General features: G+C 64.9%; 101 protein-coding genes, 1 tRNA gene and 3 pseudogenes (2 of these 105 cut by a window edge). 75 read left to right on the top strand and 30 right to left on the bottom strand.

Annotation, left to right across the window (positions count from 1 at the left end; all coding sequences use genetic code 11):
* The 3 genes from BLT40_RS11445 to BLT40_RS11435 all read left to right on the top strand — a co-directional run.
* Positions 1-147: the 3' end of an alpha-2-macroglobulin family protein gene (locus BLT40_RS11445; RefSeq protein WP_090353180.1), read on the top strand. Its footprint begins 5865 nt before the window's first position; the window shows 147 of its 6012 coding nt (coding positions 5866-6012); its start codon lies beyond the left edge, outside the window; its stop codon occupies positions 145-147.
* An 85-nt stretch (positions 148-232) separates the two neighbouring features.
* Complete coding sequence (pbpC, locus tag BLT40_RS11440) at positions 233-2599, top strand: penicillin-binding protein 1C (RefSeq protein WP_090353177.1); 2367 nt, start codon at positions 233-235, stop codon at positions 2597-2599.
* A 104-nt stretch (positions 2600-2703) separates the two neighbouring features.
* Positions 2704-4029 (top strand): methyl-accepting chemotaxis protein, encoded by a 1326-nt coding sequence (locus BLT40_RS11435; protein ID WP_218124549.1) that lies wholly within the window; start codon positions 2704-2706, stop codon positions 4027-4029.
* 58 nt (positions 4030-4087) lie between these two features.
* Here the strand turns inward: BLT40_RS11435 and BLT40_RS11430 are convergent, their stop codons facing one another.
* Positions 4088-4885 (bottom strand): GAF domain-containing protein, encoded by a 798-nt coding sequence (locus BLT40_RS11430; protein WP_217699752.1) that lies wholly within the window; start codon positions 4883-4885, stop codon positions 4088-4090.
* A 166-nt stretch (positions 4886-5051) separates the two neighbouring features.
* Here BLT40_RS11430 and BLT40_RS11425 point away from each other — a divergent pair, with 166 nt between their 5' ends.
* From BLT40_RS11425 to BLT40_RS11340, 18 genes and pseudogenes are all read left to right on the top strand, one after another.
* Positions 5052-5816: an SDR family NAD(P)-dependent oxidoreductase gene (locus tag BLT40_RS11425; protein ID WP_090353174.1), complete on the top strand. Its 765-nt coding sequence runs from the start codon at positions 5052-5054 to the stop codon at positions 5814-5816.
* A gap of 101 nt (positions 5817-5917) precedes the next feature.
* Positions 5918-7312, top strand: coding sequence for a sugar porter family MFS transporter (locus tag BLT40_RS11420; RefSeq protein ID WP_090353172.1), 1395 nt, complete (start codon positions 5918-5920; stop codon positions 7310-7312).
* Between the two features lie 368 nt (positions 7313-7680).
* Positions 7681-8226: a fimbrial protein gene (locus tag BLT40_RS11415; RefSeq protein ID WP_176809152.1), complete on the top strand. Its 546-nt coding sequence runs from the start codon at positions 7681-7683 to the stop codon at positions 8224-8226.
* Between the two features lie 72 nt (positions 8227-8298).
* The gene (locus BLT40_RS11410) at positions 8299-9027 is read left to right on the top strand and encodes a fimbrial biogenesis chaperone (protein ID WP_079521254.1); all 729 of its coding nucleotides are present in this window, start codon (positions 8299-8301) and stop codon (positions 9025-9027) included.
* Positions 9024-11621 carry a fimbria/pilus outer membrane usher protein gene (locus BLT40_RS11405; RefSeq protein WP_090353164.1) on the top strand — a complete coding sequence of 866 codons (2598 nt, stop codon included), beginning with the start codon at positions 9024-9026 and terminating at the stop codon, positions 11619-11621. The genes BLT40_RS11410 and BLT40_RS11405 overlap by 4 nt, the downstream gene beginning before the upstream one ends.
* Positions 11622-11721: 100 nt before the next feature.
* The gene (gene trbB / locus BLT40_RS11400) at positions 11722-12690 is read left to right on the top strand and encodes a P-type conjugative transfer ATPase TrbB (RefSeq protein ID WP_043696558.1); all 969 of its coding nucleotides are present in this window, start codon (positions 11722-11724) and stop codon (positions 12688-12690) included.
* 19 nt (positions 12691-12709) lie between these two features.
* A complete protein-coding gene (locus BLT40_RS11395) occupies positions 12710-13129 on the top strand; it encodes a TrbC/VirB2 family type IV secretion system protein (RefSeq protein WP_176809151.1) in 420 nt (139 codons plus the stop codon).
* Positions 13129-13440 carry a conjugal transfer protein TrbD gene (locus BLT40_RS11390; RefSeq protein ID WP_043696555.1) on the top strand — a complete coding sequence of 104 codons (312 nt, stop codon included), beginning with the start codon at positions 13129-13131 and terminating at the stop codon, positions 13438-13440. The genes BLT40_RS11395 and BLT40_RS11390 overlap by 1 nt, the downstream gene beginning before the upstream one ends.
* Positions 13437-15974, top strand: a complete 2538-nt coding sequence (locus tag BLT40_RS11385) for a VirB4 family type IV secretion/conjugal transfer ATPase (protein ID WP_090353158.1) — start codon at positions 13437-13439, stop codon at positions 15972-15974. The genes BLT40_RS11390 and BLT40_RS11385 overlap by 4 nt, the downstream gene beginning before the upstream one ends.
* Positions 15971-16687 (top strand): VirB8/TrbF family protein, encoded by a 717-nt coding sequence (locus BLT40_RS11380; RefSeq protein ID WP_079521258.1) that lies wholly within the window; start codon positions 15971-15973, stop codon positions 16685-16687. The genes BLT40_RS11385 and BLT40_RS11380 overlap by 4 nt, the downstream gene beginning before the upstream one ends.
* 10 nt (positions 16688-16697) lie before the next feature.
* The gene (gene trbG, locus BLT40_RS11375; protein ID WP_090353155.1) at positions 16698-17594 is read left to right on the top strand and encodes a P-type conjugative transfer protein TrbG; all 897 of its coding nucleotides are present in this window, start codon (positions 16698-16700) and stop codon (positions 17592-17594) included.
* Positions 17595-17614: 20 nt separating this feature from the next.
* Positions 17615-18838, top strand: coding sequence for a TrbI/VirB10 family protein (locus BLT40_RS11370; RefSeq protein WP_255364001.1), 1224 nt, complete (start codon positions 17615-17617; stop codon positions 18836-18838).
* Positions 18839-18870: 32 nt separating this feature from the next.
* On the top strand, positions 18871-19707 hold the full coding sequence (locus BLT40_RS11365) for a TrbJ/VirB5 family protein (RefSeq protein WP_079521261.1): 837 nt from the start codon (positions 18871-18873) through the stop codon (positions 19705-19707).
* A 51-nt stretch (positions 19708-19758) separates the two neighbouring features.
* Complete coding sequence (gene trbL / locus BLT40_RS11360) at positions 19759-20964, top strand: P-type conjugative transfer protein TrbL (protein WP_176809150.1); 1206 nt, start codon at positions 19759-19761, stop codon at positions 20962-20964.
* A gap of 8 nt (positions 20965-20972) precedes the next feature.
* Positions 20973-21404 (top strand): annotated as a pseudogene (locus BLT40_RS11355) (hypothetical protein); the annotation flags it as partial.
* 34 nt (positions 21405-21438) lie between these two features.
* The gene (locus BLT40_RS11350) at positions 21439-22419 is read left to right on the top strand and encodes a fimbrial protein (RefSeq protein ID WP_090353147.1); all 981 of its coding nucleotides are present in this window, start codon (positions 21439-21441) and stop codon (positions 22417-22419) included.
* A gap of 77 nt (positions 22420-22496) precedes the next feature.
* On the top strand, positions 22497-23042 hold the full coding sequence (locus BLT40_RS11345; RefSeq protein WP_043696536.1) for a DUF2058 domain-containing protein: 546 nt from the start codon (positions 22497-22499) through the stop codon (positions 23040-23042).
* A 12-nt stretch (positions 23043-23054) separates the two neighbouring features.
* A complete protein-coding gene (locus BLT40_RS11340; protein ID WP_090353144.1) occupies positions 23055-24041 on the top strand; it encodes an NAD-dependent epimerase/dehydratase family protein in 987 nt (328 codons plus the stop codon).
* Positions 24042-24113: 72 nt separating this feature from the next.
* Here the strand turns inward: BLT40_RS11340 and BLT40_RS11335 are convergent, their stop codons facing one another.
* A complete protein-coding gene (locus BLT40_RS11335) occupies positions 24114-25172 on the bottom strand; it encodes a bifunctional transcriptional activator/DNA repair enzyme AdaA (protein ID WP_090353141.1) in 1059 nt (352 codons plus the stop codon).
* A gap of 120 nt (positions 25173-25292) precedes the next feature.
* Positions 25293-26636, bottom strand: coding sequence for an MFS transporter (locus tag BLT40_RS11330; protein ID WP_090353138.1), 1344 nt, complete (start codon positions 26634-26636; stop codon positions 25293-25295).
* A 139-nt stretch (positions 26637-26775) separates the two neighbouring features.
* Between BLT40_RS11330 and cyoA the strand changes: the two genes are divergently transcribed.
* The 6 genes from cyoA (at position 26776) to BLT40_RS11300 (ending at position 32670) form a co-directional block, all read left to right on the top strand.
* Positions 26776-27849: a ubiquinol oxidase subunit II gene (gene cyoA, locus BLT40_RS11325; protein ID WP_218124548.1), complete on the top strand. Its 1074-nt coding sequence runs from the start codon at positions 26776-26778 to the stop codon at positions 27847-27849.
* 70 nt (positions 27850-27919) lie between these two features.
* Positions 27920-29893 (top strand): cytochrome o ubiquinol oxidase subunit I, encoded by a 1974-nt coding sequence (cyoB, locus tag BLT40_RS11320; RefSeq protein ID WP_197056653.1) that lies wholly within the window; start codon positions 27920-27922, stop codon positions 29891-29893.
* Between the two features lie 52 nt (positions 29894-29945).
* Positions 29946-30521, top strand: a complete 576-nt coding sequence (gene cyoC / locus BLT40_RS11315; RefSeq protein WP_214442890.1) for a cytochrome o ubiquinol oxidase subunit III — start codon at positions 29946-29948, stop codon at positions 30519-30521.
* On the top strand, positions 30518-30928 hold the full coding sequence (gene cyoD / locus BLT40_RS11310; protein WP_036109351.1) for a cytochrome o ubiquinol oxidase subunit IV: 411 nt from the start codon (positions 30518-30520) through the stop codon (positions 30926-30928). The genes cyoC and cyoD overlap by 4 nt, the downstream gene beginning before the upstream one ends.
* Complete coding sequence (locus BLT40_RS11305) at positions 30925-31707, top strand: SURF1 family protein (RefSeq protein WP_090353134.1); 783 nt, start codon at positions 30925-30927, stop codon at positions 31705-31707. The genes cyoD and BLT40_RS11305 overlap by 4 nt, the downstream gene beginning before the upstream one ends.
* 39 nt (positions 31708-31746) lie before the next feature.
* Complete coding sequence (locus tag BLT40_RS11300; protein WP_090353132.1) at positions 31747-32670, top strand: DUF535 family protein; 924 nt, start codon at positions 31747-31749, stop codon at positions 32668-32670.
* On the opposite strand, the gene BLT40_RS11295 is transcribed toward BLT40_RS11300, so the two are convergent.
* The 3 genes from BLT40_RS11295 to BLT40_RS11285 are packed head-to-tail and all read right to left on the bottom strand — an operon-like array spanning position 32667 to position 36733.
* A complete protein-coding gene (locus BLT40_RS11295; protein ID WP_255364000.1) occupies positions 32667-35147 on the bottom strand; it encodes a TonB-dependent siderophore receptor in 2481 nt (826 codons plus the stop codon). The two genes, BLT40_RS11300 and BLT40_RS11295, sit on opposite strands and share 4 nt — an antisense overlap.
* A 24-nt stretch (positions 35148-35171) precedes the next feature.
* Positions 35172-36194, bottom strand: coding sequence for a FecR family protein (locus BLT40_RS11290; RefSeq protein ID WP_090353125.1), 1023 nt, complete (start codon positions 36192-36194; stop codon positions 35172-35174).
* Complete coding sequence (locus tag BLT40_RS11285; protein ID WP_090353903.1) at positions 36191-36733, bottom strand: RNA polymerase sigma factor; 543 nt, start codon at positions 36731-36733, stop codon at positions 36191-36193. The genes BLT40_RS11290 and BLT40_RS11285 overlap by 4 nt, the downstream gene beginning before the upstream one ends.
* Before the next feature lie 249 nt (positions 36734-36982).
* Here BLT40_RS11285 and BLT40_RS20450 point away from each other — a divergent pair, with 249 nt between their 5' ends.
* The 3 genes from BLT40_RS20450 (at position 36983) to BLT40_RS11275 (ending at position 40327) form a co-directional block, all read left to right on the top strand.
* Positions 36983-37405: a hypothetical protein gene (locus tag BLT40_RS20450; protein WP_218124547.1), complete on the top strand. Its 423-nt coding sequence runs from the start codon at positions 36983-36985 to the stop codon at positions 37403-37405.
* A 30-nt stretch (positions 37406-37435) separates the two neighbouring features.
* Entirely contained in the window at positions 37436-38560 is a 1125-nt protein-coding gene (locus BLT40_RS11280) for a methyl-accepting chemotaxis protein (RefSeq protein ID WP_218124546.1), read from the top strand.
* A 117-nt stretch (positions 38561-38677) separates the two neighbouring features.
* Positions 38678-40327, top strand: a complete 1650-nt coding sequence (locus tag BLT40_RS11275; protein WP_090353122.1) for an ArnT family glycosyltransferase — start codon at positions 38678-38680, stop codon at positions 40325-40327.
* 103 nt (positions 40328-40430) lie between these two features.
* On the opposite strand, the gene BLT40_RS11270 is transcribed toward BLT40_RS11275, so the two are convergent.
* Positions 40431-41051, bottom strand: a complete 621-nt coding sequence (locus BLT40_RS11270; protein WP_090353119.1) for a YrbL family protein — start codon at positions 41049-41051, stop codon at positions 40431-40433.
* A gap of 132 nt (positions 41052-41183) precedes the next feature.
* On the opposite strand from BLT40_RS11270, the gene BLT40_RS11265 reads away from it, so the two are divergent.
* From BLT40_RS11265 to BLT40_RS11245, 5 genes are all read left to right on the top strand, one after another.
* Positions 41184-43109 carry an LTA synthase family protein gene (locus BLT40_RS11265; protein WP_090353115.1) on the top strand — a complete coding sequence of 642 codons (1926 nt, stop codon included), beginning with the start codon at positions 41184-41186 and terminating at the stop codon, positions 43107-43109.
* A gap of 178 nt (positions 43110-43287) precedes the next feature.
* Positions 43288-43695 carry a GntR family transcriptional regulator gene (locus BLT40_RS11260; RefSeq protein WP_036109366.1) on the top strand — a complete coding sequence of 136 codons (408 nt, stop codon included), beginning with the start codon at positions 43288-43290 and terminating at the stop codon, positions 43693-43695.
* Complete coding sequence (locus tag BLT40_RS11255; protein ID WP_255363999.1) at positions 43695-44630, top strand: ABC transporter ATP-binding protein; 936 nt, start codon at positions 43695-43697, stop codon at positions 44628-44630. Before BLT40_RS11260 ends, BLT40_RS11255 begins: the two co-directional genes overlap by 1 nt.
* A 29-nt stretch (positions 44631-44659) precedes the next feature.
* Positions 44660-46501, top strand: coding sequence for a hypothetical protein (locus BLT40_RS11250; protein WP_090353113.1), 1842 nt, complete (start codon positions 44660-44662; stop codon positions 46499-46501).
* Between the two features lie 20 nt (positions 46502-46521).
* Complete coding sequence (locus tag BLT40_RS11245) at positions 46522-48621, top strand: S9 family peptidase (protein ID WP_090353110.1); 2100 nt, start codon at positions 46522-46524, stop codon at positions 48619-48621.
* Positions 48622-48659: 38 nt separating this feature from the next.
* Here BLT40_RS11245 and BLT40_RS11240 read toward each other — a convergent pair whose 3' ends face one another.
* The 4 genes from BLT40_RS11240 to BLT40_RS11225 form a co-directional block, all read right to left on the bottom strand.
* Positions 48660-50897 (bottom strand): GAF domain-containing hybrid sensor histidine kinase/response regulator, encoded by a 2238-nt coding sequence (locus tag BLT40_RS11240; RefSeq protein ID WP_176809149.1) that lies wholly within the window; start codon positions 50895-50897, stop codon positions 48660-48662.
* Positions 50898-50976: 79 nt separating this feature from the next.
* A complete protein-coding gene (locus BLT40_RS11235) occupies positions 50977-51846 on the bottom strand; it encodes a cobalamin-binding protein (RefSeq protein ID WP_090353105.1) in 870 nt (289 codons plus the stop codon).
* Positions 51843-52631 carry an ABC transporter ATP-binding protein gene (locus BLT40_RS11230; RefSeq protein ID WP_090353102.1) on the bottom strand — a complete coding sequence of 263 codons (789 nt, stop codon included), beginning with the start codon at positions 52629-52631 and terminating at the stop codon, positions 51843-51845. The genes BLT40_RS11235 and BLT40_RS11230 overlap by 4 nt, the downstream gene beginning before the upstream one ends.
* Positions 52628-53638 (bottom strand): FecCD family ABC transporter permease, encoded by a 1011-nt coding sequence (locus BLT40_RS11225; RefSeq protein WP_090353099.1) that lies wholly within the window; start codon positions 53636-53638, stop codon positions 52628-52630. The genes BLT40_RS11230 and BLT40_RS11225 overlap by 4 nt, the downstream gene beginning before the upstream one ends.
* Before the next feature lie 177 nt (positions 53639-53815).
* Here BLT40_RS11225 and mgrA point away from each other — a divergent pair, with 177 nt between their 5' ends.
* On the top strand, positions 53816-54847 hold the full coding sequence (gene mgrA / locus BLT40_RS11220; protein WP_090353096.1) for an L-glyceraldehyde 3-phosphate reductase: 1032 nt from the start codon (positions 53816-53818) through the stop codon (positions 54845-54847).
* Positions 54848-55023: 176 nt separating this feature from the next.
* Here mgrA and trxC read toward each other — a convergent pair whose 3' ends face one another.
* Together trxC and BLT40_RS20035 are read right to left on the bottom strand one after the other, a co-directional pair.
* The gene (trxC, locus tag BLT40_RS11215; protein WP_090353093.1) at positions 55024-55470 is read right to left on the bottom strand and encodes a thioredoxin TrxC; all 447 of its coding nucleotides are present in this window, start codon (positions 55468-55470) and stop codon (positions 55024-55026) included.
* 68 nt (positions 55471-55538) lie between these two features.
* Positions 55539-55886, bottom strand: coding sequence for a hypothetical protein (locus BLT40_RS20035; RefSeq protein WP_143025875.1), 348 nt, complete (start codon positions 55884-55886; stop codon positions 55539-55541).
* A 92-nt stretch (positions 55887-55978) separates the two neighbouring features.
* Here BLT40_RS20035 and BLT40_RS11210 point away from each other — a divergent pair, with 92 nt between their 5' ends.
* Positions 55979-56446, top strand: a complete 468-nt coding sequence (locus tag BLT40_RS11210; RefSeq protein WP_090353091.1) for a hypothetical protein — start codon at positions 55979-55981, stop codon at positions 56444-56446.
* Here the strand turns inward: BLT40_RS11210 and BLT40_RS11205 are convergent.
* Complete coding sequence (locus tag BLT40_RS11205) at positions 56433-58175, bottom strand: alpha-glucosidase (RefSeq protein WP_090353088.1); 1743 nt, start codon at positions 58173-58175, stop codon at positions 56433-56435. The genes BLT40_RS11210 and BLT40_RS11205 overlap by 14 nt on opposite strands.
* A gap of 146 nt (positions 58176-58321) precedes the next feature.
* On the opposite strand from BLT40_RS11205, the gene BLT40_RS11200 reads away from it, so the two are divergent.
* The 7 genes from BLT40_RS11200 (at position 58322) to BLT40_RS11170 (ending at position 66688) form a co-directional block, all read left to right on the top strand.
* Positions 58322-59017 carry a DUF3348 domain-containing protein gene (locus BLT40_RS11200; RefSeq protein WP_052191432.1) on the top strand — a complete coding sequence of 232 codons (696 nt, stop codon included), beginning with the start codon at positions 58322-58324 and terminating at the stop codon, positions 59015-59017.
* Between the two features lie 10 nt (positions 59018-59027).
* Complete coding sequence (locus BLT40_RS11195) at positions 59028-61124, top strand: DUF802 domain-containing protein (RefSeq protein WP_090353086.1); 2097 nt, start codon at positions 59028-59030, stop codon at positions 61122-61124.
* A complete protein-coding gene (locus BLT40_RS11190) occupies positions 61121-61765 on the top strand; it encodes an OmpA family protein (protein WP_090353084.1) in 645 nt (214 codons plus the stop codon). Before BLT40_RS11195 ends, BLT40_RS11190 begins: the two co-directional genes overlap by 4 nt.
* Complete coding sequence (locus tag BLT40_RS11185; RefSeq protein WP_255363998.1) at positions 61762-62313, top strand: DUF2894 domain-containing protein; 552 nt, start codon at positions 61762-61764, stop codon at positions 62311-62313. Before BLT40_RS11190 ends, BLT40_RS11185 begins: the two co-directional genes overlap by 4 nt.
* 48 nt (positions 62314-62361) lie before the next feature.
* Positions 62362-62856, top strand: coding sequence for a DUF2127 domain-containing protein (locus tag BLT40_RS11180; protein ID WP_090353081.1), 495 nt, complete (start codon positions 62362-62364; stop codon positions 62854-62856).
* 5 nt (positions 62857-62861) lie between these two features.
* Positions 62862-63806, top strand: a complete 945-nt coding sequence (locus tag BLT40_RS11175) for a helix-turn-helix transcriptional regulator (protein WP_036109407.1) — start codon at positions 62862-62864, stop codon at positions 63804-63806.
* 569 nt (positions 63807-64375) lie between these two features.
* Positions 64376-66688 (top strand): hypothetical protein, encoded by a 2313-nt coding sequence (locus BLT40_RS11170; protein WP_090353077.1) that lies wholly within the window; start codon positions 64376-64378, stop codon positions 66686-66688.
* Positions 66689-66882: 194 nt separating this feature from the next.
* Here the strand turns inward: BLT40_RS11170 and BLT40_RS11160 are convergent, their stop codons facing one another.
* Complete coding sequence (locus BLT40_RS11160) at positions 66883-67779, bottom strand: SDR family oxidoreductase (RefSeq protein ID WP_090353068.1); 897 nt, start codon at positions 67777-67779, stop codon at positions 66883-66885.
* 98 nt (positions 67780-67877) lie between these two features.
* Between BLT40_RS11160 and BLT40_RS11155 the strand changes: the two genes are divergently transcribed.
* From BLT40_RS11155 to BLT40_RS11115, 9 genes are all read left to right on the top strand, one after another.
* Positions 67878-68717: a helix-turn-helix transcriptional regulator gene (locus BLT40_RS11155; RefSeq protein WP_036109415.1), complete on the top strand. Its 840-nt coding sequence runs from the start codon at positions 67878-67880 to the stop codon at positions 68715-68717.
* A gap of 33 nt (positions 68718-68750) precedes the next feature.
* Positions 68751-70322, top strand: coding sequence for a glycoside hydrolase family 30 protein (locus BLT40_RS11150; RefSeq protein ID WP_090353065.1), 1572 nt, complete (start codon positions 68751-68753; stop codon positions 70320-70322).
* A 177-nt stretch (positions 70323-70499) separates the two neighbouring features.
* The gene (locus BLT40_RS11145) at positions 70500-71033 is read left to right on the top strand and encodes a hypothetical protein (protein WP_036109418.1); all 534 of its coding nucleotides are present in this window, start codon (positions 70500-70502) and stop codon (positions 71031-71033) included.
* Positions 71020-71727 carry a nucleotidyl transferase AbiEii/AbiGii toxin family protein gene (locus BLT40_RS11140; protein WP_090353063.1) on the top strand — a complete coding sequence of 236 codons (708 nt, stop codon included), beginning with the start codon at positions 71020-71022 and terminating at the stop codon, positions 71725-71727. Before BLT40_RS11145 ends, BLT40_RS11140 begins: the two co-directional genes overlap by 14 nt.
* Positions 71708-72811, top strand: a complete 1104-nt coding sequence (locus tag BLT40_RS11135) for a J domain-containing protein (RefSeq protein ID WP_090353060.1) — start codon at positions 71708-71710, stop codon at positions 72809-72811. Before BLT40_RS11140 ends, BLT40_RS11135 begins: the two co-directional genes overlap by 20 nt.
* Positions 72812-73026: 215 nt before the next feature.
* Entirely contained in the window at positions 73027-73875 is an 849-nt protein-coding gene (locus BLT40_RS11130; protein WP_090353897.1) for an alpha/beta fold hydrolase, read from the top strand.
* A gap of 67 nt (positions 73876-73942) precedes the next feature.
* A complete protein-coding gene (locus tag BLT40_RS11125; RefSeq protein WP_090353057.1) occupies positions 73943-74473 on the top strand; it encodes a VOC family protein in 531 nt (176 codons plus the stop codon).
* Positions 74474-74541: 68 nt separating this feature from the next.
* Entirely contained in the window at positions 74542-75294 is a 753-nt protein-coding gene (locus tag BLT40_RS11120; protein WP_090353055.1) for an SDR family oxidoreductase, read from the top strand.
* A gap of 45 nt (positions 75295-75339) precedes the next feature.
* Positions 75340-75642, top strand: coding sequence for an EthD family reductase (locus tag BLT40_RS11115; RefSeq protein ID WP_090353052.1), 303 nt, complete (start codon positions 75340-75342; stop codon positions 75640-75642).
* A gap of 33 nt (positions 75643-75675) precedes the next feature.
* On the opposite strand, the gene BLT40_RS11110 is transcribed toward BLT40_RS11115, so the two are convergent.
* Positions 75676-76542: a LysR family transcriptional regulator gene (locus BLT40_RS11110; RefSeq protein ID WP_090353049.1), complete on the bottom strand. Its 867-nt coding sequence runs from the start codon at positions 76540-76542 to the stop codon at positions 75676-75678.
* Between the two features lie 802 nt (positions 76543-77344).
* Here BLT40_RS11110 and BLT40_RS11105 point away from each other — a divergent pair.
* The gene (locus BLT40_RS11105; RefSeq protein WP_090353046.1) at positions 77345-77650 is read left to right on the top strand and encodes a hypothetical protein; all 306 of its coding nucleotides are present in this window, start codon (positions 77345-77347) and stop codon (positions 77648-77650) included.
* Here the strand turns inward: BLT40_RS11105 and BLT40_RS20620 are convergent.
* Entirely contained in the window at positions 77647-77781 is a 135-nt protein-coding gene (locus tag BLT40_RS20620) for a hypothetical protein (protein WP_255363997.1), read from the bottom strand. The two genes, BLT40_RS11105 and BLT40_RS20620, sit on opposite strands and share 4 nt — an antisense overlap.
* A gap of 124 nt (positions 77782-77905) precedes the next feature.
* Between BLT40_RS20620 and BLT40_RS11100 the strand changes: the two genes are divergently transcribed.
* From BLT40_RS11100 to BLT40_RS11080, 5 genes are all read left to right on the top strand, one after another.
* A complete protein-coding gene (locus tag BLT40_RS11100) occupies positions 77906-82771 on the top strand; it encodes a hypothetical protein (protein WP_090353042.1) in 4866 nt (1621 codons plus the stop codon).
* Between the two features lie 17 nt (positions 82772-82788).
* Positions 82789-83817, top strand: a complete 1029-nt coding sequence (locus BLT40_RS11095) for an RHS repeat-associated core domain-containing protein (protein ID WP_176167784.1) — start codon at positions 82789-82791, stop codon at positions 83815-83817.
* Between the two features lie 6 nt (positions 83818-83823).
* The gene (locus BLT40_RS11090) at positions 83824-84450 is read left to right on the top strand and encodes a DUF416 family protein (protein ID WP_079521305.1); all 627 of its coding nucleotides are present in this window, start codon (positions 83824-83826) and stop codon (positions 84448-84450) included.
* Positions 84451-84918: 468 nt separating this feature from the next.
* The gene (locus tag BLT40_RS11085) at positions 84919-85365 is read left to right on the top strand and encodes a hypothetical protein (protein ID WP_079521306.1); all 447 of its coding nucleotides are present in this window, start codon (positions 84919-84921) and stop codon (positions 85363-85365) included.
* Between the two features lie 251 nt (positions 85366-85616).
* The gene (locus BLT40_RS11080; protein ID WP_079521307.1) at positions 85617-86081 is read left to right on the top strand and encodes a DUF4265 domain-containing protein; all 465 of its coding nucleotides are present in this window, start codon (positions 85617-85619) and stop codon (positions 86079-86081) included.
* 154 nt (positions 86082-86235) lie between these two features.
* Here BLT40_RS11080 and BLT40_RS11075 read toward each other — a convergent pair.
* Positions 86236-87316 (bottom strand): annotated as a pseudogene (locus tag BLT40_RS11075) (IS3 family transposase).
* Positions 87317-87586: 270 nt separating this feature from the next.
* Between BLT40_RS11075 and BLT40_RS11070 the strand changes: the two are divergent.
* From BLT40_RS11070 to BLT40_RS11040, 5 genes and pseudogenes are all read left to right on the top strand, one after another.
* The gene (locus BLT40_RS11070; RefSeq protein ID WP_090353039.1) at positions 87587-88195 is read left to right on the top strand and encodes a DUF416 family protein; all 609 of its coding nucleotides are present in this window, start codon (positions 87587-87589) and stop codon (positions 88193-88195) included.
* 21 nt (positions 88196-88216) lie between these two features.
* The gene (locus BLT40_RS11065; protein WP_079521312.1) at positions 88217-88846 is read left to right on the top strand and encodes a hypothetical protein; all 630 of its coding nucleotides are present in this window, start codon (positions 88217-88219) and stop codon (positions 88844-88846) included.
* A 548-nt stretch (positions 88847-89394) separates the two neighbouring features.
* Complete coding sequence (locus tag BLT40_RS11055; protein WP_090353033.1) at positions 89395-89718, top strand: hypothetical protein; 324 nt, start codon at positions 89395-89397, stop codon at positions 89716-89718.
* Between the two features lie 429 nt (positions 89719-90147).
* Entirely contained in the window at positions 90148-90726 is a 579-nt protein-coding gene (locus BLT40_RS11045) for a hypothetical protein (RefSeq protein WP_090353029.1), read from the top strand.
* 133 nt (positions 90727-90859) lie between these two features.
* Positions 90860-91129, top strand: a pseudogene (locus tag BLT40_RS11040) (transposase); the annotation flags it as partial.
* 65 nt (positions 91130-91194) lie between these two features.
* On the opposite strand, the gene BLT40_RS11035 reads toward BLT40_RS11040, so the two are convergent.
* Positions 91195-92079: a LysR family transcriptional regulator gene (locus tag BLT40_RS11035; RefSeq protein WP_090353026.1), complete on the bottom strand. Its 885-nt coding sequence runs from the start codon at positions 92077-92079 to the stop codon at positions 91195-91197.
* 79 nt (positions 92080-92158) lie between these two features.
* Between BLT40_RS11035 and BLT40_RS11030 the strand changes: the two genes are divergently transcribed.
* Both BLT40_RS11030 and BLT40_RS11025 read left to right on the top strand, forming a co-directional pair.
* Complete coding sequence (locus BLT40_RS11030) at positions 92159-92869, top strand: SDR family NAD(P)-dependent oxidoreductase (protein ID WP_090353024.1); 711 nt, start codon at positions 92159-92161, stop codon at positions 92867-92869.
* 46 nt (positions 92870-92915) lie between these two features.
* Positions 92916-93161 (top strand): tautomerase family protein, encoded by a 246-nt coding sequence (locus BLT40_RS11025; protein ID WP_090353021.1) that lies wholly within the window; start codon positions 92916-92918, stop codon positions 93159-93161.
* Between the two features lie 263 nt (positions 93162-93424).
* Here the strand turns inward: BLT40_RS11025 and BLT40_RS11020 are convergent.
* A tRNA-Ile gene (locus tag BLT40_RS11020) sits at positions 93425-93500 on the bottom strand.
* A gap of 64 nt (positions 93501-93564) precedes the next feature.
* Positions 93565-94119, bottom strand: coding sequence for a hypothetical protein (locus BLT40_RS11015; protein ID WP_090353019.1), 555 nt, complete (start codon positions 94117-94119; stop codon positions 93565-93567).
* Positions 94120-94396: 277 nt separating this feature from the next.
* Between BLT40_RS11015 and BLT40_RS11010 the strand changes: the two genes are divergently transcribed.
* Positions 94397-95686: a type II toxin-antitoxin system HipA family toxin gene (locus BLT40_RS11010; RefSeq protein ID WP_090353016.1), complete on the top strand. Its 1290-nt coding sequence runs from the start codon at positions 94397-94399 to the stop codon at positions 95684-95686.
* A gap of 2 nt (positions 95687-95688) precedes the next feature.
* Positions 95689-95994, top strand: coding sequence for a helix-turn-helix domain-containing protein (locus BLT40_RS11005; RefSeq protein ID WP_090353013.1), 306 nt, complete (start codon positions 95689-95691; stop codon positions 95992-95994).
* Between the two features lie 108 nt (positions 95995-96102).
* On the opposite strand, the gene rpoD is transcribed toward BLT40_RS11005, so the two are convergent.
* Together rpoD and dtd are read right to left on the bottom strand one after the other, a co-directional pair.
* Positions 96103-97968, bottom strand: a complete 1866-nt coding sequence (gene rpoD, locus BLT40_RS11000) for an RNA polymerase sigma factor RpoD (protein WP_036109469.1) — start codon at positions 97966-97968, stop codon at positions 96103-96105.
* A gap of 180 nt (positions 97969-98148) precedes the next feature.
* A complete protein-coding gene (gene dtd / locus BLT40_RS10995) occupies positions 98149-98589 on the bottom strand; it encodes a D-aminoacyl-tRNA deacylase (RefSeq protein WP_036109472.1) in 441 nt (146 codons plus the stop codon).
* Positions 98590-98689: 100 nt separating this feature from the next.
* Here dtd and BLT40_RS10990 point away from each other — a divergent pair, with 100 nt between their 5' ends.
* Positions 98690-99595: an LpxL/LpxP family acyltransferase gene (locus tag BLT40_RS10990; RefSeq protein WP_090353010.1), complete on the top strand. Its 906-nt coding sequence runs from the start codon at positions 98690-98692 to the stop codon at positions 99593-99595.
* Here the strand turns inward: BLT40_RS10990 and BLT40_RS10985 are convergent.
* Genes BLT40_RS10985 through BLT40_RS20025 form a run of 4 tightly spaced genes read right to left on the bottom strand, consistent with a single transcriptional unit; the run spans position 99570 to position 104130 of the window.
* On the bottom strand, positions 99570-99893 hold the full coding sequence (locus tag BLT40_RS10985; RefSeq protein WP_090353895.1) for a tetratricopeptide repeat protein: 324 nt from the start codon (positions 99891-99893) through the stop codon (positions 99570-99572). The genes BLT40_RS10990 and BLT40_RS10985 overlap by 26 nt on opposite strands.
* Positions 99890-101833 (bottom strand): ArnT family glycosyltransferase, encoded by a 1944-nt coding sequence (locus BLT40_RS10980; protein ID WP_036109477.1) that lies wholly within the window; start codon positions 101831-101833, stop codon positions 99890-99892. Before BLT40_RS10980 ends, BLT40_RS10985 begins: the two co-directional genes overlap by 4 nt.
* 40 nt (positions 101834-101873) lie before the next feature.
* Positions 101874-102872 (bottom strand): glycosyltransferase, encoded by a 999-nt coding sequence (locus BLT40_RS10975; protein WP_079522374.1) that lies wholly within the window; start codon positions 102870-102872, stop codon positions 101874-101876.
* 1 nt (position 102873) lies between these two features.
* Positions 102874-104130, bottom strand: a complete 1257-nt coding sequence (locus tag BLT40_RS20025) for an O-antigen ligase family protein (RefSeq protein ID WP_176809148.1) — start codon at positions 104128-104130, stop codon at positions 102874-102876.
* 162 nt (positions 104131-104292) lie between these two features.
* Between BLT40_RS20025 and BLT40_RS20020 the strand changes: the two genes are divergently transcribed.
* Positions 104293-105426 carry a glycosyltransferase family 4 protein gene (locus BLT40_RS20020; protein ID WP_143025873.1) on the top strand — a complete coding sequence of 378 codons (1134 nt, stop codon included), beginning with the start codon at positions 104293-104295 and terminating at the stop codon, positions 105424-105426.
* Here the strand turns inward: BLT40_RS20020 and rsmB are convergent.
* From rsmB to def, 3 genes are read right to left on the bottom strand one after another with little or no spacing between them, the layout of a single operon-like run.
* Entirely contained in the window at positions 105423-106730 is a 1308-nt protein-coding gene (gene rsmB / locus BLT40_RS10965; RefSeq protein WP_255363996.1) for a 16S rRNA (cytosine(967)-C(5))-methyltransferase RsmB, read from the bottom strand. The genes BLT40_RS20020 and rsmB overlap by 4 nt on opposite strands.
* Complete coding sequence (fmt, locus tag BLT40_RS10960; RefSeq protein WP_176809147.1) at positions 106727-107674, bottom strand: methionyl-tRNA formyltransferase; 948 nt, start codon at positions 107672-107674, stop codon at positions 106727-106729. Before fmt ends, rsmB begins: the two co-directional genes overlap by 4 nt.
* 2 nt (positions 107675-107676) lie before the next feature.
* Positions 107677-108180, bottom strand: coding sequence for a peptide deformylase (gene def, locus BLT40_RS10955; RefSeq protein ID WP_036109486.1), 504 nt, complete (start codon positions 108178-108180; stop codon positions 107677-107679).
* A gap of 209 nt (positions 108181-108389) precedes the next feature.
* On the opposite strand from def, the gene BLT40_RS10950 reads away from it, so the two are divergent.
* From BLT40_RS10950 to BLT40_RS10930, 5 genes are all read left to right on the top strand, one after another.
* A complete protein-coding gene (locus BLT40_RS10950; RefSeq protein WP_090353005.1) occupies positions 108390-109541 on the top strand; it encodes a LysM peptidoglycan-binding domain-containing protein in 1152 nt (383 codons plus the stop codon).
* 62 nt (positions 109542-109603) lie between these two features.
* Complete coding sequence (gene dprA / locus BLT40_RS10945; protein ID WP_090353002.1) at positions 109604-110746, top strand: DNA-processing protein DprA; 1143 nt, start codon at positions 109604-109606, stop codon at positions 110744-110746.
* A gap of 100 nt (positions 110747-110846) precedes the next feature.
* Positions 110847-113399 (top strand): DNA topoisomerase I, encoded by a 2553-nt coding sequence (locus tag BLT40_RS10940; RefSeq protein ID WP_079522370.1) that lies wholly within the window; start codon positions 110847-110849, stop codon positions 113397-113399.
* A gap of 1 nt (position 113400) precedes the next feature.
* A complete protein-coding gene (locus tag BLT40_RS10935) occupies positions 113401-113970 on the top strand; it encodes an L-threonylcarbamoyladenylate synthase type 1 TsaC (RefSeq protein ID WP_079522369.1) in 570 nt (189 codons plus the stop codon).
* A 15-nt stretch (positions 113971-113985) separates the two neighbouring features.
* Positions 113986-115343, top strand: the 5' portion of a protein-coding gene (locus BLT40_RS10930) for an AMP-binding protein (RefSeq protein ID WP_079522368.1). 7 nt of this gene lie beyond the right edge of the window; the window shows 1358 of its 1365 coding nt (coding positions 1-1358); its start codon is at positions 113986-113988; its stop codon lies beyond the right edge, outside the window.

Below are 115343 nucleotides of genomic sequence, written 5' to 3'. Positions count from 1 at the left end.
GACGTGCAGGAGTTCGTCTACCGGATCAAGGCGACAAATGCGGGTAAGTTCGTCATTCCGCCCGTCTTCGCCGAGTCGCTGTATGACCGGGGTACGCAGGCGCGGGCGCCAGGTGGCGGGAGCATCACCGTGACGGCCAAGCCGTGATCTGTCGGGGGTAACGGGTAGACCGGGTCGCCAGCCCTGCTGGCGATAACGGGCCCCGTCACCCTCCCGTCGTTCCCACGTCCTGATGAACCCTCTCAAGCGCCTCGCCCGGATCCCATGGCACAACGCCCTCGTGGCGTTGCTGCTCATCGCGATCGTCCCCGTGGCGTGTCGCCTCTGGCCCCACGAGCCCCTGCGCGCCTGGCTCCCCTCGTCGACCGCCGTCTACGACGCCGACGGCCGGCTGCTCCGGCTCACCCTCGCCAGCGACGACCGTTACCGGCTCTGGGTTCCCTTGCAGGACATCTCGCCGCAACTCGTCGACGGCGTCCTGCTGCACGAAGACCGCTGGTTCCGCTGGCATCCGGGCGTCAGCGCCTGGGGCCTCGCACGCGGCGCATGGGTCACTTACGTACGTCACGGCAGCCCCCAGGGTGGTTCCACCATCACCATGCAGCTGGCGCGGCTGATCTGGCATCTGGATACGCGCAGCCCCGGCGGCAAACTGGTGCAGGCCGCGCGGGCGACGCAGCTGGAACTGCAGTACTCCAAACACGACATTCTCGAGGCATACCTCAATGCCGCGCCTTACGGCCGCAACGTAGAAGGCGTCGGCGCGGCCAGTCTCGCGTACTTCGGCAAGCCACCCGCACGACTCACCTTGCCCGAAGCGTTGACCCTCGCGGTCATTCCGCAGGAACCGTCGCGCGGTGTGCCCGGCACGGTCGGCGGGGCCACGGTGATCGACAGGGCGCTGAAGCAGTCGCGCGACCGCCTGTTCGCGCGTTGGGTGGCGAAATATCCGAAGGACGTCTCCGCGCGACCGCTCTTCGCCCTGCCGCTGAGCCTTCGCCCGCTGTCCCGGCTGCCGTTTGAAGCACCGCACTTTGTCGAGCAGGTACTCGCCGATCGCCGCCTCGATGGTGGCGACGACATGCGCGTGGTCACCACGCTGGATCTCGGCCTTCAGCACAGCCTCGAGCGTCAGGTTCGCCAGTACGTCGAGCACGGTGGCGATCGCGGTATAAAAAATGCCGCGGCGATCCTGATCGACACGCGCGACATGGGGATCAAGGCGATGGTCGGCTCCGCCGACTATTTCGATTCGTCCATCCAGGGCCAGGTCAACGGCACGCAGGCAAAACGCTCGCCCGGATCCACCCTGAAGCCTTTCATCTATGCACTGGGTTTCGATCAGGGCCTGCTGCATCCGGAAACGGTGCTACGCGACGTGCCGTCCGCGTTCGGCCCCTATACACCGGAGAACTTCGACGGTCGCTTTCTGGGCCCGGTGACCGCCACCCAGGCGCTGATCCGAAGCCGCAACATTCCCGCCGTGCAGATCGCCGCGAAGCTGGCCAGCCCCAACCTCTATCAGTTTCTGCACGATGCCGGCATCTCGCGCATGGCCAGCGAGAAACGTTACGGCCTCGCTCTGGTCCTCGGTGGCGGTGAAGTCACCATGCAGGAACTGGGCGGTCTCTACGCCATGCTGGCCAACCGCGGCGAACTGCGGCCACTGCGTACGCTCGCCACCCAGCCACGTACGCAAGGCTCACGTGTGCTGAGCGAAGAGGCCAGCTTCATGGTCATGGACATGCTGCGACAGAACCCGCGTCCTGACGACGCGGTCGCCGCGCAACCCTCGCGTCTGCCCATCTACTGGAAGACCGGTACGTCGTGGAGCTTCCGCGACGCATGGACCGCGGGCAGCTTCGGGCCCTACGTGCTGGTCGTCTGGATCGGCAATTTCGACGGGGCGGGCAATCCGGCCTTCGTCGGTGTGGACGCCGCGGCACCGCTGTTCTTCCGCATCGCCGATGCCCTGCGCGCGGAACGGCCACGCCTCGCCGAACCCGTCCGACGCAACCCGCCGAACCTGCGCCGCGTGCCGATCTGCCTGGCCAGCGGCGACCTGCCCAACGCCTGGTGCCCACAGGTGGGCAGCACCTGGTTCATTCCCGGCAAGTCGCCGATCCGCGTGAGTACCGTGCACCGTCCGGTGGTCATCGACACGGCGACGGGACAGCCGGCGTGTCCGCCGTACGACCCGCAAAGCACGCACACCGAGGTGTATGAGTACTGGCCGTCGGATCTGGCTCGCGTCTTCGCCCAGGCGGGTCTGGCGCGGCGGACACCGCCCGCGCTGCCGGACTGCCAGGGCGGCGGCCAGCTGGTTGGCGATCCGCCCAGAATCACCTCGCCCCTGAAGGGCAGCACCTACCAGATCCGGGTCTCCCGCCTGGGTACGGAGCGCGTGGCGTTCACCGCGACGGCGGACGGCGCGTCGCGCATGCTGTACTGGTTCGTCGACGACGCCTACCTGGGCAGCGTCCCGAGCGGCCAGAGTCTGATGTGGGCCCCCGATCGCACCGGGCGATTCCTTGTCCGCGTGGTCGACGACCGGGGTCGTACGGACGCCCGCGAGCTGGGCATCGGCGCCGTGGAATAGGCGGCCTCGGCGAATCGCTGCGCGTTTCCGGCAGCGGGCGTTCAGGGCACCCCCCGGATCGTCGATAACGACGGTCTGAAGCTCAACAGGGGAGAACCGTCATCATGGCCATCGGAATGTTTTCCGGCGTTCGCCGGATGTTCGTGAAAACGGATGCGTGCGCGCATGCCAAGCTGGAGGCGCTCGACCGGACTCAGGCGGTTATCGAGTTCGCCCTGGATGGCACCATTCTCAAGGCGAACCGCAACTTTCTGGACGCCATGGGGTACGCCCAGGCCACGGAGATCGTGGGTCGCCACCACCGCATCTTCGTGGACCCGGAAGACGCCGCCTCACCGGAATACGCCGCGTTCTGGAAGCGCCTCGGCGGCGGCGAGCCCGACATGGGCCTTTACCGACGTCGCGGCAAGGACGGTCGGGAGGTCTGGATCCAGGCGAGCTACAACCCGGTACTCAACGCCTTCGGCCGACCGGTAAAAGTCGTCAAGTTCGCCACCGATGTCACCGAGCAACGCCTGCGTGCCGCCGACATGGAAGGCCGGCTGGCAGCCATCGACAAGGCGCAGGCGGTGATCAGCTTCTCCCTGGACGGCATCATCCTCGAGGCGAACGATAATTTCCTCGCCACCATGGGCTACGAGCGTGCCGACGTCATCGGCAGGCACCACCGCATGTTCGTCGACGAGGCCGACCGAGAAGGTCGCGAGTACTGCGCTTTCTGGCAGAAGCTGGGGCGCGGCGAGTACGACTCGGGGTTATATCGCCGGGTCGACCGGCGCGGTCGCGAAGTGTGGATCCAGGGCAGCTACAACCCGATCTTCGACATGGCGGGCCGCCCGTTCAAGGTGGTCAAGTACGCCACCGACGTCACGGCGCAGACGCGTGCCGCGCGCACCCTGCACGCGTCGCTCTCCGAACTTGCCGACACCGTGCCGGCGATCGCGGAGCAAGCCCGGGTCACCAATACCCTGGCCAATGCGGCCAGCCGCTCGGCGCTCGACGGGGGAGCGATGGTCGACGCCGTGATCTCCACCATGTCCGCGATTCAGAGTGGCGCACGTGACATCTCCGACATCGTCGCGATGATCGATTCCATCGCCTTCCAGACCAACATTCTGGCGCTCAACGCATCCATCGAAGCGGCGCGCTCAGGGGTCCACGGCCGTGGCTTCGCGGTCGTGGCCAACGAAGTACGCATGCTTTCCCAGCAGAGCGCCGAGTCGGCCCGCGACATTCGTGCGCTCATCGACGGGACGCTCGAGCGCGTCCGCGAAGGCAGCGAGCGCAGCGGGGAGGCCGGTGCGGCGATGCGCGACATCCTCAGCAACGTCGGGACCTTGCTCGAGCGCGTCTCCGATGTGGCGGTGGCGACGACCCAGCAGGCGGGCGGTATCGACAACGTCCGTCGCGCGGTGGCCGAACTGGCGTGAACCAAGGCGCGGCCTGGTCAGCCCACGCCGCCGAAGGTCATCTCTCGTACGTCGGCGGTTACGACCCCTGGGTGTCGCCCGGGGGCTGATGCCAGCGCCTGCCGTGCTCGATCATGTGCAGGCGGATTTCATCTTCCGCGATGGCGGCCAGTGCACGAAGGCCGTTGGCTTCGAGCTCGCTGAGGCCACGGGGTACGTCGCCGAAGACACACAGGGTGCCCAGCACCTGGCCATCCGGCCCGTGCAGCGGATGACCGGCGTAAAAGCGGATATGCGGATCGCCCGTGACCAGCGGGTTGCGCTGGAAACGCTCGTCGCTACGGGCGTCCTCGATCACCAGGATGTCCTCGCCCAGGATCGCATGACTACAGATCGCCCAGCCGCGGGGCGTCTCTTCCGGGGCGAGACCCTGCCGGGACTTGAACCACTGGCGCCGCGAGGTAAGCAGGGCAATCGCGGCCGTGGGCGCACCGGTCATCTGGCAGGCCAGCCAGGTGATGCGGTCGAAGACCGGATCCTGCGCGGTGTCGAGCAACCCGCTGCGCGCGACCGAGCGCAGACGTCGTGCCTCGTCCGCGGGGACCGGATAATCGGGATGACGCGCCGGGCGGAGCTCTTCCGGCAGGGTCGACGGTGACTCTCCCGGAGGCGCCATGCGCTCTTCGAGCAGGGCCAGCACGGCGCTGCGCCGCATGCGCCGATGACCGCCGGGGGTCTTCCACGAGGTCAGTGCGCCCCCTTCGATCCACTTCTGAGCGGTGCTCACGGAAATGCCAAGCAGCTCCGCGGCGTCGCGCGTCGTGACGGTGGGATCATCGGGCGAATCGGGAGGAATGCGGTCGTTCAAGGCAGCCACGTACGTAGTTCATTCAACTGTTTGAAACTACCACAGGCGATGCCCCGACTCGCTTGGCGAAAACACCGCGTTTGAGTGGCGTTTTGTTGCGTGAGCAAAGACATACACGACATCGGCGTGAACTCTGGTATAGCGGCGGATCGATTTTCGCCCATGGAGCCAGCGCATGACCTCGTTCGCTACGTATCCCAGCCTCGTCGATCGTACCGTCGTCATTACCGGAGGTGCCAGCGGCATCGGTGCCTCGTTCGTCGAGCACTTTGCGACCCAGGGTGCGAAAACCGCCTTCCTCGACGTGGCGGCCGATGCTGGCGAAGCGCTCGCGGAGCGACTCGGCGGTGCGCGCCACCGGCCCCGTTTCCTGCGTTGCGACCTGTCGGACGTCGAGGCGCTCCGCCGAGCGATCGCCACGGTCCGCGCGGACCTCGGTCCGGTCGGCGTGCTGGTCAACAACGCGGCAAACGACGTGCGCCATGACATCGCGGACACCACACCCGAGGAATTCGACCGCAGCATGGCCACGAACCTGCGCCACCAGTACTTCGCCACGCAGGCGATCTTGCCGGATATGCGTAGTCTGGGCGGTGGCTCGGTGATCTGCCTCGGGTCGACCGGCTGGATGAAGAAGAACGCCGGCTACCCCATGTACGCGACCGCCAAGGCGGCCATCGAAGGTTTTGTCTATGGCATGGCCCGGGAACTTGGTCGCGACCGTATTCGGATCAACTGTCTGGTGCCCGGCTGGGTCATCACGGACAAGCAGCGCGAGATGTGGCTCGACGAAGAGGGGGAGGAGGAGATTCGCCGCGTGCAATGTCTGCCGGGCCACCTGATGCCCGAGGATCTAGCCCGGGCGGCCCTTTTTCTTGCGGCCGACGACAGCCGCATGTGTACCGGACAGAACTTCATCGTGGACGGCGGATGGGTCTGAAGCGCGGCATAACGTCTCACCCGGAGGCGACGCGACGCATACAGGTCGAACACATGTCGAGGCATCCAATTCAGGTTTCACATACCTGAAGGAACGACCCCATGGACGCCCCCATTCAGCAAGAGGTGGCCGCCGCGCATCCCAAGGCGGCGATCGTCACGACCTGTATCCTCGCGGCGCTCGCCGGCCTCATGTTCGGCCTCGACATCGGCGTGATCTCCGGCGCCACGCAGTTCATCCAGGCGGAGTTCAAGGTCAGCGATCACATGATCGAGTGGATCGTCAGCTCCATGATGGCTGGCGCGGCGATCGGCGCGCTGGGTGCCGGCTGGATGTCGGCATCCCTGGGGCGCAAGCGCTCGCTGATCTTCGCGGGCATCGTTTTCATCGCCGGGTCGCTCTTCTGCGCCGTCGCATGGTCGCCCGCGATCCTGATCGTGGCTCGCCTGGTCCTGGGCGTCGCGATCGGTGTCGCCACCTTCACCGCGCCGCTCTATCTCGCGGAAGTGGCGCCGGAAAAGATTCGCGGCGCGATGATCTCCACCTACCAGCTGATGATCACCACGGGCATCCTGCTGGCCTTCCTTTCCGACACGGCCTTCAGCGCCAGCGGTAACTGGCGCTGGATGCTCGGCATCATCGCCGCGCCTGGCGTGCTCTTTCTCATCGGCCTGTTCTTCCTGCCGGACAGCCCGCGCTGGTTGCTGATGCGCGGTCGCCGTGAGGACGCGCAGATCGTCCTCGCGAAACTTCGCGGCGATGAGGCGGTGGTCAAAAAGGAAATCGCGGCGATCGACGAGCAGCTCAAGACGAAGCAGCACGGCTGGAGCATGTTCAAGGAGAACGCCAATTTCCGTCGCTCCGTCGGCCTGGGCGTGCTCCTGCAGGCGGTCCAGCAGTTCACCGGTATGAACGTGGTGATGTACTACGCGCCGCGCATCTTCAAGGACATGGGTTACGACACGCACGCGCAGATGTGGTTCACCGCGGCGGTCGGTCTGACCAATGTCCTCGCTACGCTGATCGCCTTCGCCTTCGTCGACCGGCTGGGCCGCAAGCCCATCCTGTATGCCGGCTTCACCATCATGGCCGTGGGCCTGGGCGTGGTGGGAACCATGATGGGTCTGGGCATCAACTCGCGCGGCGAGCAGTTCTTCACCGTGGGCATGCTTCTGGTCTTCATCGTCGGCTTCGCGATGTCCGCCGGCCCGCTGATCTGGACGCTGTGTTCGGAAGTCCAGCCCCTGAAGGGACGTGACTTCGGTATCGCCGCGTCGACGTTCACCAACTGGGTCACCAACATGATCGTCGGTGCCACGTTCCTGAGCCTGCTCAGCGGTATCGGCAACGCCCAGACCTTCTGGCTGTACGCGGCGCTCAATGCGCTCTTCATTTTCGTCACCTTCTTCCTGGTGCCGGAGACCAAGGGCGTCACCCTCGAGGAGATCGAACGCAACCTGATGAGCGGCAAGCCGTTGCGCAAGATCGGTCAATAAACAACGTCATCCGGTAGGAGCGCGCCTTGCGTGCGAAAAGCCAACGGAGCGGTGAAGGTGTACCACGTCTGCGCTTCGTTGGCTTTTCGCGCGCAGGGCGCGCTCCTACATGGCGTCGTTCGCCTAGCACGTCGTGAGATGTCGTGTCATGAGAATCGTGCCCATTCCCGACCGCCGGCGTACGATAGATCCGAAAAAAAACGGATTTTTGAGTTTTATTCCATATGCCATGTCGGAGATATCCGACAGACTTCTCAGAGCGCTCGCGTAGTCGAGCTCGGCTGCGTGATGCGCGGGGTGACCCCGTGTCTCCCCAGGCCGGCGGTCCCGCAGGGACCGCTTCTCAAGATCTGAAAAGGGTTAATTGGATGAACCTCAAAGCAATCACTTCCGCGCTGCTCATCGCGGGTCTCGCCGCTCCGTCGGCGTTCGCCTCGACGGGCACCATCACGTTCACCGGCTCCATCACGAACGTCACCTGCACGGTCGACGGCGGTGCGCCGGGCAATGGCCCGGACTTCACCGTCAACATCGGTGCGGTCAACGCGGCCGACTTCGCCAACGTCGGCGATACCTCGGGTAACACGGGCTACCGCATCTACATCGGTAAAGCCGGCGAAACCACCTGCGCGGATGGGACGAAGGTGTGGGCAAGCTACGACACCGGCTCGACGGTGGATCCGGCCACGGGCGCGCTGAAGACCGTCGGCGCCGCCTCGGGTGTGCAGATTCGTCTGTTCGACAAGAACGGTCAGCCGATCGACATCTGGAACGACAAGCAGGATAGCGTCAAGGAAGTCGTCGTCGGCAACCAGGCCCTGCTGGCCTATTCGGCTTCGTACCAGCGCACGGGAAACATCACGGCGGGTGACGCCAACAGCTCGGTGACCTACACCGTCCGCTTCGAGAACTAAGGAAGGAAGTCGACCGCCGGCCTGGCCGGCGGTCGCACTGTTTACGTGAAGGAACGACTCCGGATGCACGCAATGAAATGGAATCCCGGCCTGCCAGCGTGTGTGCTTGCCGCGCTGCTGCTGCTTGCCCCCGCGCCTGCCGGGGCGGGCGTGGTCATGAATGCGACACGCTATGTCTATCAGGCTGGCGAGAGGGAGATCGCCGTCAAACTGACCAACAAGGGTACGCTGCCCGTGCTTGCCCAGGCATGGATCGACGATGGTGACGCGCGCTCCACGCCCGAGCATGTCGACGTTCCGTTCAACCTGACTCCGCCGATCTCGCGCGTCGAGTCGGGCAAATCGCAAACCCTCCGTATCTCGTTCACCGAAGGGACGGTGCCGGGCGATCGTGAATCGCAGTTCTGGCTCAACGTCCTCGAAGTGCCACCCAAGGCCGAGAGCGCCGGCGACGCCAATACGATCCAGCTCGCTTTCCGTTACCGCCTCAAACTGTTTTATCGACCCAAGGGCCTGAAGGGCTCGGCCGCCGCGGCCGCGGAAGACCTGTCGTGGGGCTTGTCGCGCGACGGGGTGTTGTCGGTCACCAACCACAGTGACTATCACGTCAGCCTCAACGAGCTTCGCCTCGTTTCCGAGGGCGAGACCATCGAAGCCGAGCCCTTGTCGATCGCCCCGCACGCGTCGCTTTCGCCGCCGCTGCCGAAGCCGCTGAAAGCGCCTCGTGTCGACGTGCGTTACCAGAGCATCAACGACTATGGCGGCTTCGTGCCGCACAGCACGACGATCGACGCACGATGATCACCGCTGTCCGTCGCCCACGGCTGCCCCGGCGGCCGCTTGCTGTCGCCTTCGCGCTGGCCGGTTGCGCCTCGGCGGACGCGGCCGCCCTCGATCCGGGTGCGCCGCAGGCCGCGTTCAATCCCGACTTCATCCACTCCACCGGTGGTGCGATCGACCTGTCCCGCTTCGAGCGGGGCAATGTGACGCTGCCCGGCGTCTATCAGCCTCACATCCTGCTCAACGGCGAGCCGGTGCCTGGCACCTACGACATCGTCTTCCGTGAGATCGCGGGGAGCGAGAGCGCCAGGCCGTGCTTCGACCGGCCGACGCTTCTGCGTCTCGGGCTCGATACGGAAAAACTCGAAGCGCGCCGTGTCGGCGACATACCCGCACACGATGCGACCTGCGGAACGCTGGACACGATCGTGCCGGGCGCGACGGTCGACTTCGACGAATCCGAACAGATCCTGCGCGTGACCTTGCCGCAGGCCTTTCTCGCCTCACGGCCGCGTGGCTATGTCGCGCCCGAACTCTGGGACGCCGGCGAAAACGCCGCGATGCTCAACTACAACGCCAACACCTATCGCATACGCACGCAGGGGCGCCAGTCGACGGCCAGCTACGTCGGCGTGAATGCGGGCGTCAATCTCGGTGGCTGGCGTATTCGGCACAACGGGGGCCTGGCGGTATCCGCCGGCCGACGCCAATGGCGCAACACGCTGGTGCATGCGCAACACGACCTCACCGATCTGCGCGCCCAGCTCACCGTCGGCGAGACCTATACCGCGGGTGACATTCTCGACAGCGTGCGTATCCGCGGGCTTGGCATCGCCAGCGATCAACGCATGCTGCCCGCATCGCAGCGCGGCTACGCGCCGGTCATTCGCGGCGTGGCCGAGGGCAATGCGCAGGTCACCGTCCGCCAGAACGGCTACGTCATCCACAGCAGTACGGTGGCACCCGGTCCGTTCGAGATCGACGACCTCTACCCCACGGGCTACGGCAGCGACCTCGAAGTCACCGTGACCGAAGCGGATGGCCGCACGAAGACGTCGCTGGTGCCTTATACGGCCGTACCCCAGATGCTGCGCGAGGGCACATCGCGCTTTGCCTTCTGGGCGGGGCAGGTGGACGAGGCGTCCGTCCCGGAAACACCGTTCATCGCCCAGGCGACGATGCAGTACGGCGCGACCGTCAACAGCACGCTGTACGCGGGAGGTACGTTGTCGAACAGTTACGCCGCCGGCCTGATCGGCGCGGCGATGAATCTTCCCTTCGGCGCCGTGGCGCTGGATGTGACCGGCTCTCGCGCGGCGACCCGCTCCGGCCGCGTCCATCGCGGGCTGAGCACACGGCTGCGCTACAGCCGCACGCTGGCCGCGACGGGTACGAGCTTCGGTGTCGCCGCGTATCGATTCTCCACCCGCGACTATCTGGGCGTGACGGACGCGGCCCGCCTGCGCTCGCGTCTCCGACGTGGCATCACGGGCGACCCCGTGGGCGGCGAGCGCAGCCGCTTCGACGCCAACCTCGGCCAGACCGTGGGAACGGGGCGGCTCTCCCTCACCGGCTCCGTCGTCCACTACTGGGGGAGTCGGTCTCGGGGGCTCGATTACACCCTGGGCTATGCGGGCTCACTGCGTTCGGCTTTCTACAACGTGTCATTGCAACGCTCGCGTGTCGGCAGCGCGCTTGGCGGCGTTTTCGGCGGCCGCCCGCGCGGTGGCACGGACACCATGCTCTACGTGTCGTTCAACGTGCCGCTGGGTCGTGCGGCGGCGGCACCGAACGTCGGGCTGTCGTACAACCGGAGCAACGCAGGCGATGGCGCGCTGACGGCGAACATCAACGGCAGGGTCGCCGGCGATGACGACCTGACCTATGCGCTGGCGGCGAGCCGTATCGAAACGCCCCGGCGGGCCGCGCGCAACACCGGTTCGGCCAACCTTGCCTATCGTGGCTACGCCGGTGTCTACCGCGCTGGCGTCAGTCGCTCCGGCGCTGGCTCGAGCCAGTATGCGCTGGGCGCGACGGGCGCCGTGCTGGCCCACCGCGACGGCATCACGTTCACCCAGGAACTGGGCGAAACCAATGCCATCGTTCACGCGCCGGGAGCCGTGGGCGCGCGCATCGAGAGCCACACCGGCGTGCGTCTCGATCGCCACGGCAACGCGGTGATCCGGGGGCTGCAGCCGTACCAGCTGAATCACGTCGCGATCGACCCGCGCGGGGCGTCGCACGACGTTCATCTGCGCAGCACGAGTGAGGCGGTGGCGCCACGCGCGGGAGCGATCGCGCGGCTGGACTACGAGACCGAGCAGGCGAAGGCGGTGCTCATCCACGCCACCCAACCCGGGGGCGACCCATTGCCCTTCGGTGCGTCCGTCTTCGACGAAGGCGGAAAGACGGTGGGCGTCGTGGGTCAGGGCAGCAAGATCTTCACGCGCGGTGCGCCGGCAGGAGCACGCCTGCGCGTCAGCTGGCCGGGCGGCAGCTGCCGTATCGCCTTGCCACCGTCGCTCGAAAGCCTGCCCTTGCACGGCCTGCATCGTGCGGTGAGATCGCCCTGCGAAGAGGAGGCAGAGATCGCAAGCCGCGATGACGCGTCCTGACGAAACGAACTGAGGTACGGGCAGGGAACGCGCCCGTGACAGAACCGCGTCGCGGTGCGACCACGAAGGTCGCCCCGACGCCACCAGCGACACCATCACCATGGAACAGGGACATGCCGGCGGTCACTCCGCCGTGTTGCGCGAACGGGCGCGCGAAAAACTGATGCGGGATCTCGGCGACTCCTTTCTCAGCGCGTTCGCCGACCCGAAGACCATTGAAATCATGCTCAACGCCGATCACCGCCTGTGGCAGGAGCGCCTCGGTGAGGGCATGCGTTGTATCGGCACGATGCGCCCCAGTCAGTCGGAGGCGATCATCAAGACCACGGCCGGGTATTACGGTAAGGAGATCACGCGCGCACAGCCGGTGCTGGAGTCCGAATTCCCGCTGGACGGTTCGCGCTTCGCCGCGCAATTGCCGCCCATCGTGGCGGCGCCGACCTTCGCACTGCGTAAGAAGGCGGTGTCGATCTTCAGTCTGGCGCAGTACGTTGCCGACGGCGCGATGTCAGCGGCGCACCGCGAGGTGCTGCTCGACGCCATCCGCCTGCACCGGAACATTCTCGTCATCGGCGGCACCGGTTCGGGCAAGACGACGCTGATCAACGCCATCATCCGCGAGATGGTCGAGCTCGATAAGCGCGAGCGCGTCTTCATCATCGAGGACACCGGCGAGATCCAGTGCGCCGCCGAGAACTTCGTGCAGTACCGCACCTCGTACGAAGTCGGCATGACCCAGTTGCTTCGCACCTCGTTACGCATGCGCCCGGATCGCATCCTGGTCGGCGAGGTGCGTGGGCCGGAGGCGCTCGATCTGCTGATGGCGTGGAACACCGGCCACGAAGGCGGCGCCGCCACGCTGCACGCCAACGATGCGCGAGCCGGGCTGTCGCGGCTGGCGATGCTCATCAGCATGCATCGGGATGCACCACGCCCGATCGAGCCGCTGATCGGCGAATCGGTCCATTTGCTCGTTCACATCACGCGCACCCCGAGCGGCCGTCGCGTCCAGGAAATCGTTGCCGTGGATGGCTACGAGGATGGGCGTTATGTGCTGCGTCATCTCTAACTCGAATATGGAGGAAACAATGTCGAATCAAGTCCGGTCACCTATGCGCGGCAAGTTGTACGCAATCGTCGCGATATCGCTCGCAATGTGTCTCTACGCGATACCTTGCTTTGCCGCTGGCGAAACGGATGTGCTTCCGTACGAGAAAGGTATGGAGGTCTTCTATGATTCGATGACCGGTCCGGTGCCGTTCGTGATCTCTCTGGTCGGCATCATCGGTTGCGGAGCCATGCTTATATTCGGAGGCGAGATCAGTGGCTTCCTCCGGACGATGGTTTTCATCATTCTGGTAGTGGCGGTCATCGTCCAGGCGGGGTCGGTCGTCACGATGCTGGGCGGCAAGTGGGGAACCAAAGCGCAGGGCGTAGGGCGGGTTGGTCCGTACCAAAGAGACGTCGACGTAGTCGTGGGAACTTACCTCCGCAAAACGGTGGCGTAATGGCGATCCGCACCGTCCCGATTCGTCGCGCAGGAAACCGTGACAACCTGGTGCTGGGAGGAGACCGCGAACTGGTCATGTTCAGCGGGCTTACCGCCGCTGCACTCATTTTTTCGGCGCAGGAGATGAAAGCGGGCGTCTTCGGTACGTTGTTGTGGTTCGGGGCCTTGTACGCCTTCCGCCTGATGGCCAAAGCCGACCCGAAGATGCGCAAGGTCTACCTGCGGCAACGCCGCTATCGGGAGTACTACCCCCCGCGTTCGACGCCGTTCCGTACGAACGGACCGGCCGAGGAGGCGCAGTACCGATGATGGTGTGGATCATCGCGGGGATGGCGATCGTGGTCGCCATCCTCGTCACCCTGTTGTTGCTGCGCATCCGGCGTCTGGACGCGGAGCCCCGGCTCAATCATTACCGCCCGCACGGGCAGGCCGTGTCGGACCTGCTGAACTACGCGGCCGTGGTCGACGATGGCGTCATCGTGTGCAAGAACGGTGCGCTGATGGCGGCGTGGGTCTTCACGGGCGACGACGCGGCCAGCAGCACCGACGAGCAGCGTGAAACGGTTTCCATGCGGGTCAACCAGGCACTGTCGCGTCTGGGCAACGGCTGGATGTTGCACGTGGACGCCGTCCGGCGCCCCGCGCAGGACTATGCGGACGCCGGACGTTCGGCGTTCCCGGACCCGGTATCCGCCGCCATCGACGAAGAACGGCGGCGTCTGTTCCGCAGTCTGGGAACGACGTACGAGGGCTATCTGGTGATGACCCTGACCTGGTTCCCGCCGCAGGTGGCCCAGCGGAAGTTCGTCGAGATGATGTTCGACGACGACACCGAAGTGGCGGGAAAGGCGGAGCGTACCTATAGCCTCATCGCCGATTTCCAGCGGGAGTGCCGCAGCTTCGAGAGCCGACTGTCCGGCGTCTTCCGCATGGATCGGCTCAAGGGCAACCGGCATACCACCGAGGAAGGGCGCGAGGAAGTCCATGACGACTTCCTGCGCTGGCTGCAGTACTGCGTGACGGGTCTGGATCATCCGATCGCGCTGCCGGCCAATCCGGTCTACGTGGACGCGCTGGTCGGCGGTCAGGAAATCTGGGCGGGTGTGGCGCCGCGTATCGGCCGGCGGTTCGTGCAGGTGGTGGCGATCGAGGGATTTCCGCTGGAGTCCTATCCCGGGATCCTGGCGTCGCTGGCCGAACTGCCGAGTGCCTACCGCTGGTCCAACCGCTTCATATTCATGGACCCGCACGAAGCCCTTCGCGAAATGGAGAAGTTCCGCAAGAAGTGGCGGCAGAAGGTGCGTGGCTTCTTCGACCAGATCTTTCAGACCAGCACCGGCTCCGTGAACTACGACGCGCTGTCCATGATGCACGACGCCGAGGCGGCGATCGCGGAGATCAACAGCGGGCTCGTCGCGCAGGGCTACTACACCAGCGTGGTCGTCGTGTCCGACGACGACCGGTCCAGACTGGAGCGCTCGGTGCGCCAGGTCGAGAAGGCGATCAATGCGCGCGGTTTCGCGGCGCGGGTCGAGACCGTCAACACGATGGATGCCTTGCTCGGCAGCATGCCGGGACACGGCGTGGAGAACGTACGCCGGCCGCAGATCAATACGCTGAACCTCGCCGACCTGTTGCCGTCGTCCACGATCTGGACGGGGCAGGCGGAAGCCCCGTGCCCGATGTACCCACCCTCGTCGCCACCGCTGATGCAATGCGTGACGCAGGGGGCGACGCCGTTTCGCCTCAATCTGCATGTCAACGATCTGGGCCATACGTTTCTCTTCGGTCCGACGGGTTCCGGTAAGTCGACTCACCTCGGCCTTATCGCGGCACAGCTGCGCCGTTATCGCGGCATGTCGCTCTACTGCTTCGACAAGGGCCTGTCACTGTATCCCCTGGTCAGGGCATGCCGCGGGCTGCACTTCGATGTGGGTGGTGACGACGAGACGCTGGCCTTCTGTCCGCTGCAGTTCCTGACGACCAAGTCGGACCGGGCGTGGGCCATGGAATGGATCGACAGCATGCTGGCCTTGAACGGCGTTCAGACCACGCCGGCACAGAGAAACGAGATCGGCAACGCGCTCACCGCCATGCACCGCTCGGGTGCGACCACGCTGTCGGAGTTCGTGCTGATGATTCAGGACGAAGCCATTCGTGAAGCCCTGAGGATATATACGGCGGACGGCGCCATGGGGCACCTGCTCGATGCCGCCCAGGACGGCCTCCGCCTGTCCGATTTCGCGGTGTTCGAGATCGAGGACCTGCTCAACCTCGGCGACAAGTTCGTGCTGCCGGTGCTGCTTTATCTGTTCCGGCGCATCGAGACATCGCTGACCGGGCAGCCGGCGGCGATCATTCTCGACGAGGCATGGCTGATGCTTGGGCATCCGGTATTCAGGGCCAAGATCCGCGAGTGGCTCAAGGTGCTGCGCAAGTCCAACTGCATCGTGATCATGGCGACGCAGAGCCTGTCCGACGCCGCGAACTCCGGGATCCTCGACGTCATCGTCGAATCGACGGCGACCAGAATCTTCCTGCCCAATCCCTTCGCCCGCGACGATGACGCGACGGCACTCTACCGCCGCATGGGTCTGAACACCCGGCAGATCGAGATTCTCGCGACCGCCGTACAGAAGCGGCATTACTACTACATGTCGGACAAGGGGCGTCGTCTCTACGACCTCGCGCTCGGTCCGCTCGCGCTGGCCTTCATCGGCCACACCGACCGCGAATCGATCGCGACCATCCGCACGCTGGAAAGTCGTCACGGCGATGCCTGGGTGCACCCGTGGCTGGAGCTCAAAGGTCTGCGTCTCGAGGACTACGGAGTCATCTCATGAAACAGGGAAAAAGAGCGGGCAGCCTCCGCCCCACGACGGCCACGGGGCTTGCCCATCCGTATCTCAACGCGCGCCGTACCTGGAATTCCCACGTCGGCAGCCTGATCGCGTCGCGCACGCTGTGGCAGGCGGTGGCGCTGATCAGCCTGCTGATCGTCCTCGCCGCCGTCGGCGGGGTGGTCTATATCGGCAGCCAGTCGAAGTTCGTGCCGTACGTGATCGAAGTGAACAAGCTGGGCGAAGCGATGTCCGTGGCGCCGGCCGACAAGGCCGCGAAGATCGATCAGCGCGTGATTCGCGCCTCGGTCGCCGAATTCATCGTCAACGCGCGCACGGTGACGCCGGATATCGCGATGCAGCGCCGGGCCATTTTCAAGGTGTATGCGCTGATGAATGCCGGAAGCGCGTCGACGCGGAAAATGACGGCGTGGCTCAACGGCAATCCGGAAACCAACCCGTTCAAGCGAGCGGAAAAGCAGACCGTGAACGTCGAGATCGTCTCCGCGATCCCCCAGACCGCGACGACCTGGCAGGTGGACTGGATCGAAACGCAGCGCTCACGCAGGGGCGAGGTACAGGGCAAACCGTATCGCATGCGTGCGCTGCTCAACGTCGAGACGCGGCCGATCGCAAGCGACATCAACGAGGAGCAACTGCGCCTCAATCCGCTGGGTATTTATATCTCGGACTACTCCTGGTCCAAGCAGTTCTGACGGGCACGACATGAAAACAGCAGCTACCCTCGCCGCGCTGGCGTGGCTCCTACCGAGCCTTGCCATGGCCACCACCGAGACGGATCTCGCCAACCAGTTCTTTTCCGCGGACAACCCGAAGCTGACCGCGCAGGAGAAGGCCGGGCTCGATATCTCCCGAAAGTGGATCGCGAGCACGTCCGCGTCCGTCAAGCCGGTGGCGGGACCCGACGGGAGTGTCCGCTTCCTGTTCGGCCAGTCGCAGCCGAGCATCGTCTGCGCGGTCATGCAGGTCTGCGACGTCGAACTCGAGCCGGGCGAGCAGGTGAGTTCGGTGAACCTCGGCGACGCGGTGCGCTGGCTGGTCGAACCTGCGTTGTCGGGCGCGGGCGCGACCTCCGTCCAGCACCTCGTGATCAAACCGCTGGACGTCGGGCTGGAGACATCGCTCATGGTGACGACCGACCGGCGCACGTACCACCTGCGTCTGCGCTCGCACCGCACGGAATACATGCCACGTGTGGCGTTCTCCTATCCGGCTTCGGTGGACGCCAAGTGGGCGGCGATGAAGCGTCAGGCCGCGGCCACGCAGGCCGTGAAGCCGACGGTCGTGCAAAAGAAGGAATACCTGGGCGACCTGGACTTCGGCTACCGGATCAGTGGCAATGCGCCGTTCAAGCCGGCGCGTGTGTACAACGACGGCGTGAAGACGATCATCGAGATGCCTTCGACGTTCTCGCAAGGGGAGGCGCCCACGCTCCTTGTCGTGCGCGAGAGCGGCAGCCTGTTCCGGAAGGATGAAGAGGTGATGGTCAATTACCGCCTGCAGGACGGGCGTTACATCGTCGATACGCTGTTCAAGAAGGCGGTTCTGGTGGCGGGCGTCGGCATGGCGCAACGCAAGATCGTCATCGAGCGGCGTGGGTGAGCCAGCGGATGGAGACTCCCATGCCCGAACCCGGTGATGCGGACGGCGAGGCGTCGTCACCGCCGGCCGCGTCCGGTAAGCCTGCGGGCGTCCGGCGCGTGAATAACGTACCGCTGCTGATCATTGGCGGCGTCATGGTCGTGTTCGTCATTCTCGTCACTCTGGTCGCGGCCCAGCGCGGGCAGAAGAAGGAGGAGGATCCTCCGCCCGCGGCGGGTGCGCTTCCCGAGAACAGCCAGCTTCTCGAGCAGATGCTGGCGGGTGGAGCGACGGGCGGACTGGTGCCGGGCGCCGACGAGCAAACCGTGTCGTTTCCCGTCGCGCGGGTCGCGGACCCGGATGCACCGCCGGTGCCTGACCGGAGTGCCGGCAACGGTGTGCCCGACGACACGATGGCCAAAGAGCGCATGAAACTGTTCCAGAGCGCCATGCATGCACGTACCGGCCTGACCAAGCCCGCGGCGCCCGATGTTGCGCCGGTCAAGGAAAACGAAGCCGACAAAGCGCGTGAGGCGGAAGCGCAGGAAGCCCGCGAGCGGGACACGCGCATCCCGGTGCATGCGGAGGGCGACTACAGCGCGTTTGACGGGTCGAGCGCGCGTGCGGCCGGTGCGGATCGCTGGCTGCTCGATTCGGGCATGGAAGCGCCGCGTACGGCGTTCGAACTGCGTGCCGGATCGGTCATTCCGGCGACGATGATCTCGGGCATCAACTCCGAACTTCCGGGCCAGATCATTGCCCAGGTCAGCCAGGACGTGTTCGACACGCCCACCGGCCGCCATCGTCTGGTGCCGCAGGGGTCGCGCCTGGTCGGACGCTACAACCATAAAGTCATCGAGGGTCAGTCGCGGGTGCTGGTGGCCTGGCAGCGAATCGTGTTCCCGGACGGCAAGGCGTTGGATATCGGTGCCATGGAAGGTGTCGATTCGGCGGGATACGCCGGCTTCAGCGACAAGGTGGACCGCCACTACGCACGCATGTTCGCCTCCGCCATCCTGATGTCGGGCATCGCGACAGGGCTCACATCGTCGAGTATCAGGCCCGGGGATGACCCGTTCGGCTCCTCCAGCGCCGTGATGATGCGCGAGAGCCTGGCCCGCCAGGTGGGTGAGGTGGCTTCGAAGATGATCGACAAGAACATGAGTTACGCGCCGGAGCTGAAGATTCGGCCGGGCTACCGGTTCAACGTGATGGCGGTGAAGGACCTGACCTTCAGGCAGGCGTACAAACCGTTCGATTACTGAGCGTCAACCCAACCCAAAGGAGAGGAAGTCCAATGAGAGGACACAGAAAGCTTGCGATCGCCGTCGTCATGGTGGCGGCTGTGGGATGCACAGGTACCGCCTCGGCCGGCGTGCCAGTCATCGACGTGGCGAACCTTGTGATGAATGCCATGCAGAGCCTTCAGCTCAAGAAGATTCAGAAGACGTTGACGAGGAACGATAGCGGGACGATCAATTACTACACGAACAACATCGATAAATCGACGACGAAGATCGACAAATCGACACATAACATCGATAACTCGACCGCGATTACATCGAACAACTCGATCATCAACACCGAGATCGACGCGGATCTGGACTTCACCCTGATCATAAACAAGGGTGGAAACGGGGAGATCATTCCCGTACCCCGGCCGATACAGGAGCTTTTGAAGGAAATTCACGAGCACGGAAAAAGCGATGCTTACGCGGCCCATTTCGGCGATGCGGCCAGTTATTACGGTCGGTCGGGCGACAAAGAGGCGGTGGACGCCGGCTTCGAAGGATCGCGTGCACGCAAGGCGGCCAACAACGCGCTGGTGAAGAGCCTCGATCTGGAGCAGGACCGCATTGCGGACGACGCGCAAGCGCTCAAGGAACTTGCAGGCATGAATAAAGAAGTCAAAGGTCACGCCCGCCAGCTTCAGGTCGCCAACGCCATCGCCGGTTCACAGGCCAACCAGATGCTCGAGATCCGTTCGATGATGCTGGCCTCGGAATCCGCGCGCGCGGCCGAATCCCAGGCTGCCGCCGACAAGGAGGCTCGTGCCATCGCCACGGGCAAACACCTGCGCGAAGGCCTCGACAAGGCGGCGAGCGCGGCGAGCCGTCCGCTTCCCATGCTCTGACCACGACGCGGCGCCATGGCGCCGCTCACCCCTCGATCCTTCAGGTACACCATGTCGTCTCCGCGCCGCATTCCCGTCCTTCTGGGTGTTCTTCTCCTGTTCGCATCCGCCGTGGCCGCTGGCCAGGACATCGAGCCGGGCAAGCTGGTCACGTCCGCGGAGGGCGCGATCGCGAAGGCCTTCGACATAACGCAGGTCCTCGACGCCGCGAAGACGCTATTCTGGTCGCTCGCGGTGATGAGCCTGGTCTGGACCATGGGGATGCTGATTCTCCGGCAGGATCTCGGCGAAGTGCTGATCGAACTCATCCGCTTCATGATCGTGACCGGCACGTTCTACTGGTTGCTCATCAACGCGAGTGACGGGCAGGGTGACGGCGGATTTATCGCCGACATCGTCGATTCCTTCTTCGAGATGGAGAATGACCTGGGGCGAGTTACCTTCGGGCGCCATGCCGACGGCTTCGTCGCGCGTGGGCTGGCGACTTATTTCAGCACCCTCGACGCTACCCGGACCGGCAGCGACCCCGACCAGATTCTCGCAGGCGGTATCGCGGTGCTGATTCTCGTCCTGCTCACCATCGTCGGCGCGCAGTTCCTGGTGGCGCTGGTCATGGCATGGCTGCTTGGCTACGCGGGCATCTTCCTGCTCGGGTTCGGCGGGGCGCGGTGGACCTCGCAGCTTGCCGTGAGCTATTACAAACATGCACTGGCCGTCGGCATCACTGTCCTGGTGCTCGGCCTGCTCGGCGCAGGTGGTCATCGCGTCATCGACCGGATCTCGACGGTCAGCATGAATTCCGCGGATCCGCAGTTCTTTTTCCTCGGGATGATGCTTGCCGTATCGGTCCTGGTACTCGTGCTTGCCGTTCGCATCCCGCAGTTCTTCTACACGATGGTGACCGGGTCGCAGCTCGGTGTGCTCGCGGGTTCCGCGAGCGTGATCGGCAGCGCGATCGCCACCGGCGGCGGCGCGGCCATCGCGGCGGCGACCGGGCGCGTGCCCGGCGCCAGCCCGGCTGGCGGTATGGGCGCCGCATCGAGCGCTCGCACGGGGTCCGTGATGGATGCGGTGCACCGCTCGGCCGCGTCCGGCAGCAGTATGGGCGATCCTTTCCACGTCGCCCCGGGTTCCGATCCGTTCGGCGTGTCACGCGGTGCGGACGCGGTGCGTCGCGCTGGCAGCGTTTTTGGACCGGCCGGTGAAACACGTCCGGGCACGGATGTGGCGGAACGCCGCGAAGGAAACCTGTCGTGATCGATACGCTGCCCGACATCCCGCCGCAACACCAGGAGATGGTGGCGTGCTCGCTTGCCGCGTCGCTGGCGTATGACGTGCCGACCAACCTGCTTCTCGCCGTTGCCGAGAAAGAAGCCGGCAAACCCGGGCAATGGGTCCGCAATGAGAACGGCACCTACGATGTCGGCTCATTGCAGTTCAATACCGCCTACCTGCGCGAGCTGTCGCGCTTCGGCATTTCGGCGCGCGACGTCGCCGCACCCGGATGCTATCCCTACCTCCTGGCGGCCTGGCGTATCCGCGCACATCTTCGCAACGACGCGGGCGACCTTTGGACGCGCGCGGCGAACTACCACTCCCGGACCCCACGTCACAACGCACGTTATCGCGCGGACCTGATCCGCCGTGCCGGTCGCTGGTCCGCCTGGCTGGACACGCATTTTCCAACCCACGACGCCGTCGTGAATTCCCTACCTTAAGGAACGAGGCCTGATGAACTACCGAACGATGCACCGCGCCCTGGGCGTGTTGCCGCTGCTTGTGCTCGCCGCGCCCGCGATAGCGGCGGAGAATGGCTGCTACTGGTCGGCCGATGGCAATTATCAGCTTGGGCAGACGGCGCAGATCACGGTGTGGAACGACATGCCGCCGGGGCAGCAGGTACGGGACGAGAAGGCGCATGGCGATGGCAACATCCTGGCCACCTGCATGCGCGGGCAGGCGACCTTCGAGGGCGACTATACCGTGGCACGCGACGACGGCATGGTGACGCTCACGGTCGACGGGCAGCCGTCGGGCTTCGGCATCGAGGTGTATATCGAAGAGCGGGACGGGAGTGACCGTCGTTATTTCCCACACCGCTACCAGCGGACCTTTCGCCTCGGTGAGCCGGTTCGCAGCAACGACGCCGACATCGGCTACCGCGTCGTGCGCACGACAGGTCCGGTGCGCTTCGGTCGCGTCGATTCCCGGACCATCGCTCAGCAGTGGACGTATCAACCCGACGGTGCCAGAACCAGGGCCTTTCGCCACCTGAAGATCTACGAGCTCTACTTCGTGCGCCCCACCTGCAGCATCAGCGGCGACACGCTCAACCAGACCGTCGACGTGGGCCGCTATCACGTAGGCAACTTCGCGACCCCGGAGCGAGCCACACCCTGGGTGCCGTTCTATTTCAGGGTGGAGTCCTGCGCGGAGCCGGTCGGGATGATCGCCAGTTTCACCTTCGGTAAGGCGACGGACGCCGATCCTGTGCTGGATGAGCTCTTCTCCCTGACCGGCCCGAAGAACGTCGGTCTCGAAATCGCCAGCGACGATACGAAGACGACGCTCCGACCCGGCGTGCCGTTCCTGGTCAACGCCGTGGGCACCGGCCGCTCGTATCAGTTCAACGCGCGTCTGCGTGAAACCCAGCCGACGGTGCGCGGTGGCGAGTTCCGGCGTCCCCTGCTGGTGCAGGTCGAGTTCTTCTGACGGCCGCGTGACGCCCCGGTCCTGCCGCTCCCGTTCGGCGTTAGAATCGGGGACCTCGCACGTACGAAATCGCCGATATGCGCAATCCGCTCCAGGAACAGCTTCTCAAGGCCGGCCTCGTCAAGAAGGACAAGGTCGCCAAGGTCGCCCGTGAACAGGCCAAGGCCCGTCAGGGCAAGGCTCCCGCGCCGGATGCGGCCGATCAGGTCGACGTCCGCCGCCTCCAGGCCGAGCGGGCCGAGCGCGACCGGGCTCTGGCCGCCGAACGCAATGCCGAGGCCCGGGCAAAGGAGATCCGCGCCCAGGTCCGGCAGATCATCGAGACCACGAAGGTCAAGCGCGAGGGCGACATCGCCTATCGCTTCAACGACGGCGACAAGATCGCCAGCATCTTCGTCAGCGAGTGGCTGCGCAACCAGCTGGCCTCGGGGGCGCTGGTCATCGCCCGTGCCGGCGACGGCTACGAGCTGATTCCCCGTCTGCCCGCGGACAAGATCCACGCCCGCGCGACCGACATGATCGTGCTCGACCACGGCCGCAAGGAAGGCGATCCGCTGCCGACCAGCGACGATGACGACGACTACTACAAGCAGTTCGTCGTGCCGGACGACCTCATCTGGTAAGGCGGTCGGCGCATGACCGTTCTCGTTACCGGTAGTGCGGGACACCTCGGCGAAGCCCTGGTGCGACGCTTGCGAGCGGAGGGTCGCGAGGTACGCGGCCTCGACATCAAACGTTCGCCCTTCACCGACATCGTAGGCTCTATCGCCGATGAGACGTTCGTGCGTGACGCCATGTCGGGCGTGACCGCTGTGATCCACGGCGCGACCCTGCATAAACCGCACGTCGTCACGCATTCAAAACGACAGTTCGTCGATACCAACGTCGCGGGCACCCTCGCCTTGCTCGAAGCTGCCGTATTGCATGGTGTAAGCTCGTTCGTCTTCACCAGCACGACGAGTGCTTTCGGCGCGGCGTTGTCGCCGGCGCCCGGCGAGCCCGCCGCCTGGATCGATGAGGGCGTCGTGCCGGTACCGAAAAACATCTACGGCACGACGAAGATCGCCGCGGAGGACCTTTGCGAACTCGTCGCACGCAAGGATGGCCTGCCGGTACTCGTGCTGCGCACCTCGCGTTTTTTCCCGGAGGATGACGACAGCGCACAGGTGCGCGACGCGTTCGATACCGCGAATATGCAGGCGAACGAGTTGTTGTACCGGCGCGCGGATATCGAGGATGTCGTTGGCGCGCACGTGCTCGCTGTCGAGCGCGCACCCGCGCTGCGCTTCGGTCGCTACATCGTTTCGGCGACCACGCCGTTTTCCCGGGACGACGTGGACGCGTTACGCCACGACGCGCCCTCGGTGGTACGTCGCCTCTATCCTGACGTGGATGCGCTGTACGCCGCGCGTGACTGGCGCTTGCTGCCGTCGCTGGATCGCGTTTACGACAGCGCGCGGGCGACGCGTGATCTGGGTTGGACGCCGAAACGCGATTTCGCGTTCGTGCTGACGTGCCTGCGCGAGGGTGTCGACTTCCGCAGCGACATGGCACGGGCTATCGGGAAGAAGGGTTACCACGATGCGGCGTTCGGGGACGGACCGTATCCTGTGATCGGTTGAAGGCCGCGCCGTCTTGCAAGCCACCGGTGGGCGCTGACTCCTGGCAGCGATCCGCGCTTCGGCGCGGCAACCCTACCTCAGCCCCATGACTTTTCGCTCATGGCGCAACAACCACTCCTTGCGCCACAGCCCGCCGCCATACCCGGTCAGCGATCCATCGGCACCGATCACCCGGTGACACGGAATCACGATCGCCAGCTGATTCGCTCCATTGGCGCGCGCCACGGCACGCACCGCGGTGTGTCTTCCCGCGGAGGCGGCGATCTCCGAATAGCTCCGCGTCGTCCCCGGCGGGATCGCCACCAGCTCATCCCACACCGCTTTGGTAAACACCGAGCCATGCAGGGCCAGCGGCGTCTCGAACACCAGCCGCGTGCCCGCGAAATAGTCGCGCAGGTCGCGCTCGATCCGGTCGATCACCGGCGTGCGCCCGAATCCGATCGATGAGCGGGTGGACTCGCGCAACTTCTTCAGCTCGGTCGGCAGCGCCGTCCGGTCGAAGAATTCCAGCAGATGCAGGGCGTGCGAGTCGGCCACGGCCAGCATCGTGCCGATGGGCGACTCGATCCAGTCGGCCCTGAGCAGCTCACGCCCGCGAAGCGCCACCGGCACGTCGCCGAGCAGGCGTACGATCGCCTCCCGGAACCCGCTGCCAGACTCGTACCCGGCCGACTGCTGGGCCTCGATGACGGTGGCCCCGCCGGCCAGCTTGTCCACCCCTTGTCCGGCCCGGCGAAGACGGGCCATGTCCAAAAAGGTCAGGCCGAGGTGGCGCTTGAAGCTGCGCCGCACCGTCGAGGGGTCGTAGCCCAGTTCGGTGAGGTCGTCCTCGGACCAGATCCGCTCAGGATCGTCCTCGAGCCGCTTCAGCAGGGCCGAGACCATCGGTTCGCGCTGGCCTACGGGATCGAGGGGGCGACAACGCAGGCACGGCCGGAAGCCGGCTTCGAAACAGCCGGCGATCGAATCGTAGAAGCGGGTGTTCTCGAGCAGCGGTTTGCGGGCCGGGCAGGTCAGCCGGCAGAACACGCCGGTGCTGGTGACCCCGACGAAGACATGGCCGTCGTAAGCCGGGTCACGGTCGAGTAACGCTCTGTATAAGGTGTCGTGGTCGGGCAGGTCGAAAAGCATGCCGCATAGCGTAAGGCAAGCTGGCGGCGCCGGAGCACGCGAATCGGGCGGCTATTTCCGAAGGCCCCGACGGCCTTGTCGGTAACCGGGGAGCCGTGTGGCCGCTCCCCGGTCATCGCGTCAGGCCTTGTTGCGGTCGGTTTCCAGCGCGCGGTTGATGCGCAGGGCCAACAAGGTGCAGGCGGCGCCCGAGAGCAGATAGATGCTGACCGCGCCGAGGCCGAACCGCATCGACAGGCCCAGTGCCACCAGCGGGGCGAAGGCTGCGCCGAACAGCCAGGCGAAGTCGGAGGTCAGCGCCGCGCCGGTGTAGCGGAAACGCTTTGCGAAGTTCGCGGTGACGGTACCGGCCGCCTGGCCGTAGGAGAGGCCGAGCAGGGCGAAGCCGATCAGCAGGAAGGCATCCTGCGCCACCTTGCCGCCGCCCAGAAGCCACGGGGAGGCAATGGCGAACAGGCCGATCAGCACCGCCATGGTGCCCAGGGTGTTGCGACGCCCGAACTTGTCGGCCAGCACACCGGAGGCCACGGTAGCCAGGACCGCCACGAAGGCGCCGACGATCTGCACGATCAGGACGTTATTGATGTCCTGCGAGCGGTTCAGCGAGATCCAGGACAGCGGGAAGATCGTCACGATGTGGAACAGCGCGTAGCTGGCCAGGGCGGCGAAGGCGCCGATGAACAGGTTGTAGCCCTGAGCCCGGAACATCTCGATGATGCCGATTGGCTCCAGCTGGCCCTCTTCGAGCAACTGGGTGTACTCCTCGGTCACGACCAGACGCAGGCGGGCGAACAGGGCCACCACGTTGATGGCGAAGGCCACGAAGAACGGGTAGCGCCAGCCCCAGCCGAGGAAGTCTTCACGGGACAGCTGGGTATTGAGGAAGAGGAAAAGCGACCCGGCGATCAGGAAGCCCATCGGGGCGCCCAGCTGGCCCAGCATCGCGTACCAGCCCCGCTTTTCCTTGGGGGCGTTGAGCGAAAGCAGGGAGGGCAGGCCATCCCAGGAGCCGCCGAGCGCAATGCCCTGCAAGAAGCGCAGCAGCGACAGGATCACGATGACCTTGTAACCGCCGGTGGTATTGGCGGGCAGGAAGGCGATGCAGACCGTGGAGGTGCCCAGCAGGAACAGGGCGGCGGTCAGCTTGGTGCCGCGGCTCCAGGTCCGCTGGATCGCCATGAACAGGGTGGTGCCGATCGGGCGGGCGATGAAGGCGAACGAGAAGATCGTAAAGGCCAGCAGGATCCCGTCCAGCGGACTGAGGAACGGGAAGAAGACCGACGGGAACACCAGCACGGACGCGATGCCGTACGTGAAGAAGTCGAAGTACTCCGAGGCGCGGCCGATGACGACACCGACGGCGATCTCGCCGGGGGCGACCGGGGCATGGCTGGTCTGGTGCTGGCGGCGGACGTCCTGTTCGACGCCTGCAATCCCTTGATGCGCTTGCGAAATGCTCGTCATCGTACCCGGCCCGGCTGGAGAGTTGGCTACAGCATAGCGAAGCTTGAGGTCAATGGCTCGTAGACCATGGGACAATGTGTCCTATGGCCTTGCCCACCCGTTCAGCGTAAATTTTATGGTCCCCACGGTTGCCTCCATCATGCGAATGTCCTTGAAGATGTTGCGCGGATTGCTGATCCCCGCCCTTGCCCTGTTGCTTTCGGGCTGCGATGCCGTGCTGTTCAGCCCTTCGGGCGACATCGCGAGGCAGCAGCGCGACCTGATCATGATCTCCGTGGTGCTGATGCTCATCATCATCATCCCCGTGATCGTGATGACCTTCCTTTTCGCCTGGAAATACAGCGAGAAGAACAAGAATCACAAGGGCTACGACCCGGACTGGAACCACTCGACGGTCCTCGAGCTGCTGATCTGGTCGGCTCCCCTGCTGATCATCATCGCGCTGGGCGCCATCACCTGGACCAGCACGCACAAGCTCGATCCCTATCGTCCGCTCGACCAGATCGATGCCACCCGCCCCGTCGCCCCCGGCACCAGGCCGCTGGTGGTCGAGGTCGTGGCGCTGGACTGGAAGTGGCTGTTCCTCTACCCGGAACAGGGCATCGCCACGGTCAACGAGATGGCGGCCCCGGTCGATCGCCCCATCGAGTTCCACATCACGGCCTCGTCCGTCATGAACGCGTTCTTCGTCCCGTCGATGGCCGGCATGATCTATGCCATGCCCGGCATGGAGACGAAGCTGCACGCGGTGATGAACAAAACCGGCGATTTCGAAGGCATTTCGGCCAATTACAGCGGCGCCGGCTTCTCGGACATGCGCTTCACCTTCCATAGCCTGTCCGATGAGGGCTTCGACAGCTGGGTCGCCAAGGCCAAGGCCAGTGGCGACACGCTCAGCCGCGAGGATTACCTCAAACTCGAGCAGCCCAGCGAGAAGGACCCGGTGCACTTCTACGGTACCGTGGCACCCAACCTCTACAACGCCATCCTCAACCGCTGCGTCGAGTCGAACCGCATGTGCCAGAGCGACATGATGGCGATCGACAAGCAGGGTGGGCAGGGTGTCGTGGGTACCTACAACGTGACCTCGCTCGACGCCGCGACCCGCGCCCGGGTAGGTCTGGCCGATGCCGGCCCGCGCTATGTCGGTGCCTACTGCCTCGGCGCCGGCGTGGCCGGCCAGCCGATGACCCCTGCCGGACGTCCGCTGTAACAGCGGCCGCCTGATTTCGATTCAAGCCTTAGCGAGTCCGGTAATGAACATGCCCGATCTAGCCAAACTGATCTTCGGACGCCTCACTCTCGATGCGATTCCGTACCACGAGCCCATCCTGATCGCCACCTTCGCGGGCGTCGCCCTGGGTGGCATCGTGGTGCTCGGTCTGATCACCAAGTACAAGCTGTGGGGCTATCTCTGGAAAGAGTGGTTCACCAGCATCGACCACAAGAAGATCGGCATCATGTACATGGTGCTCGGCATCATCATGCTGCTCCGCGGCTTCGCGGACGCGCTGATGATGCGTATGCAGCAGGCCATCGCCTTCGGCGACAACCCCGGGTTCCTGCCCCCTCATCACTACGACCAGATCTTCACCGCCCACGGCGTGATCATGATCTTCTTCGTGGCGATGCCCCTGGTCACGGGTCTGATGAACTACGTGGTGCCGCTGCAGATCGGCGCGCGCGACGTGGCGTTCCCGTTCCTCAACAACTTCAGCTTCTGGATGACGGTCGCTGGCGGCCTGCTGGTCATGGCCTCGCTGTTCGTCGGTGAGTTCGCCCGTACCGGCTGGCTGGCCTACCCTCCTCTGTCCGGCCTCGCGGCCAGTCCCGATGTCGGTGTCGACTACTACATATGGTCGCTGCAGGTGGCCGGTGTCGGCACCACGCTGTCCGGTATCAACCTGATCGCCACCATCGTCAAGATGCGCGCGCCGGGCATGACCATGATGAAGATGCCCGTCTTCACCTGGACCTCGCTGTGCACCAACGTGCTGATCGTCGCCGCCTTCCCGGTGCTGACGGCGGTGCTGGTGCTGCTCGCGCTCGACCGCTACGCCGGTACCAACTTCTTCACGACGGACTTCGGCGGCAACGCCATGATGTACGTCAATCTGATCTGGATCTGGGGTCACCCCGAGGTCTACATCCTGGTGCTGCCGGTGTTCGGCGTGTTCTCGGAAATCGTTTCGACGTTCAGCCGCAAGCGCCTGTTCGGTTACGCCTCGATGGTCTACGCCACCGTGGTCATCACCGTGCTGTCGTACCTGGTCTGGCTGCACCACTTCTTCACCATGGGTTCCGGCGCGAGCGTCAATTCGTTCTTCGGCATCACCACGATGATCATCTCGATCCCGACGGGTGCGAAGATCTTCAACTGGCTGTTCACGATGTACCGTGGCCGCATTCAGTTCGACGTGCCGATGCTCTGGACGATGGGCTTCATGGTCACCTTCGTGATCGGCGGCATGACCGGCGTCATGCTCGCCGTGCCCCCGGCCGACTTCCTGCTGCACAACTCGCTGTTCCTGATCGCGCATTTCCATAACGTGATCATCGGCGGCGTGGTGTTCGGTGTGTTCGCCGCCATCAACTACTGGTTCCCGAAGGCCTTCGGCTTCCGCCTCGACCCGTTCTGGGGCAAGTGCTCGTTCTGGTTCTGGCTGACCGGCTTCTACTTCGCGTTCATGCCGCTGTACGTGCTGGGCTTCATGGGCGTTACCCGCCGCATGAACCACTTCGAAGATCCGTCGCTGGCCATCTGGTTCCGTATCGCCGCCTTCGGCGCGGTGCTGGTCGCTCTGGGCATCGCCTCGTTCCTGATCCAGATCTTCGTCAGCATCCGCAACCGTGAGAAGCTGCGCGACGTCACCGGCGATCCGTGGCACGGCCGTACCCTGGAGTGGTCGACCTCGTCGCCGCCGCCGGACTACAACTTCGCGTTCACCCCGATCATCCATGACTCGGATGCCTGGTGGGACATGAAGGAGCGCGGTCACGAGCGTCGCCTCGGTGGCTACCTGCCGATCCACATGCCGAAGAACACGGCAGCGGGCGTGGTCATCGCGGGCTTCGCCTTCGTGGTCGGCTTCGCCATGATCTGGCACATGTTCCTCATCGCCGGCCTGGCCTTCGTCGGCCTGCTGGTGAGCGCCATCACGCACACGTTCAACTACAAGCGCGACTACTACATCCCCGCCGACGAAGTGGCTCGTACCGAAGCCATCCGCACGGAAGAGCTTGCCGCCCATGTCTGATAATCACGCTTCGCCCGCCGTCGTCGCGGATGGCCAGAAACTCGAGTTCTGGATGAAGGAAGATCACCACCCGGCCAACGGAACGTTGCTCGGGTTCTGGATCTACCTGATGAGCGACTGCCTCATCTTCGCCTGCCTGTTCGCCGTCTACGGCGTGCTGGGTCGCAGCTACGCCGGTGGCCCCTCGGGTGCCGACCTGTTCGAGCTGCCGCTGGTCGCCGTCAACACCACGATGCTGCTGCTGTCTTCCATCACTTACGGCTTCGCCGTGCTGGAGATGCAGAAGAACCGCAAGGGCACGATGATGGCGTGGCTGGTCGTGACCGGTCTGTTCGGTCTGGCTTTCCTCGGCATCGAAATGTGGGAGTTCGCGCACCTGATCCACGAAGGTGCGGGTCCGCAGCGCAGCGCGTTCCTGTCCTCGTTCTTCACTCTGGTCGGCACCCACGGCCTGCACGTGACCTTCGGCTGCATCTGGCTGGTCACGCTGCTGTTCCAGGTGGGTCGCTTCGGTCTGACCGCCGCCAACAAGCGTCGCATCATGTGCCTGTCGATGTTCTGGCACTTCCTCGACGTGGTCTGGATCGGCGTCTTCACCTTCGTTTACCTGATGGGAGTGCTGCCGTGAGCGCGCACATCGAATCGCACGATCACCACCACGACGATCACCACGATCACGACGACGGTGCCAGCCACAGCACGCTGAAGGGATACATGACGGGGTTCTTCCTCGCCGTGTTCCTCACCGCGATCCCGTTCTGGCTCGTGATGGGCAAGGTCATCCCGAACTCGCAGACGCTTGCGATCGTGGTGCTCTTCTTCGCCGCCATCCAGATCGTGGTCCACATGATCTACTTCCTGCACATGAACACGAAGTCGGAGGGTGGCTGGAACATGCTGGCCCTGATCTTCACCCTCGTGCTGGTGGTCATCACGCTCACGGGTTCCATCTGGGTCATGTTCCACATGAACGCCAACATGATGCCGGGCATGTCGCATGACATGACCGAGCAACAGGTCAAGAACCTGCCTTGAGCACCAGGGTTCCAAACGAACCCACGACGCCGCGCCCTCCGCGCGGCGTCTTCGTTCTGGCCTTGCTGGCGGTGCTCGGCACGGTGCTGTTCGTCGCTTTCGTCGCCCTGGGCACCTGGCAGGTGCACCGCCGCGCGTGGAAACACGACCTGATCGCCCGCGTCGACCAGCGCGTGCATGCGGAGCCGGTCACCGCGCCGGGCCGTGGGCAGTGGCCCGTGGTCAGCGCCGCCAACGACGAGTACCGTCGGGTCAGGCTGACCGGCACGTTCCTGCAGGACAAGAGCGTGCGTGTGCGTGCCAGCACGGAGCTGGGCATGGGTTCGTGGCTGATGACCCCGCTGCGTACGCGTTCGGGCGACACGGTCATCGTCAACCGCGGCTTCGTGTCCACGACATGGTGCGGCGGCAAGGCCACCTGTACCCCCGGTCCCGCCGGTGAAACCACGATCTCCGGCCTGTTGCGGATCAGCGAACCCAAGGGTGCGTTCCTGCAGGACAACGACCCCGCGGGCGATCGCTGGTATTCCCGTGACGTGGCGGCGATCGCCGCGGCCAAGGGTCTGGACGACACCGCGCCCTATTTCGTCGACGCGGACGCGGCTTCCTCGCCCGGTCGCGGCGAGGGTAACGAAGGTCCGGTCGGCGGGCTGACCGTCATCGCTTTCCCCGACAACCATCTGTCCTACGCGATCACGTGGTTCGGTCTGGCCCTGATGACCCTGCTGGGCGCCTGGATCGTCTGGAAGGACCAGCGCAGGAAGCGCCGTATCTCCTGAGGGCGTTTCAATTTCCCCCGCCCCGGACGTCTTGGGTAGATGCAGACGCCTTACCCCGAGTCGCAAGCGATGCACGACCTGACCCTGGCCTGGGCGACGCCCCGCCAGCGGCGAGGCACGCTGGCCCTGGTGCTGGACCACGCGCGACGCCGTGCTTCCCTGCGACGCAAAGGCGCGGTTCCGGAACGGCGCCTCACCTATCTGCTTCGTTCGCTCGCGGCCTTTCGGCGGCAGACGGCATGGCTGGGCATGGTCGGGCGCTCGCGGGCGATGCGTGCGGCCGCTGAGCTCAATCCCCGCGTCTATGAGCGCTGGCAGCGCCATTACATCTCACGCGACTTCGATCTGGCGACGTCCGCCCGCCTCGTCGAAGCGCATTACCGGTTTGTCGCCCGGGAGTTCCCGGAGCGCCTGCGAGAGCGTCTGATCCGCGGTCACGACGTACGCCTGGCGACGCTGCCGCTCGGTGGCGGTGAGGTGGCGTATCTGCATGCGCGCGCGCCCGAGCACGAAGCCACGGGCGAACTCGGCCTGTTCCTGCTCAACGGCGACAAAGAGGTGATTTCCTCCTGTGCGATCACGTTCGGCGGAACGGATGGCCTGCTGGTCGGCGCCATGCGCGGGTCGTGGGCCTACCTCGGGCGTGGTGCGATCGCGCGGTTCACCCGGGCCACGGGCGGTCTGCGTCCGCGCGACCTGCTGCTCGCGGTGGTTCGGGCGCTGGCGACGTATTTCGGCATCGACCGGGTGCGCGGCGTGTCCCGTGACGCGCATCCGCTGGATCGTCGGGCGGGCGTTACGGCGGCGTCCTATGACCGCTTCTGGCGCCGGCATGGCGGTGTCCCGGGTATCGACGGGTGTTACGAGATTCCGCGCATCGGAGCGAGCAGCGGCCGCGATGAACGCGATACGTTCCGGCGCGAAGCCTGCGAGGTCGCCCTGCGCTCGTTCGCGAAGGCCTAGAAGTCGTACGAACCCGAGAGCAGGACGACGCGCCCCTGCCTTACAGGTACGAAGGTCTCGTCGAAATTCACCGCGTACAGCGTACGGGCGAAGAGGTTCTTCACGCCCAGCGTCAGCCGCCAGTTCCTGCCGTACCGCGACACGTTGGTTTCCACGCTGGCCTGGCCGGGAATGCCGAAGTACTGCCCATCGCCGCTGGTCCGCCCGATGCTGCGGCTGCGCGCGAGGATGCCGGCGCCGACGCCCCAGGGTTTGGTGTCGCCGTCGCCGAAACGATAGCTCGCCCATGCGGCGGCCTGATGTCTGGGAGAACCGGTGGGGCGGGTGTCGTCGTTGTTGTGGATACGTGCTTCCGTCACGCTGGCCAGCACATCGAGACCCTCGGCGACACGACCGGAAAACTCCAGCTCCACGCCGCGGTTGGTCTGGCCCGGTCCGGGCGTGGCGAAGAACGGCGGTTCCGGCGATACCAGGTCGACGCTGTGATCGACATGGATGCGATAGACCGCCGCGGTCAGTCGCGCGCGATGGTCGAACAGGTCGAATTTGCCGCCGACCTCCACCTGGCGGGACGTGGCGACGGGCAACGGCTGGCCGTCCTTGCCCAGCAGCGGGTCCGGCTGGAAACCCGTCGACGAGTCGGCGTACAGCGCTATCCCGGGCGTCAGCTTGTAAACGACGCCCAGCTTCGGAATCCAGCGCGCCTTGCGGATCGTGCGGGGAGACCCGTCGGTCCAGTGCGTCTCCAGCTTGTAGGTCGTTCGGCGCAGGGCGGCAAGGACGTTCCAGTCGTCGCCGATCGCGATCTGATCCTGCAGGTAGACGCCGGCATTCGTTTGCCACGAACCGCCGAGCGTCTGCACCGTGGTACTCACCGGCGCGATCAGCGCATTGTATTTGGCGGACATGGTCGCGCCAGTGCGCAGGTCGTACGCCAGCGGACGGGTCGTTACGTAGGCATCGCGATCGGTGACGTCGTCGGCGCCGCTTTCCGTTTCGGTTGTCGTGCCGCTGACGCCGTCACCCGCGTGGGTGCGGGCGAGGTCGACGCCGACCAGAACCGTGTGCGTGACGTCGCCGTAGCGGAACGTGCGGGTGAGGTCGTTCTGCCAGGTCCAGTAGGTGCCGGTGTAGCGAAACGAGCGCGCGACGGCCGACAGGACGTTGCTCTGCGTGCCGAAACCGCTCGATACGTACGACCAGCTGTTGCCGTCGCTGCGCTGGCGGACGTACTGACCCTGGCTGTGGAGCGTCCAGTCCTCGAACTCGTGATCGAGCTCGAACACGGCGCGTCCGGTGCGGTAGGTCGAGGTGTCGCCCGGTGTGCCGGGGACGGAGCGATACGGCGACGCGGAGGCCAGCGAGGCACCGAGCAGGACGGTGTGCTCCGGTCCGGGGACCCGGTTGTCCACGAATTCCAGCCCGCCCATGACACGGGTGCGCTCGCCTTGCCATGCGAGCGACGGCGCGACGTAAGCGCCATGACCGCCACCATCGCCTTCGTCGGTTTTCTCGCCGCGCTGCCCCGCCGCGACAAGGCGGTACGTCACCGAACCGTCCTTCGATGCGGTGCCCGCGAGATCGATACCGAGCCTGCCACCGTCGTACTTGCCCAGTGAATACGTGAGCGTGCGCACCGTCTCGGCCTGTGGCCGCTTCATCACGACGTTGACCGAGCCACCGAAATTATTGTTCTGCGACGCGTCGCCAAGAATGGCTTCGGGGCCGCGCAGCACTTCGACACGTTCGATGCCGATCAGCGGTGGCAGATCCTCGGTGCGAGCGATGCCATTAGGCATGCCATCCGTCATGCCATGGCCGGCATCGAAACCGCGGATGAGAAACAGCGGCGCGCCGCCATAACCGTCGACGTACTGCACACCGGCGACATAACGCGCGACATCGCCGATATCGACCGCCTGTTGTGACTCGATCACGTCGCGTGTCACCACGGAGATCGACTGCGGCACATCGGTCAGGTGGGCATCGTTGCGCGTGACGCTTCGGGTGGTGTCCGCCTTGAAACCGCCGTCCTGCACCAGACCCTGCACGTCGACCGTCGCCAGCGGAACGACATCCGCCGGATCGAAGGGAGCGGCCGGATCGCCGGGCGCCGGCGTCGCGTTGCCGGGTTTCTGCCGCTGGCGCACGACGACCGTGCGGGCGTCATAAGACTCCCGCTCGAGATCCGTGCCCTGCAGCAGTTCATCGAGGGCGGCGTTCGGCGTAAGAACACCCTGCGCACCACCGGATCGCCAGCTTGCGATCGAGCCGGACGCGGTGAGCACCTGCACGTTGGCCTGCTTACCCCAGGCCAGCAGCGCCGTGGCCAGCGGCTGCGGCGCGATGGCGAACGCGACGGGAGCGGAGCTGAAACCATCGGCCGGAACCTCGGCGGCGCAGGCGGCGCCGTGCGCGAGCACTAACGCCAGCGCGCCGGAGATTGCGCGCCGGCGCCCGCGAAGCGAGTACTGCAAGACCTGCGGCCCCAACGGTGGTGTTCAGCGCGGCCTGGCACCCCGCGTCATGGCGGTCTGACGGGTGAGTTCCAGCCGGTCGGTATAGGCATCGACGCGCACCGGAAACACCCGGGGCAGGGCCGCCACCCAGCTGTCGATGGTATCGACCTGCACGGTGCCGGTAAACGTCAGCTTGCCCAGTGCCGGATCGGCGAGGCGGATGGGCCGGCTGCTGTAACGGTTGACGTTGTCGACCACGGACGACAGTGGTTCATTGACGAATTCGAGCCGATGGCCGCGCCACGCGGTAGCCGTGGCCGGATCCACGTCCAGAATGCGCATGGCGTGAGTCTCCGGATCGAATGAGACTTCGCGCCCGGCACCGAGTTCGATGGTGCCGTCGTCGCCCTGAGCGCCCGTCGGCGATACCTGCACCCGGCCTTCGGTCACTGCCACGGTGACCCGGTCGCCGGTGCGGCGCACGTTGAACGCCGTGCCGAGGTCGCGAATACGCAGCGGCCCGGCATTGACCACGAACGGACGCTCGGCATGCGCCACCCGGAAGAAGGCCTCGCCCGCGTCCAGATCGATCGCCCGCTCGTCGTGGCCATAGCGCGTGGTTACCGAGGTCGCGCCCCCCAGCTCGATGCTGGAGCCATCGGGCAGGTCGATATCGCGATGGCCGGCACGTTCGCTGGCGTACTGGCGGGTGGATGCCTCATGGGACGGACGCAGGCCGATGAGTGCGCCCGCCCCGAGCAGGGCCAGCGCCGCCACCGCAGCGGCTGCCAGCGCGATGCGCGGCCGCCTTGCACGATCCGGATGGAGCGGGGCCGGGGCGTAACGCTGCACGAAGCGTTCGCGCAGCGACGGGGCCATGGCGCCCGCCGCCTCGGCCAGCGCCGAGGCGCGCTCGAACGCTTCCGCATGGCGCGGATCGGCCTCGAGCCAGTCGCTCCAGTCCAGCAGCGCCTGTTCGGGCAGGTCGGGATCGCGCAGCTGGGCCCACCAGTCCGCGGCGGTGTGTTCGACAGGGCGATCGATGCTAACGGGGGTCAGGGTCATGAGGGGTTCTCCGCGCGGTCGCGGCGTTCTCGGCAATGCGCCAGGGCATTGCCGACGTGGTAGCGCACCATGCGCTCGCTGAGCTTCATGTCCTTCGCGATGGAGGCGAAGTCGCGTCCGTCGATCACGTGCATGACGAAGGCGCGGCTGGTCTTGGGCGGCAACTCGTCCAGAGCCTGACGCAGGTCGCGCCATTGCTCATGGGCCGACGCGTGTTGTTCGGGAATCGGCGTGACATGCCAGTCGTCGGCATCGGGATCGACCGGAGCCAGTGCGCGTACGTTACGCATCCGCAGCTTGTCCACGGCCAGATTGGAGGCCGCACGGAACAGAAACGCACGCGGCGAATCGATCTTCGTCGCGTCGTCCAGCGCCAGCAGCTTCAGATAGACCTCCTGGGCCACTTCCTGGGCGTCGGCAAGCGAATTCAGCCGTGCCCGCAGGAAGGCGACAAGAGCCGAGTTGTGCTCGCGGAACAGGGCGACCACCTGGGCGGCGCGCTTGCCCCCCGGTGAGGCGCCTGCCTCGGAAGAGTCCATGGTGTGTCTGACCGCGTTCATGGGGCTGGGTATCAATGGTCGCACGGTGGGAAATCGGCGCCCGTACGGGCAGGGACGAACGCCGATTTCCGCACCGGCGAACACCCTAGACGTGCCAGCTACGGAAAATTGAAATGGGCGCCTTCACATCTTCGTCGGCCGATACCGGTCAAGGCGTGGTGGACCTTGCCGATAAAGGGCCTATCCCTCACGATGCAAGCGGACTGCGTCTCCATCCGGTCCCCAGTCATGACGTCCTTCAACCGTTTTCGTATCGCCACCCGGCTTGCCGTCCTGGGTGCCATTCTCCTTGCCGCAACGGTCATCGTCGGCATCGGTGGCTGGCGCGGCCTTGCCCGTATGCACGAGGTCCAGGTGGCGTCGGCCCGTACGGCGCTGGCCTATTCCACCGCGGCGGGTACCGCTCGCGTGGCCCAGGTCGACTTCAAGAAGCAGGTCCAGGAATGGAAGGACCTGTTGCTTCGCGGTGCCGATCCCGCCGCCTTCCAGAAGTACCGCGCGGCGTTCGGCACGCAGGCGGACGCCGTGAAGGCGGACCTGGAGCGCCTGCGTGCGCAGCTGGCCGGCGTGGGGTCGTCCGGGGCCGAAATCGACGCCATCGAAGCGACGCACGCCATCCTGCGCGAGAAATACCTTGCCGCGCTTGCCTAATACGCGGCGTCCAATCCGGGAAGTGCGCACGTGGTCGATGGGCTGGTGAAGGGAATCGACCGCGCTCCGACGGCCGCGATCGATGACATCGTGGCCCGGGTGCAGAAAGAGTCGGCGGTGACCTCGGCCCGTCTGGAACACGAAAGCACCGCGGCCTTCCGCGCCGCCCTGGTCCTGCTCGGTGCGGTCGTGCTGGGCGCGGTCGCGCTCGGCGGGGTGATCACCGTGCTGCTCGCGCAGAGCATTACGCGGCCGATCGGTCGGGCCGTCTCCGTCGCCGAAGCGGTGGCCGAAGGCGATCTTTCGACTGACATCCTCGTCCACGGCCGTGACGAGACGGCGCAGTTGCTGGGCGCACTGGCCCGCATGAACCGACAGCTGCGCAAGGTCGTGACGACGATCCGCCAGGGGGCGGAAGAAATTTCGCAGTCGACCGGTGAGATTGCCGAAGGCAACCTCGACCTCTCGTCGCGCACGAGCGAGCAGGCCGCCGCGCTCGAAGAGACGGCCTCGTCCATGCAGGAATTCACGAGCAGCGTGAACGGCAATGCCGCGAACGCGCGCGAGGCGCGCGGCATCGCTGAAGCGTCGTTGCTCGGCGCGCAGGAAGGCGAGGTCGCCATGCGCGACGCGGTCGACGCAATGGACCGCATCGCCGACGTGTCCGGCCGGATCGCCGACATCACCGCCGTCATCGACCGGATTGCCTCGCAGACCCACATCCTCGCACTCAACGCGGCCGTGGAAGCCGCACGTGCCGGTGAGGCGGGACGCGGTTTTCATATCGTCGCGGCGGAAGTACGCACGCTGGCGGGTCACTCGAAGCAGGCGGCCAACGAGATCCGCCTCCTGGTGGACGAATCGGTCGAGACGATCGCCGACGGCGCCCGCCGCATCGGCAGCGCAGGCAGCGCCATGACCGAACTCTCCAGCGGCGTCGAGCGCATGACTCACTCCGTGCGTTCCATCGCTACGGTCAGTGACGCCCAGGCAGCGGGCATCCTTCAGGTGAACGAGGCCGTGCGTCAGATCGACGAGGTCACCCAGAGCAATTCGGCCCTGGTGGAAGAGGCCGCGGCGGCGGCCGACGCCGTGAAGCAACGGGCGCGCGAACTGGTCGACAGCGTGGCCTTCTTTCAGCTCGACGCCGCCTGATAAGGCGTCTGTAAGCGTCTGTCACAAGAGGTCGGCTAGGATGGCGCGACCTCAGCCGCCGTCCCATGTCCGCACTTGAACGACGAACGATCCTCCCGACGTGAATTTCTCTGGTTCATGCTCATCGCCCTGGCGGTGCTGGCGGCGGGAATAGGACTGCGCGACCCGTGGCCGCCTGACGAACCCCGCTTTGCTCTCGTGGCGCGGCAAATGCTCGAATCCGGCCAGTGGCTGTTTCCCCATCGTGGGATGGAGCTCTACTCGGACAAGCCGCCGATGCTCATGTGGACCGAGGCGGCGTGGATGTGGCTCACCGGTGGCTGGCGTGGCGCCTTCCTGCTGACCTCGCTGTTATCGGGCCTGGGCACGCTGGCGCTGGTCTGGCACGCCGGGCGCCGTCTTTGGGACGCTCGCACCGGTCTGTACGCGGCGATCGTCGTGCTGTCGACGATGCAGTTCATCGACGTGATCCGGCATGCGCAGATCGATCCGCTCTCGCTGTTCTGGATCACGCTGGGCAACGTCGGCATCCTGATCCATTGCCTGCGTGGTCCGAGCTGGCGCATGTACTGGCTCGGGTGCTTCGCGGCGGGGCTCGGGGTGATCACCAAGGGCGTCGGTATCGTCGCGCTGCTGATGTTGATTCCTTACGGCGTCATGCGTTTCCGGCAATGGCCGGGCGTCACGCGCACGCAGGGCGACGGCTGGCGCTGGGCTGGCGGTGCGCTGGCTTTCCTGATCGCCGTGTCGCTCTGGCTCGCGCCGATGCTGATCGCCGCGTACGGGCTGCGCACGCCGGAATACCTCGCCTACGTGCAGGACATCCTGTTTCGCCAGACGGCGGAGCGCTACGCCAACTCCTGGCAGCACGCGGAATACCCGTGGTTCTTCCTTGGCGTCATCCTGCAGGAATGGGTGCCGGTATGGCTGCTGATTCCCCTCATGCTGCCGCGCTGGCGCGAGGCGTTGCGCCTGCGCGAGCCGCGCGTCTGGATGCCGCTGGTGTCGTTCCTGCTCATCCTGGTGTTCTTTTCGATTCCCCGGGGCAAGCGGGCGATCTACATCCTGCCGGCCTTGCCGATGCTGGCGCTGGCGATCGCGCCTTACCTCGGCGAGTTGCTGAAGGCACGCTGGTTGCAGCGGTTCTGTCTGGCACTCACCGCGATCTGCGGCGCCGTATTTGGCGGCGTCGGACTGTGGGCGCTGCTGAAGCATCCACGAGCGGCGCAGAAGATGGCCGCCCGCTACGAGCTGACCGACGGCGGCCATACGTTGTGGCTCGCGCTGGTGGTGATCGGTGTGCTGTTCCTCGTCTGCGCGGCGCTCTGGCGGACGCGACGCGGTGTCATTGCGTTGCTGGTGGGCATGGCGGCGGGCTGGATCGTCTGGCCGGTGATGACCTACCCGGCGTTGAATGCCAACGAATCGGCGCGACAGGTGATGATGCGCGCCGACCAGCTGATCGGCGCCGACGGACAGCTTGGCCTGGTGTTGTGGCGCGAGGAAAACCTGTTGCAGGCCGTGCGGCCGGTGAAGGAGTTCGGGTTCAGCAGGAGCGGTCCGGAGCAACTGGGCGATGCGCGTGCCTGGCAGAGGGAAGATCCTGCCCATCGCTGGCTCCTGGTGACCGGGCAGGCGTTGGACGACTGCGTGGTGAAGGAGCGGGTGCTGTTCGTCGGGCTGGCCAACGGGCTACGGTATTCCTTGCTGCCCTCGGCGGCTTCGAAAGCGGCGTGCGTGCCGTCAGGGCTCGTGACCGATCGCTAGAAGCTTTCGCCAGCAGGGCTGGCTCCTACAGGGCTACGGCACCCACCAAACGCCGCGCTCTGGCAGGAGCCAGCCCTGCTGGCGATCCAATCTTGCCGAGGCCTCAAAGCGCAGGCGCTTCGGCCTTCGTCCGCCTCACCATCCGCTCGTACTTCTTGTTGGTCCGCGACGCGTTGTGCGCCCGATTCATCGAGCAGTGCGGAATGATGTTCTTCTCGCCGAAGCCATCGATCATCACCAGCCGCGGTCCGCCGCGGGAATCCTCGCCGTACACCACGTTCCAGGCATGCAGGTCGGCCGCGATCACGTTATGGCTGAGCAGCCGCGCATGGAAACTTTCCAGCTCCTTCTGCGTTACGGCGGTGAACCCCTCGGCCTTGACCCAGTCGTGGAGGGTGGGCGCCAGACCACCGTCGGGCCGGCGCACCTTCTCCACGATCTGCCCCAGCCCGATGTCGGTCATCTCCAGACCGACGACCCGGGCGATGGGTACGTCGTCATAGCCGCCGGTATAGATGCTGCTGACGTATTCGCGGAACTCGCGCACGAAGTCCTTGTAGGGGCCGCTGCGGGCCATGCGGCGATACCACGGGGCGGCGTTCCAGCGCGCTTCGATCGATTCGCTGGCGATGACCTTGATCAGCAGGTCGGGCTCGTCGGGATGCTGGTACACCTCGCGGACATGCCCGGTGGCGATCGGCTTGGCTTCGGCCAGTCTGAACATCGTGGATCCTCATGCGGCGGCATGAAAGCCGGCTGTAAGTCGTTCGTGGGGCGCACAGTGTAAAGTCATGCGCCTGTAACTGGCGTTTTTCCACGCGTGGCGGCCCGCCACGCCCCGGTCCGGACTTCCATCGTGCGCAAGCTTACCTGGCGTTTCATCGTCGCCGTCCTCGTCTTCCTGACGCTTTCGCGCGTCGGCCTGTCCGTCTGGCAGTGGACCCGCGTCCACGATGCGGGCGGCCTCTGGCCGATCCTGCTGGGTGGCTGGCGCATCGACCTCTCGCTGCTGGCCATGGTGGTTGCGCTTCCCGCGCTGTTCTCGCCGTGGCTGGGCCACCGCCGCTGGCCCACCCGGATCGCGGCATGGTGGTTGCGCTTCTGGTGGCTGCTTTACGTGCTGCTGGAGGTATCGACGCCGCAGTTCATCGCCGAATACGACACGCGTCCGAACCGTCTCTACTTCGAATATCTGACCAGCCCGCACGAAGTCGCCTCCATGCTGTGGCAGGGCTACAAGCTCTCGGTCGGCGCGGGCCTCATCGTCTTCGCGCTGATCGCCTGGCTGGGCTTCCGTCTGCTGCCGACCCGCCAGCCGGATCGTGCGCCGCTACGCGGCTGGTTGCGCCCGGTGGTCACGGTGCTGGCCTTCGCCGTGCTGTTCCTGGCCGGCCGCGGCACGTTGCAGCATCGTCCGCTGAATGCCTCGCAGGTCGCCTTCACCAACGACGCGATGGTCAACACGCTGCCGCTGAACTCGCTCTATAACGTGCTCAACGCCGCGCTGGCGCTGGGCAACGAGCGGTCGGCCTCCGCCGTCTACGGCAAGATGCCGGAAGACGAAATGAACCGCATCGTGCGCCAGACCGCCGGTTTCGACGGCGCGCCGCTCGACCCGCAATACCCGAGCCTGCATCGGCAGGAGCCGACGCGTCAGGGTGACAAGCCGCTCAACCTCGTGATCATCCTCGAGGAGAGCCTGGGTGCGCAGTTCGTCGGCAGCCTCGGCGGCGCCGGTTACACCCCGGAGCTGGACAAGCTCTCCAATGAAGGCTGGTGGCTCGAGCGCACGTACGCCACGGGCACGCGCAGCGCGCGTGGCCTCGAGGCGACCACCACGGGCTTCCTGCCCACCCCTGCCGAGGCCGTCCTGAAGCTTCCGCGCAGCCAGCGCGACTTCTTCACCCTGGGTGCGCTGCTCGACACGTTCGGTTACCACACGCGCTTCCTCTACGGCGGCGAAGCTCACTTCGACAACATGCGCTCGTTCTTCTATGGCAACGGCTTCAATGAAGTCGTCGACCGTGCGACGTTCAAGACCAGCCCGCAGTTCGTGGGTTCGTGGGGCGCGTCGGACGAGGACATGTTCAACGAACTGCATCAGCGTCTGCTCGACGACGGTGACAAGTCCACGTTGACCGTCGCATTCTCCGTGTCCAATCACACGCCGTGGGAGTACCCGGCCGGCCGTATCAAGGCCGAAGGCGATCCGGCAAGCAACGCCAACGCGGTGCGCTACGCGGACTGGTCGATCGGCCGCTTCTTCGAGCGTGCGAAGCAGTCGCCGTACTGGAATCACACGGTGTTCCTGATCGTTGCCGATCACGACGCACGCGTGTTCGGCGCGAGCCTGGTGCCGGTGCGTCACTTCCACATTCCGGCACTGATCCTCGGCGCGGGCGTGCCGGTGAAGAAGGACGATCACATCGTCAGCCAGGTCGACCTCGCGCCGACGCTGCTCTCGCTGATCGGCATTCGCAGCGAGCATCCGATGCTCGGCGCGGACCTGACCCAGCGCTATCCGGACCGCGCGATCATGCAGTACGGCGACAACTACGGTTATCTCAAGGGCGACCAGCTGATCGTTCTGCGCCCGAATCAGGCGCCGACGCAGTACCACTACCTGCTCGATCACGAGTATTCCGCCAATGGCGAAAAGCTCGTCCCCGTCGCGGTGGATCCGTCACTGGAAAAGACCGCGCTGGCGCATGCGTTGTGGCCGAGCTGGGCGTACAGCAAGCAGCGCTACCGCCTGCCGCCGAAAGCCGATACCGAGAAATAACCGGCTAAGCGGCTTATAAGCCATGCGGGGGCCGCCGATGCGGCGATAGCCAGTACGTCACGTGCTGGTTATTGCCGCCGACGCAGCGCCTCGGGACGATTGGCCGGCATACGGACCTGTTGACGGGACAGGCGCGTTTTTGCTGTACTACATGCACTAGTACACATGGTGCACTCCGATGGCTCGTACCCAGGCCCTTCCCATCCAGATCGCCACGGGCGATTCCCGTCCGATCGGCAAGCAGATCGTCGACGCCGTGCGCTTACGCATCGCCACGGGAGAACTGCAGCCCGGGGCGCAGTTGCCGAGCGTGCGCGGTCTGGCCCAGCAGCTGACCGTCAACCCGAACACGGTGGCCAAAGCCTATGCCGAACTGACGGCGGAAGGCTGGCTGGAGTCGCGACAAGGCCTCGGCCTCTACGTCGCGCCACCTCGCCAGCGGCTGAGCGAGGACGAGCGCGACCGGCGCATGGACGAAGCGATCCAGACCTTCGTGCATGAAGTGGCGGCGCTGGACTATCCGCCTGAGCGCGCCATGGGCCGCCTGGACAAGGCGCTGGCCGTGCTGACCCGGAAGTCGGCCTGATGTATTTCCAGGGCAGCGACATGCATCGCGCGAACGACTACGTCGTCGAAACACGGGCGCTGAGCAAGCGTTACGGTGGCAAGGTCGCCATCGACCAGCTCGATCTCGCCATCGCGCCGGGCAGTATCCACGCCATCGTCGGTGCGAACGGCGCGGGCAAGTCCACGCTGTTCCGCATCCTGCTCGGCTTCCTGCCGGCCACCTCGGGCGATGCGTGGATCCTCGGTCGCGACTGTCGCGACCTGCGCCCGGAAGACCGGCAGCGGATCGGCTTCGTCAACGAGGAGCACACCCTGCCCGGATGGATGACCGTAGCTGCCGTCACCGCGATGCAGCGGCGCCAGTACGCGGCCTGGAGCCAGCCGGCGTTCGACGAGGTCATCGGCCATTATCACGTACGCCCCACGCAGAAGGTCTCGCAGCTGTCGCGCGGCGAGCGGGCCGGATTCAATCTCGCGCTGAGTCTGGCCCAGCGTCCGGCGTTGCTCGTGCTCGACGAGCCCACCCTGGGTCTCGACGTGGTGGCCAAACGCGCGTTCCTGGAGACGCTGCTGCATTCCAACGCGGTCGAGGGCTGCACGGTGATCTACTGCTCGCACCAGATGGAGGAGATCGAGCGCGTGGCCGACAACCTCATCATCATGGAGCGCGGCGCGCTGAGGAATGTCTCGCCTCCCGACGAGTTCCGCGCACGTGTCGCGCACTGGGTGGCCGACATCCCGTTCCGCGGGCCCGACCCGCGGGTCGTTCCCGGGTTGCTCGACGCGCAGCGCATCGACGGCATCGAGCATTACCTCGTGCTCGACCAGGGCGACGGCTTCGCCGATTTTCTGCGCGCCAGCGGCGCACGCGATATCCATCGCCTGCCGGTCAGCCTCGACCGCGCGGTGAACGGCTTCCTCTCCAAACACCACGCCGTGCCGACCGCGGCGTGACCGCCACGCGTCGCACAGGGAGAACGATCATGCGTGACCTGTTCAAGGCCGAATGGCTGCGTTACCGCCTCTGGGTACTGCTTTACGCCACCGCTCATCTGCTGGCCCTGGCATTCTTCATGCGTCTGGTCGATATGGGCCAGCAGCCGATCCACGTCTTTCGCATCATCGGCGCCTGCTACGTGCTTACCGGCATCCTGCTCGGGCTGCATCAGTACGGCACATGGCGGCGGCCCAATCAGTGGCTGAACCTGCTGCACCGCCCGCTCGCGCCCCGTCGTATCGCCGCCGCGCTGATCGGGGCGGGACTCGCGGCGATCGCCTGCGCTGTCGTGCTGCCGGTCCTCATCGCACTGGCATGGCAGGCACGCGGCACGGGCCACGTGGTGGACCTGCGTCACCTGATCGTACCGGCCGCCGCCGGGTTGGTCGGTTGCGCCGGCTACTTCGCCGGCGCGTACGGCGTGCTCGCGGACAGGCGCTATTCGTCGTGCGCGCTGGTCTTCCTGTTCTGGCTGTTCGTCGCGCAGGCCAGCGGCCCGCCGCTGCTCGCGGTCCAGGGCCTGGCCTGCGTCTGGTTGCTGGCGCTTCTGCTGGTCGCGTTCCGGCCGGATCTGGGCGCGGCGCCGCGCTCGTTGCCGGCCATCGTCCTGACCGCCGTTCCCGTGCAGATCGCCGCCTACCTGTTGCTGAATCTGCTGGGCTTCATGGGCGAGCTCGCGTGGATCATGCAAGGCACCCACCCGGTGAACATGGCGACGCCCCCACACGGAGGCTTCGTCGAAACCGAACGCATGACCGGCCGCGAACGCATGCTGGCCGGCCTGCAAGACGCGGGTAACGGACAGGCGCCGATCTGGCGTGAGCAAGTGTCGCTGTCCGACGTGCACGAGATCGAGCGGCAGCTGCCGGATGTCACGCCGTGGCAGGAGATGAGCAACACCGTGCCGACCGCGTTCGATGACGTCGACATGCGCATTCGCTGGACTTTCAGCCACGACCGCATGCGTTTCGAAGGCATGCGGCTCACGGATGGCCGGCGCGCGGGCGAACTCGGTGTGGGTGCCGGCAACGCGGCGTTCCCCGCCATCGCGACACCTGCCGGCATCCTGCCCGGCATAGGTAAGGGCGATGTGGCACTGATAGCCGGGCAGACGTTGTATCAGTACGTCGCGAACGTGGGACGCATCGTGCCGCGTCTGGTCGTCGGTAAAGGCGAGCGGCTGCTCGGTACGCAGCCGGTGGGCGGAAGCCTGGTGATCCTCAGCGACCGTGCGCTCTATGTGTTCGACGGAAGGCATCTGCTCGACGCGCCGGTCCCGCCGGCGGCGCGACAACGCGTGACGATACCGGGACTGCCCGGCGACCAGACGCGCGCCGAGATGGTCGAGCTGGTCGACGGCTATCTGGTCTCGTTCACCTTCAGCCGCCGTCCTTTCGACATGCTCGGAGCGCCGCCGTACCAGACGGTGCTGTGGGTCGACGACCAGGGCGACGTGGTTCCGGTGGCGACACGCGCGCTGGATCCGGATTTCCCCGTGTTCTATCGGTATCGCATCTGGTGGTTCTCGCCGGTCCTCTACACCTTGCGCGATCGGGCGACCGGCCTGTTCGCCACGCCGTCGCCGTATCGCGAGTACGCGACGCCTCCCGTGCCCGCATCGATGCGCTGGCTCGCCGCGGTGTTGTCGCTCTTCGCGGCGTCGATCGGGGCGTGGGTCGCATGGCGTCGCAGCCTGTCCCTCGGCAGTCGCCTGGCCTGGACGGCGACCTGTGCGCTGGTCGGGCTGCCCGCGGTCGCCAGTCTGGCGTTGATCGTGCCGCGCGCCGAGCGCGCGGTTCGCCCGTTGGCGACTCCCGCCACCGTCTGATCCGTTACTAGGAGACCGTAATGAATTCGTGCCGGCTATGGTTCGGGGCGCTCATGGCGCTCGCCCTCGCGATGCCCGCGCTGGCGGCTGACGGCGCCTTCGCCGACGCGCTGCGACGCGAGCGCTCGCGACCGGCGTCGCCTCGCTTCGAGCGGGCGGCGTTTCTGGTTCGGCCGTCCGTGACGGCGGTGTCCCTCTCCCCGGACGGCCGGCAAATGGCGTGGCTGCGCGGACCGGAGGACGGACGCTCGCTGTGGCTGGCCCCGACCGACGCCGGCGAGGCGCGCCAGGTCCTGGCCGGCAGCGACGCGACGGATCTGCTCTGGTCGCACGACGGGCGCTGGCTGCTGCTGGTGTCGCCTCGACATCTCTTCGCGCTGGCCGCGGCGGGGCAGGCGGGAACGCGCACCCTCATCGAACTCGGCGGCCCGGGTGGGCGTGAGGTGATGGAGGTGGACGCAACGTCGCCCGCCGCGGTCATCGTTCGCGAGCGCGTCCTGGACGCCGACGGTGCGCCCGGTGGCTGGCGCCTCTCCCGCGTGCGGGTCGATGGTCAGCAGGAGCGGCTGGCCGACGCGGTGGGCAGGATTACGGGCTTTGCATTAGCGGACGATGGCCGCCTCGGCTGGCTGCAGCAGGTCGATGGCGCCGGTGTCGACACGTTGCGCATCGATCGCGACGGACACCGGGAGCGCGTGCTCCGGTGCGATGCGATGTGGCGTTGCGCCCTGTGGCCGGTGCTGGACGCCGATGCGCGTGCCCTTTTCATGAGCGACATCGGCGGCAGCCTCCGTCGCCTGCAGCGACTCGAGCCGGACGGTTCGATGCGGCCGCTTGCCGGCGACCCCGCACAGGTGGCCGATGTCGACGAGGCGACCGCGGATCCTGCCACCGGGCGCCCGACGATCCTCGCGTATCGCGGCATCGCATGGGCGGCGCAGGGGCTCGATCCCGCGACGCAGGCGCGCGTCGACCGGATCCGCGCACGGTTTCCGGGCAAGGCGCTGCGCTTCCAGCCGGGCGCGCATCGCTGGCTCGTCGTCGAGCGGGGTGGAGCGCAGCAGGATGCGCGGTACCACCTCTTCGATCCCGCGCACGACCGCTTTACCGAAGTGCTCACGACGCCACCGCTGCGTGGCCGCGACGGCGGCGTGGCGTCATGGCTGCCCGATGCGTCGATGGCGACGCAGCTGCCGTTCGACTGGACGGCGTCGGACGGGATGCGCCTGCATGGTTTCGTCCGCGTGCCGCCCGGGGCCGACCCGGCGACATTGCCACTGGTCTCCCTGGTCCATGGCGGTCCGTGGGGCAATGTCGCCGCCGACGAATTCGGCACGGGGGTCTCGCAGTTTCTGGTGAATCGCGGCTATGCGGTGTTCGAGCCCAACTTTCGCGGGTCCACCGGTTTCGGCCGCGACTATATGCTCGCCGCGCAGGGCGACTTCGGTAACGGGCGCGTGCAACGCGACATCGTCGAGGGCGTGCGCGCACTACTCGCTGCGGGTGTCGGTGATCCACGCCGGGTGGGTATCGTCGGCGCGTCGTTCGGTGGTTATTCGGCGTTGCTCGGCGTGACGTGGCAGCCCGAACTGTTCCGGGTGGGTGTGGCGCTCGTGCCGCCATCGGACTTTGCCTGGGACATCGCCTGGATCACGCGTTCGACGGAGGCCAACTCGCTCTCGTCGCCGCTGCCGTTCGAACTCTGGATGACGCAGGTTGGCCTGGGTGACAGGGGCACGCTGCAACGCATGCACGACGAGTCGCCGCTGGCCAACGCGACGCGTATGCGACGCCCTCTGACGATCATCGCCGGCGGCGACGATCAGCGCGTGGCCTTGCGCGGTGTACTCGGATATGCGGCGCAGCTGAAACACCTGGATCGTGACGTGACATTGCTGGTCGATCCGGCCGCGGGACACAGCAACGAGCGGCCACTGGCACGGGAAGCAAGCCTGTACCTCATCGCCGATGCCCTGCACCGCCATCTCGGCGGCATGGCCGAAACACCGCCGGACCCTGCCATGCGCGACTATCTCGCGGCCAATCTGCGACTCTCCGGCGATGCCCTTACCACGGCGTCATCCGCCAGCCCTGCGACATCGCCTGCAGACGCGCGCTGAAGGCGAATTCAGAGGAGAGACCGGTGTCCCGCCGTCGATCAGGCCTGCGCGCGCTTCAGGGCGCGCGCCAGAATCTCGGTGAGCGCACCCTGCGAGAAGGGTTTGGCCAGACGCGGGATGTCGACGTGCGCGCCGCCGGCGAGGTCGGCGTAGCCGGTGACCATCACCACTGGCAGTGAGGGGTCCCGCTCGCGGAGACGCTGGGCCAGCTGTGCGCCGGTCATCTGCGGCATCGCGTGGTCGGTGAGGACGAGATCCACCGGGGTGCGCTCGAGCAGGCTGAGCGCCTCGGCGCCTGAGCGCGCGGTGACCACGCGGTAACCCAGCTCCTGGAGCATCTCGGCCGTGGTCGCCCGGACCAGGTCGTCGTCGTCGACGGCGAGAATGCAGGGCGAGTCCTCCCGCATGGGATTCGAAGGCACGAGGACCGGCGTGTCCGTGACGGGCGCCGGATCGTCACCCGCATCGGCGTCCGTCGCGGGCAACCAGATCTCGGCGGTCGTGCCGACGTCGGGACGGCTGGTAAGGAAGAGAGAGCCGCCCAGTTGCTCGGCGAGCCCGTGGACCATCGACAGGCCGAGGCCGGTCCCCTTGCCGACGCCCTTGGTGGTGAAGAACGGCTCGGTGGCCCGCTTCAGCGTCGCGTCGTCCATGCCCGCGCCCGTATCGCTCAGCGACAGGCGCACATAGCGACCAGCGACGAGCGGACCATGCGCGTGGTTCACGTCCACGCCGTCGATGTGGATGGCCATGGTGCCCACACCGTCCATCGCGTCGCGCGCGTTCACGGCGAGGTTGAGCAGGGCGGATTCGATCTGGTTGGCATCGCCCTCGATCGTCGCCGGTTCCGGGCCGAAGCGGGTTTCGATGACGATCGTCGGACCGAGCGAACGCTGCATCAGCTCGGTCATGCCCTCGACCAGCACGCGCAGGTCGATGCGTTCGGCTTTCAGATCCTGCCGGCGGGCGAAGGCGAGCATGCGCCGGGTCAGCACCGCTCCACGCTCCGAGCCCGAGCGCGCGGTGTCCACGAGCCGCAACAGTTGCGGTTCCTCCGGCAGGCGCTCACGCAGCAGTTCGAGGCTGCCCTGGATGACCATCAACAGGTTGTTGAAGTCGTGCGCGATGCCGCCGGTGAGGTTGCCCAGCGCCTCCATTTTCTGCGCCTGCATGAGCGCCTCCTCGGCCTGCATCAGCGCGGCCGTGCGTTCGTGGACCTTGGCCTCGAGCGCTTCACGGAAACGGCGGTCGCTCTCGCGTACGGCGGCCTCCGCACGCACGCGTTCGATATGCGACCACGACCGTTCGACCACTTCGGAGAGCAGCGCGAGGTCATCCGGTTGCCAGTCGCGGGCTTCGCGGTCGTGGACCGCCATCAGCGCGGTGAGCCGGCCACCGCGGATCAGCGGCATGCAGATGGTGGCGCTGGCCCCGAGTTGCTGGAACGCTTCGGACTCCTCGGGCGGCAGTTCAGCCCGGTTGTCACGGACGATGTACGGCTTGCCCGCGGACAGGCTGGTCACCGCGAGGCGGCCGAAGTCCGTCAGCTTGTAGCGACCGACGATGCTGGGAGAGCCCGGGGCGCACCAGTCGCCGCGGATGGTGAAACCGTTCTCGTCCTCGTCCATGTCGGCGTAGGCGCAGATGGACACGCCCAGATGCCTGGCGAGCATGCGCGTCGTCGTCGCGAGCAGCTGGTCGGCATCGGTGTATTTGGCGGTGGATTCGCGCAAGGTGTCGAGGAAGCGCAGGCGCGCCTCGTTGCCGCGGATGGACTGCTCGGCGCGGACCCGTTCGGTGGTCTCCACCACGATGGCGATGACCCCGCCCGGGCTGCCGCTTTCGTCGACGACCGGCGAGTAGTCGAGGTTCATCCAGACCGGCTCGGGCAGGCCGCGCCGGATCAGCGTCAGTTGCTGATCCTTGTACGCGAGCGTGCCGCCGGCAAGGCCGACGCGCATCACGTTGTCGTTGAAATCGGCGATCTCGTCCCAGCCCTTGCGCACTTCGGAGCCTAGCAGCTGTGGATGGCGCCCTCCCGCAAACACGGAATAGGCGTCGTTGTAGATCATGTAGCCCTTCTCGCCCCATAGCAGCACGATGGGCACGGGGGAAAGCAGCAGCAGGCCGGTGGTCGTGCGCAGGCTCTGCGGCCATCCCTCGAGCGGCCCGAGGTCGGTGGTCGCCCAATCGAACGCACGGATGAGCGCGCCGGTCTCGCCGCCGCCGTCGAGCCAGGAAAGATCGGGATTGTGACCGGCCGGAGCGCCTGGCATCGGGCGTATTTCCATCAGCGTTTCGTGTCGTCCCGAGTCTAGGCAGGCAAATGTGACGACGACCGCAATGCTGGAACCGTCAGTGAGCCGCCCGTTTCCGTGCTTCGTCGATGACCCGGCACAACTCGGCCACGCCCGGCAGGATCGATGGCGAGGGCAGGGCCAGGGTAGGCGCGTCGAGGGGCACGACGTTGCCGTGTCGCACGGCGGCGAGGAAGCCGGTCTTGCGCCACTCCGCCAGCGATGCGCCGGCGTCGCCGCCGCCGAGAATCACGTCAGGGTCGCGCGCCAGGACGGCCTCGCGCGTGACCATCGGCGCGGCCTGGGTCAGGTCGGCGAAGACATTGGCGCCGCCGCAGAGCGTGATCGCGTCGTCGATGATCTGGGCGTGGCCGATCGTCATCAGCGGCCGGTCCCAGATCTGGTAGAAAACCTTGAGCCGCGGCTTGCCCGCGTAAGCCGCACGAAGCCTGCCCAGTTCGGCCTCGAACGCGGCGGCGTCGCGGTCGGCCACCGCCTCGGTACCGGCCAGCCTGCCGAAGCGTCGGGTGGCCGCGGCCACGTCCGCCAGGCGCGTGGTCTCGGCGTAGAACACGGGCACGCCCAGGCGCGACAGCTTTTCGACCTGCGCGGCAGGCGTGCCGCTTCGCCACACGACGATCACGTCCGGCTTCAGTCCCACGATGCGCTCGAGGTCGAGCATGGTCGCGTCGCCGATGATCGCGATGTGCTTCGCGTCGGCGGGATGGTCGCTGTAGCGTGTGGTACCGACGACGTAAGGCCCCGCACCGGCCGCGAACAGCGCATCGGTGATGCTCGGCGCGAGGCTGACGATGCGCTTCGCCGGTGCTGGCAGGGTGACCGTGCGCCCTGCGTCATCGGTCACCGTCACCGAGGGGGAGGCGGGGAGTGCGATCAGCATGGCGAGCAGGGCGAGCGGACGGATCATCGGGAGACACCGTTGAGGCGTTCGGCGCGGAAGAACAGCTCGTCGCCCAGCGTGACGCCGTGGATGGGATGACGGAACGCGGCCGAGAGATGCCCGCTCGTGATCACGTCGTTCGTTCGGCCGGCCAGAGCGCCGCCCTTGCCATCCATGAGCACCGCATGCGTCGCATGCTGGAAGGCCAGGTTGATGTCGTGCACGGTGTAGATCACCGACTTGCCGTGGTCCGTGGCGACGCGCATCAGCTCGTGCAGCGTCTTCATCTGGTGGTGCAGGTCGAGCGACGTTAGCGGTTCGTCGAGCAGCAGCAGGTCGACATCCTGCGCGAAGAGCGTGGCGATGTTCACGCGCTGGCGTTCGCCACCGGACAGCGTGGTGACGTCGCGGCCGGCCAGTTCGGCCAGCTCGAAGGTTTCCAGTGCCCGCCGCGCCGCGTCGTCCCCTTCGTCGCCCCACGCCCAGAACGACAGGCGGGGATGCGTCGCGGAGACCACGGCATCCAGGACCGACAACGAAAACGCGTCGACCACCGACTGGGGAAGGAAGCCGCGGCGTCGGGCGAGGTCGAGCGGACGGTAGTTGGCGATGTCGTGCCCGCCGAGCAGGACCTGGCCACCGTCCGCAGCGCGTAAGCCGGCCAGTGTACGCAGCAGCGTGGACTTGCCCGCGCCGTTGGGGCCCAGCACGCACCACACCTGGCCCGGTACCACGCTCATGTCGAGCGCGCGCACCAGTTCTCTTCCGCGCACGGTCAGACTGAGGGATTCGGTGGTCAGGCGGGTCGTCATCGCCGGTGCACCAGCAGGAACATGAAGGTCGGCACGCCGATCACCGCCATCACCGCGCCGACGGGGAGCTGGATCGGGTCCGCGACCACACGGGCCAGCGTATCCGCGACCGTGACGACGATGCCGCCACCCAGCGCGCACGCCGGAATCAGCACGCGCTGATCGTTGCCGACCAGGCGTCGTAACGCGTGCGGGACCACCAGTCCGACGAAGCCGACCGTGCCGGCCGTGGTCACGGCGATCGCGGTGGCGACCGAGGCGATGACGAAGATCGCGGCTTTCACGACCGGTGGCCGCACGCCGAGCGCGCTGGCCGACTCTTCGCCGCGCATCAGCAGGTTCAGCTGACGGCCCAGCGGCGCGACCAGCAGCACGCATGCGAGCAGGGCGAGCACGGGCAGCGACCAGTTCGCCACGCCGCTCAGATCGCCCATCATCCAGAACAGCATGCCGCGCAGGTTCTTGTCCGGCGCCAGCACCAGCATCATGCTGACGATGGCTCCCAGCCCCGCGGCGAGCATGACGCCGATCAGGATGAGGTCGGTGGAATCGTCGCGATGCGCGGCGCGCTGGCGCGACAGCAGATCCCGGTGAGCGAGGACGAACACCGCGACGCAGGCGAACAACGCACCGCCGGCCGCACCGGCGGCGACCGCCAACGCACCCGCGCCGGCAAGCATGGCGCCCAGGGCGCCCACCGCGGCGCCACCGGACAGCCCTAGGGTATAGGGGTCGGCCAGCGGGTTCCGCACCAGAATCTGCATCAGGCAGCCGGACAGCGCGAGCAGCCCGCCGACGCCGTACGCCGCGACGCTGCGCGGCACGCGCAACTCCCAGACGATCGCGTGCATCGGTGTATCGGCGGCGCTGAAGAGTGCCCGCCACGACGCGGCGATGGTCGAGTCGGTCCCGCCCAGGAGGAGTGAGGCGGCCAGCACCAGCACCGAGGCGAGCAGCATGCCCGACCACAGCCGGACGGCCGAGGCGAAAGTAGCCGTGCGCGGCATCCGCGTTGTTTCGCCTGTGCTTGACACCTGGGCCCGGCTCCCGGAACAGCTCAGCAGAATAAAGGATTCGCGACCCCGGGCGAAGAAACCTTGAGCAGGCGCGCGCATGAACCGTCAAGCTGTTCACACAGCCATCGCTTACCATCGGGGCTTTCGAGTACGAACCGGAGCCCCACCGTGTCCTACCAGGCAGCCGCCAACCGCTACGACAACCTCATGCCCTATCGCCGCTGCGGACGCAGCGGTATCGACCTGCCGGCGATCTCGCTTGGCCTCTGGCAGAACTTCGGCGGAGCGGACGTCTTCGAAACCGGCCGGGCCATCCTGCGCCGCGCCTTCGACCGCGGCGTCACGCACTTCGACCTCGCGAACAACTACGGCCCCCCGTATGGCTCGGCGGAGGAGAACTTCGGCCGCGTGATGGCGAGCGACTTCGCGCCGTACCGCGACGAGCTGATCATCTCGTCCAAAGCCGGGTGGGACATGTGGCCGGGCCCGTACGGCGGCATCGGCGGTAGCCGCAAGTACCTCATCGCCAGCTGCGACCAGTCGCTCAAGCGCATGGGCCTGGACTACGTCGACATCTTCTACTCGCACCGTGTCGACCCAACCACGCCGCTGGAAGAGACCATGGGCGCGCTCGCGCATCTGCATCGTCAGGGCAAGGCGTTGTACATCGGTATTTCCAGCTACTCGCCGGAACTCACGCGCAAGGCCGCGGCCATCCTCGCCGAAGAGCGCGTGCCGCTCTTCATCCATCAGCCCAACTATTCGATGTTCAACCGCTGGATCGAAGACGGCCTGCTCGACACCCTGGAAGACCTGGGCACCGGCTGCATCGCGTTCTCACCGCTCGCGCAGGGGCTACTGACATCGAAGTACCTCAAGGGCATCCCTGCGGACGCACGCATTACGCGCGAAGGTTCACTCGGCAAGGAACAGCTCAGCGAGCAAAACCTCGAGCGCATCCGCGCTCTGAACGCCATCGCCGAAAGCCGTGCCCAGACCCTGGCCCAGATGGCCATTGCCTGGACCCTGCGCGACCCGCGCGTCACTTCCTCGCTGATCGGGGCCCGCACGGTCGAACAGCTCGACAACTCGCTGGACGCCGTAAAGCACCTCGATTTCACCGCCGCCGAACTGACGGAAATCGATCGCTACGCCAGCGACGGCGGCACGGACCTCTGGAAAGAATCGGCCGAGCTCTGACCCACCTCGCCCTCTCGAAAGTCGCTGGGGCGACGCTGTTTGCAGGAGCCAGCTCTGCTGGCGAAAAGCCAGCAAAGCGGAGAAGCCGACCCCCATCCGTCGCAGCGTATAGCGCCCTCAAAGTTTAATAAGGCAAACCCTTATTAAACTTTAAGCGCCTAAGCTTTAATAACTACTTACGTTCCAGACAACTTCGCCTCCGCCCATGCCACGATTTGCGCGCTACCCACAGCTCCCGACTGCCGCGCCACCTCGCGCCCGCCGGCAAACAGAATCATCGTCGGGATGCTCCGGATCCCGTAGCGCGCACTGAGGTCCGGATTCGCGTCCGAATCCACCTTGGCCAGACGAAACCTCGGCTCCAGCGTTTTTGCCGCCGATTCGAAATGCGGCGCCATCGACAGGCAGGGCCCACACCAGGTAGCCCAGAAGTCGACCAGCAAGGGCAGTTCACTGCGCTGCACGTGCTTGTCGAACGTTGACGTGGTCAGAACCGCGGGCTTGCCGGTAAACAACGCCTGGTGACAATGGCCGCAGTTCGGCGCGGCGCCGAGGCGCTCCCGTGCCACGCGGTTCATCGTTCCACAGTGGGGGCAGGCGAGAAGGATAGGTGAGTCGGTCATGGCATCGTCCGCATGGCAGGTGGCCCATGCTCAAGCTTAGCCGGTCATGATCAGCGGTCTTGTATCTGCTAGAGCCACGTCCACGCTGCTAGTCCCAGCAAGGGCACGGAGACCAGCAGCGCGACTAATCCCAGGCAACCGCCCTGCGATTCGCTACGGCGGCTCGAAAGCGGCCGCCGCTTGCCGATGCCCGGGGGCTGCGTCTTAAGCCATTTGAGATGGCAGGGGCGGCAAAAGAATCGCGATTTCCCATCTCGCAGCGCGCCGATGGTTCTTGCATTGTGCGGGGTGATCGCGCCGCACCGATGGCAGGTAAAGGTTTGCGCGGCGAATGGCCGTCGACGTGCGCGTTTTCGCGTGATCAGGAAAAGGAGCAGCCATCCGACCACAATCGCGCTGATGACTTCGTTCGTCATTTCATTTTCCTCCGCCGTCCCCAGGCCGGGGGCGACTCCGCCCCGGTCTAATCTACAATCTCGCCCCATGACCCATCAAAAGGATTGCCGATATGGATCATCGATATAGAAAGAAGATCGAGAGGTTCTGGCAGCGTCAGGAGAAGCGTGTCAGGCGGCACATGGACTCTATCGACATCCACGGCTGGTTCGACTACTGGCATGCCCACCCGGCAGGTTTGCGATCGCGGCGCCACCATCCGGAGAATCAGGATCTCGCGGCCTCGACTACGGTGAGTTGGCTCCGTGCGTTCGATACGCTCGCGAAGACCCGTACTCAACCGATTCAGGTCTTTGCCACCCTCTGTGACGACCCATCGAACAATGCGGTCTGGTTGCATTCGCCGAGTCCGGACAAGGCCAACTACCCGCATACATTCGATCGGGTTGAATGGGGAAAAAGCGTGCCCGGCTGGGTTGCCGATGCCCTCGAAGGAACGGGCTTCGCCGTCGGAACAGCAGGCGATGAAGCCGGCACGCTTTATGTCGTTTGCCGAACCGAGATGATCAATCCGGTGTGACAATCCAGGCCGAGTAAGCGGGAAGTGACGCCCCGTCCAGCGTTTCCAGCCCACGCAGGGAAACCTCACTTGCCGCGAGCGTCCTGACCTTGCCCTGCATCAGCCGCTTCGGCACGGGTTGTGCCGACCCACTGAAGTTGAGTATCACCAGCACCGGACGCGCTCCCTCGCGTCGATAGACGAGGACGTTCGGATTGTCGTTATCGAGGAAGGTCATCGCGCCATCGCGCAATGCCGGGTTGTCCCGTCGAAGCGCGATCAGCTGACGATGCCAGTTGAGCAACGACTCGGGTTGGTTCCACTCATCCTCGACGTTGACCGTTGCGTGGTTGGGATTCACGGGGAGCCACGTTTTGGGACTCGTCGAGAAGCCGGCCTGTGCGCCAGACGTCCACTGCATCGGCGTGCGCTCACCGTCACGCCCCTTGTCTTTCGGCCAGCCGGTGACGCCGACCGGATCGCGCACGTCTTCGACCCGCGTGGGCGTCGCGGTGGTCATGCCGATGGGAGCGCCGTAATAGGTGAGGGCGACAGCGCGGGACGTCAGCAGTGCCGACGCGACGACCTTCGCGCGCTCCACGTCATGGGTACCATCGCCAAACCGATCGATCGAACGTGGATTGTCGTGGTTGTCGACAACGAGCAACGGTTGCCCGTGAACCTGTTGGGACTCCTGAAGGCGCTTCCGGAACCATGTGGCGTCGAAGCTTGCCTGCCAGCCGAAGCCCAGCTGCAGGTTCATCGGCAACTGCAGTTGCGGCGCTTCCTTCGTGCCATACCACTCGTCCAGTAGCTTGATGTTGGGCTCGTAGGTTTCGCCGATCAGCACGCGTTGACCCGGATAGCTGTCGACCAGTGCACGCAGGCGTCTCATCACGCCATGGACCTCGGGCAGTTTGTCGCTGTAGAGGTAGTTGAGGTTCGGCTCGCCCTGCGCATTCGTACCAGGACGTTCGGGATCGTTCCGTAACTTCGTGTCCTCGAACAGCACGGAGATGGCATCGAGCCGGAAGCCGTCCACGCCGCGATCCAGCCAGAAGCGTATCGCGCCGAACATGGCTTTCTCCACGTCGGGATTGCGCCAGTTGAGATCCGGCTGCTGGATGTAGAAGCGGTGGTAATAGAACTGCTGGCGCGCCGGCACCCACTGCCATGCTGAGCCGCCGAACATCGACTCCCAGTTGTTGGGCGGCGCCTTGCCGTCATGGATGTTGCGCCGCTGCACGGCGGAGAGGTGCGCGGTGTCGGCAGGGATGCCGTCGTTCCAGACGTACCAGTCCGACTTCGGGTTATTACGTGAACTGGCGGATTCGACGAACCACGCGTGGTGATCGGACGTGTGGTTCATCACCATGTCGAGGATCACATGGATGTGGCGTTGCTTCGCGGCCTGTTGCAGGCGATCGAAGTCCGCCATCGTGCCGTATTGCGGGTCGATGGCCTGGTAGTCGGAGATGTCGTAGCCGAAATCCGCCTGCGGCGACGGGTACATGGGCGCGATCCAGATCGCGTCCACCCCGAGCTTCTTCAGGTCATCCAGATGGGCATTGATTCCGTTGAGGTCGCCGACACCGTCGCCGTTGCTGTCACCGAAGCTGCGGGGGTAGATCTCATAGACGAGCGCGTTTTTCCACCACGGTGCCGTCGTATCCGCCGCCGTCGCATCCAGTGCCGCCCAGAAGAGACAAAGCGAGCCAGCGACACCTGCGATTCGGCGAAAGATACCCATTGGCCACATCCCCTGACTGGAAGACCGCCGATAGTAACGCAGGGCTCCCGTGGCCAGAGGCCGACGGACGCGCAAACCGGGTGGCGGCTTGCTTAGCGCCGATCTGGCCTGTCGATCGATACGGGGCATTGCCATTCACGTGTAAAATGGGCGTTTTTTCGCCAGCAGAACCCGTGCAAGCACACCAGCGGACCAGCGTCCGTGGACCCACGTTCATCCGCCTGCTGTCGCGTCTCACCGACGTTGATACGGGTCGACCGAACGCCGCGTTGCCGGACCGGTTGAGCCAGTGGCTCGACTGGACCCATGCGCTTGCCTTGTCGGCGGCGCTGGACGGGAAGGTGGAAGCGATCGCCGCCGAGGTGTCTCACCCCGTCGACGACGAAGCGGCCGAGTGCGCCCGGGTCAGGCAAACGCTGGTCCAGGCCATCACCGGAGCCCGTGAGCTCGTCGCCCGGGGTATCGTCGCGGGCACGACGCCCGACTTCGCGCCGCTTCGCCAGCGCTATACCACGCTCCAGCGGTCCATGCAGTCGCACACCGGGCACCTGCGTGGGCGTTTGCGGGACATTCTGGCGGCCTCATCGGATGAGATGGCCCGCCTCGCGGAAGTCGACGCCGTCATGGAACTCGCGCTGAGCGGTCGCGAGCAGTCGCTGATGGGCAACGTGCCCGCCCTGCTCGCCCATCATTTCGACCGGCTGCGCCAGGCGGCCCGCCCCGACGATGCCGGCGCATGGCTGGATGCCTTCCGCAAGGACATGCAGGCCGTGCTGCTGGCCGAACTCGATGTTCGTTTCCAACCGGTCGAGGCGCTGCTCGCCGCGCTCCGTACCCGATAACTGAGAAATCATGTTCAGAAACTTTCTTCATCTCGCCGTGTTCCTCGTGGGCCTCGTGGCCGTCATCTGGATCGGTGCGGGCTACGTGGGCTCCAACCCGCTTGGCGCGGCGGTCGCGCTGCTGATCGCCGCGTGTTACCTCGCCGGCGCTCTCGAGTTGTATCGATACCATCAGGCGACCATCACGCTGCGTCAGGCCGTGGGCGAACTCGAGGTGGCCCCGTCCGGTCTGGCCGGCTGGCTGGATCGCCTGCATCCGAGCCTGCGCAACGCCGTGCGCCTGCGTGTCGAAGGCGAGCGCGTGGCGCTGCCGACACCGGCGCTCACGCCGTATCTCGTGGGTCTGCTGGTGCTGCTCGGCATGCTGGGCACGCTGCTCGGCATGATGGCGACGTTGCGCGGCACGGGGCTGGCGCTGGAAAGCGCGACCGACCTGCAGGCCATCCGCGGCTCGCTCGCCGCACCCGTGAAGGGCCTGGGCTTCGCGTTCGGAACGTCGATCGCCGGTGTCGCGACGTCGGCGATGCTCGGCCTGCTCTCGGCGCTGGTACGCCGCGAGCGCCTGCACGCCGTACAGGCTCTGGATGCGAAAGCCGCCACGACACTGCGCAGCTTTTCGCGGGCGCATCAGCGCGACGAGTCGTTCCGGCTGCTCCAGCAGCAGACGGAAGCCATGCCGGCGTTGATGGATCGCCTGCAGGCGATGATGACCGCCATGGAAACGCACAATGTGGCCGCGAGCGAGCGTCAGCTCGCCAGCCAGGAAGCCTTCCACGCCGCCACCGCGACGATCTACACGCGCCTCGCCGGTTCCGTCGAGCAGTCGCTGAAGGACAGTGTCACCGAGAGCGCGCGCGCCGCGAGCGCGGCCTTCCAGCCGGTCATGGAGTCGACGATGGCCGGCCTTGCCCGGGAGACCGCCGCCTTGCACGACACGGTGACCCGTGCGGTGCAGCAGCAGCTGGAAGGCCTGTCGGCGGCCTTCCAGCTGAGTACGTCGAATGTGGCCGCCCTGTGGAACGACGCACTGGTCCGGCAGCAGGCGTCCAACGACGCGATGGCGGCGGATCTGCGCGCCTCACTCGACGGTTTCGTCGACGGTTTCGGCAAGCGCTCGTCCGATCTGGTCGATGCCGTCGCGACCCGTCTCGATGCATCGGCATCGGCAACATCGGCCGCATGGCAAGACGCCCTGTCGCGACAGGAGGCGACCAACGAAGCACTGGTCACACGCCATCAGGACGCGCTCGCCTCCGCGGCGACCACCTTCGACGACCAGGCCGGGTCGCTCGTGCGCACGGTCGCTCAGTCGCACGCCGATCTGCAGTCGACCCTCGCCGCGCGTGACGAGGAACGTCTCGCCGCCTGGACCGCGTCGCTCGCCGCCATGACCGAATCGCTGAGTGCGCAGTGGGTAAAGACGGCCGAGCAGGCCGCCGCCCGCGAGCAGGCGATCTGCGACACGCTGGAGCGCACGGCGACGGATGTCTCGGCACGCACCCAGGCGCATGCGGGCGAAACCATCGCGGAGATTTCGCGCCTGGTCGACGCCGCATCGGAAGCGCCGCGCGTCGCCGCCGAGGTCGTCGCCGAACTGCGTCAGAAACTTTCCGACAGTATGGTCCGCGACACGTCCATGCTCGAAGAACGCAGCCGTCTCCTGGCGACGCTCGAAACCCTGCTCGACGCTGTCAATCATGCGTCCACCGAGCAGCGCACCGCCGTCGACGCACTAGTCACCACATCCGCCGATCTGCTCGAACGCGTCAGTACGCGCTTCAGCGACCACGTGGAGGCGGAGACCGGCAAACTCGGCAGCGTCGCGGCACAGCTCACCGGCAGCGCCATCGAGGTGGCAAGCCTGGGTGAGGCATTCGGTGCCGCCGTGCAGCTGTTCGGTCAGTCCAACGAAGCGCTGATGGAGCGCCTGCAACTCATCGCCGGCGCCCTCGATACGTCGCTTGCGCGCAGTGACGAGCAGCTGGCCTATTACGTGGCGCAGGCACGGGAAGTGGTCGACCTCAGCGTGCTGTCGCAGAAGCAGATCATCGAAGAGATGCAGCATGTCGCGAGCCAGCGTCTGTCCAGCGGAGCGGGCAACGCATGAGCGACGACTTCGAGCTCGAAGGCGAAGCCGGTACACCGATCTGGGCCGCGTTCGGCGACCTGATGTCGGTCCTGCTCGGCGCCTTCGTGCTGATCCTCGTCGGTGTGATCGGCATGCAGCTGCAGCTCACCAGCAAGCTGGACGAAGCGGTGAAGCAGAAGCAGGCCGAAGAACAACGCCGTGTCACCCTCGAGCAGGCGCTGGCCGCGCCGCTCGCGGCCGGACGTGTGACGCTGGTGGACGGGCGCATCGGCATCCGCGGCAGCGTGCTCTTCGCTCTCAATTCCGATCAGCTGCAACCGGAAGGTCTCGAGGTGCTGAAGAGCCTTGCCGGGCCACTCACCGGCTATCTCAAGACCCGCGACGAGGTGCTGATGGTGAGCGGTTTCACCGACGATCAGCCGGTCCGCGACGGCAACCGGCATTTCGCCGATAACTGGGAGCTTTCCGCCCAGCGCTCGCTGACCGTGACGCGCGCCCTGATCGCGGATGGCGTGCCGCCCTCGTCGGTCTTCGCCGCGGCGTTCGGCTCGGAGCAGCCGGTCAGCGCCAACTCCAGCGACGAGGGCAGGGCGAAGAATCGCCGCGTCGAGATCGCACCGATGTCCAGGCCGTCGGCTCCGGCAGCGGCGACCCCGTGAGCGCTTCGTCGACCCGCACCCTACGCCGCCACCTCATCGAGGCGATGGAGCGGCGAGCCGCCGGACAGGAAGACGAGTTGCGCCAGATCCTCGACCGGCGGCTCGCGCTGTTGCGTGCGGCGGACGTCGGGCGCGTCGAGGGCGACCGGCCCGGTGTCGGGCCGACGGCCGTCCGCGGCCCGCTTGGCGAGCTGGTCGACGCTCTGGCCGCCGGCGATCGCGAGCCGCCCACTGAACGCGCGGCTTACCCCGAGCTGCCTTCCCTCGACGCCTTTCGCCGTATATGGTCCCGGGTTCGCACCGAGAGCCAGCTGCGCCAGTCCATGGCTCCCGTCCCGGAAAACGCCGGGCCGCTCAACTCCTCGGCACTGGTCCATCGCGCCATCGCGCTGATGCGCGAGTCGTCGCCCGGTTACCTCCAGCACTTCCTCGCCTATGTCGACGACCTGTCGTGGATGGAGCGCGTCGGCGACGGTGTGGCGGGCCCCGCGGGCTCGCTCCAGCCGGCCACCATCGGCAAGCGCGCCCGGAAGAAACCTCGCAAATAGTCGAGGCGGATTCATTATTTCGTCGCCACGGCGCTCTATAGTTCGCCGATGACTTCCGACACCAAGCACCCTGCCGGCCTGCGCATCATCGCCGTCTACAAGGCGGTCAAGACGGTCGGCCTGATCCTCATCGCCAGCGCCGCGTTCCATCTGGACCGCGAAGACAGTTTCAGGCGGCTGGTGCAGTGGCTTGAGCATCTTCAGCTCACCGACAGCAATGACCTGCGCTGGAGCCTGGTGCATCTGCTCCAGCAGATGGGGCCGGCCAAGGTCGAGGCCGTCGGCATCGTCGCGCTGATCTATGCCGCCATTTTCGCCACCGAAGGCATCGGCCTGTGGATGCGCAAGCACTGGGCCGAGTGGTTCACGGTGATCGCCACCGGTTCGCTCGTACCGGTGGAGATCTACGAGTGCATCGTTCGCTTCGGCTGGCTGAAGGTTGCGATTCTCGTCGCCAATGTCCTGATCGTGGTCTACCTTGTCCGGCTGGCGCTTCGGCCCCGCGGCGGCGTTGCGGTTACGCCGGCGGCGCAGGCAGGGTAAGCCCGGTGGCCGTGTGGACGCCTTACCGCGACACGGAAGTCAGCTTCGACGCGCCGGAGTCGCTGGATCGCGCCAATCTCATCGAGGCGCGTGCCGTGGCCGGGCGCGCCATCGGACACTACCGTGCGACGCTGGTGCGGCCATCCATGCAGTATTTCGACTGCGACCTGCACTTCATCGACCCGCTGCGCATCGACAAGGTCCTGCCGGACAGCATCTCCATCGTGCAGGTCATGGCCGGACGCTGGCGTCACCGCGTCGATCGCGAGATGTTCGACCAGTACACGCCGGAGGCGCTGTCCTTACTCAGCCTCAGCGAGCCGGCGGAGGTCGTGGACACACTGCCTGGCGGCAGCCACGTGCGACTGGGTGGCCTGCGTATCTCGGGCGCCTTCCTGCGCGACCAGATCGAGGAGGGCGACCGCACGCTGGCGCCGCTGCTGGCGTTGCAGAAACATCATCTTCGCTTCGAGCGGGTACGCGACAGCAAGGCCATCGCTTCACTGTTCGAGCGCCTCTACCACTCGCCCTATACCGGCGCGTTGCAGCGGCTGCACAGGGAGAGCCTCAGTCTCGGCATTCTCGTCGAGCTGGCCGTGCAGCTGGGCGCCTCGCGTCAGGGGGCGACGCGCACGCTGAGGGCCCATCGCGACCTCGCCCATGAAGCCCGGCGCTTACTGGACGACAACCTCGCCCGTCCGCCCGCTGTCGACGAACTCGCCCGTGACCTCGGCGTCGGCGAAACGACGCTCCGGCGTATCTTCCGGCGGGAGTTCGGTTGCTCGATGCTGCAGCACGTAAGAGACCGACGTCTCGAAGTCGCGCGGCAGATGTTGCGGCAGGGCAAATGGCAGGTGAGCCAGATCGCCTACCGGGTCGGCTATTCCAACCCGGCCAATTTTGCCAACGCCTTCAAGGCGCGGTTCGGGCATCCGCCGGGATCGGAATAGCATCCCGGCGTATCCCTGCGCGCGTCGCGCATCCCTGCGCCTCCTTGCGCGCGTGCCTGCATCCGCTGCGTCCCTGTCGCCTCCCTGCGCGTTCCTGCGCATCCCTGTTCCCCCTTCTCGTCCCTTCGCATCCGGGCGTCCGGCGCGCGTACTTTAAGGAAACGCAAAGCCTGAGGGTGGTGGAAGGTCGCTGGCCACAAGTATGGGGTGCCCATTCACATGCGACGGCGATGTTTCGCCGATCGTTTCGTACGGCGCCGGGCTTGCGTGCGTCTCAGCGACGCACGGGACTGACGCGGCCGAGGGCCACGAGCGGCCGTAACGCCGCTGTCACGCGGCTTACGAGTCATGAGGACAGAGTGCGGCGTGGCTCACAAAAGGACGTCTGGATGGCCTTCTTGCCGAATACGAAGAGACACGCCGGCCGACGCGCGTGATACATCGTGATTGCGGGTCATAAAAACGTCAGTCGTCGACTTTTTGACGGCTGGCTTGCCGGGCTTGCACGCCATCCTCCTCCCCTTCCGTCGCCCAGGGTGTTTCACCCCGGCGTTATCCGAGTCGTCACGATGAAACAACCCTGGATCTTCAAGCGTGTCTCCCTGAACCTGCGTCGCGCCGATGGCAGCCTCGACCTGCGGCCCTGGCGTAGTGACGTGAGCGCGGCCCGTGCCACCGAGCCCGACAGCGCCCGTCGTCAGTTCCTGCGGAACAGCGCCACGGCCGCCGGCGGCCTGGGTCTGGCCAGCATGACCGGTACGGTCGGCCTGTCGTGGCTGTTCAGCTCACCCGCCAAGGCAGGCACGCTCATCACGGGCAGCATGTTTCCCGAAGCCAATGCCATCGCCGCGGCGGAAACCATCATCCGTTCGCGGCGCGAGCTGATCATGTTCCACGGCCAGTCGAACGCGGTCGGCACCGGTGGCCGCCCCGCGCTCACGCTGCAGCAGATCTATGCGAACGTGACGTTCAACGGTGGCGTGCGTCCCGGTACCGACGCGACCGCCATGACGGGTCTCGTACCTCTCGTGGAATACGACGGCGGTCACGGCACCGGCGGTGAAGTCGGTACCAACGCCTGCGCGGACGGGCTGGTGGAATACACCGCCGCGCTCACCGGCGTACCGGCCGCGTCGCAGTACAGCCGCTACAGCGCGTTTACCAGCGCGGAAGGTGGCCGTCCGATCGGTTACTTCGCCAGCTTCCTCGACGACAGCAATCTCGGTGGCTACCAGGGCTGGGACAACAGTGCGCTGCGTCTGAAAGCGATGCTCGGGCTGATGCGTGCCGAAGGCCAGAAGGACGGCAGCAATATCGGCTGGCTGGCCACTACGTGGCAGCAGGGCGAGGCCGACTCCACGGGCCTTTCGGAAACCCGTGCCAGCTACAAAACCAAACTCACCGCACTCGAACGCGCGCACTGGCTCAAGCTCTGCCAGGTCAACCTGCCCGAGCAGAGCTGGCGTCCGCTGTGGCTGATCGGCCAGGTGACCAGCCACAACAGCTACGGCGCCACCAGCCCCGCATTCTGCAATCCGTTCATCGCGCTCGCGCAGCGCGACGCCTGCCTGGCCAGTCCTTACCTGCGCATGGTCAACCCGCAATACATGTTCGACTACGCGGACGAGGCGGCGGCGGATCAGCCGATGTTGCACCTGACCAACGAGAGCCATCGATGGCAGGGGCGCTACTTCGCCCGTGCGCTCTACCAGCTGATCCAGGACCGTTCGGCGGGCGTCGCGTTACGCAACCCCGCGCTCGATGTCGCGGCGGCGGTCAAGGTCAACGCGCGTACGATCAACCTGGCCTTCAACGTGCCGGCCGGCGTGCTCACCCTGGATACGAGCTGGGTGGCGGCGACGCGCAACTACGGTCTGGACGTCCGCGATGCGAACAACAAGATCGTGCCGGCCAGCCCCACCGACAACAATCTGATCGCCGCGGTGAAGGTCATCTCCCGCGACACCCTGCAGGTGACGCTCAAAGCGGATCTTCCCGATACCGCCGCCAAGATTTCCCTCGGCTGGGGCGACCCGTCCGAGCCCGCGTCGATCGCCGGACGTAAAGGCGGCCCGCGTACCAACATCCGTGACAGCGCCGGCGACACCGATCTGTACATCGCCAGCACGGGCAAGACGCGTCCGATGCATAACTACGCACTGGTCGCCGATGTGGCGCTCAGCTGGGTCAATCGTGTGCAGCCGACCGGTGAGTGGCATTTCAACGGCAATGCGCGCAGCGACGTTGTCGATCAGTCGGGTAGCGGTCGCGCCGCGCTCGCGCTGATCGGGCGGCCGAGCTTCACTGCGTCGGGTACGCAGTCAGCGAACGGTACGCAGGGTTTCCAGACCGACATCGACGAGACCGCCAGCATCACGTTCGCGGCGATCTTCTGCAGCCCGTATGCCGTGGGCCCGGGTAGCAACGCGGGGCGTGCGATCAGCACCTTCCAGGGCTTCAGTCCGCGTCAGACGGGTCTGGCGTTGCAGCACTCGTACGACACCGGTGTCGCCAACTCCGAGCTCACCAGCTTCCGTCTCGCCCTCACGGGCAGCCAGAAGGCCGTGACCAGCGGCCCGAGCGAGTCGCTCGACACGCGCTACAAGCCGCGCTTCGCCATCGTCTCGGTCGACGCGGTGAGTGGCAGCGTGCGCTTCCTCTGCCCGGCGTATGAGGACAACCTGCGTGAGCAGCGCTATCCGGGACTGGCGACACGTCCGCTCAACGGCAAGGTGCTGATCAATGCCTGGAAGGACGGCGGCGATGCGACGGGGCAGGGCGCGGTGCTGACCCGCTATGCCGCGGTGTGGAACCGTGCGCTCAGCTTCGAGGAAATGCTGGCCGAGTACGAATACGCGCGCGGCCTGTTCGGCAGCGTGTAACTCGCCACGCAATCGGCGTAACCTCGGTGCATGCGACGGCGATCCGCCGTGGCAATCACCGGGGAAACGTCATGAGCAAGGGATTGGATTCAAAGAAGAGCGACAAGAAGAAGCCCGCCAAGACCATGAAGGAAAAGAAGGCGGCGAAGGACGAGAAGAAGCGCAACCAGCACTGATTGCGCTTCTGACCCTGCTCAGGCAGCGACGGAGTAATCCATCCGCCTGAGATCCTCGAGGAGCGTCGGGCCCGTCGGGTTCCATCCCAGGGCTTGACGCGTCCACGCGCTGGACGCCGAAAGATCCATACTCATGAAGGCGCTCATCCAGCCAAAGTAGGCGGCGGATTCGCTCGCGTCGATCGATTTCACCGGGATACCAAGGCCTTCGCCCAGCGCTTCGGCGATGGCGCGGGCCGTGATGCCCTCTTCAGCCACCGCGTTGTAGCGCGTACCCGGCTTGCATTGTTCGATCGCCAGACGGTACAGGCGTGCCACGTCGAGCACATGAGCCGCGGGCCAGCGGTTTTGTCCGTCGCCGACATAGGCGGAGACGCCCTTGGCGCGAATGATGTCCAGCAGCGGCGTGATCAGGCCCTGCTTCACCGGGTCGTGTACCTGCGGCAACCTCACCACCGACACGGCGACACCTTTGTCGAGCAGTTCGTTACCGGTGATCTCCGTGAGCGTGCGCGGGTTCGGGTGCGCCGCGTTGAACACGTCCTCGCGGGCCAGCTCGCCATGGCCGGGGCTGCCTATGCCCGTACCCGACGTAATCAGCAGCGGCCGGTCCGAGCCGATCAGGGCGGAGCCGAGGGCGCGGATCGCCCGCTGATCCTTCTCGCAGTTGGCGACGAAGTTCGCGAAGTTGTGGTCAAACGCCGTGTGAATGACCGCGTCCGCCTGCGCCGCGCCAGCGCGGAGGCTCTCCAGATCCTCCAGCTCGCCGCGGTGTACGTCGGCACCCGCCGCCTGCAGCGCCCGCGCGCCGGAGTCCGAACGGGTCATGCCGAGGACGTGGTGTCCGGCGGCGATCAGTTCCGGCACGATTCGTGAGCCGATGAAGCCGGTGGCGCCGGTGAGAAAGATACGCATGAGTGCTGCTCCCAATTCGTTGTAGGAGTACGATGGGCGCGTCGCTCATACTGTTAAAGTAGTGACGTTATCGTGGTATAGGAACCAACAGGATCGCCATGTCCGTCCCTGTCGACAACCCACTCGGTACCTTCCTGCGCGACCGGCGCACCCGGCTGGACCCCGCCACATTCGGTTTCGTCGGCGGCCGGCGGCGCACGAAGGGCCTGCGTCGCGAAGAAGTCGCCCAGCGCGCCAACATCAGTCCCACCTGGTACACGTGGCTGGAGCAGGGCCGGGGCGGTGCGCCATCCGCCGACGTACTCAACCGCATCGCCGTCGGCCTGATGCTGACCGAGCCGGAGCGCGAGCACCTGTTCATGCTCGGGCTCGGCCGGCTGCCTGAAGTGCACTACCGTGCGGCCAACGGTGTATCCCCGCGGCTGCAACGCGTGCTCGATGCGTTCGAGGTCAGCCCCGCGATCGTGCGGACGGCTCTGTGGGATGTCGTGGCGTGGAATGAGGCCGCCGCCGCCGTGCTGACCGACTACGCGCTGCTGCCTCCCGACCAGCGCAACATCCTCCATCTGATGTTCTCGAACCAGCGCGTGCGTGCTCACCAGGACGACTGGGAAAGCGTGGCTCGCTTCGTCGTCGGTGCGTTTCGCGCGGACGTGGCGCGCGCCGGAGCGACCGCGGAGATCGGCCAGTTCGTCGAAGACCTTTCGCGCATCAGTCCGGAGTTCGAGGCGATGTGGCTCGATAACGACGTACGCGCGCATGGCGAAGGTCTCAAGCGCATTCATCACCCGGAACTCGGGCTGCTCGAGCTGGAGTATTCGGCGTTTGCCGTGGATGGCCGGCCGGACCTGTGCATGTTCGTCTACAACGCGGTGTCGAGTGCGGACTCGGCACGGATCCGCGAACGCATCGAAGCACGACGGGCTTCAGCGACGTGAGTTGCCGCGCGGTCGAGCGGACAGGCGTCCGGCATGGGTGAAGCGCGCGAGCCGTCCCGTTCGTTGGCGGTGTTCTTCATGGTATTGATCGCGGCGATCACGGTGGCGGTGCTCAACGCTCCGCGCTCCCAGCGCCCGTCGATAGCCCGCAGCGACGTCATGCCGCCGGCCGGTCCGATCCTGCCCACCGTCGATGTCTGGCTGAGTACGGCGGATCATCGAAAGAAACTTACGGCGGAGCCGAGCGTCGCAATGACGGAGGCTACATCGTCGCCTGCCGACATCGTGATCGACAGCGACGTCGCCTATCAGTCCATCGTCGGTTTCGGCGCGGCGATGACGGACTCGTCCGCTTGGCTCCTGCACAACACGCTGGGCGAACCTCAGCGCGATGCGTTGATGAAGGAGCTCTACGGGCCGCCGCCCGGCCTCAACTTCAACATGATGCGCCTGACCATCGGTGCGTCCGATTTCTCGCCGCACTTCTACACGCTCGACGATCTGCCATTCGGTGCGACCGATCCCGACCTGAAACACTTCAATGTCGCGGAGAACATCCCCGACCTGATCCCGGTGGTGCAGGAGTCCCTCGCCATCAACCCTGGCTTGCGGATCGTTGCGTCGCCATGGAGCGCACCGGTATGGATGAAGACGAGCGAGAACCTGATCGGCGGCGAACTGCTCGAGACATACGAGGGCGCTTATGCCGACTATCTCGTGCGCTACGTCGACGCGTACCGGCGCCACGGCATTCCGATCTACGCGCTGACCTTGCAGAACGAGCCGAGGTTTTCTCCGATCAGCTATCTGGCGATGCCCATGTCGCCCCAGACACGCGCGCGCATCATCGGTCGATACCTCGGGCCGAAGCTCGCCGGGCGCTCGCCACGTACGCGGATCCTCGAGTGGGACCATAACTGGAGTCATCCCGAGGAGCCGCTGGCCGTGCTCGGCGATCCCGACGCGGCGCCTTACGTCGACGGCGTCGCCTGGCACTGCTATGAAGGCAGCCAGCACGAACAGGGTACCGTCCATCGAGCGCATCCCGACAAGGACACGTTCATCACCGAATGCTCCGGAGGCGACTGGCCGCTGAGCATGAATGGCGAGCTGCTGTGGTTTACGCGCAATCTTCTGGTCACGGGTACCCGGCAATGGGCACGTGGCGTCATCTACTGGAATCTCGCCCTCGATGAAAATCACGGGCCGCACTTCGGCGGATGTGCGGCATGCAAGGGCGTGATCACCGTCGATTCGACGACGGGCCGCGTGAGCCGGAATGACGAGTACTACGCGCTGGGGCACTTCAGCCGTTTCGTCCTTCCCGGGGCCGTGCGGATCAAGTCCAACGACACCGATGCGGAGATGGGACTGGCCAATGTCGCCTTCCGCAATGAGACCGACGGATCGATCGTGCTCGTGCTGGTCAACATCCGTACAGAGGCGCGTACGGTGTCGGTGGTGGAGGGTGGGCGCCGCTTCGAGTACCGGATGCCTGCGGAGAGCGTGGCCACCTTCGTGTGGAATCCGGATCCGTTCGGGCGTTGGTTGCGCCTTATCCAGCAGTGGTCAGGGCCGATCCGGAATCCGCCACGCGTCGAATGAGCAGAAGCCTCCGGCGGCGGCAGGGGCGGCTGCTTGCGGTGTCGGTGGTCATTCCAGTGAGGCGGTTTAAGGCCGCGAGAGGAGCTGTGAAGCACGCTTTGCCGGGATCAGGCCTTGATCGCAGCCCGCCGGTAACGCATATTCGCTATTCGCGAATAGCGAATATGAGGCGCCGCCGTGGAACTGAAACCGCAGGATCTTCTCGTGCTGCTCAAAGTCGCGGCTAATCCGCGGCAGCGCTGGACGTATGCCGCGCTGGGTCAAGCACTTTCGATGAGCCCCTCGGAGGTGCATGCCAGCGTGAAGCGCGCCGTGGCGTCGGGGCTAGCGGTGAGCTCCGGCCGTGGCGATTGGTCGCCGGTTCGACCTGCGTTGTTGGATTTTGCCCTGCACGGAGTTAGATACGTCTGGCCTGCGGTCCTCGGGCCGGTCAAGCGAGGGGTCCCGACCAGCTTTGGGGCTGAGCCGTTGTCTGATGCGATCACCGCCGTTCCCGGCGAAGCGCCGGTCTGGGCACACATCGGCGGAAGCGCGAAGGGGCCAATCCTGAGTCCTTTATATCGGTCCGTCCCGTTCGCGGCGCTGAGAGACCCGACGTTGCATCGCCTCCTCGCCCTACAGGACGCGCTGCGATCAGGCCGCGCGCGCGAACGCTCTCTGGCGGCAGACTATCTGGCCAACGAACTGAGAACTGCCGATGCGCCAGGATGATCCGAATCTTCCATACCTACGTTTGGTCGCCGAGGCGCTGGGCGATCTTCGCGAGCAAGTCGTCTTTATTGGAGGTGCGGTTGCTGGCTTGCTGATTACCGATCCGCTGGCCGAAAGCGTTCGCGCGACGAGAGATGTCGATGCGGTAGTGCAAGCAGCGCGTGCGCAGTTTCACCGAGTGGAGGAGCGCGTTGCCGAGCGAGGCTTTCGCCGGGATGTGGACAGCGGCGTCATTTGCCGCTGGATCCATCGCGAGTCCGGGGTCGTCTTTGATCTGATGCCTGTGGACGCCGGAGTGCTGGGATTTTCGAACCGGTGGTACCCGTTTACAGTGGCGACAGCAGAAGTTCTCAACCTCGGCGACGAGCTTGCGATCCGTGTGGCCAGTGCCGTTGCGTTCGTCGCGACGAAGTTGGAGGCGTTTGCCGATCGCGGCGCTTGTGATATCGCCGCCAGTCACGACCTCGAAGACGTACTGAATATTGTTGATGGCCGAGAGGAACTGGTTCGGGAGCTGACGACGGCTCCTATTGCTGTCCGCCACGCGGTAGGACGGACGTTTGCCAACCTGCTTGTAAATCCGGATTTTATCAATACGTTACCCGGTCTGCTTGCCGAGCCAGAACGAAGTGAAATCGTTGTTGGACGCCTGAGGATCATGTCGGAATGGTTACATGACGAAGAAAACGATTAACGCTATCAAAGTCGCCGGCGATGGCAACGAAAAGCCGTTGTCAAAGGGCCAGAAAGCCTTCAACACGCTCAGCGAGAAGATCGCCAGGCGCCGTGCGACGCTGGCCGAGTGGGAGGTCTTCGGCACAGACTTCCGGCGCCGGTACACCGACGAAGTCGTGCCGCTGCAGAACAGCTTCGACGCAATACGCATTCAGATGCTGCATAAGCTCGATCAGTCGCACGACGCCAAGGGGCTGACCAAGGGCGAGCGCCAGACGATCGAGGATCTCATCAGTCACATCGCCGGCGACCTCATGGAGTCAAGCGACGATCCCGCCGTCGAGGAACTCTATCGTCGCTACAGCGTGGAAGACGACGCGAACAGCGCCGCGGCCCTGGCGGATCTGAAGCAAACGTTGGAGGCCGAGTTCGGTGTCGATATCGCCGACGACGTCGACCTGAATTCGCCTGAAGCCGTGCTCCGTCATATCCAGAGACAACTCGATGAGCAGGAAGATGCCGAGCGCAGGCATCGTGAAGCGAAGGAGGAATTTCACGCCGAGCGAAAGAAGGCAAAGAAGCCGAAAGCCGCCGAGGAGCGCGCGCGTGCCGAGGAGGCGGAAGTCCACCAGTCCCTGCGTGAGGTCTACCGCAAGCTGGCCAGCATGCTGCATCCCGACCGCGAACCCGACCCCGTGGAACGCGAACGCAAGGCAGTCCTGATGCAGCGGGTCAACGGAGCTTACGCCAGCCGCAGCCTGCTCGACCTGCTCGCGATCCAGCTTGAACTGGAGCACATCGACCAGACGGCGCTGGATAGCATCGGCGAGGAACGCCTCAAACGCTGGAATACGATCCTCAAGGAGCAGCTGCGTGGGCTCGACCAGGAGCTTTCCGAGGTGCAGTTCGAATACCTGGCCCGATGCGGGCTGAGCCCGATGGCGACGGTGTCACCGGCGAGCGTGAAGCGCCATCTCACCGCGAGCCTCACCGACCTGCGCCATTACATCAAGGCGTTCGAACAGGATCTTCGTTCTTTCGATGACGTGAAACGACTGAAGCTCTGGCTGAAACAGATGAAGTGGGAGCTTTCCGCGCGATAACAGGGTCGCGATGCGGGTCACGCGACGCCTTCTCCCCAGTGAGTTGTCCGGAAGGCCGGTTCACGGCGCCGTCGTTCGCTGTATCCGCCCCGAACATATCTGCACATTCAATGCGCAGCTTTGTCAGTGCTCGAAGCAAACGCCTCTTGGTAGCTTAAAAGGCATCGGCGCGATCCGCCGGTGCAAGCCAAGGCCATTCTTCGATGAAGTTCGACATGCATCCGACCGTAGCGGGCTTCAGCCAGCAGCTGATGGCGGTAAACGGCATCAGGATCCATGCCGTTACCGGCGGCAAAGGTCCGCCCGTCCTTCTCCTGCACGGCTGGCCTGAAACCTGGTGGGAGTGGCATCACGTGATGCCGTTACTCGCCGGGCATCTCAGCGTCGTCGCTATCGATTTGCGCGGCGCGGGCTTTTCCGATTGCCCGCTCGATGGCTACGACAAGGCGACGATGGCACGCGACGCACACGAGGTCATGCGTTCCCTCGGCCATGAGCGCTACGCGGTATGCGGGCACGATATAGGCGGCATGGTCGCGCTGGCGCAAGCGGCGTTGTTCCGGGATGCGGTCAGTCATCTCGCGGTGCTCGACGTTCCCCTCCCGGGTTGGAGTGAGTGGGAGGAGACCACCGCAAGGCTCTGGCACTTCTCGTTCCATATGAATCGCGATCTGCCGGAACGGATGATCCATGGCCGGGAATACGATTACGTCGCGGCCTTCATGGCGGAGCGTTTTTACGACCACAGCAGCTTCAATCCGATCGATATCGATATCTTCGCGAAAGCCATGGCGCTTCCCGGGCGCACACGCGGCGGTATGGAGTGGTACCGAACGCTCGCTGGCGATCACGCCGCTGCGCTGGAGTACAAAACGCAACCGCTCGACATGCCGGTTCTTGCCCTGGGCGGCGACCGGCGGTTCGGACCGCGCATGGTGTCGATGCTGAAAGAGTTCGCGACGAACGTAACGGGCGGCTCGATCGAGAGGTGTGGTCACTATGTCGCCGATGAGCAGCCCGGGGAGGTTGCCGCGGCGCTGCTCGGTTTTCTCGAAGCCACGTGATCCCTGGAAAGTACGCCAGCGAGTCCTTTCCTCACTCTTCCAACTCTGATCTCAAACGGAAACCATCATGTCCGCTCCTGAAATTCGCGGCGTCAATCACGTCGGTATCACCGTCCCGGATATCGAGGCAGCGAAAGCCTTCCTCATGGAGGCGTTCGGTGCCGAGCTTCTGTATCAGTCCTTCGGTCCGCACGATCCGCCGCGACAAGGCCCCGAGTTCGAGCGGGCAGTGGGCGCCTATCCCGGCACCGTCGTCCGGGCTCAGGCGATGATGAAGATCGGGAGCGGCCCCGATATCGAACTGTTCGAGATGCATGGGCCGGAGCAGGCGCAGCCCATCCGCGCGAGCGACTTCGGTATCACGCATTTCGCGCTGTACACCGACGATATCGACGCCTCCGTGGCGCGCTTCGAGAACGCGGGCGGCAAGCCGCTTACCGCACCGCGCCCCATTCCCTATGCGACCGAGAGAGGCCCAGGCAACAAGGTCTGCTATTGCCAGATGCCCTGGGGTACGACGATGGAATTCATCACCACACCGGACCGCATGCCTTACCACGATCAGACCGATCTTCGCCGGTGGCAGGACGAGGGTTGAGCGATGCGAGAAGGTAGGAGAGACATGATCTTCCCGCGACAAAGCGATTGCCCACAGGAGACCTTGCCATGACCGATTCATCTCTTCCCCTGGCCGGTAGACGTGCCCTCGTTACTGGTGCCGCACGCGGCATCGGCGCGGCTATCGCGAAGAAACTGGCCGCCGATGGCGCAGACGTCGCGATCACCTACGAGAAGTCGATGGAGAAGGCCGAGGCCATCGTCGCCGACATGCGCGCCCTGGGCCGCCGTGCCCTAGCCATCCAGGCCGACGCGGCAAATCCGGAGGCCTCGATCACGGCGGTCGAACGCGCCGTGGCCGATCTGGGTGGTCTCGATATCCTCGTCAATAACGCTGGCGTCCTCGTCGCGGGCCCTTTTACTGACCAGTCCCTCGAGGACATGGACCTGCTGCTCAACGTCAATGTGCGCGGCGTTTTCGTAACCACCCAGGCGGCGCTAAAACACATCCCGGACGGCGGGCGTATCATCACGATCGGAAGCAATGCGGGATTGACCGTCCCATTTGCGGGCATCGCGGTCTACGCGGCAACCAAGTCCGCGATGGAAAGCTTTACCCGCGGTCTCGCCCGCGAGCTCGGCGCTCGTGCCATCACCGTCAATCTGGTTCGTCCGGGTCCCATCGACACCGATATGAACCCTGCCGATGGCTCTCTCGCCGCGTCCATTCTCCCGAGCCTTTCCATTCCCCGCTACGGGAAGACCGATGAGGTCGCCGAAGCCGTTGCCTTCCTCGCGGGTCCAGGGGCTGCCTACGTCACAGGCTCGGGCATTCTCGTCGACGGCGGCATCGCCGCATGAGCTCTCGCCCCTTTTCGAGGGCGGCAAAAACACAGGTGAAAGACGATGACGAAGATGATGGTGATCTGCACGGGTGATGCCGGGACGCGCTTCGACCGGGACTACTACGCCAACGAGCACCTCCCGTTGGCCAGGGCGTGCTGGGGCGAGCACGGGCTTCAATCGGCGGAAGCATTCTTCCCGTACGCCGAGGGCGGAAACTGGATCTCGATCGGCGTCTACACATTTTCGTCGGAGCAGGGTGTACACGACGCCCTGGCAAGCCCGAAAACCCGGCAAGTGATGGATGACGTGAAGAACTTCACCGATTCGACCGTGGTGCTTCGTAGTCTCTTCAGGGAGTTCTGAACGCGAAGCGTAAGACAGGTCAACCGGGGTGCGTCATGAGGCCTGATCGGGGGTCGAGAGCATGGCGTCCGCGATCTCGATCAACGCGCGAAGCCTGTCCATCCGCTTGAGATCCTGGTGGTATCCCACCCACACGTCCCGGCTGGGCGGCGCCTCACCGGCATCGACGCGCAGCAAACCCGCCGTCGCGTCGCCCAGCGGGCGTGGGAGGACCGCCAGACCCGCGCCCCGGAGGCACATCTGCGCCTGCACCGACCGACTGGTGCTGCCGAATGCGAGGCGAGCGCCGGGAAATCGGTCGCGCATCCATGCAACATCAGGAAAGTGCGACTGTGCTTCATTCATGACGATCAGGCCGACGGATGCAGGATCGTCGGCCATTTGCTTCAACGTCGCGGGCGATCCGTAAAGTCCGTAGGGCATGCTCATCAGGCGACGCTGAACCACGTCCGGTTCGGTAAACGGCACGATGCGAAAAGCGATGTCCACATCGCGACGAGCGAGATCCGACAAACGGTATCCCGCGATGACCTCGGGAACCACGGCGGGATGCTGGCCGATCAGTGCCATGAACACCGGCGCGAGCACGTAAGCCGCGAACCAGTCGGCACATCCAATGCGCAGAATGCCCTCCAGTCGTTCGTGGTTTCCCAGGAGACGGCGCTCCATGGACAGCGCGGACTGCTCCATCGCCTCGGCGGCACTTACGATGCCATCGCCGGCATCGGTCAGGACAAGTCCGTCGGAGGTGCGCCGGAACAAGGCTTGCCCCGCCTCGTCTTCAAGCACCTTGATCCGCCGCCCGATCGTAGGGTGACTTACCCCGAGACGACGTGCCGCCTCACCGTAGGAGCCGCTTCTGAGCACGGCAAGGAATATGCGGACGTCGCTCCATTCCATGCGCGTGCCTCAGTCGGGAAGAGGGCGAAATATGCAGCAGGCCGGGGCTGTCGGCAAGCGGGACATGTCTGGGATTCTTACTGAACGTGGCACGCCCTCGATGGAGGCATTCGGGACTGCCGACGTGAAAAAGGGAGATGGGACTCGAACTTGCCTAATGCCAAGTGGCGCTCAGAGCCGATGGCAGGTGAGGGTGCGGAGGCGTAAGTTAAACGCTCCGTGCAAGAAGCTTGCGGCGATATTCAGAGTTACATCAAGTGCTATCGCCCTTGTCGAGGCGTTTCGATTGCCTTCTGCGACCAGCAAAACTTGAACGCGGTGAATAGACCGACGCTTTCAGAACGAACCAGGTGAGCTTTTGGTTCCTTTGAAAGCCGCGGTGCTCTGTCAGGGTGGCTCAGGCAAGTCTTGACGCGTTGAACCGATAGCGCTGTGATCTTCATTGCATCCCGAGGCGCGCAGATCGCCGCGTCTGCGACTGACGATCGATAGGCAACCGTTCCCTTCGTTCGCATTCCCGCCTGCACCCGGTGCCGTACTCAGCAGAAGAGTCGCGACTTGTAGGTGTCGTCCACCGCGTTGTGTAGGCGAAACCCTACAGCCACTAGGAAAGTACGAAGCAACCCACTGTACTGCAAACGTTTTGCACCGACGCTGATGGCTTTCACTCGCTCTTGACATAGACGAACACGCTTGTACTCGTCCCGAATTGATTTCTAAAGTCGGACGCTCGATCGGGGGCCACTGGCTGGGGAAAGCGATGCAAGGGACGAATCAGGGGTGGACGCGCCATGCGCGTCCGATGATGCGCGGGCTGTGGATAGTCATGCTCTTGTGCGTGGCGGGCGTGCCTGCCGTTGCGCTCGGCCAGACCACCGCCAAGCCTGAGGATGAGTACAAAAAGCTCATCAAGGTCAACGAAGACATCCAGCCGCTGGGTGACACGCCGTTCGGCGAACGCATCGGGTTGCAAGACGGCTCGCTGAGCTTCAGCCAGACCGACGTCTCCCTGTCAGGCACCGGACCTGCCTTGACCGTCGGGCGCACGTTCGCGCTTCACGGCGTGGAAGATCGCCCCGATCTTCAGGCGCGCGCTTTCGGCGACTAGGATATCGAACTACCCCAGATCTTCACGGTCACGGCGGACCAGAACAACGTCACCGGATGGCAGGTCGCGGCGAGCAATCCCAACGCGATCTGCTCGAGCTTCGGACCACCGCCGAGCGTTGCCGCCCCCACGGGCGATTCGGAGCGTGCCGACTGGGAGCCAAAGACCTGGTGGCAGGGCTACCAACTGCGCATCCCGGGTCAGGGCAACCAGGATCTGCTGACGCGGTCTGCGGCGAACACGGCCACGCCTGGCGTGGCGGGGCTCGCTTACCCCATCGTGACCCGTGCCAACTGGGCGGTGGGCTGTTTGCCGCAGGCGGCTAACGATGCATCCATCGAAGGCTTCCTGGCCGTGTCACCGGATGGCACCAAGTATTGGCTGGACCACATCGCCTATCGATACATGCCGTCGTTGACGCGTCCGCTCGGTTCCGGCCCGGAGACGTTTGCCGGGATCCACATCTTTGCGTCCGCCGAGGACTTCATCACCCGCCGCGAAGGCCGGATGCTTGTGACCCGCATCGAAGACCGCTTCGGTAATTCGGTTTCTTACACCTACAGCGGGGATGATGTCACCGACATCGCTGCGTCGGACGGTCGCCATGTCACCCTCACGTACGAGACCGATCCGGACACCGGGGCCAGCAGCCATCGTGTCAGCACGATCACCGTTCAGGGCGGCGATGCGGGCACGCGGACGTGGACCTATAGTTATGTGAAGTCGACCGCGAATCTGGTCTACACGCTGACCTCGGTGCAGCAACCGGACGGGAGTAGCTGGGGGTATAACCTCGACCCGCTCAATGGCGCATGGATCGATTCTCGTACGTCCGGAGGTACCTGCGGCGCGATTGGCGTGCCGGGCAACATGGACAGTCCGCCGATCACCGCCACGGTGACGCACCCCTCGGGCCTGGCAGCGAGCTACACCGTCGCGCCGCTCAAACGTGGGCGCTCGTATGTGCCCCAAGAGTGCATGTCCGGGCCCAACGTGCCTGCCACGCCCAATTATCCGGGCACCTGGGCCGCCATCCCCAACGCGTCCTACAACATGGCCATCACGCAGCGGGTGCTGACCGGCACGGGCCTGCCGCCGAATGGGTTGGGGTGGAGCTACAGCTACTCGGCGGCCAACGAGAGTTGGGCACAAGACTGCACGACGGTGGCCTGCGCCACGACCGTGTCTACCGATGTGGCATATCCCGATGGTCATGTGGAGCGCAGCACCTTCTCCAACCGGTACGACTGGACGGAGAGCCAGCTGCTCAAAGAAGAGGTCTTCGACGGCGACACGACCACCGCCTTGCGCCGCACGACCGCGTACAGCTATGTGAACCCCGATGCGACACAGGACGCGCGGGCAGCCGCCTACGTTCACCCCTGGGGTTATGCGCCTCAGCAGCGCATCAACACGGCTCAGGTGCAAGAGCAACTGCCGATGACGACGCGACAGACCACGGTAGACCCCGCAGCCAACGCGACGCCCGACATTTACCTCTGGAATGTCACCGCTTTTGATGCCTTTGCGCGACCGCAGGATGTGACCCGATCCAACAACTTCGGCTACAGCGTCAGTGAGCGGTCGACCGCCACGGATAACACCGCCTTGTGGGTGCTCGGGCTTCCCTCGCAGACAGACAACCTGACGAGCGGCGAGACAGTCAGCAAGACTGTCTATGACCCAGGCACCGCGACACCGGTCGAACGCGACAGCTTTGGCGTGAAGGTCATGGACTACACGTTCGACGCGCAAGGCCAGCTCGCCAGCTTCACCGATGGCAATGGAAAGACCACCACGTTGGGCGGCTACGTCCGCGGCATTCCCACCGCCATTGGCTACCCCGACAGCACCAGCCAGACGGTGGCTGTCGATGGATTGGGGCAGATCGCCGCAATCACCGATCAGGCCGGTTCCACGACAAGTTATGGTTACGACGCCATCGGGCGCATTGCACGTGTGGATTACCCGGCGGGCGACAGCACCGCATGGGCGCCTAAGACCTACGCGTATGTGTTTTCCGCCGATGCGCGCGGGCTGGGCGGCAGCCATTGGGTTCGCACGATTACGCAGGGTAGCCTGAGTCAGCGGACCGACTTCGACGTTCTCCTGCGTCCCGTCCTGGCGACAAGGTCCGATGCCACCACCGGTGCCCTGGCGGTCTCGTCGAGCACCGAATACGACTGGGCTGGACGCAAGACGTTCGAGTCATATCCCCAGTCGGGCACGCTCGACCTTGGTGCGCTGGTACAGGGCACCCGAACCGCCTACGACGTGTTGGGGCGTCCGGTGACCACCACCCAGTTTTCCGAACTGAACAATCTGGTGTCTACGACGGCCTACCCGGCCGGTGGGGCGCGCACCGTAACCGACCCGAAGGGCAATGTGACGACCAGTCACTTCCAGGTGTTTGACCAGCCGGGCTTCGACAACGTGGTGAAGGTGGAAGCGCCGGAAAGCGTCACCCAAACGATCACTCGCGATATCTACGGCAACGTGCTGGCAGTCGTGCAAGGCGATCTCACCCGGACCATGGCCTACGACGGACAGCATCGGGTGTGCCGCTCTTGGGAGCCGGAGACCGGGAGCACGATGACCGCCTACGATGCGGCGGATAACGTGGTGTGGACCGCGGCGGGTCAGCCCTTCAACGGGGACGGTTGTGGCTACGATCAGGTCGCGGACTCGGCAAAGACGGTCAGTGCCTACGACGCGATGAATCGCGTCACCTCGGTCACCTATCCGGATGGCGCGCTGGCGACCACCTTCACCTACGACGCGCTCGGTAAGCTTGCATCGGCCGTCTCGGCCAGCGCCGGAAGCAACGCCAATGCCACCGGTTCGGCATCGTGGGCATACGGTCGCAACAAGCTTGGGCTACTGACGGCCGAGGTGCTCTCGGTGGACGGTTGGTCGTGGACCCTGGGCTATGGCTACGACGGCAACGGAAGCCTGGCGAGCACGCAATATCCCGATGGCACCACCGTTGCGGCCACGCCGAACGCGCTGGGTCAGCCGACGACGGCAGGTGCGTATGCGACGGGCGCGACCTATTTTGCCAACGGAGAGCTGCAAGCGGCGACGCTGGGCAACGGCGCGGTCTATTCCGCCGAACAAAACGATCGCAAGCTCCTGCTGAATTTCAGTTTTGGCTCTGCCGCTCAGCCGGCGGTGAGCGAAGACATGACGTACGACGCCGTGGGGAACATCGTCGGCATCACCGACCAGTCGGGGTCGGATCAACGCACGCGCACCATGACCTACGATGGTCTGAGTCGCTTGATGTCGGTCACCGCCCACAATCTTTGGGGAACGGAAAGCTACACCTACGATACCCTCAACAACATCCGCAGCCTGACCGACAGCAACGGCACGAACACCTACACCTACGACGCGAACAATCGCCTGGCCTCGATCAGCAACAATGGGTCGACGGTGCACAGTTTCACCTACGACGCCCAGGGCAATACGACCAAGAAAGACACGCAGGCGATGACCTTCGACCTGGCCAATCGACTGCTGTCCGTCGACGGAAAGGGCGACTATCTCTATGACGCGTCGGGCCACCGGGTGAAGGCGGTAACGCCTCAAGGTACGACGTACTCCGCCTACAACAGCGCAGGGCAGCTGATGTGGCAATACGACAACGCGACCACGGCGGGCACCAGTTTTGTCTATCTGGGCAAGAAGCTGGTGGCCAGCCGCAAAGCTGCCACCTCGGTCATCCTCGGGACCATCGAAGGCGTAAGCACCGGCACCGACGCAGTCATCACGGGATGGGCATGCGCCAGCGGACTGGCCGCGTCGGTGGATGTGCACCTTTACGTCGGCGGTCCGGCCGGTTCCGGCACGGGTATCGGTGCGTTCACCGCCAACCTGGATAGTGAGGAGACGATCCAGGCCGATTGCCACTCGACCGGCACCAAGCATCGCTTCAGCATCCCGCTCACAGAAGAGCAGCGCGGCGAGTACGCGGGCGAGGCCATCTACGTCCACGGCATCTCGCCCGTCGGCGGTGAGAACACGCTGCTCTCAGGGTCGGGTTCCTTCGTGGTGCCGCCGTCGACGCTGGCCCCCGGCGCGCCCGCTACCGTCACGGCGGCCGCGGCTCAGGACCTGTCGAGTATCGCCGTGAGCTGGTCGGCCGCGAGCCATGCGACCAGCTACACGGTCGAGCAGTCGGTCAACAGTGGCGCCTGGGCCACGCTTTACACCGGCGCGTCCACCAGCACGACCGTCAGCGGCCCGGCGGACGGCAGTTATCAATTCCGTGTGGCAGCGTGTAATGCGAACGGTTGCAGCACGCCCACCGTTTCCTCGACGGCGACGGTCGCGCATGTGCCGCCAACGCCAGCGAGCATCACGGCACCGGGCAGTTCGACAGGCGCCGTGGCGCTGAGCTGGGCCGCCTCCAGCTATGCCACCTCGTATCAGCTCTACCATACTCAAGACGGTAATCTGGTGTTGGCTTACGAAGGACCTGCCACGTCAGCGACGATCACGGAGGGGGCGTCGGGTAACTGGTATTACCGGGTCCGCGCATGCAACGGTAACGGATGCAGCGGTTATGCCGAGAGCGGCGTGGTTGTCGTGACCGTACCACCCTCATCGGCCCCTTCGATCGCGGGCGGTGGTACCACCAATAGCGGTGCCTACACCATCTCGTGGACTGGCGTGGGTGGAGCGACGTCCTACAACCTGATCGAGTCCGTGAACGGAGGCGGCTGGACCGGCGTGCAGAACAATGGCGCCACCAGCTGGTCCACCAGCGGCCGGGGGGATGGCACCTATGTCTACCAGGTGCAGGCGTGCAACGGCGGCGGATGCGGCCCCTATAGCGGGCAGGCCGTCGTCACCGTCTCCAATATCCCGCCGGCTCCTCCCGGGCCCACGTTCACGAACACCTACCATGGCACCAAGGTGACGGTGCTGGTCAAGTGGGTCGCCCAACCCTATGCCACACGCTACGAGCTGCTCGAGAACAATCAACTGGTCTACAACGGACCCGACCTGTCGTTCAGCTCGCTGCACGACAAGACCGTCAGCATCACCTACATGGTCCGGGCCTGCAACGCCGTGGGCTGCTCGGCTTACAGCCCCGCGCGGAGTGTGACGCCATGACGATCAGGAGTGCCTCCATGGAAACCGTCTCTCTGACCACTGTCCGTTCATCACGCCGGCGAGGTCCGAACTGGATCACAGCGGCGATGCTGCTCCTGGCACTTCTGTTCGCCGCCTCGGGATCGGCGCGCGCTGCCGAGACCGTGACCTACTACTACACCAGCCCGCAGGGCACGGTGCTGGCCACGGCCGACAGTGCGGGAAATGTTCTCAGCACCGCGGACTATCGGCCTTACGGCACGCAAGCATTAGGCACACCCGAGAAGGGGCCTGGCTACAGCGGCCACGTGAACGATGTCGATACTGGCTTGGTGTATATGCAGGCCCGATACTACGATCCGGAAACCGGGCGATTTCTATCTGTAGATCCCAAAGACATCGAAGCTGGGGATATCGTCTCGTTTGCTCGGTTTAGCTATGGCGGACTAAATCCGGCTACCAACATCGATCCAGACGGACGACAGACCTTGCCCGCTTCCGTCTATCAGGTTGACTGGCAGAACCCACAGACGCGCGAAGCAGCGGCGCAATATGCTCTCAACATGGTACCCGGCTACGGGCTTTACTCATGCATATCGTCAGGATGCTCCAGCGGTGGCTGGATCGTAGCAGTGGCTTCGACTGGGGTCTCCGCAGTTGGCGCTGTGGGAAAGATCGGATCGATGGCGCGGGTCGCACAGGCCGCATCACAGGTTCAGCGTCTCCAGGCTGCAGTTAAGGAGGTGCACGGCGCCTTGGACCCGGTCGCACAGACACGTCGAGCAACGGCAGGTGCGCTCCTGAGTGACGGGCGCATGGTTTTTGCGGGAGGTACTCGTGATTTGGGACCAGCCCAGCGAAGTGTGGTAGAGAGCCTTGGGGGTGATATTGCTCAAAGTTCAGGAGGTCTGCATGCTGAACAGAAAATATTGCAATATGCTGAGGCTGCGGGCGTTGACGTAAGATCTATTTCGACAGAAGGTAATCGAGCCATTTGTTCGATGTGCCAGAGTGAAATCACGCAACGGTCAGGCACCCTCGTCGACAGCCACAATGCTTCATGGTGATCCCTTATGCCTAATCGCTTTGACAAGCTGAACGATCTGCGCTTGCTTGAGGACCTTCCTCTCTGCAGTCGGGTTGCGGTGGCTGCGGCAGCGCTAGAGCGAATGAGTACGGGCTACGCCATTTGGTCACCCGAGGTGGAGCATACGCCCGTTGGGCGGATCCTGGACGATGTTTGGGCCTACGTGGCAGCGGGAAAAGATCTTCCCGATGCAGCCACAATGGAAGGCTTTTATCCCTCCCAGGAAGCGGCTGTGACATTGGAATCGCCTTATGCAGAATCCTTCATAGAAGCGCTTCAGCTTTTGGCGCTCTTCGCGTCCACCCAAGATGTCATGCGGCTGGTTGAGGTTCGTCAGGCAGCATACAACATGGCGGACAATGCCGCCGGCGATGTGCTTGTGCGGTACAACGATCCGCAGTTCAACTACCGGCTCACGTCAGAGACCGAACAATTGATGTCTAATCATCCTTGGGTGGACCGTGAGTTGGAGGCGCAGGACGCGGATGTACTCGCGGCAAAGCGGACGCCCGATTTTGATCGATTGGTAGATCAGCTCCGTGCGCGAGCCCGGGCTCATCCCGTGGTCTCCATGAGCGACTTTGACAAGATACGGGCGTTTCAAGCTGGATAGGCCCTACGGATTTGCGTCCTCCAGTGTGCCGCGAGCATCAACACCGCGAGTGGCGTAAGCGAAGCGGCATGCGACAGCCTCGCGATAAAAACTGGTGCTCTCCAGTGCGCATAGGGCTTCTAGGGTGGGAGGAGGAGGCCCCACGAGAATCCACGGGCGAATTCAGATGACCACTGAGTCTCTCAAGGTTTCTGATACTAAAGAACTGATCGCGCTCCAACGAGCACTGTTGGAGGCGCGATACGGCGAGACTCCCAACGATCCCACGGTCTCAGCGAGCAAAAGTGCACCGATATCACCCTTTGGAGCACTTAAATGAATGCTTCTAACGCACAGGTCTGGTCTCCAGAACACAGTCCGTGGGTAAGGCGATGAGCAAGCAGCCGTCGTTGACGTCGAAGGCATGCGCGAGTTGTACGATAGTGTCGGATTATCTTCGCGTAGTGACAGGGTCACCTTGAGACTGTGATGAGCATCATTCCTGACGAAAGCGTGGCGTCAATCGTGCGGTGGGCCGAGAGCAGACCGTGTGGTGTTGAATCGCCAACCGATATGCGTTCGCTTCCGTTGATCGCTTGCCATCTATGTCGCACGATCAACGATTTCCTGACCGACGATCAGCGACTTGCACTGACAGCCGCACTTCAATATCTAAGTGTGGGCGAGACGGTAGAGGCAGACCGTTGGATTAGTTGCCTTGCTCAGCGTGTGGGGCGGCCGTATCCGCCGCACGTGATCCAGAAAGAGGTCGCGATCGAGCGGCTATTATGGATCGCGCTAAATCGGGCGACAAATCTGTCTGGCTATGCGTTGGACTTTACGCTTGGCGTGGCCGAGCAGGCGGGCGTATCTCTAGGGGACATGTCGAATGCAGTGCAGAGGATGGTTTACCAACGAGACGATTCTGCGCGTTAGTTGAGGCTCATCGATCGCTGGTGGCCGGCGGCTTAGACCGGTGCCCAATGAATGCGATAGCGATCGGTAAGCGCATGGTCTCTCTCTGACGGTCGAGCTTGCTCCATAAGTTTACTGCCTGTGCAATCTGCTGATGCACAGCCGCCCGCTTGCCTTTGACGCGCGCGGAGTCTGGAGCGGGAGAGTATCCAAAGAACCCGCCCCCTGGATATGAGGGCGATTGGCCCGTCCGCATTGGACAGAGTGAATTCATGAAATACCGAGACGGTGACTATGTTGCGATCCACGCTGATCCCATCTGGCGCGATCAATCCAACTTCGTATTTCGCGTACCTCTGGAAAGCCAAGATGGGCGGCAGCGTTGGGAGCAGCTCTGGGGGAAGAAAATCACGGAGACCCGATTCTCCCTGTGCTGCATCCCGTTCTTCGTTTATGACCTCGCGCTGGGAGACGAGGTAGAGGTGGACGGCCAACGCAAAATCTTGAAAGTCCACCCCTCGGGTCACCTGACTTTCCGTCTTTGGTTCGGCGATCGATCCATAGGCAGTCAGGATAAGGCACTTCACGCGATCGCCGAGTCCAACGTGCTGATGGAACGGTCGTCGGAGCATCTTCTCGCCATCAGCGTCAGGGCAGATGAAGCACAATCCGTGGCGAATGCGCTACAGCAGCTGGAGGATGAAGGCATGCTGAGCTACGAAACCGGGCAGACCTAGGCGTGATGCTGCGATGAATGAAGTCGGGGCGTTTCTAACGCTCGTGGGCGGGATTGTGGGATCGTTTATTGCAACCGGATCCTGGCCCACCCACTGAAGTAGGTGGGTCGACGCCCCCCCCGGCTTCAGTAGCGGTCCGATCTTGAGTCCAGAATTACTGTAACTGTTTTGCATAGGCGGCGGGCGTCAGCCCGCCAAGACTGTCATGCGGTATCTCGCGGTTGTAGTCGGCCAGCCAAAGCTCCGCTTGCTCGCGCACTTCGGTCAGGTTCCGGAAGACATGCATGTCGAGAACACCACGCCGAAAGCTTCCGTTGAAGCGCTCGATGAAGCCGTCTGCATGGGCCTTCCGGGCTCGACTAAGTCGAGCTTGATGCCTTTGCGTTCTGCCCACTCTGCGAGCGCCATGGCGACGAATTCCAGGCCATTGTCCAGACGAAGCTTTGATGGGTAGCCGCGCCATGCAGCCATGCGCTCGAGCGTGCTAACGACGCGCGATGCAGGCAAATTGAGATCGATTTCCACGGCGAGTGCTTCGCGGCTGAAGTCATCAATGACGTTGAACGTTCGGAAGCAGCGGCCGTGCCAGAGCACGTCAGACATAAAGTCGACCGACCAGCTGCCATTGATCGCTTCGCCAGCAAGCAACGGTAGCGGTTGGCGCGTCGGAACACGCCTCTTGCCGCGTCGGCGGCGATTCAACTGCATCAGGCAATACACGCGCCATACCCTCTTATGGTTCCACGGCAGGCCGCGCCGACGGATGATCTGGAATAGCTTGTCAAAGCCGCGCTCGGGAAATCGCTCAGCCAACTCCGCCAAGAGCGCGATGACAGGTTCGTCGCGGTCAGGGCGAGCCTTGTAACGCAGCGTGGACCGCGAAAAACCCAGTGCCTGACATGCCCGACGCTCGCTCCATCCGTGGTGTTCGACCAACCAGGCAACGAGCGGGCGCTTATGCGCCGGGTCTACAGCTTTTTTGCAATGAGATCCTTAAGCCCGTGGTTCTCTATCGCCAAATCTGCGTACATGCGTTTGAGCTTGTTATGCTCTGCTTCCAAGTCGCGCAGGCGATGAACGTCCGACGCTTCCATGCCGCCGTACTTCGATTTCCAGGTCTAATAGGTCGCCTCGGAAATGCCCAGCTCCCGGCAGGTGTCCTTGACCTGCCCGCCGCCTTCGACCTGCTTCAGCGCTGCAACGATCTGGCTCTCGCTGAATTTGCTCTTGCGCATCGTAGGTCTCCTTGGGGATATTTCGCCCGGAGACCTCGGTTTATGTCTGGCGTAAGTTTACGGTGGGTCGACAGGGGCAGGTTTACGGAAAAAGCGTTCCGAGGATGCATGCTGAAGTCAATGGCATGAACGCGGCGAGGGAGATGGGACTGACTCCAACGGGTACCGCTGCCAGCCGCCCTATTTGCCCATCATGCGTGCAAACTCTAGATCGTGAGGGAATCGATACGCTGTCACCCCTTAAATAACGAAACCCGCCTTGGAAGTCTGATGGACTACGATATTGCGCAGTTTGAAGAGAAATTGATCGAGCTTAGCGATCTGGAGCGACTTGGCTTCGGGATCTGTTTGCTGGAGCGCGCGTTACCCATGTTCTACGCGTTCCAGGCGGAGACGAATCATGCTGGCATGGGCGAAGTGATGGCTTCATTGGCGGCATGCTGGAAGACCATGGAGGAGGGCCGGTGGGGTGAGCCGGCCTTCCTGACCAGTAATGAGTGTGAGAAGGTCATGCCGGATTCGGAGGATTATGATTCGTTCTATACCTCGGCGGCACTTGATGCTGTGGACATTTGCTGTAGCTTGCTCGACTTCATTCACGCGAAAGACATTACGTCGATCGTAGCGGCGACGCAGGTCCAGCTTGATACAATCAACTTGGCAACCCAGAGGTTGTTGGATGAGGATGGCGTGGGTGAAGATCATCGTTTAATTCAGGGGACCACCTCGCTGCTATCGCTCGAGTTGAATCGCATGCAAGACGATCTTTTCTTCCTTGCAGCGTCGAGCGCGCAGTCGGAGCCTCTTGCCTTTCAGCTTCGGCGGCGCGTCCTTGAGCTGAATTACCGGCAGATTGAGTTGATCCGCCGAGCTGAGTGAAATGCCACTTGGTGAAAACTCATGAGCATGCGATACGACAAAGAACACGACAGCACGACCCTTGCGCGACTTGCACGGAAAAAGCGCATTGCTGTCGCAGCGGCCGCTTTAGATCGGATGCGTGTCGGCTATTCCATTTGGGCACCTCAGGCGGGCGGCCGCCCGCCCATCGAAGACGTTCTGTCTGGCGTGTGGAAATTCGTCCTCGATGCTCATCCACTTCCGCCCATGGACGTGACAGAGCGGCTATACCCCTCGCCGATTGACGCTGTGACTTTGGAGTCCCCCTACGCCGAATCGTTCATAGAAGCACTGCAGTTGTTCACAGACTTCGCGAGCAGCGATGATGATAAACGCCTCGTTGAGATCCGACAGGCTGCCTATAACATGGCGTTCGACGCCGCAGGCGATGCAACCCTTCATTACAACGCGCCTGATTATGACGGCCGCATGACTCTAGAGCGGGAGCAACGCGTCATGTTCCACGCTTGGGTGTCACGCGAATTGGAAAGTCAATCGCTCGATGTTCAGGACGCAGTCGCCATCAGTCCGATAACCGACTTGGTTAACCGCCTGCGCAAGCGTGCTGTAGCGACGCCCGTAATCTCTTCCGACGACTTCGAAGCGATACGCGTTTTTCAAGCAGTGTAGGGTGGCGATAGCGGGCGGCGGCTGAACATCTGTCGTGCAGGCGACGTCCCAGGCCCGGCTGTAGGTTGAACGACGGCCACATGTGGCGGGTAGACAGCGCTCGGTGCTGCATGGACGATGATGGGACCAGAGTCGCTCAGCCAGGTCTGCGACAAAGGATGGTCCAACGTCAGTATTTGCGACAAGGTTGGCGCTGTAGCGTCGCTAGCGGCGGTTCTACGCACAGATCGCCGCGAAAGGACGGCGAGGTGAGGAAGCGGTGCGAAAGGTCGCGAACATCGGAGACAAGGTTGCGGTACAGATGGGAAGCGGGAAAACGCGATTCCCAGACGGGATCATCGAAAGCATCTCCCTCAGTGAGGTCAAGAATGTATCCCGGCAGGGCCTTACCTCTCAGATCCGTGACTATTTGCAGTTCTCCCGCGACAATAACCTTCGATTTGACTTATACACAAATGACGACACAAAAATTTCGGGGCCCTTGCAAGCGATTATTGACGCAGGCGACATCAACCATGTCCGTTTACCCATGAATTGAATTTGTAAGCATGCTCACAGAAGACGGTCGAAAAAAAAGAGCCAAGCAAGATGCCGAGATAGAAGCTCGCATTGCGGCTTTCAAAGTCGAGCAGGCTGCCCTTCTTCGCGAATTAGCGAACGTTGGCGTGCATGTCGATATCGTGAATCAACTACCTAACATGTCGACGGAGCAGTACGAACAAGCTCTCCCAATCCTCTTCGAGCATCTCCATCTACCCTATTCGGACGGAACCCTGGCCTCTCTCGCCCGCTCTCTGGCTACTAAGGAGGCGCGAAAATATTGGGACGAACTGGTCTTGTTATATCCACGCACGTACTCGGGGCGCTTCTAACGATCGTTGGCGGGATTGTTGGATCGTTTATTGCAACCGGATTCTGGCCCGCCCACTGAAGTCGGTGGGTGCCAAAGCGAAGGCAGCCCGCGAGCTTCCCATAGCATTGCCCAAAATTTCCTCGTGACAATCTGCCTCCAGGCGCTTCGGGACCCTGGGCAAGGTCGACGCCCCCTTCCTTCTTCGGTCGGACAACGGCTTGGCTTTCACCAGCCGAAAATACACCAGCCTGGACCGCAGCTATGGCTTGCAGCAAGCGTATGCTTTAACGGCCTGACCTGTGCAGGAAGCGGCGGGTCATTACATTAGCGTTCGAACAGGCGGCAAAGACGGTCCGTAGATTGACGTTCCAGCGAATGACTCCAAACCTCCGGAAATCATCCATTGTACCGAGGATAGCCAAATTCCTGACTAGCTGAAGCCAACGCCATGAAGAAATGGAAAAGGTTTTTTCCAGACCGTAGCCAAATCGAAACCCTTGGGACGTTAAAGGCGGGAGCCTATTTTATTAACCCCAGCGCTAATCCGGAGTGGGTGTCGGTCTATTTTCGAACCAAAAGCGGGGGATGGGTTGCGCTCACTTGGAACTACTTTGACATCGAGTTCAAATTTGAGACTTACGGTATTTCGATTGAACCTGTTCAGCGGGCTCCGGCGACGTTGGTCGAGGTAGGCAGCATCGGAGAGTTCGAGCAGATAGACTTTTACGCCAAGACAGAGTGGACGAGGCCGGCTGTTCTGGGAGAGGTACCATCCTACTTTGAGCAGATTATCGAGGCTGCCGGACGTCTGGACCAGGTGCCCGCCGATGCAATCTCTGTCGGCACATCTCTCTACGCAGTCGTGTTTCGTTCAATCGGCGGCGACTCAGACGTAATGATATGCATCGATGATGGCGAGAGGTTCAGTCTCAAAGCAATGACTGGACATCAGAGGATTACGCTTATCCTTCAGCATTGTGATGTGTTCAATTCGGTTGAGCTTCTCAGCTGGGAGCCCCCTGTTTAGTCCTGGATTCAATCGACTTCGTTACTGCATGTCACATTCGCCTGTCCCTAAGCGGGGCCTAGCGCCAGCATCAGTATCGGGAGCGCGTTCACTCGTGAAACTACCGACGGGAGGCACGGGGCCTGTCCAACGCGAATGCGCCGAGCACAAAGGGATCTTCCTGGATGTCATCGAGCCCGGTCGACCGATGCAGAACGGCTTCATCGAGCGTTTCAACGGCAGCCTTCGGCGGGGCGCACTCGATATGCACGTCTTTCGGAACCTGACGGAAGTGCGAGAGCAGGCAGAGCTCTTGCTAGCTGACTACAACCGCGAGATCTCACACGGCACTCTTGGCGGGCTGACGTCCGCCGAATTCAGGCATCAAAACGATCCGGCTGCCCCGGGTTATGGTTGGTGCTAACTAACGGGGGACGACATACCTAAGCCTGGCATTTGGCCACGAGCGCGGTCGATTCCAATCTTCAATTATCGAAAGAGATCGCGCGCCTGCTCGAACATGCTGACGATCTCGTCGGCGATGACTCGAATCGACGCGTCCTTGCGGTCGCGGCTGCGGGTCAGGAGATACACGTCCCTGGCAGCCGGTACCGATCCGAGATCGCAGATACGGAGCAGGGGTGTACTGCGGCCGATGTAGTGCGGGATGAGCGCCAGGCCCACGCCCGCCTGTGCAGCGATCGATTGCAGGAACTGGTCTTTCGCGCGGAACGCCACCCGCGCCCGGGGAAAGCGCTGCGACATCCATGCGGCCTGGGTGATATACCCGTCCGCTTCGTTGAAGCCAATCAACACCGGCTCGCCGCCGGCTTCGACCGAGCGACATGTCTCTTCGGTCCCATAGAACGCGTAACCCATGGTGGTCAGCGGGCGCGCAACGATGTCACCGTCCTTGGGTTTGTCGACCCGGATGGCGATATCCGCCTCGTGCCGTTCAAGGCTGACCGACCGCAGGGCAGGGGCAAGATCGATATCGAGCTGTGGATATCGCAACGCCAAAGGGGCAAGGCGCGAGGCGAGAAAGCCGGCTGACAAGCCTGGTGACGAGCTGATCCGGACCAGCCCGCTCGGCGACCCGTCGGCCAAGCCTCGCCTGAGGGTTTGCGCTGCCTGCTCCATGTCGCTGGCCGCCATAAGCGCCTGCGCGCCAGCCGCCGTAAGCACGTAGCCTTCCGGTCGCCGCTCGACGAGCTTTTCGCCCAGCGCCTGTTCCAGCGACTGCACCCTGCGCGCAACGGTCGCGTGATTGACCGAAAGCATCCGAGCCGTTGCGGAGAGACTGCCCTGCCGCGCCAGGGCCACGAAGACCCGGACATCCTGCCAATCCAGGTCTGTGCGTTTTTGCTCAGTCATTGATCGAAGATAGCTAATTTTCGAAGGAGCGACAGTGCCTTAAGTTCTGCCCATCCCGCAGGCAGAACGGAACACAGCCATGTCAAACACCAAGAAAGTAGCCATCGTCACCGGCGCGTCGCAGGGTATCGGCGAAGGCATCGTCAGAGGATTTCGAGCACGCGGTTACGCCGTGGTGGCCACGTCCCGCTCCATCAAGCCCTCGACCGATCCGGACCTTCTCACCGTGGCGGGTGACATCGGCGATCCGGAGACCGCAAGGCGCCTCGTTGCCGCTGCGCTGGACTCGTTCGGTCGCATCGACACCCTCGTGAACAACGCCGGGATCTTCATCGGTAAGCCGTTCGTCGATTACACCGAAGAAGATTATCGGCTGAAGCTGAAGACCAATCTCGACGGATTTTTCTTCACTACCCAGCAGGTCGTCCCCGTTATGCTGAAACAGGGCAGCGGCCATCTGGTACAGATCACGGCGTCAACGGCCGAATTCGCCAGCTCCCGGGGGCCCGCCTTCATCGCCATGCTTACCAAAGGCGGAATGAACTCCGCCACCAAGAGTCTCGCTATCGAGTACGCCACGCGCGGCATTCGGGTGAACGCCGTGGCGCCCGGAGTCATCCGTACACCCATGCACGATCCGAAGCTGGTCGATGAGCTGGCCGCATTCCACCCGATGAACAAGCTGGGCGAAGTCGAAGACATCGTCCGCGCGGTGCTTTACCTCGAAGACGCCGCCTTCTCGACAGGCGAAATCCTTCATGTCGACGGCGGCCTGATCGCCGGTCGCTGAGCAAACCATGGGGGCGTTTGGCGGCCCTTCATTCGGGAGAGTCGTAATGCCGATCGTGAACATTCTCGTGACCCGTGAGGGCACACGTCCTGGCGCAGAAAAAACCACTCAGGAGCAGAAGGCGGCCGTTTACAAAGGCATTGCCGACCTGCTGTTCGACGTTATGGGCAAGCCCCACGACGACACGATCGTTCTCTTTCAGGAGCACGAAATCGAAGATATCGGACAGAGCGGCTTGCCATTGGCGGATTTCCGCGCAAGGAGGGATCGCGCCCGACAGGTCATGTCCTGACAGCAGTCCGTCGCCTTCGTGCGCATGGCGATCTCCATACGTCACCGGTCTAGCATCCGCTCCGCCAAGGGACTCTTATCTACCAGACCGAAGTAGCGTGGCGGCCATTGCTTTCGGCGGTACTCGTCCGTGAACCGTTCGCCGGCAAGCGGGGCTTCGAGGCGATGCGCCTGGTGCGAAGGTGGCGGACGGCATCAGTCGAGGCGATGGCACCGCGAGAGGCGCCTCGACCGGGCGAATCAGCCATGGGCAGCTGAATCAAATGGTGGGCCCACCAGGACTCGAACCTGGAACCAAGGGATTATGAGTCCCCTGCTCTAACCATTGAGCTATAGGCCCACGCGGCTGCGAAGTGTAACGGTTGGCGCAGGGCATCGAAATGCCCATTCGCCTACAGCCCTTGTCAGTTCGACATCAGGACCGCTTCGATCTCGGGGTTCTGCTGGGCGAATGACTGGCCAGCGACCGCGTCGCTCACGTGGGCCGCGATATAGGCGCAGCCCTCGGCCACCGTGGTCTTGTGCAGTGCGCCGGCGAGGTCCTGCATCGACTGGCGAACCTTCTCCTCGAGCCGGCCACGGTTGGCGTCGGTCGCTGCCGCCATCTCGGCGGTGGAGAAGCCCGATGCCACCATGATCTTGTCGGCCCGCTCGTACTCGGCGTCGTGCTTGCGCTGGAACGCCTGCACGTAGGCGGAGAGGTCGACGCCCTCCGCACGGCATACGTCGCCCGTGGTGCGCCCGTTGAGCGTGTAGAAGCCGAGGAAGCGACCGGCGGCGAACCGCTTCTGGTCCGCGAGGGGGAGGCTTTTCAGGTCCTTGGCGATCGAGCTCGCTGGCGGCGGCGTCGCGGCCGCCGGCGCCGTCGGCGCGGCCTGCTGAGGCGTGGCGTAACCGGCGGCCGAGGCGGTCATCAGCAGAACCCAGGCCATCGCGGAGGTGGAGCGGTAGTACGACATGCGGGAATTCCTTGGTCCCCGGACGGGGCGTTGTTCCATTAGACAGCGGCAAGCGGCTTAGTGCACGGCGGCCAGTTCCCACGTATGCGGAAACAGCTCACGGAGGCATTTTCCCGGAGACTACGTCGGGCCTTTTTGGAAATGGTGCGAGATCTTAAGAAATCGCGGGACGCAATCTGTCATCGCAGCCGGAGCCGGCACATCCTCCAATACTTGCACGCGAAAGTATCATGTATATATGTGTCTAGCTGCATTTATATGATACAAGAGTGTCTATATGTTGGGCGTCGTAAATCTTGAGGTGTACTTCGGCGGCGCCTGGCGCGTCGCTGCATCCGTGCGTCTACTGGATAAGGCCATCCTCGGCTGGGAGTCGCCCACTGACCTGGCTTACGCGTTAGCCCATGTCATCGACTACGACGGTCGCATCGACGCAGCGGCGCTGAGCGTAAATCTGCCGGTGTCGCTTGAGTCCATGCGCGGACCGACCTGGCCACCTTTCCTTGTCGACCTCCTCCCACAAGGCTTCGGCCGACAGGAGCTTCTGCGTCAACTAGATCTGCCTGAGACGACAGGTGCCTCGGCCGACTGGCGACTTCTGTTGGCTGGCGCGGGCAACCCCATCGGTAACCTTCGCGTTCGCGAAGCGGCCGACCGACTGGCGGAGCACACGGTGCACGACCATCAGGGATTCACCGAAGACGAGATCGTGGAGCGCGGCGAGGCGTTCAACGAGCATCTCGCGCGACACGGTCTGTTTGTCGCCGGCTCGTCAGGCGTGCAAGGCGAATGGCCGAAGATTCTTCTCGCGCAGGGGCGTGATGGCCTGTACTACCTGGATCACGCGCTTCCCGATGCGGAGGTGGCATCCCATTGGCTGGTGAAGTTCGCGCGTGGTCCGAATGCGGCGCTTGCCACCATCCTCCGTCTTGAGGCGCCTTACATGGAGTTGGCGCGTCATCTCGGTCTGAATGTCCATGGGGCCATGCGCGGCGGTCCACGTACGCTGTTCATTCCACGCTTCGATCGAAGCGTCACGGCCGACGGCGTCCTTCGTCATGCGCAGGAGAGTCTCGCGTCCCTGTGCGGCCTGGCGGGGTTTGGACTGGCGCCATCGCACAACGCGGCGCTACGCAGTCTTGCGCAGGTCTGCACTCACCGCGAGCGCGATGTGATCGAGTATGTGCGTCGGGACATCGCCAATATCGCGCTTGGCAATAAAGATAACCACGCACGCAATACAGCAATCCAGCGTCGCGCGGATGGCTACATCGGCCTCACGCCGCTGTTCGATTTCGTGCCAACGATGCTGCACCCCGACGGCATTGCGCGGCGTATGCGCTGGGAGAAAGACGATGAAGGCTATCCGCGTTGGGCGAGCGTGGTGCGTCAGGTCATCGAGGCTACCGGCATCGACGAGGTCGCGTTGGTTCGTGCTCTCGGCTCCATGATCGAGCCGCTGCGTAGCCTGCGGCAGCGTGCGCTGGACGTTGGCGTGGACGAGACAATCATGGACATGCAGCGCGCCAGCATCGACGGCATCGTGGCGCAGCTGGAGGCACTCTGATCATGGATAAGCGCTTCAAGCCACTGACGACGTTCGAAGAGTTCGACGTGCGGCGTGCTCTGCTGGATGACATCGATGCCAATCCGGGTCGCCCCATTCCCGAGGTCGTTAGGCTGGTGCGCACGACGCTGCGCCTCACCATTGCGGAGTACGCGAAGCTCTGCGGCGTGTCCGCGCGAGGGCTTCAGGATATCGAGCGTGGTATCAAAAGTCCGACGCTGGATACGGTGGCGAAGTTGCTTCGGCCGATGGGGTTGCGCGCGGGGGTCGTGACTCGGGAGCGGGCGGAGGGGAGGGGTGAAGGGTGAGGGGTTCCCATCGCCAGCGGGGCTGGCTCCTACCAGAGCAGGTTCCTGGCGGGACATAAGAAAACGCCCGCGTAAGCGGGCGTTTTCGCATCTAACGGTAACCCGATATCAGTCGATATCGAGGAACGAGCGCAGGGTTTCCGAGCGGCTCGGGTGACGCAGCTTGCGCAGGGCCTTGGCTTCTATCTGGCGGATGCGCTCGCGGGTGACGTCGAACTGCTTGCCGACTTCTTCCAGCGTGTGATCCGTGTTCATGTCGATGCCGAAGCGCATGCGCAGAACCTTGGCTTCACGCGGGGTGAGGCCGGCCAGCACGTCGCGCACGGTTTCCATGAGACCCGTTTCCGTCGCCGACTCGATGGGCGAGCTGGCGTTGGTGTCTTCGATGAAGTCGCCCAGATGCGAATCTTCGTCGTCGCCGATCGGGGTTTCCATGGAGATCGGTTCCTTCGCGATCTTCAGGACCTTGCGGATCTTGTCTTCCGGCATCTCCATTTCCTTGGCCAGTTCTTCCGGCGTCGGCTCGCGGCCGAACTGCTGGAGCATCTGGCGGGAGATGCGGTTGAGCTTGTTGATCGTTTCGATCATGTGCACCGGAATACGGATGGTGCGGGCCTGATCGGCGATCGAGCGGGTGATGGCCTGACGGATCCACCAGGTGGCGTACGTCGAGAACTTGTAGCCGCGACGGTATTCGAACTTGTCCACCGCCTTCATCAGGCCGATGTTGCCTTCCTGGATAAGGTCGAGGAACTGCAGGCCGCGGTTGGTGTACTTCTTCGCGATGGAGATGACGAGACGCAGGTTGGCCTCGACCATTTCCTTCTTGGCGCGGCGGGCCTTGGCCTCACCGACGGACATCGCGCGGTTGATTTCCTTGATGTCGGTCAGCGGCAGGTAAAGCGTGCGCTCGATGGCGGCCAGCTTCTCCTGTTCGCCGTCGATGACTTCGCGGTAGTTCTTGATGTTCGGCGACCACTTCTGACGCTTGCGCGACAGCTCTGCGGCCCACTCGAGGTTGCCTTCGTTCGACGGGAAGCTCTTGAGGAACTCGGCGCGCGGCATCTTCACCTGCTTGACGAAGATGTCCATGAGGATCCGCTCGTGGTGACGGATGTCGTTGACCACTTCGCGCAGCTTGCGCACGAAGCTGTCGATCAGCGCCGACGGGAGCTTGAGGTTGAGGAAGGCTTCCGACATCTGCTCGCGGATCTTCGCGACCTTCTTGTCGGCGATCTCGGCCTTGGGCGCGGTCTTCTGGAACTTGGCGTGCAGCGAGCGCAGTTCTTCCATGCGGCGCTTCACTTCCTCGGGATCCGGGCCGGTCGGGCCCGCTTCCTCTTCCTCGGCACCCTCGACGCCGTCTTCCTCGTCGTCGTCGCCCTCGGTGTCGCCGGCGGCTTCAGCGGCCTCGGCGGCTTCGGCCTTGGCCTGGTCGGCGGCTTCCTCGAGGTCGGCGAAGCCGGCCAGGATCTCGCTCAGGCGACGCTTGCCCTCGACGTGCTGATCGTATTCCTCGAGCAGCAGCTGGATGGTCAGCGGAAAGCTGGCCAGCGCGGTCTGGACCTGGCTGAGGCCTTCTTCGATGCGCTTGGCGATGGCGATTTCGCCTTCGCGGGTGAGCAGCTCGACCGTGCCCATCTCGCGCATGTACATGCGGACGGGGTCGGTGGTGCGGCCCACCTCGGCGTCGACGGCGGACAGCAGCGCCACGGCTTCTTCAGCGGCCGATTCGTCGTCGGTGCTTGTGCCGGGGGCGGCGCCATCGGAGATGGTGTCGGTGTCGGGCGCGGAATCATGGACCTCGATGCCGACGCCCTTGAGCACCGCCATGATGTCTTCGATCTGCTCCGGATCGACGATGTCGTCGGGCAGGTGGTCGTTGATTTCCGCGTAGGTCAGGTAGCCCTGCTCCAAGCCCTTGGAGATGAGCTGTTTGATTTCAGACTGCTGCTCGTGAGCTTTGTTAGTCATGCCGACCGCCGCGGGTTACAGGAACCGATCAGTATAGTCATTTGATGATTTTTTGACCAGTTTTCAAGTGGATCGGACTCATCGGGATCACGCAAGAATCGCGCCAGAGGGCCGCTGGAAGCCGGGCGATCGCGCCACGATGAGGAGGGAAACGGGGACGAAGCCCCGCGCACTGACGCCTCAGCGCACCTCCAGACGGAAGGTGACCGGGCCATCGTTGATCAGGTGAACCTTCATATGGGCACCGAAGCGTCCGGTTTCCACCCCCGGGTGGGCGACCCGGGCCAGATCGACCAGCCGGTCGAACCAGCGCCGGCCTTCTTCCGGCGGCGCCGCGGTGGTGAAGCTGGGGCGCATGCCCTTGCGGGTATCGGCCGCCAGGGTGAACTGGCTGACGAGCAGCAGTCCGCCGCCGGTGTCCGACAGCGCCAGGTTCATCTTGCCCTCGGCATCGGAGAACACACGGTAGCCAAGCAGCCGCTCGAGCATCCGGGTGCACTGGGCCTCGCCGTCGCCCGGCTCCACCGCGACGAGAACAAGCAGGCCGGCGCCGATGGCGCCCACCGTCTGCCCGTCGACGTCGACGCGCGCGGATTCGACACGCTGAATCAATGCAATCATGTAATGGTTTAACGGCCAGGGGGCGCCAAGCTTAAAGCGTGCGTGCGCGGCTTTACAGCGGCGGAGTCGGCCCGGGCCGCCTTGCCTTACACTTCTCCGGATGCGTCCGGATATCTACCTCCTCTACCTTCTGCTCCGTCTGGTCAGCCTGCTGTCCCTGCGGACCGTTCACCGCGCAGGTGCGTGGATCGGGCGCCGTTCGCTGCGCTCGAAGTCGCGCAGTGCCCGCTACAGCGCGGTCAATCTGCGACTGACCCGGCCTGAGCTGTCGGCAGGGGATCGCGAACGGCTTCTCGTCCAGACCATGGAAGAGTCCGGCAAGTCGGTGACGGAGGTAGCGGCGATCTGGGGCGGCGGCGCCGACCGGTCGCTCGGCCTGGTCCGCGAAGTGGTCGGCGGCGAGCTGTTCGAGGCGGCGCTCGCGTCCGGCAAGGGCACCATCATCGCCGCGCCACACCTCGGCTGCTGGGAGCTGCTCAATTACTGGCTGTGCAGCAAGACGCCCATGGCCATTCTGTATCGCCCGCCGCGTATTCAGGCCATCGAGGCCCTGTTACGCAAGGTGCGCGGCAAGCTGGCGCCGGAGCAGGTGCGGGCCGAGGGCGCCGGTGTGCGCACGCTGTTCAAGCGTCTCGGTGCCGGTGGCACGGTCGGCATCCTGCCCGACCAGAAACCGCGCGAAGGCGAGGGCGAGTTCGCTCCCTTCTTCGGCGTGGATGCGCTGACGATGGTGCTGCTGCCGCGTCTTGCGGCTCGCACCGGCGCGACGGTGCTCTTCAGCTTCGCCGAGCGCCTGGCCGATGGCGAAGGCTTTCGAATCCACATCCTGCCGGCGCCCGGAGGCATCGACAGCACGGACCTGAAAGTCGCCTGTGCGGCACTGAATCGTGGCGTCGAGCAATGCGTGGAACGTGCCTTTCCGCAGTACCAGTGGCACTACAAGCGGTTCACGGCGCACGACCGCCCCGATCCCTACAAGGTCAGCCCTTCCGCGACAGCCGGTTGAGGAAAACGGTCATTTCCTTGCCGGCCTGGATGTCGCCGCGACGCGTGGCCGCGTCGACGCCCTCGCGCCATGCGTCGGCCGCGCCTGTCTCGTCGTCTTTCGCGAGCAGCGCCTTGCCGAGCAGTTTCCACGCCGCGGAGTAGTCGCGGTCGAACGCCAGCGCCTCGCGGAACGACGTGGCGGCCTCGTCGTACATTCCGTCGCCCAGAAGCGCGTTACCGATGGAGAAGCGCAGCAGCGCCCCGTCCCTCGGACCGCCCACCTGAGCTCGCAGACGCTCGACGAGGGGATCGGTCACCGGACTGCCGTCCGTGTGCGCCAATACTCCTGCGGGTAAAGCAGCGTCGGCTGTTTCGGCTCGGGCGGAGCCCGTCCGGATTGCAGCGCGGCCAGCGTGCCGGCATCCCAGATCATGAGCCATCCGGTGCGCGACGGCTGGATCAGCCGGGCGTAGCGGAAGGCTTCCGCGGGCGGATGCTTGGCGTAGGAGATGATGACGCCGTCGGCGTGATGGCGCGCGAAGTCGTCGAGGCTGTCACCGTCGTGCACGGCGTCGTCTTCGTCGTCTTCCATGGGCGCCGCCATACCGGGCACGACGTTGATGCGTGCGATCGGGTGCATGAGGCGGCCGGCGAAGTGGTACTGACCGTTATACGAGACGCCCAGATTGCCGATGGGGCGTCCGGCCGCGTCGGCCTGCGCCAGGAACTGGGAGGCGGGCGCCAGGTCGTAGCGGTACCAGAGGCCCAGCGTGAACAGGGCATTGAGCGACACGGTGCCGATCAGGCCGGCGAAGGCCAGCCGGCGCATCTCGCCGCGACCGCGCAACAGCAACAGCGCGCCGAGCACGATGAAGATCACACCGAAGAAGCGCGCATACGGCGCCATGCCGGTCAGCCACATGTTGTCCGGGAAGCGCGACGGCACCACGGACGGCATGGCGAACAAGGCGATGGCGAGCAGGAAGGCGCCGACCGAGAGCGGCCAGGTGCCCAGGGCATAGCTCGTGGCCAGCGCCTTGTGGCGCTCACGCAGGTCGGCCACCGACGCGGCCACCAGCATGGTGACACCGGCCAGTTCGGGCAGCAGGTAGTACAGCTGCTTGCCGGTGACCAGTGAAAAGACCAGCAGTGCCGGCAGCAGCCAGACCAGCAGGAAACGCAGCCCCGTCTCCAGCGGCTGTCGCATCAGCGCGACAAACAGCGGCGCGATCACGAGGATCAGCAGCAGCTTCTCTGCCAGCGGCGGGAAATGCGCGAACGCGGCGGAAATCAGCAGGAGCACCAGGGCGACGACCGCACAGGCGATCGCCCCACCGGTGCCGGCGCGCCACGGTTTGCGGAACAGTGCCGTCGGCAGCGCGACGATCCCGCGCAGCCAGCCGCTGAGCGGGAACACGATGACCGGCAGGAAAACCAGGTAGTACCAGGCGGGACGGGCGTGGTTCTGCAGGTCGGCGTTATGCGTTTCGACCACCCGGCCGGCGGTCTGGGTGAAGAACAGACGCTGGCGGTAAGCCTCGCCACCGGCCTGCCCGGCCGGCAGTGCCCAGGCCAGCAGGATGGCGAAGCCGAGCAGCAGGCCGAGCACGCCGAAGCCGTACCAGCGTGCCTTGTTCTGCCGCGCCCAGTCGTTCCACAGGGGGCCGAAGAGCAGCGGGAACAGCACGTGCAGGGCCATCACCGGCCCCTTGGTCAGCAGGCCCGCGCCGACGAACAGGCCGAACAGCCACCAGCGGGGCTCCGCACGCGTGGCGGTCGGGGTCAGGGTGAGCAGCGCGGCCAGTACCCAGACGACGAGGAGCACCTCGTACATGATCTGCAGGCCGAACAGAAAGGCGTAGGCGAAGCCCATCAACAGCCACGGCGTGGCCTTGGCCACCCACGGGCGCGCCGGAAAGAGGCGCCCGGCCAGAACGGAGGCCAGTACGAGCTGCGTGCCGCCGAAGAGGACCTCGAGGAGGCGCGGCCACACATCGTTGACCCCGAACACGGCCCAGCCGGCGTGGATCATCCAGAACAGCAGCGGCACCTTTTCACTGTACGGCTCGCCGTTGATGTACGGCACCAGCCAGTGACCGTGCGCCCACATTTCCCAGGCGACCGCGAGCGTCCGCGTGGAAAACATCGGCATCGGACCGTGGGAAAAGATCGCGAGCAACGCCATCGCGGCCCACAGGGGCAGCCATGGCCAGAGGGCGCGGACATGTTCCGATCGGGTATAGGCGCTGTTGGACAAGGGCGTCGTCACCGTTAAGGGATCAGGAATTCTAAACGCTTCACCGGAGCAACGTGTCCAGGGCGTGCCCCAGACGCGCGGGGAACCCGGCCTGATTGGCGTCGTACCAGTTGCGTGCGGCCTCGCCAAGGGCCTCGACCTCGGCATCGGACATACCGACGATGCGCTCGACGCATGCTTCGAGCCCCTCTTCGTCGAACTTCCACAACGTGGCGGCGTTGAGCGTGCCGTTTTCGTGCGCGGGGACGCGCATCCCTCGCGTGTCGTCGACCAGTTCGTTCATCGGCGCACCGTCCGTGACCAGTACCACGGCACCGCAGCTCATGGCTTCGACGATGTAGTGGCCCCAGCCCTCGGCCTCGGACAGGCAGAGGTGGAAACGGTGTGCGTTTTGCAGGCGGTAGATCGATTCCACGTCGGGCAGGAAGGTCACCTGGTGATCGAGGTTCGGTGCGGCCGGTGGTCGGTCCGGTGCGGCCACCGACGGTGACTGGAGCACATGCAGGGTCGGCCACTCCGGGTGCCGGCGCCAGACGTCGAGCAGGCGCTCGGTCCCCTTCATGCGGCTGCCGCCGGCAAGATGCAGGAAGGCGCGGTCGCGTGCGACACCTTCACGACGACAGTCCGTGCTGATGAATCCGATGTGGGCGGTGCGCAGCCCCATCCCGCCGAACGTCTTCATCGCGCTGTCGGTCTTGCACAGGATGGTGTCGAAGCGATGCAGGTGGCGGCGGTCGCGTTTGCTCATCCATTCCGGATGGGGAATGAGCGCATTGCGCCGGGACATCGGCAGGTAGCCCGGGTGCACGTGCTCGATCGTCAGGCCGAGGTCGTAGCGCCGCGGACCGCGGCCGGTCAGCCAGCGCCCGAACATGGCGGCACGCTGCGCCCAGGCCCGCCACGGCCATCCATGATTGCGCTGCGGCGTCCGCGTCACCGTCACCTGGTGACCGAGTTCGCGCAAGGCGTTCTCGAAGAGACGGATATCGTGCGTGAGCCCGCGACCGTTGTCCCAGGCGATGAGGTTGATGTGGGCCATCTCAGGACGCTCCTGCGTCGGTGCGGTGCCGATCGAGCGCGCGTCCGACGTAAACGGCGAGTCCCAGCGTGAGGAAGAAATACAACGAGTGTGGCATCGCCCGATAGAAGACATTGTCGGTGAGGGCGCATAGCGCGTACATGGCCGTCGTCGAGAATCCGGCGCATGCCGGCATGGCGATGGCGTTATCGCGGTTCAGCGCATGCCGCCCGAAATAGATCAGCGAGCCACCGAAGAGCAGCACGAGGACCAGCAGGCCCGGGATGCCGCCCGTCGCCGCCCATTCGAGGTACTCGCTGTGCGGATGGTCATAGCGGACCACCGACGGATTGACCTCGCCATCGGCGATCCGCGCCCGGGCGAAGGGGCCGAACTGGTTCATGCCGACGCCGGTGACGGGGTGCGCGATCACGGCCATTCGTGCGGTGCGCCACATTTCGAGGCGCTCACGCACGGCGCCGGTGGCGTCCTGTTCGCTGTAGGTGGCTACTTCGTCTTTCACGGCGGCCAGGCGCTCCACCATCTCGCCGTGCAGCGTCGTCGCCGCCAGGCCGGCGGCGGCCACACCGATGACCAGGGCCAGCACGCTCTGGCGCCAGCGTCCCGTCCGGCGACCCTGGATCAGCATCAGTGCCGCGAAGACGGGGACGAACGCCAGCAGAGGGCCGCGGCTCTGCGTCAGCAGCGCGCCATAGAAGCCCATGACGGCGAAGACCGCATGCATCGCGCGCTCGCGCGACCGGAGTTCACCCCGCAGGGCCTGCACGATGGCGATGAGTGACAGCACCAGCATGAACATGCCGAATTCGATGGCACCCCATTCGCCGTTGTTGATGCCGTAGGCGCGGTCGATATGCTCGATGTAATGCTGTTCGACGCAGATCAGGCCCAGAACGCCCGCCGATCCGCTGAAGCCGAAGCGAAGGGCGGCGGTCCGCAGCGGCAGGGCGAACGTCGCTGCGATGACCAGAAACGCAAGGATGTGCGACGTGACGTCGAACTCGCGCCAGTTCACCCCGTGGGCGCCGACGTTGACGGCCCAGAAGACGAAGGCGATGGCGGCGGGTACGAGTACGGGCGCCGCGCGGCGGTAGGCGCGACGGACGTCGGCACGCGTCGCGAGCACCCAGAGCCCCGTCAGAAACAGGATCAGCGCAGGGATTGCCTTGGCCTTGACCGGCAAGGCGAAGGACAGCGGCATGATCGCGATGAGCAGCGAGAGGATCCACACGCGCCACGGATTCGTTTTGTCGAGCACTCGGCACCTGCTGGGATCGGAACGGCACGGCGGCCTCGCCGTCACCGACTCGTGCCGCCGGGGCGGCGCGAGGGCATGGTACTTTAACGGATCGCGGATGCCTCTCCGTGCGGTTCCGGGTGAGCGGCGCCAATTCAGCTTCCGTAAGGACCCGCCCGGGCGATGAAGCTCCTGTTTACCAATTTCCACGCCGGTGACGGCGGCGGCCATACGACTTACCTGATCAGCCTCGCGCGCGGACTGTCGGGCCGGCATGAGGTGCACGTCGCCGCGCCGCCGGGTAGCCGTCTGAATCGCGAGGCCCGCGCGCTTGCCGGCGTGCATGTGCTTGACCAGCCCTATCCGAACGGCCTGGGCAAGCTGCTGGCACGGCGCCGCGCGCGCCAGCAGCTGTCGGCCTATCTGGCCGGGCATCGGTTCGACGTCATCCACGTCAATGGCTCCGCCGACCATCGTCTGGTCATTGCCGCCGTGCGTGGACTGCGCCGTCGTCCGGCCATCGTGCTCACCAAGCACAACTCCAAGCCGATGTCCGGCATCGGCAACGCCTGGCGGGCCCGCGTCGGCACCGATGGCGTCATTGCCGTCTGCGACTATGTGCACCGGCAGGTGATGGCTTCGCGTTATGCGCGCTGCCGTGTGGTAACCGTTTTCAATGGGGTCGACATCGATCGCTTCGCGCCGCGACCTGCCGATACGACGCTTCGTGCCGGATGGCTGGCGCCTGCCACCGCGGAAGCACCGCTGCTGATTGGCAGCAATGCGGGCACGGCCAGCTACAAGGGGTGGATGGACCTCGTCGAAGCGCTGGCGTCGCTGGAACCGGGCTGGCGCGATCGCCTTCGTGTCGTCCTTGCCGGCGGTCTTCCCGACGCGGAAGACCGCCGGCGTATCGAAGCCCTGGGCGTGGCATCGCAGGTGCACTTCGCCGGCCGGCTCGACGACGTCCGGCCGCTGGTGGCGACGCTCGATGCCGGATTCGTCCTTTCCTGGGACGTCGAAACGATTTCCTTCGCCTGCCGCGAAATGATGGCGATGGAGAAGCCCGTGCTCGTCAGCGACTACGCCGGGTTGCCCGAAAACATTCGTCAGGGTGAAGACGGCTGGATCGTGCCGGCCCGCGACCGGCATGCGATCGCCGCCGCCCTGCGCCGGCTGGTTGACGAGCGCGACCAGCTGCCGGCGATGGGCTTTGCGGCGCGAGCACATGCGGAGGCCGAGTTCGGACTGGAGCGTTTCATCGACGCGACCGAAGCGTTCTACCGCGAACTCAGGCTCGCCACGCTGCCCGGTTAGCCCTGTTTGCGCAGCAGGGCGTAGTACATGCCGTCGAGGTCGCCGTCGCCGGGCAGGATCTGCCAGCCGATGGCGGCCGCCTGGCCCACGGGCAGAGTCAATGGCAGCACGGAGGCATCGGCGCGACCGTCGACGAAGGCACCGACCACACCCTCGTTCTCGGCACGCAGCAGCGAGCAGGTGACGTAAAGCAACGTGCCGCCGGGTGCCAGGGTTTCCCAGCAGGCGGAGAGGATGCGGCTCTGTAGTGCCACGAGCGCTTCGATGTCGGCGGCGCGGCGATGCAGGCGTACGTCCGGTCGGCGGCGAATGACGCCGGTAGCCGAGCAGGGGGCGTCGATCATGACGCGATCGAAGGGTTTGCCATCCCACCAGGCCCGCACGTCGCCCGCGTCGCCGACGATGACGTCGGCAGTGAGGCCGAGGCGTTCCAGATTCTGGGTGATGCGCAGTGCGCGTCGCGCCTCGGATTCCACGGCGACGAGGGTGATGTCCGAGCGTTCCAGCGCGTGGCAGGCCTTTCCGCCGGGGGCGGCGCAGGCATCGAGCACGCGCTGGCCGCTGGCCAGATCGAGCAGGTCGGCCGGCACCTGGGCGGCGCCGTCCTGGACGGCGAAGTGGCCTTCGGCGAATCCGGGCAGGCGTGTCACATCGGAGCTGTGGGGGAGTACCAGACCGTCCGCCAGCCACGTGTGCGCGGCGATCTCCTGACCGGCCTCACGCAAGCGGTCGGTGACCGCGTCGCGCCCCGCGCGTCGACGATTCACGCGCAGCATCAGCGGCGGCTCGTGATTGGCCGCGGCCATGACCGCCTCCGCGTGGCCGGGCCAGTCGTGCGCGATAGCCTTGGCCAGCCACGCCGGATGAGCATGCCGCGTGGCCGGCGTCGCATCGAGGTCGGCCAGCAGGGCCTCGCGCTCGCGCTGCCAGCGGCGCAGTACGGCGTTGGCCATGCCGGCAAGTCGCGGGCGGCGCAGTTCGCGCACGGCTTCCACCGTGGCGGCCACGGCGGCATAACCCGGCATCTCGAGGATCTCGAGCTGGACCAGCGCGGTCACCAGCAGGGCGTGGATGACCGGCTCGCTCCGCCGAATGGGTTTGGCCAGGAGGCGGTCGAGCGCGGCGTCGAACCGGGGCCACCAGCGCGCACCTTCATTGAGCAGGGCGGTGAGAAGCGCCCGGTCGCGGGCATCGGGGAGGCGGGGGAGAGCCCGGTCGGCCACTTCACGCAGCGAATGGCCTGACAGTGCGATTTCCGCCAGCGCTTCGGCGGCCAGGGCACGGACCGAGATCGTCCGACTCACGAGACCGCCTGCTTCAGCTCCGGACGCGCATTGAGGTAGTCGACGATGCCGATCCGGCGGCCACCGGATCGCTGGACGGCAAGCAGGCGCAGCGCACCGTCGGCGCAGGCGATGTCGATACCCTCGCGCGAGACACGCAGTACCTGTCCCGGCGTGGCGCCGGCCGTCTCCGCGTCGATCGCGCGCGCCGACCAGATACGCAGGCGTTCGCCCGCGACATCGGCTTCCGCGACGGGCCAGGGATCGAACGCCCGCACCTTGCGTTCCAGCGCGATCGCCGTCAGCGAGAAGTCGAGGCGAGCCTCGGCCTTGTCGAGCTTGTGCGCGTACTTCACGCCGTCTTCCGCCTGCGCACGGGCGACAAGGGTTTCGCCGTTCATGACGCGACGAAGGCCTTCGGCCAGCGCGTCCGCGCCGAGCGCGGACAGCCGGTCGTGCAGACTGCCGCCCGTGTCGTCGCCGGTGATGGGGGTGCGCCGTTCGATCAGTACGGGACCCGTATCCAGACCCGCTTCCATCTGCATCAGGTCGACGCCGGACTCTTCGTCGCCGGCCAGGATCGCCCGCTGGATGGGCGCCGCGCCGCGCCAGCGCGGCAGCAGGGACGCGTGGACGTTCCAGCAGCCCAGCCGTGGAATCGCCAGTACCTTGCGGGGAAGAATCAGCCCGTAAGCGACCACGACCATGAGGTCGGGTGCGTGGGCAGCCAGGCGATCGCGGTCGGCCTGGGCCTTGAACGATTCCGGTTGTTCGACCGGGACCCCGGCGGCGAGCGCCGCTTCCTTGACCGGGCTGGCGGCGAGCTTGCGCCCGCGGCCGGCGGGCCGGTCGGGCTGCGTGTATACGGCCACGACGTCGGCGCCGGAAGTGCGGCAGGCCTCGAAACACGGAACGGCGAAGTCGGGTGTTCCGGCGAACACCACGCGCAGAGGACGACCGGCCACGCTCAGGCGCTTGCCTTGCGCTGCTTTTCCATGCGTTTCAGCAGCATGCCGCGCTTGAGGGGCGACAGGTAGTCGACGAAGACCTTGCCGGCGAGATGGTCCATCTCATGCTGGATGCACACCGCGAGCGGGCCTTCGACGTCCACGAGGATTTCCTTGCCGTCGGCATCCTGCGCGCGAACCTTGACGTGCAGCGCACGGGTCACGTCGGCATAGATGCCGGGAAACGACAAGCAACCTTCCTGATAGACCTGCTGGCCGTCCTTCTCGAGGATCTCCGGATTGATCAGCACCATCGGCTCGTCGCGGTTGTCGCTCATGTCGGCGACGAGGACGCGCTGGTGCACGTTGACCTGGGTGGCGGCCAGCCCGACGCCGTTCGCGGCGTACATCGTCTCGTACATATCCGCGACGAACTGCTTGAGTTCGGCGTCGAAGACGGTGACCGGCGCCGCGACGGTACGCAGGCGGGGATCGGGGAATTCGAGGATGGTGAGGGTGGACACGGTGTCACCTTGAACGTATGCGCGGGCCACTGCGGCGCCTGCCTGACCGCAAATTTGCGGGCAAATCGGCGAAATCCAACCAGCGGCAACCTGTAGGATGAGCCTGTATTCTACGCGCGCGCCGAGGGCCGGGCGAGTGACGCCACGTATTGTGCCCGTTAACGATTCAGTTACACTCGCGACAGCACCGGGGAAGGGGGAAATCCCGCATGATCAAGAAGTTCGCCATGCTGCTCGGCGGCATGTTCTTCACTGTGGCCGTTTATGCCGCAGCGGCCCAGCTACGTCCCGACCATCCGGATACCTATACGGTCCGCAAGGGCGACACGCTGTGGGATATTTCCGCCCGCTTTCTGAGCAAGCCATGGCTGTGGCCGGAAATCTGGCAGGCCAATCCCCAGGTCCGCAACCCGCACCTGATCTACCCGGGTGACGTTCTGAATCTTTCGATGACCGGAGGCGGCCCGCGTGTCGGCCTGCAGCCGGGCATCCGCCATGAAGGCGAAGCGGTCGCGGCCATCCCGCTCGGCGACCTGCGCATGTTCCTGAAGGAAATGCGTGTCATGGACGCCGACGCGGTCGAACAGCTGCCGTACCTCGTCGGGTTCGAGGAATCGCACCTGCGCGCCTCGCCGGGCAACAAGATCTACGCCCGTGATCTGGACTCGGCGCAGCTGGGTCAGCGCTGGGCCATCGTCCGCCCGACCAATCGCTTCCGCGACCATGGCGGAAACCCCGGTGGTCTGGACATGCTGAACAACCCGGGCCACGGTTCGTTCGTCGCGGACGAACTGGACAGCGACGCCTCGATGGCCAACAGCCCCTGGCAGGAAGATTCGCGTCACGACACCCACACCGGCAAGGGTGACGATCGCGGTGTCGAGGTATCGGTCATCGGCACGGCGGAAGTCATCGCGACCAAGGGCGACGTGACGAGCCTGGTCCTGGTCGATTCGACCCTGGAAATCCGCAAGGGTGATCGCCTTACGCAGATCGACGACACGCCCTACGACCCGTACTTCTATCCGCACGCCGCAAAGGGCGTGCCGGCGGACGGCCGCGTCATCGGCATCGCGGACGGCAACTACGCCGGCAGCCGCCAGGTCGTATCGATTTCCGCCGGCTCGGCCGACGGCGTCGACAACGGTGCCACCTTCACGGTGATGGACCAGGGCGAAGTCATTCCCGACGAAGTCAGGGGTAACTACAAGCGCCGCGACACGTCGCCGAAGGTCAAGCTGCCGGACGAGTTCGCGGGCCACATCATGGTTTTCCGCACGTTCGACCACGTTAGCTACGCGCTCGTGATGGATGCGCTCCGGCCGATCAAGAAGGGCGAGAAGCTCGTTCTGCCGGAATAATCGGCGGTGGCGTCAAGCCGCCCGCTGACAGTAAGTCGCCGCGCAGTGTCTACACTGCGCGGATGACCGACACCGAAGACCTTCGCGCCTGGCTGATCCTTCTGCGGACCCCGGGCCTCACGCCGCGAAACCTGCGGGAGGGGCTCGTCGCACGTGGCAGCGCATCGGCGTTGCTGGGCTGGCTGACCCGGCACGAGAGCGCCCTGAAACCCGAGGGCCGCGACTGGCTGGCTCAGCCGGACGAGGCTGCGTTGGCCGCCGATCTGGCCTGGGTGAAGGGCGCCGACGACCAGCGCCTGCTGCTGTGCACGGAAGAAGACTTTCCCCCGCAGCTGGAGGCCATCCCGGATCCGCCCGCGGCCCTCTTCGTCAAAGGTGACGCTTCGCTGCTCCTGCGACCCCAGGTCGCCATCGTCGGCGCACGAAAGGCTCAGGTCCCGGGACTCGCCAATGCACGGCGGTTCGCGGCCGGGCTGGCCGAGGGTGGCCTCGTGGTGACCAGCGGCATGGCGGACGGCATCGACGGCGCGGCGCACGAGGCGGCCCTGGACGCCGGACAGCCGACCATCGCCGTGATCGGCACCGGCCCCGACAGGGTCTACCCGCGCAAACACCACGCCCTGGCCCGCCGTATCGCGGCCCACGGGGCCATCGTCAGCGAATACTCGCCGGGTACCGCCGTGCTGCCCCGCCATTTCCCCGAGCGCAACCGCATCATCGCCGGCCTGAGCCTGGGCGTCGTCGTGATCGAGGCCGGCCTGCGTTCGGGGTCGCTGATCACCGCGCGCGTCGCCGGGGAGCAGGGCAGGGACGTCTTCGCGTTGCCTGGCTCCATCCACAACCCCCTGGCCGAGGGCTGTCACTCGCTGATCGCCGAAGGCGCCCGTCTGGTCCAGCGTCCCGACGAGGTCCTCGCGGCGCTGGCGCCCGCGGCCATGGAACTGGGGGCTCAGCTGCGTGAGCGGCTGGCCGCCGGCGAGGCGAAGCCGGCCACCGGGCGGGCGAAGCGCGGCCCCTTCGACTGGCGCGAGGATGAGGAATATCGCCGCCTGCTCGACGTCATGGGGTACGATCCCGCTTCTCTGGACGCCCTGGTGGGCACGACGGGTCTCGCTGCGGGGCCATTGTCTTCCATGTTGTTGATGCTGGAGCTGGAAGGTGAGGTCGCAAGCCTCCCCGGAAACCGTTATCAGCGCGTGATGTAAGCATCCGGCGCTTGACAGGCATCACGGTGGTATGCCCCCACTAAATATATACATGCCCTGGGGTCCACTCGCCCCGGCGGCCTTTGGAATCGGTTAACGCATGGCAAAGAACCTCCTCATCGTCGAGTCGCCGGCCAAGGCCAAGACGATCAACAAGTACCTGGGGGCCGACTTCCAGGTGCTGGCGTCGTACGGTCACGTGCGCGATCTGCGACCCAAAGAGGGCGCGGTCGACCCGGAACACGGCTTCGCCATGGCTTACGAGGTCATCGAACGCAACGAGAAACACGTCGATGCGATCGCCAAGGCGGCCAAGGCGGCAAGCAGCATCTATCTCGCGACCGACTTGGATCGCGAGGGTGAGGCCATTTCCTGGCACATCAGCGAGATCCTCCGCGAACGCGGCCTGCTGGCAGGTAAGGACGTCCAGCGGGTGGTCTTCAGTGAAATCACACCCAAGGCCATCAAGGAAGCCGTCGCCAATCCGCGACAGCTCTCGCACGACATGGTCGACGCCCAGCAGGCGCGTCGCGCGCTGGACTACCTGGTCGGCTTCAACCTCTCGCCGGTGCTCTGGCGCAAGGTGCAGCGCGGCCTGTCGGCTGGCCGTGTGCAGTCGCCCGCGCTGCGGATGATCGTCGAGCGCGAGCTCGAGATCGAAGCGTTCCAGGCCCGCGAGTACTGGACGATCCAGGCCAACCTGACCCACAAGGACGGTGCGTTCGACGCCCGCCTCGTGCGGCTCGACGGCAAGAAATTCGAGCAGTTCGACCTCACCAACGAGGCCGATGCCACCGCCGCGCGTTCCGCGCTCGAGCGTGCCGCCGCCGGCAATTTCACGGTGGGCGAGGTCGCCAGCAAGGAGCGCAAGCGCCGTCCCGCGCCGCCGTTCACCACCTCCACCCTGCAGCAGGAGGCCGCGCGCAAGCTCGGTTTCTCGACCAGCCGCACCATGCGTGTGGCCCAGGGCCTCTATGAAGGTGTGAGCATCGGCAGCGAGGGCAACGTCGGCCTCATCAGCTACATGCGTACGGACTCCGTGGCGCTGTCCGACGATGCGGTCGCCGAGCTGCGCGGGCTGATCGCCAGCGAATACGGCAAGAACGCCCTGCCTGACGCGGTACAGGTCTACAAGTCCAAGTCCAAGAATGCCCAGGAAGCGCACGAGGCGATCCGCCCGACCTCAGCCATGCGTACGCCGCGCAGCGTCGCGTCGTTCCTCAATGACGACCAGCGCAAGCTGTACGAGCTGATCTGGAAGCGCACCGTCGCCTGCCAGATGATCCACGCTACGCTGAATACGGTTTCCGTGGAATTTCCGGTCGGCGACTCCGCTTTCCGCGCCACGGGCACCACGGTCATCGATCCCGGCTTCCTGGCCGTCTATGAAGAGGGCAAGGATCAGAAGGGTGACGAGGATGAAGATCAGCGTCGTCTGCCGCGCCTGAAGCAGGGCGAGGTGGTGCCTGTCGCCGCCATCGTGGCCGACCAGCACTTCACCGAGCCGCCGCCGCGCTTCTCGGAAGCGAGCCTGGTCAAGACGCTCGAGGAATACGGCATCGGTCGTCCGTCGACCTACGCCAGCATCATCCAGGTGCTGCTCAGTCGCGAATACGTCCTGCTCGAAAGCCGGCGCTTCAAGCCGACCGACGTCGGCCGCGCGGTCAGCCAGTTCCTGTCGGGGCACTTCACCCAGTACGTCGATTACGACTTCACCGCCCGGCTGGAAGACGAGCTCGACGCCGTCAGCCGCGGTGAGGAGGCCTGGGTGCCGCTGCTCGAGCGCTTCTGGCAGCCGTTCAAGACGCTGGTCGACGACAAGACCGAATCGGTCGACCGTAACGAGGCCACCGGTGCGCGCGAACTGGGCGACGATCCGAAATCGGGCAAGCCCGTGTCGGTGCGCCTGGGTCGCTACGGCGCCTATGCCCAGATCGGCACCAAGGATGACGAGGCCAAGCCGACCTATGCCAGCCTGCGCCCCGGCCAGAGCATGCATACCATCACCCTCGAAGAGGCGATGGAGCTGTTCAAGCTGCCGCGCAACCTCGGCCAGTCGGAAGCCGGTGACGATGTTACGGTCGGTGTCGGTCGTTTCGGGCCGTTCGTGAAGCAGGGCAGCACGTACGCCTCGCTCAAGCCGGAAGATGACCCGTACACCATCGAGCTGCCGCGGGCCCTGCAGCTCGTTCAGGAGAAGCTCGAAGCCATCGCGAACCGCATCATCACCGACTTCGGTGACGGCGTGCAGGTGCTGAACGGCCGCTACGGGCCGTACATCACCGACGGTGAGAAGAATGCGCGCATCCCGAAGGACAAGGAGCCCAAGTCGCTGACCGAGGCCGAATGTCGCGAGTTGCTCGCCGCCGCACCGGTCAAGAAGCCGCGTGGTGGTCGCGCCGCCAAGAAAACCGCGACAAAGAAGGCCGCGGCAAAGAAGACGGCAACGACTAAGGACGCCGCGGTGAAGAAGACGGCCGTTAAAAAGACGGCCGCCAGGAAGACTGCGACGAAGAAGACGGCCACGAAGAAGACTGCCACGAAGAAGACGGCCGCGAAGAAGGCCGCCACGAAGAAAAGCGCAACCAAAAAGGCGGCGGTGAAAAAGACCGCGGCCCCGGTATCGAAAACGGCGGCGCCTGCCGCGGACTGATATGCGACGTTTCGATCTTTCCGATGTCGCCCTGGCGGCCGCTCGGCTTCGGCAGGGTGGCGTCATCGCCTATCCCACCGAGGCCGTTTTCGGCCTCGGTTGCGATCCCCACGATCAAGGCGCGTTCGAGCGTCTGTTCGCGCTGAAGGGGCGTCCGCCGACTCAGGGTGTATTGCTCATCGCGGCGGACTTCGCACAGGTCGAGCCGTATATCGATGTAGCCGCCGTTTCTCCGGACATCCTTCGCGATGTCCGCGGCTCATGGCCAGGCCCACATACCTGGGTGTTTCCCCGTAGCGCGCGCGTACCGGCCTGGGTGGCGGGCGCACACGCCGGCATCGCCCTGCGAGTGACGGCGCACGAGCCATCGGCGGCGCTCTGCCGGGCGTTCGGCGCACCGCTCGTGTCGACCAGCGCGAACCCGCATGGCGAGCCGCCTGCTCGCGACGTAGCGACTCTCGAGCGCTATTTCGGCGACCGCCTCGATGCTGCGCTGGACGCTCCGCTGGGCGGCCAGGAGCGCCCGACCACCATCCGCGACGCCCTCACCGGCGCTATCATCCGCGCCTGACAGGGGGGAATCACGTTGTCGACCGTTTACGAAATCACCGGGCGCGAGACCGCGCCATCGTTGCCGTTGCTGGTAGGCGCGCCGTCGCGCGCCATCGCCTGGCGTGACGGCCGTGCCGTCACCGCGTCCACCTTCCTGGCCCACGTCCGCCAGGTGGCCGCGTTGCTTCCCGAGGCCGACAGCGCCGTCAACCTCTGCGAGGACCGTTACGCCTTCCTCGTCGCCTTCGCGGCGCTGGTCACGCGTGGCCAGATCAACCTCTTGCCCCCCTCGCGCGCGACGCATGCGGTCGACGAGGTCATGGCCAGCCACCCTGGCTCCTACGCCATCGGCGAGCTGGCCCTGGCGCCCGCACCGGCCGGCTACCTGCGCATGCCGACGCTGGACGATACGTCGTTGGCCGGCGGTGAGGTGCCCTCGATCCCGACGGACGCCGTGGTCGCCATCGGTTACACCTCCGGGTCCACCGGCAGGCCCAAGCCCAACGTAAAGACCTGGGGCAGCTTCGTCGCCAGCAATGCCGGTAACGCCGCGATGCTCGGTGGCACCATCGGACGCGCCTTCGATGTGGTCGCCACGGTGCCCCCGCAGCACATGTACGGCATGGAGATGTCGGTCCTGATGCCGTTGCTGTCCGAAGTGAGCGTCCATTCGGGGCGCCCGTTTTTCCCGGCCGATGTCGCCGCCGCGCTGGCCTCGATGCCGGAACCGCGCGCACTCGTGACGACGCCCGTGCACCTTCGCGCGCTGGTCGAGTCCGGCGTCGTTCTGCCGAGCCTCGCCGCGTTCGTCTCCGCCACCGCGCCGATGCCGGTGGAGCTGGCGCGTGCGGCGGAAGAGCGCTTCGGCGCACCCCTGCACGAGGTGTTCGGTTCGACCGAAACCTGCGTCTTCGCCAGTCGACGTACCGCGACCGACGACAACTGGTCGCTCTACCAGGGTGTGACGCTGCATCCGCAGCCTGACGGGACCCTGGTCGATGCGCCGCAGCTCGCTGAGCCGATCGCCCTTGCCGACATCGTCTCGCTGCACGACGGCGGGCGCCGCTTCCAGCTCCGCGGCCGGAACACCGATCTCCTCGAGATCGCCGGCAAGCGCGCTTCGCTGGGCGACCTCAATCGCCGTCTGCTGGCCATCGACGGCGTGCGCGACGGCGTACTGTTCCAGCTCGACGATGCCGACGCCTCCGGCATCCGCCGCATCGCGGGCCTCGTGGTAGCGCCGGGGATGACCGAGCAGGCCGTACTGGCCGCCTTGCGCCAGGCGATGGACCCGGTGTTTCTGCCGCGCCGGCTGCGCGTCGTGGAGGCGCTGCCGCGCAACGAGACCGGCAAATTGCCGCGCGGCCTCCTGTTGGAAATGCTGGCCGCACG

The organism is Dyella sp. 333MFSha, assembly GCF_900102405.1.
Taxonomy (GTDB): Bacteria; Pseudomonadota; Gammaproteobacteria; order Xanthomonadales; family Rhodanobacteraceae; genus Luteibacter; species Luteibacter mycovicinus.
This window is presented reverse-complemented; position numbering and strand designations above follow the sequence as displayed.

Coding starts and splice junctions, on each gene's coding strand:
- pbpC (WP_090353177.1), top strand. CDS start 233: ATGAACCCTCTCAAGCGCCTCGCCCGGATCCCATGGCACAACGCCCTC.
- BLT40_RS11435 (WP_218124549.1), top strand. CDS start 2,704: ATGGCCATCGGAATGTTTTCCGGCGTTCGCCGGATGTTCGTGAAAACG.
- BLT40_RS11425 (WP_090353174.1), top strand. CDS start 5,052: ATGACCTCGTTCGCTACGTATCCCAGCCTCGTCGATCGTACCGTCGTC.
- BLT40_RS11420 (WP_090353172.1), top strand. CDS start 5,918: ATGGACGCCCCCATTCAGCAAGAGGTGGCCGCCGCGCATCCCAAGGCG.
- BLT40_RS11415 (WP_176809152.1), top strand. CDS start 7,681: ATGAACCTCAAAGCAATCACTTCCGCGCTGCTCATCGCGGGTCTCGCC.
- BLT40_RS11410 (WP_079521254.1), top strand. CDS start 8,299: ATGAAATGGAATCCCGGCCTGCCAGCGTGTGTGCTTGCCGCGCTGCTG.
- BLT40_RS11405 (WP_090353164.1), top strand. CDS start 9,024: ATGATCACCGCTGTCCGTCGCCCACGGCTGCCCCGGCGGCCGCTTGCT.
- trbB (WP_043696558.1), top strand. CDS start 11,722: ATGGAACAGGGACATGCCGGCGGTCACTCCGCCGTGTTGCGCGAACGG.
- BLT40_RS11395 (WP_176809151.1), top strand. CDS start 12,710: ATGTCGAATCAAGTCCGGTCACCTATGCGCGGCAAGTTGTACGCAATC.
- BLT40_RS11390 (WP_043696555.1), top strand. CDS start 13,129: ATGGCGATCCGCACCGTCCCGATTCGTCGCGCAGGAAACCGTGACAAC.
- BLT40_RS11385 (WP_090353158.1), top strand. CDS start 13,437: ATGATGGTGTGGATCATCGCGGGGATGGCGATCGTGGTCGCCATCCTC.
- BLT40_RS11380 (WP_079521258.1), top strand. CDS start 15,971: ATGAAACAGGGAAAAAGAGCGGGCAGCCTCCGCCCCACGACGGCCACG.
- trbG (WP_090353155.1), top strand. CDS start 16,698: ATGAAAACAGCAGCTACCCTCGCCGCGCTGGCGTGGCTCCTACCGAGC.
- BLT40_RS11370 (WP_255364001.1), top strand. CDS start 17,615: ATGCCCGAACCCGGTGATGCGGACGGCGAGGCGTCGTCACCGCCGGCC.
- BLT40_RS11365 (WP_079521261.1), top strand. CDS start 18,871: ATGAGAGGACACAGAAAGCTTGCGATCGCCGTCGTCATGGTGGCGGCT.
- trbL (WP_176809150.1), top strand. CDS start 19,759: ATGTCGTCTCCGCGCCGCATTCCCGTCCTTCTGGGTGTTCTTCTCCTG.
- BLT40_RS11350 (WP_090353147.1), top strand. CDS start 21,439: ATGAACTACCGAACGATGCACCGCGCCCTGGGCGTGTTGCCGCTGCTT.
- BLT40_RS11345 (WP_043696536.1), top strand. CDS start 22,497: ATGCGCAATCCGCTCCAGGAACAGCTTCTCAAGGCCGGCCTCGTCAAG.
- BLT40_RS11340 (WP_090353144.1), top strand. CDS start 23,055: ATGACCGTTCTCGTTACCGGTAGTGCGGGACACCTCGGCGAAGCCCTG.
- BLT40_RS11335 (WP_090353141.1), bottom strand. CDS start 25,172: ATGCTTTTCGACCTGCCCGACCACGACACCTTATACAGAGCGTTACTC.
- BLT40_RS11330 (WP_090353138.1), bottom strand. CDS start 26,636: ATGACGAGCATTTCGCAAGCGCATCAAGGGATTGCAGGCGTCGAACAG.
- cyoA (WP_218124548.1), top strand. CDS start 26,776: ATGCGAATGTCCTTGAAGATGTTGCGCGGATTGCTGATCCCCGCCCTT.
- cyoC (WP_214442890.1), top strand. CDS start 29,946: ATGAAGGAAGATCACCACCCGGCCAACGGAACGTTGCTCGGGTTCTGG.
- BLT40_RS11300 (WP_090353132.1), top strand. CDS start 31,747: ATGCAGACGCCTTACCCCGAGTCGCAAGCGATGCACGACCTGACCCTG.
- BLT40_RS11290 (WP_090353125.1), bottom strand. CDS start 36,194: ATGACCCTGACCCCCGTTAGCATCGATCGCCCTGTCGAACACACCGCC.
- BLT40_RS11285 (WP_090353903.1), bottom strand. CDS start 36,733: ATGGACTCTTCCGAGGCAGGCGCCTCACCGGGGGGCAAGCGCGCCGCC.
- BLT40_RS20450 (WP_218124547.1), top strand. CDS start 36,983: ATGACGTCCTTCAACCGTTTTCGTATCGCCACCCGGCTTGCCGTCCTG.
- BLT40_RS11275 (WP_090353122.1), top strand. CDS start 38,678: ATGCTCATCGCCCTGGCGGTGCTGGCGGCGGGAATAGGACTGCGCGAC.
- BLT40_RS11270 (WP_090353119.1), bottom strand. CDS start 41,051: ATGTTCAGACTGGCCGAAGCCAAGCCGATCGCCACCGGGCATGTCCGC.
- BLT40_RS11260 (WP_036109366.1), top strand. CDS start 43,288: ATGGCTCGTACCCAGGCCCTTCCCATCCAGATCGCCACGGGCGATTCC.
- BLT40_RS11255 (WP_255363999.1), top strand. CDS start 43,695: ATGTATTTCCAGGGCAGCGACATGCATCGCGCGAACGACTACGTCGTC.
- BLT40_RS11250 (WP_090353113.1), top strand. CDS start 44,660: ATGCGTGACCTGTTCAAGGCCGAATGGCTGCGTTACCGCCTCTGGGTA.
- BLT40_RS11245 (WP_090353110.1), top strand. CDS start 46,522: ATGAATTCGTGCCGGCTATGGTTCGGGGCGCTCATGGCGCTCGCCCTC.
- BLT40_RS11240 (WP_176809149.1), bottom strand. CDS start 50,897: ATGCCAGGCGCTCCGGCCGGTCACAATCCCGATCTTTCCTGGCTCGAC.
- BLT40_RS11235 (WP_090353105.1), bottom strand. CDS start 51,846: ATGATCCGTCCGCTCGCCCTGCTCGCCATGCTGATCGCACTCCCCGCC.
- BLT40_RS11230 (WP_090353102.1), bottom strand. CDS start 52,631: ATGACGACCCGCCTGACCACCGAATCCCTCAGTCTGACCGTGCGCGGA.
- BLT40_RS11225 (WP_090353099.1), bottom strand. CDS start 53,638: ATGCCGCGCACGGCTACTTTCGCCTCGGCCGTCCGGCTGTGGTCGGGC.
- trxC (WP_090353093.1), bottom strand. CDS start 55,470: ATGACCGACTCACCTATCCTTCTCGCCTGCCCCCACTGTGGAACGATG.
- BLT40_RS20035 (WP_143025875.1), bottom strand. CDS start 55,886: ATGACGAACGAAGTCATCAGCGCGATTGTGGTCGGATGGCTGCTCCTT.
- BLT40_RS11210 (WP_090353091.1), top strand. CDS start 55,979: ATGGATCATCGATATAGAAAGAAGATCGAGAGGTTCTGGCAGCGTCAG.
- BLT40_RS11205 (WP_090353088.1), bottom strand. CDS start 58,175: ATGGGTATCTTTCGCCGAATCGCAGGTGTCGCTGGCTCGCTTTGTCTC.
- BLT40_RS11200 (WP_052191432.1), top strand. CDS start 58,322: ATGGGCGTTTTTTCGCCAGCAGAACCCGTGCAAGCACACCAGCGGACC.
- BLT40_RS11195 (WP_090353086.1), top strand. CDS start 59,028: ATGTTCAGAAACTTTCTTCATCTCGCCGTGTTCCTCGTGGGCCTCGTG.
- BLT40_RS11190 (WP_090353084.1), top strand. CDS start 61,121: ATGAGCGACGACTTCGAGCTCGAAGGCGAAGCCGGTACACCGATCTGG.
- BLT40_RS11180 (WP_090353081.1), top strand. CDS start 62,362: ATGACTTCCGACACCAAGCACCCTGCCGGCCTGCGCATCATCGCCGTC.
- BLT40_RS11170 (WP_090353077.1), top strand. CDS start 64,376: ATGAAACAACCCTGGATCTTCAAGCGTGTCTCCCTGAACCTGCGTCGC.
- BLT40_RS11160 (WP_090353068.1), bottom strand. CDS start 67,779: ATGCGTATCTTTCTCACCGGCGCCACCGGCTTCATCGGCTCACGAATC.
- BLT40_RS11155 (WP_036109415.1), top strand. CDS start 67,878: ATGTCCGTCCCTGTCGACAACCCACTCGGTACCTTCCTGCGCGACCGG.
- BLT40_RS11150 (WP_090353065.1), top strand. CDS start 68,751: ATGGGTGAAGCGCGCGAGCCGTCCCGTTCGTTGGCGGTGTTCTTCATG.
- BLT40_RS11140 (WP_090353063.1), top strand. CDS start 71,020: ATGCGCCAGGATGATCCGAATCTTCCATACCTACGTTTGGTCGCCGAG.
- BLT40_RS11135 (WP_090353060.1), top strand. CDS start 71,708: ATGACGAAGAAAACGATTAACGCTATCAAAGTCGCCGGCGATGGCAAC.
- BLT40_RS11130 (WP_090353897.1), top strand. CDS start 73,027: ATGCATCCGACCGTAGCGGGCTTCAGCCAGCAGCTGATGGCGGTAAAC.
- BLT40_RS11125 (WP_090353057.1), top strand. CDS start 73,943: ATGTCCGCTCCTGAAATTCGCGGCGTCAATCACGTCGGTATCACCGTC.
- BLT40_RS11120 (WP_090353055.1), top strand. CDS start 74,542: ATGACCGATTCATCTCTTCCCCTGGCCGGTAGACGTGCCCTCGTTACT.
- BLT40_RS11115 (WP_090353052.1), top strand. CDS start 75,340: ATGACGAAGATGATGGTGATCTGCACGGGTGATGCCGGGACGCGCTTC.
- BLT40_RS11110 (WP_090353049.1), bottom strand. CDS start 76,542: ATGGAATGGAGCGACGTCCGCATATTCCTTGCCGTGCTCAGAAGCGGC.
- BLT40_RS11105 (WP_090353046.1), top strand. CDS start 77,345: ATGATGCGCGGGCTGTGGATAGTCATGCTCTTGTGCGTGGCGGGCGTG.
- BLT40_RS11095 (WP_176167784.1), top strand. CDS start 82,789: ATGGAAACCGTCTCTCTGACCACTGTCCGTTCATCACGCCGGCGAGGT.
- BLT40_RS11090 (WP_079521305.1), top strand. CDS start 83,824: ATGCCTAATCGCTTTGACAAGCTGAACGATCTGCGCTTGCTTGAGGAC.
- BLT40_RS11085 (WP_079521306.1), top strand. CDS start 84,919: ATGAGCATCATTCCTGACGAAAGCGTGGCGTCAATCGTGCGGTGGGCC.
- BLT40_RS11080 (WP_079521307.1), top strand. CDS start 85,617: ATGAAATACCGAGACGGTGACTATGTTGCGATCCACGCTGATCCCATC.
- BLT40_RS11070 (WP_090353039.1), top strand. CDS start 87,587: ATGGACTACGATATTGCGCAGTTTGAAGAGAAATTGATCGAGCTTAGC.
- BLT40_RS11065 (WP_079521312.1), top strand. CDS start 88,217: ATGAGCATGCGATACGACAAAGAACACGACAGCACGACCCTTGCGCGA.
- BLT40_RS11055 (WP_090353033.1), top strand. CDS start 89,395: ATGCTCACAGAAGACGGTCGAAAAAAAAGAGCCAAGCAAGATGCCGAG.
- BLT40_RS11045 (WP_090353029.1), top strand. CDS start 90,148: ATGAAGAAATGGAAAAGGTTTTTTCCAGACCGTAGCCAAATCGAAACC.
- BLT40_RS11035 (WP_090353026.1), bottom strand. CDS start 92,079: ATGACTGAGCAAAAACGCACAGACCTGGATTGGCAGGATGTCCGGGTC.
- BLT40_RS11030 (WP_090353024.1), top strand. CDS start 92,159: ATGTCAAACACCAAGAAAGTAGCCATCGTCACCGGCGCGTCGCAGGGT.
- BLT40_RS11025 (WP_090353021.1), top strand. CDS start 92,916: ATGCCGATCGTGAACATTCTCGTGACCCGTGAGGGCACACGTCCTGGC.
- BLT40_RS11015 (WP_090353019.1), bottom strand. CDS start 94,119: ATGTCGTACTACCGCTCCACCTCCGCGATGGCCTGGGTTCTGCTGATG.
- BLT40_RS11010 (WP_090353016.1), top strand. CDS start 94,397: ATGTTGGGCGTCGTAAATCTTGAGGTGTACTTCGGCGGCGCCTGGCGC.
- BLT40_RS11005 (WP_090353013.1), top strand. CDS start 95,689: ATGGATAAGCGCTTCAAGCCACTGACGACGTTCGAAGAGTTCGACGTG.
- rpoD (WP_036109469.1), bottom strand. CDS start 97,968: ATGACTAACAAAGCTCACGAGCAGCAGTCTGAAATCAAACAGCTCATC.
- dtd (WP_036109472.1), bottom strand. CDS start 98,589: ATGATTGCATTGATTCAGCGTGTCGAATCCGCGCGCGTCGACGTCGAC.
- BLT40_RS10990 (WP_090353010.1), top strand. CDS start 98,690: ATGCGTCCGGATATCTACCTCCTCTACCTTCTGCTCCGTCTGGTCAGC.
- BLT40_RS10975 (WP_079522374.1), bottom strand. CDS start 102,872: ATGGCCCACATCAACCTCATCGCCTGGGACAACGGTCGCGGGCTCACG.
- BLT40_RS20020 (WP_143025873.1), top strand. CDS start 104,293: ATGAAGCTCCTGTTTACCAATTTCCACGCCGGTGACGGCGGCGGCCAT.
- BLT40_RS10950 (WP_090353005.1), top strand. CDS start 108,390: ATGATCAAGAAGTTCGCCATGCTGCTCGGCGGCATGTTCTTCACTGTG.
- dprA (WP_090353002.1), top strand. CDS start 109,604: ATGACCGACACCGAAGACCTTCGCGCCTGGCTGATCCTTCTGCGGACC.
- BLT40_RS10940 (WP_079522370.1), top strand. CDS start 110,847: ATGGCAAAGAACCTCCTCATCGTCGAGTCGCCGGCCAAGGCCAAGACG.
- BLT40_RS10935 (WP_079522369.1), top strand. CDS start 113,401: ATGCGACGTTTCGATCTTTCCGATGTCGCCCTGGCGGCCGCTCGGCTT.